Genomic DNA, 113389 nt, shown 5'->3' with positions numbered 1-113389 from the left:
GGGAACGCGCCGGGTGGACAGCCATGGCAGAAGTCCGGCACCCGGTGGAACTCCTGCGCGGCGGACCCCTACGCCCTGGCCGGTTCACAATGCCACACTGGCTGCATGCGGATAGAGATCGTTGAGGGTGACATCACCGGGCGGCCCGTGGACGCGGTGGTAAATGCCGCCAACTCTTCGCTGCTGGGCGGCGGCGGCGTGGACGGGGCGATCCACCGGGCGGCCGGGCCGGAACTGCTGGCGGCCTGCCGGGAACTGAGGGCAACGACGCTCCAGGACGGGCTGCCGGTGGGCGCTGCCGTGGCCACCCCCGGATTCGGGCTGGCGGCGCGCTGGGTCATCCACACCGTCGGGCCCAACCGCCATGCCGGGCAGACCAATCCGGCACTGCTGGCGTCCTGTTTTACCGAGTGCCTGCGGGTTGCCGAGGGCCTGGGTGTCCGGTCCCTGGCCTTTCCTGCGGTAGGCGCGGGGGTCTATGGCTGGGCCGCCCGCCAGGTGGCGCAGGTGGCGTTCGACGCCGTCCGATCGTATGCCGCGCGGTCCGCCGAAGGGGGCGTGGAGTTGGTGGAGTTCGTGCTCTTTGGCCCGGAAACCGCGGCAGTCTTCCGGGATGTCCTCGAAGGTGCTGCCTAGCGGACCCTCCCGGCTAGCGCACTTTGACCTGGCTAGCGGACTTCGCTGAGCTGGAGGCGGCTGCGGTACTCGACGGGTTCCTTCGTGATGGGGTCCACGAACCGGATGCCGCGTGCCAGCAGCTGGAGCGGCTTGGTGTAGTCGTCCGGTGCCTTGTCCAGCAGTTCGGGGTAGAACGAATCGTGCAGGATGCCCAATCCTAGAGAAGCCATGTGCACCCGGAGCTGGTGGGTTTTGCCGGAGTGCGGTTCGAGCCGGTAGAGGCCACGGCGTCCTGCTCCGGCAGATGCGGGGCCGCCGGCGGCGCCGTCGAACGTCCGCAGCAGGTCGATGCGGGTCTCCGCGTTCGGCTCGCCGTCGATGACCTCCGCCAGAAGGTAGCTGCGGGACTTCGTCATCCGGTTGCGGACCACCACCGGGAAGCCGACGGCGGGGTACCCGGCAGCCGGTTCGGCAGCGGATACGCACTCATATTCCTTCTGGACCTGGCGCTTCTCGAAGAGCACCTGGTACTTACCCCGTGTCTCGGGGTTGGTGGAGAGCAGGAGGATGCCCGCGGTCATGCGGTCCAGGCGGTGCATCGGGATCAGGTCCGGGAGGTCCAGCTGGTTCCGGAGCCGGACCAGCGCCGATTCCTGGATGTACGTGCCCCCGGGCGTGGTGGGCAGGAAGTGCGGCTTGTCCACCACCAGGATGTGCTCGTCCTGGTACAGGATGTTCAGCTCTACAGGCAGCCGGGTTTCCGGCGGGAGCGTGCGGTAGTACCAGATGAAGGTGTGGTCCTCGAGCCTGGTGCCGCGGTGCAGGGGGATGCCGCCCTCGCCCACGATCTCGCCGGCATCGAACCGGTCCTCGATGCCCTGCGGGTCGATGTGCCCCCAGCGGTGCATCATGTAGTCCATTGCGGTGTCCCAGGGCCCCCCGTCCGGGAGGCGCAGGCGGGTCGCGTTCACGCCGTCGCGCACGGGAAGGGGGGATTGCATCACCGGTCCATTCTACTTTGCGCACTCCGCCCCGCCGCGCGCGCGCTCCTGCCGGCCCTAGCCTGCCTGAGGACGCGCAGTCTGCCGGACATCAGGCGATGGCGGCGGCGGGGGAGTCCCGGAGGGTGCGCCGGAGCTGCGGGGCTGCGTCCAGCCTGTCCTGGGCGGCGCGCAGCGCGAGGACTGCCATCTCCAGCTGCTCCGGCGGCAGCGTGAACGGAATGCGAAGGAAGTTCTCGAACACCCCGCCCACGCCGAAGCGCGGGCCGGCAGCGAGGCGGATGCCGAGTTCCGGGGCGATGACGGTCAGGGCCGTGCTGCTGGGCGACGGCAGCCGGCACCAGACAGCCAGACCGCCATCGGGCCTCTCCGCCTCCCACCGCGGCAGGTGGACCTTGAGCAGGTCCAGCAGGGCGGAGCGGTTCTCCCGGAGCGCGGACAGGCGGGCCGGCAGGGGATCGGCCAGAGTGCGCACCAGGTGGGCTGCCGCCAGCTGCTCCACCACCGGGCCGCCCAGGTCCATCGTGGTCCGGACGGCCGCGAACCGCTGAATCAGGCTCTCTGACGCGCGGATCCAGCCGACGCGCATGCCCGCCCAATGCGATTTGCTCAGCGACCCTAGGGACACCACGGATGAACTGAAGGAAGCCAGCGGAGCCGTTGTACCGCCGTCGAGATTGAGCTCACGGAGAGTCTCGTCCACAACGAGGACAGTGCCTGACGCCGTGGCCGCACGGACCAGCCGGCGGCGCTGTGCGTCGGGCATCAGCCGGCCGGTGGGGTTGTGGAAATCCGGGACCGTGTAGGCCACGCGGGGCCGTTGCTGCATCAGGGCAGACTCGACCGAGTCCATGTCCCAGCTTCGCTCGGGCGTCGGCGGAAGGGGCACCGGCACGATGCGGCAGCCCGTGGCACGGATGGCGTCGAGCGCGTTCGGGTAGGTCGGCTGCTCCACGAGGACCTTGTCCTGTTTGCCGACCAGCGCCCGCAGCACGATGTTCAGTGCATGCTGCGCCCCGGACGTCACCAGGATCTGCCCGGCCGTGGTGGGCACCCCGGCGTCGGCATAATGGCCGGCAATCGCCTCCCGAAGCGCCGGCACGCCCAGGGCGTCGTAGCCGAAGCCGGGCAGCAGGGCAGGCAGTTCGGTGAGGGCAGCGGCGAAGGCCTGGTGGACCGCTTCGCCGCTGGCCGGGAGCGATGCGTACGCGAGGTCGATGACGCCGTCGGGAACAGCCAGGCCCGGCGCCCCCGACAGGCTCGCGCGGGAGTCCCGCCCCTGTCCTGGCGTGTAGGCGGTCCGCGGCAGGCACGTGCGGCCTCGCGTGCCCTGGCCGCTGCTCAGGAACCCCTGTTCGCGCAGGCTCGCGTACGCCGCCGTCACCGTGGTGCGGCTGACGGCGAGGGTGGCGGAGAGTGTCCGTTCGCTGGGCAGCGCGGTGCCCAGCGGGATGCGGCCGTCCAGGACCAAAAGACGCACGACGTCGGCCAGTTCCCGGTACGCGGGTGCGTTGCCGCGGTGCCACTGGCCCAGGAGACGGGCGAGGGCGGTGGGCGTGAGTGATCCGGACATGAGGCCAGTATTTCAAACTGGCCATGGAAAACAAGGCCAGTTGTGCCTCAGGATGTTTCAATGATGACCCGCAGACTTGTACAGCTTTTTACCGGCCTCGCCATGTACGGCATTTCTCTGGCCCTGTTTATCCGGGCCGGGCTCGGGCTGGACCCCTGGGACGTGTTCCATCAAGGCGTCGCCGGCAAGACGGGCCTGAGCATCGGCGCGGTGGTCATCATCGTCAGTTTCCTGGTGCTCCTGCTGTGGATCCCGCTGCGGCAGCGGCCCGGCTTTGGCACGCTCTGCAACGCCGTCCTCGTGGGGGTCTTCGCCGACGTTGGGCTCGCGCTGATCCCCGCGTTCTCCCACCTCGGCGGCCAGATCGCGCTGCTGGGCGGTGCGGTGGTGCTCAACGGCATCGCCTCCGCGTGCTACATCGGCGCCCGCTTCGGCCCCGGCGCCCGGGACGGGCTCATGACGGGCCTGGCCAAACGCACCGGCTGGTCCGTGCGCTGGTCCCGGACGCTGATCGAGGTGGTGGTGCTCGCCGCGGGCTGGCTCCTCGGCGGCTCTGTCGGAGTGGGCACTGTGGTTTACGCGCTGGCGATCGGCCCGCTGGTCCAGCTCCTGCTGCCGTACTTCCTGGTTCCGGCCCGGGAACCGGCAGGGATAACTGCCGGAGACCGGGCGGCCGCTGGAGGCGCCGGCGAGACTGCCGAGTCCGGCGACCGCGAGGACCGGTCCGGCGACCGCGAGGACCAGTCGGAGGCGCCGCTGGCCACGTCCTGACGCGCATGTTCTACCGGGACGCGCAATAGGTCTCATGACGCCCGCCTTTGCGCGTCCTCGTGCCGTACGTGTGTCCCGCAACGGGCCGCTATGCCGCGGGGCCGCCCAGAAGTGGCTGGCACGTCGGGCAGAAGTAGATGTCGCGTTCCTCCGTGACGGCAGTGGTCGCGCTGCCGGCGCTGCCCGCCACCCCCGTTCCTGCGCCACTTCTGCCGGGCACATTCTTGCCCAGCACGCCGTGGCGGATGGGCGTCCGGCAGCGCAGGCACGGCTGGTGCTCGCGCCGGTAAACCCAGTAGCCCGGACGGCCGGCGGCACGGCCCACCGGAGTTCCGCGGGCGTTGAGCACGGTGGTCCGCCGGCCCGGTCCGAGGTTCGCCTCGAGCAGCTGCTTGGCGTCGGCAAACATGGCGGGCCAGTCCTTTACCGCGGCCGCCGGTGATGCAGGGTGGATGCCGGCCAGGAAGCACACCTCGCAGCGGTAGATGTTCCCGATGCCGGCGAGGTTGCTCTGGTCCAGCAGTGCCACCCCCACCGGCACGTCGGGCCGGGCCGCCACGCGGCGTTCGGCCTCGGCCGGGTCCCAGTCCGGGCCGAGCAGGTCCGGGCCGAGGAAACCCACGGCTTTGTCTTCTTCGCCGGTCTTGATCACTTCAAGCATGCCCAGGGAAAATCCGACGGCGTCGGCAACGGCCGTGCGCAGCACGCACCGGGCCGTGAATCCCGGCTTCCGCCACCTGCCCCCGGGCGGGTAGATCTGCCAGCTGCCCTCCATCTTCAGGTGCGAGTGGATGGTCAGCCGCTCCTGGGCCGGGCCCACCAGCCGCATGAGCAGGTGCTTGCCGCGGGGGACCACCTCCTCCATGGTCCAGCCGGCCAGGTCCAGGGTGGCGAAGCGGGGCACACGGAAGTCGGACGCGAGAAGTTTCTGGCCGGCGAGGGCCGTGTGCAGCTGGCTGGCGGCACGCCAGACGGAGTCGCCTTCAGGCACGGATCCTCAGCCCCTTCGGTGTGGAGTAGGCCCCGGCAGCCGTCAGTGCCGCTGCCGCAGGGGTGTCGAGGATGCCGTGGCCGTTGACCTTTTCCATGACGAGCTTGTCCACGGCACCGCGTTTCACCACGTCCACGAGTGCGCCGGCCGCGGCGGCGAGGACGGATTCGTCTTCCGTGAACACCAGCAGGGTCTTGCCTCCGCGTTCGACGTACAGCACCAGCGCGCCGTCGACCAGCACCACGAGTGCACCCGCCTTCCGTCCCGGGCGGTGCCCGCTGCCGGCTTCGACGTTGCCGGCAGGCCACGAGAGGGCCGCGCCGTAGGGGTTGGCCGGATCTGTTGCCGCCAGGGCCAGCGCCACGGGTTCCGGCTTGGCCAGCTGGGCGTCTTCGGTATACGAGCGCAGCCGGTCGACGGTAGCGGGCACGGCGAACTGGGCGGCACCCAGATGTTCGATGAAGTACCCCCGCCTGCACCGTCCGGCCTCCTCCAGCCGGGCCAGCACCTTGTACATGAGCCCGAATCCGCCCAGGATGTTCTCGGCCATGACGGATCCACGGGTGACCACACCGTACCTGTCCAGCAGCAGCTCCGCCGTGGCGCGGGCATGGATCGTGGGGTCGAGTTCGGGTGTGGGAAGCGCGGACCAGCGCCCGGCCGCGAGCGGCGGGGTGGGGGCCGCACCGCCGGCCGAGCCGTAGCGTCCGCCGGACAGTCCCGGGGAGCCGAGCAGCCCGGTCCCGTGCGACCGTCCGAGCCTGCTGAGGCGCGGCGCCCTGGCCCGCGGTGCGCGCGCCACCTGCCGGTGGGCCGTGTGCCCGCCCGCGATCAGGGACCGGACCGGGGCGAACGTATCCCCGGTGACCCGGCCCGCCCAGGCGAGATCCCAGATCGCGGACACGACGTCCTGGTCGCCCAGTACAGCATCCATGCCGCCGGCAATGTCCGTCAGCTGCCGGAAAAAGTAGCCGCCTCCGTTGGCCTGCAGGTGCTCCAGCAGCCGCCGCTGGGCGTCGCCCGGTTCAAACTCGGGGGCAGGGTTCAGCGTCAGTTCCACCGAATCCGCCAGGTGCAGGCTGATCCAGCCGTCGTTGCCCGGAAGCGAACCGGCACCGGACCAGAGAACCTCCCCGGCGGCCATGAGCTCGTCCAGCATGGCGGGCTGGTAGTTGGACACCCGGCTGGCGAGCACCAGAGATTCCCAGGCGGAGGCGGGTATGGGCACGCCGGAGAGCTGGTCCACCGCGGTGATGATGCCGTCGAGCCCGCGCAGCGCCGGCTGCCCCCGTCCCGCGCCCGGCGTGCGGACATGTTGCCAGGCAGGCAGGAACCTGCCGTAGGCGGTGACGTCCACGGGCTCCACCTCGGCCCGGAGCGCCGCGAGTGAACGGCGGCGAAGCTTGCGGAGTACCTCGGCGTCACACCATTCGCTGCCGGCCAGGGCCACCGCCGCTGAGGCAACGGCCGACGCCGCCGCTGCTTCCGCGACGGGGTCAAGGCCGGAACCGGAATCGGAATCAGACACGGCGGCTGCCGGGCGTTCGCCGGCAGCCGTTTCCGCGTGCGGCCGGAACTCGCCTTCCACCACGCGGCCGTCGGCCGCCAGCCGCTTCAGGGCAGTTCCGACGACGGCGGCACCAAGTCCCAGCCTGGCCGCGGCTTCGGTGGCGGTGAAGGGACCATGGGTGCGGGCATAGCGCGAGACGAGATCGCCCAGCGGGTCCGCCACCGGTTCGATGAAGGCAAGCGGAACGCCCATGGGAAGCGGTACACCGATGGCGTCGCGAAGTCTCGCCGCGTCTTCCACCGCGGCGAAGCGTTCGACGCCGGCGATGGTCACCTTTATGGCCCGGTTGGCACGCTGGAGGGCCGCGAGGTGGGCGGCGGCTTCGGCAACTGTGGCTTCGGCGGGCTTGGTTTCGACGGGCTCAACCAGCGGGGCCTCGGTTTCGACAGGCTCGACCAGCGCGGTTTCGGCAGGCGCATCCGGCGGGGTGAGCCTGGCCGCGACTTCCCCGGGGTCCAGGGGGCCCAGCAAGCGAAGAAGATCGGCCACGCCCTCGACGCCGCGGACTTTCCGCTCGGCAGCAAGGCGCTGCAGCTCGCGTTCGGTTTCGTCGATGACCCTGGCGTCCAGGAGCTCACGCAGTTCCACCCGGCCCAGGAGTTCGTTGAGCAGCGTGGAGTCCAGGGCCAGCGCGGCCGCCCGGCGTTCGGCGAGCGGGGAATCGCCTTCGTAGAGGAACTGCGCCACATAGCCGAAGAGCAGGGACTTGGCGAACGGGGACGGCTGCTGGGTGGTGGTCTGGACGATCCGGAGTTCGCGCCGCTCCACCGAGGCGGCGATATCCTTCAGCGCCGGCAGGTCGTACACATCCTGCAGGCATTCGCGGACGGTTTCCAGCACGATCGGGAATGACGGGTATTTCCGGGCGACGTCCAGCAGCTGGGCGGACCGCTGGCGCTGCTGCCACAGCGGCTGCCGCTTGCCGGGGGTCTGCCGGGGCAGCAGCAGGGCACGCGCCGCACACTCGCGGAAACGCGATGCGAACAGGGCACTGCCGCCCACCTCGGCGGTGACAATCTGCTCCAGCTCCTCGGGGTCGAACAGGAACAGCTCGGCGCCGGGAGGTTCGTCCTCCATCGTGGGCACGCGGAGCACGATGCCGTCATCGGCGGCCATCGCCGATCCGTCCAGGCCGTACCGCTGGTGCAGCCGCTGTCCCACGGCCAGGGCCCACGGCGCATGGACGGGCATGCCGAATGGGCTGTGCAGAATGACCCGCCAGTCGCCGAGTTCGTCGTGGAAGCGTTCCACCACGAGCGTCGTGTCGCTCGGGACCACCTCCGTGGCCAGCTTCTGTTCGGACAGGTACTGCAGGAGGTTGTTCGCGGCGAAGTCGTCAAGGCCGCTGGCCTTGCAGCGTTCGGTGGCAGGGCCGACGTCGGATGCTGACAGTTCGCGGATGAACGCGCCGAGGGCGCGGCCCAGGTCCACGGGGCGTCCCAGGGAGTCGCCCTTCCAGAAGGGAAGTTTGCCGGGCTGGCCGAAGGCGGGCGAGACGAGCACGCGGTCGTGCGTGATGTCCTCGATCTTCCAGCTGGTGGCCCCCAGCGCGAAGATGTCGCCCACGCGGGACTCGTAGACCATCTCCTCGTCGAGCTCGCCGACCCGCCGGCCGCCCTTGGCCGGGGCCGTGCCGGACCCCTTTCCGTCACCCGATCCGGCCGGGGAGGCCGATCCCTCAGTCTCCGTTCCGATGATGTAGACGCCGAACAGCCCGCGGTCCGGGATGGTGCCGCCGGACGTGACGGCCAGCCGCTGGGCGCCGGGCCTGCCCTCGATGGTCCCGGCGTTGCGGTCCCAGATGATCCGGGGGCGGAGTTCGGCGAATTCATCCGAGGGGTAGCGCCCGGCCAGCAGGTCCAGCGTGGCCTCGAAGGCGGACCGGGGGAGGGTGGCGAACGGGGCTGAGCGGCGGACGGTGGAGAACCACTCCTCCACATCGATGCTGCCCAGGGCGGTGGCCGCGACGGTCTGCTGGGCCAGGATGTCGAGGGGATTGGCCGGCACGCTCAGCCGCTCGATCTTGCCGTCCAGCATGCGCTCAACGGTGATGGCGGTGTGCACGAGGTCGGCGCGGTGCTTGGGGAACAGGTAACCCTGGGAGATTTCGCCAACCTGGTGCCCGGCGCGGCCCACCCGCTGCAGCCCGCTGGCCACCGAAGGCGGCGATTCGACCTGCACCACGAGGTCCACGGCGCCCATGTCGATGCCGAGCTCCAGTGAGGACGTGGCCACCACGCAGCGCAGCCGGCCGGATTTGAGGTCGTCTTCGATCAGGGCCCGCTGGTCCTTGGACACTGAGCCGTGGTGGGCCCGGGCCAGCAGCGGCTCTGCCCCTGCGGTGCTTCCTGCCTGCGCCATCATGTGGGCGGGCGTGGCGGTCGACGCCGGGACGCCTCCGGACGGGGATGGGGCAGGATCGTCCCAGCCGCCGCCCACGGTCAGGAGCTGGCGTTCCGCATGGATTTCGTTGAGCCGCGCGGTCAGGCGTTCCGCCAGCCGGCGCGAGTTGGCAAAGACGATGGTGGACTGGTTGGCCAGCACCAGGTCCACGATCTTTTCCTCCACATGCGGCCAGATGGAGGCCTGCGGCTGCAGCCCGGAAGCCGGCCCGGAATCGAAGGCTCCCGCGGCGCCCTGCAGATCGGACATGTCCTCCACGGGGACGGACACCGTGAGGTCCCAGTTCTTCCGTGAAGGCGGAGCCACGATCTCCACCGGGGCGGAACCGGCCAGGAACTGCGCCACCAGTTCCCGCGGCTCGACCGTGGCGGAGAGCCCGATCCGCTGTGCCGGTGCGGGCAGCAGGGCGTCCAGCCGCTCCAGTGACACGGCAAGATGCGCCCCCCGCTTGGTGCCGGCCACGGCGTGGACCTCGTCCACGATAACGGTATCCACCTCGCTGAGTGTTTCCCGGGCCCGGGACGTGAGCATCAGGAAGAGGGACTCGGGGGTGGTGATCAGGATGTCCGGCGGGTTGCTGAGCAGGGCGCGGCGTTCGGAGGCGGGGGTGTCGCCGGACCGGACCCCTACGGTGATCAGGGGAGCCGGCAGGTCCAGCCGCTTGGCCGTCTGCGTGATGCCGATCAGCGGGGCGCGGAGGTTGCGTTCGACGTCGACGCCAAGCGCCTTGAGCGGGGAGATATACAGTACGCTGGTTTTCCGCTTGGGCTTCCGTGCCCGGAACTGCTTGGTCTTGGCGCCGGCTGGCGGTTCTTCGAGGCCCGGCAGGGCGGAAGCATCAGCCGCGGCAGCGTCGGGCAAAGCAGCGGCGGGTGCAGCCGACCCGGACACCAGGAGCCTGTCCAGGGCCCAGAGGAATGCGGCCAGGGTTTTACCTGAGCCGGTGGGCGCAACAACAAGGGCGTGTGAACCGGATGAAATCGCGTTCCAAGCCCCCTGCTGGGCGGGGGTGGGCTCGGAAAACGCGCCGAGGAACCACTCCCTGGTGGGCCGGCTGAACTGGCCCATCGAGTCCCCGGCGGACGTGCCGGTGGACGTGCCGGCGGGCTCCTGCGACTGCATGCCTCCATCATGCCTCACGGCACCGACACCAACAGAAGCATCAGGGATGCCTTACCCGGCCGGAGGAAGGTCGCGGGTGGCTGGCCCCTCCAGGACCTGGCCGTCGCTGCTGAACCGGGAGCCGTGCAGCGGGCAGTCCCAGGACTTTTCGTTGTCGTTCCAGTGCAGGATTCCGCCCAGGTGCGTGCAGACCGCGGACAGGCTGCACGTCGTTCCATTGACGGTGGAGGTGGCCACGGGCTTCCGTTCGCGCATCGCCACGGTCCCAGTGCCCTCTTCGGGCACGGTGCCGTCCGAGGGAGGAAGCTTTTGCAGCCTGCCCCAGTCCTTGGCCAGTGTGGCGGCCACCCCCGCATTGAGGGTCACGGCCGAGGCCGCACCCGGAGGTGATGTCACCCTGCGGTGGATGGTGTTGGCCCATGGCAGTTGGCCTCCGAGGATGTCCGCGGCGATGCCCAGGGACGCGGCCACCGCGTTGGTCATGCCCCATTTGTTGTAGCCGGTTGCGAAGAAGATGCGCCCGCGGCCGCGGGGGAGTTTGCCGAAGAACGGCATGAGGTTGGTGGCCTGGTAATCCTGCGCGGACCACGTGTGGGTGACAGTGGCGCCGGGGAAGTGCTGCTGTGCCCATGACAGGACGTTCTCCAGATGTTCCTTTTCTGAGCGGGCCTTTCCGACGGGGTGCCCGTTGCCGCCCACCAGCAGCAGATTCTTGCCGTCCGCCGGGTAGTCCCTGATGGAGCGCACGGGCTGTTCCACGGAAATGTACATGCCCTCCGGCGGCGTCGCGTTTCCTGCGAGCTCCAGGGCTGCGGCATAGGAGCGGTTCGGCTTGAGCTTGGCGAAGTAGAGGCCGCGGTTCAGGATGGGGCTGCCTGTGGCCAGCACCACCGAGTCGGCCTGCACAGATCCGCTGTCCGTGTGGACGGCTGACGGCCCGGCGCCGGTGACGTTCCGCACCCGAACCCCTGTGACGATCCTGCCGCCGTGGCCCCGGACGTCTTCTGCCAGCGCGGTGAGCACATCCATGGGGTTGATCTGGGCCTGCCCGCGAAGGAGCACGGCTCCCCGGATAGGGAACGGCAAGCCCGCATCCCGGACGTAGTCCACCTCCAGATCGGCGGCGAGGGCCGCCGTGAGCTCCGCCCGCACTGCCTCCCTGCCCTGCTGGGTAGCGGCGTACGTGTAGGCGTCGCGCACCTGGAACGGCACGCCGCGCTGCTCCAGGTACCGCAGCAGCCATGCCTGCCCCTCGCGGTTGCCGGACACGTAGGCGTCCACCACCTTCTGGGGGTACTGCTGCCGGAGGGATGACAGCACGGTGCCCTGCAGCAGCGTGACCTTGGCCGTGGTGTTGCCGGTGGCCACGGCGCCCAGGCCGCGCGCTTCCAGGACAAGCACGTTCTGTCCCGAGCGGGCCAGCAACAGGGCCGTGGTCAGGCCGGTCAGGCCGGCGCCGACCACCACGGTGTCATAGGACTCGCCGGGGGTGAATGGGTCGCCGGTGAAAGTGTCGGTGCGGTCCAACCAGAGTGACGTCACGTGTCTCAACCTGCCTTTGGCCTGCGTCTTTGTCGCGGGGCGTTCCCGCAGCAGGCCCGGCGCTAGCAGCGGCGACCCTGACGTAATCGTAAGTGTACTTACGGAGTTGGGGCCGGAACAGCCTTGGAACAGGACAGGTTGCTTGGGGCAAACTTTGCTCTAGCGGGCCTGGAATGCCCCGATGCTCAGGAGCTCAATGGAGGCGTTGCTGCAGGCATCCGAGGGCCGGGCCACGAACAGCGATGCCGTGTCCTCCGGCGGGTAGATCCGGAATCCGGCGGCAGCGGTCTTGGTGCAGTCCGGGTAATTCCCCGCCTGCGTGTAGCGGAGCACCGCGGTTCCTGACTTCCCGGGGGCCAGCAGGACGTCCTGGACGGCGGCGGAGGTGTCGCGCCGGGCCGGGGCCCCGATGGGCTGCCCGCTCGGTCCGGTGGTCAGGGACACGCCGGCGAACCCTTTCAGGTGGCAGGAGGCCTCACCGCTGTTGGTGATGATCAGCTCCATGTAGATGCTGCCGGCGGCACCGCCGCCCGTGGCATCCGTGGTGGCTTTCAGTCCTGAGGCCTTGCACAACTGGGCGCCCGCGGCGGTGGACTGCGGTGCCGCTGGAGCCGAAGAAGTCGTAGTTGGCGAAGCCGGCCGGGATTGGGCAGGCGAAGCAGAGGACGACGGCGGTGCGGAAGTTTCGGGGGCTGCCTGCGGGATCGGGGTGGTTGAGCCGGTGGCCGGTTCGGTTGCCCCCTGGGTGGATGGCTGGCTGGGTCCGCAAGCGGTGAGCAGCAGCGCCAGGGTGGCAGCCACCGTAGTGCAAATCAGTCCGTTGGTAATTCGCTGAGGCCTCATGGCTCTAACATTGCGGGCGTTCCTGCCGGAGTCAACGAAGGCGCGGCGGGGACTCCGATTTGATGTCCGGATTGTGACATCTGCGGAGCAGGCTTCCTACATTCGGTCCGCGAGGGCTCCCGCGGACGGTGATGCAACGATAAACCAGCTCGGTAGCGCAAAATTACCTAATCCTGAGGCCGAAGTTGCGTTGATCTGCAGTTTTCGGTGTGCCACACTGAACATGGTCTCGCCTGTCCATACCTTGTAGGAATCGAAAGCCGGCAAGGACAAAAAGCTCGTAGTTTGGCCGCGGTCAGTCATCACTCCCGTGGCCACAAGTGTCCCCCGGCAACGGGGGCTGCGCAGGGTTGCGGGGAGACAGCTCGGCACTCGTCCGCGGCAACGCCGCTGCGGACGTTCCTGAAGAGGCGCATCAGTCATTGGTTTCCGGCAACGCCGCCGAATCCAATAACGATGGGGGCTGAGGTTATGACCGGTTGGCTTGTCCGCTGGAGTCTTAAGTTTCGATTGATAGTTTTAGCCGCTGCTGCCGGCATTCTGGGGTTCGGATTAACAACCCTGCCGTCAATGCCAGTGGATAATCTTCCAGAATTCTCTCCGCCGCATGTGGAGATCCAAACCGAGGCACTGGGCCTGTCCGCCGTGGAGGTCGAACAGCTCATTACCTCGCCTATGGAGGCCGACCTGCTGAACGGGGTTGCCTGGCTCGACGAAATCCGTTCGAAGTCAGTCCCGGGCCTCTCTTCGATTGAGATGATTTTTGAGCCTGGCACCGATATCCTCCGTGCCCGGCAGCTCGTTGCTGAGCGGCTGACGCAGGCCTTCGCGCTGCCCAATGTGTCAACTCCGCCGGTACTGATGCAGCCGCTCTCCTCGACGAGCCGCGTCATGATGGTCCAGATGTCCTCACAGGACGTGTCGCCAATCGACATGTCCGTCCTGGCCCGCTGGGATGTCAAGCCGGCGCTCATGGGTGTCCCGGGCGTGGCAAACGTCTCCATTTACGGCCAGCGCGAACAGCAGCTGCAGGTGCAGGTGGACCCGAAACAGCTCCGCGCGAAGAACGTCACCCTTAACCAGGTGGTTGAGACCGCCGGCAATGCGGTGTGGGTGTCCCCGTTGAGCTTCCTGGAAGCATCAACCCCGGGCACAGGCGGCTTCCTTGAGTCCGCCAACCAGCGCATCGGCATCCAGCACGTGCTTCCGATCCGGACACCGGCAGACCTCGGCAAGGTCAGCGTTGAAGGCGCAGCCGACAAGTCGCTGACGCTGGCCGACGTCACCACCCTGAGTGAGGACCACCAGCCGCTGATCGGCGATGCTGTCACCGGCAAGTCGCCCGGCCTGCTGCTGGTCATCGAGAAGTTCCCGGACACGAGCGTCGCCGACGTGACGCAACGCGTCGAGGCGGTGCTGGACGGTCTGCGTCCGGGCCTTTCCGGCATCACCGTGGACTCCACAGTGTTCCGCCCGGCCTCCTTCGTTGAGTCCGCCGTTGGCAGCCTCGGTCTTGCCCTGCTGGTCAGTCTCCTGATAGTTACGGCGCTGATCGGCTTCGCATTCCGGTCCTGGCGGTACGCCCTGCTGGCCTTCATCGCCATTTCCGTGGCGGCCATGGCTGCGGCGCTGGTGCTGCAGTTCCAGGGAGCGGTCCTGAACGTCATGGCGTTCGCGGGCCTGGTCCTTGCCCTCCTCGTGGTCATCGGCGATGTCATCACCGACCTGCACAGCTTTCGGCGGGAATCGGCCGATGACCGGGTGTCGCGCGAAGCCCTGCTTGCCCACGGGCTGCAGCGGTCCCGCGTGCCCGTCCTGTTCGCCGGACTCGCCGCTCTGCTTGCCCTCACGCCGGCGCTGTTTGTCCCGGGTGTGGAGGGTGCGTTCCTGAAGCCCCTGGTGCTGTCCTACCTGTTGGCCACCGCTGTGGCCATGCTCGTGGCGCTGACGGTGACGCCCGCATTGGCGGTCCTGCTGCGGTGGGGTCACAGGCGGCCACGGCGCAGCCTTTCGGTGGTCCGCAAGGCCCGGCTCGGTTACGAGCGCTCGGCGCGGGCCTTCACCGGAAAGGTGGCCACGGTATTCGCCCTTGCGGCGGCAGCCATGGCCATCGCCGCACTTGCCATCATTCCGTCCGCTACGAAGGAGCTTCCTGTTGTGGCCGCTGTTCCCGACCGCACCCTCCTCGTGGAATGGGAGGCGGCGGCAAGCACAGGTACCGACGTGATGAACAGGGTAATGACCAATGCCAGCGAAGAGCTGAGCGGAATCCGCGGAGTCTCTTCCGTGGGCGGCCACGTGGGACGTGCCATCACCTCCGATAGCTCCTCTGACGTCAATGCCGGCGAGCTCTGGGTGACCATGGAGGACGGCGCCAACATCAGCAGCGTGCGCTCCGACGTGCAGGAGATTGTTGAGGGGTACCCGGGCCTGACGGCGAAGGTGACCACCTACCCGGAGCAGCAGGTTGCTGCTGCCAGTGAAATCGACAACCGCCAGTTCAGGGTGCGCGTTTACGGCGTTGACCTGGACATCCTCCGGCAGAAGGCAGACGAAATCCGCGGAATCCTGTCGCGTACGGACGGCGTGGTTGAGCCGCAGGTGGATGTCACCGTAGACCAGCCTGTTGCGGAAATCGAGGTTGACCTCGCCAAGGCGCAGAAGCAGGGCATCAAGCCCGGCGATGTCCGGCGTGCGGCTGCCGCCGTCCTACAGGGCATCGAGGTGGGGTACCTGTTCGAGCAGCAAAAGGTGTTCCAGGTGATCGTCAAGGGTACGGAATCCACCCGGAACAGCCTGACAAGCGTTACCGACATGATGGTTGACAAGCCTGAAGGAGGGCAGGTCCGGCTGGGTGACGTGGCCAAGGTCACGCTCCGCCCCAACCAGACCGTGATCCATCATGACGATACCTCCAGGCGCGTCGACGTCGTGGCCAATATCCAGGGCCGCAGCCTCGGTGACGTCACCAGCGATGTCCAGGCCGCCATCAAGGGCATGCAGTTCCCCGTGGAGTACCACGCTGAGATCCCGCCGCAGTACGCCGAAAAGCAAGCTGCCGGTGCGCTCATCTGGTGGCTCGCCCTCGCGGCGGCAGCCGGCATCCTGGTCCTGCTGCTGACGGTCCTCGGCAACTGGCGGCTCGCAGGGCTCGTCTTCCTGCTGCTTCCGGTTGCACTCTCCGGCGGAATCCTCGCCGCCGACCTGGCCGGCGGTTTCGGCTCCGTGTACGTGCTGGTGGCGCTGGCGGCGGTGCTCGCCCTGGCGATCAGGGACGTGGTCATGCTGATGGGAACCTATCAATCACTGCAGTCCCGTGCCCCGTCGGATTCGCCGGCACATCTCATGCGGCAGGCGGCCGGAGAGCGGCTTCTGCCAACTGTTTTGACCACCGTGATCACCGGACTGGCGCTGGTGCCGCTGGTGCTGCTCGGTGGGCCGGTCGGCGGAGGCATGCTCCTTCCGCTGGCGCTGGTTGTGTGGGGCGGGCTTATTACCACCGCCCTGCTGACCCTATTTATTCTGCCGATCCTCTTCCTCCGCATTGGTCCACGCACCAACACGGACTGGGGGAGCTCATTGGTGATTAACAACGGACCAGTTCTGCCAGAGAGGTCGGAATTGTCATGAAAAGCAATAGTGATTTTGGCGGCTGGCGTTCTGTTCTGGTGCTGGTCTGCGCAGCGTCCATTGGCCTCTCCGGATGTGCCACAGTGAAAACTGCCGCGGCGCCCGCCGGGCAGGCAGCGTCCACCATGGAGAAGGCCGGCCCGGACCTGAACAAACTGACGCTGACAGACAAGGCAGTGGAAAGGCTGGGCGTGACCACGGTCAAGGTGACCAAGGGTGAAGGCAGTCCGCTGCAGGTGCCCTACGGCTCACTGGTCTATGACGCCAACGGAAAGACCTGGGTCTACACCAATCCCGAGCCCCGGACCTACATCCGGGCCGCCGTGACGGTAGAAAAGATCGCCAACAACCAGGTGCAGCTCCAGTCCGGTCCCCCTGCTGGAACTGATGTTGTCACCATTGGTGCCGCGGAACTGTTCGGCGCCGAATTCGGCACAAAGGGTCACTGACATGCGCCGGATTGTCGGGTTCAGCCTGAAATTCCGCGCCCTGGTGGTGGCCATCGCCGTGGCAATGATGGCGTTCGGCGGCGTCCAGCTCAGCACGGCCTCGGTGGACGTCTTTCCCGAATTTGCGCCGCCGAAGGTGGAGATTCAGACTATCTGCATCGGCCTTACCGCTGCCGAGGTGGAGCAGTTGGTTTCCGTTCCCCTCGAAGAGGCCCTCAACGGCGTCGAGAGTCTGGATGAGATCCGCTCCAAGTCGGTGGAGCAGCTGTCCTCGATCGTGCTGATTTTCGCACCGGGGGCGGACCTGCTCAAGGCCCGCCAGCTGGTCTCAGAGCGGATCGCCACCGTCATTCCGTCGCTGCCCACCTGGGCGGCGCCGCCGGTGATCCTGCAGCCGCTGTCGTCCACCAGCCGCGTCATGAAGATCGGGCTGACTTCGGACCAGCGCTCGCTCATGGAAATGTCCATGATCACCTACTGGAAGATCCGCGCCCACCTGCTGCGGGTCCCCGGGGTGGCCAACGTGGCCATCTGGGGCGAGCGTCTGCAGATGCTGCAGGTGCAAGCGATTCCGGACAAGCTGAAGGCCAATGACGTCAGCCTGAACCAGGTCATGGAGGTCACCGCCAACGCCCTCGACGCCGGCCTGCTGCAGTATTCGCCGGGTTCCGTCATCGGCACCGGCGGCCACATTGAGACGCCCAACCAGCGGCTCGGCATCCAGCACGTGCTGCCGATCACCACTCCGAAGGACCTTGCCGAGATCACCATCGAGGAGAAGAACGGGAAACCGCTACGCCTTGGTGACGTGGCCAACGTCGTGGAAGACCACCAGGCGCTCATTGGCGACGCCGTGATCAACCAGGGTCCCGGGCTGATGCTCATCGTCGAAAAACTTCCCTGGGGCAACACCCTGGAAGTTACCAAGGGCGTTGAGGCTGCTCTGCAGCAGATGGAGCCGGGACTCAGCGGCATCACCGTTGATACAGAAATCTTCCGGCCGGCGACCTTCATTGAGGAGTCCCTTGATAATTTGAGCCGTGCGCTGATGCTGGGGTGCATCCTCGTGGTGCTGGTGCTGGGCGCGTTCCTCTTCCAGTGGCGCACCGCGCTGATCAGCCTGATCGCCATTCCGCTGTCACTGGTGACGGCGGCGTCCGTCCTCTACCTCACAGGAGCGTCGGTGAACACCATGGTCCTTGCGGGGCTGGTGATTGCCGTCGGGGTGGTGGTGGATGATGCGATCATCGACATCGAGAACATCATCCGAAGACTCCGGCAGCACCGGGCGGAGGGCGGGACCCGGTCCACGGCCTCAGTGGTTCTGGAGGCCTCGCTTGAGGTCCGTGGGCCCATCATTTACGCCACGCTGATCATCATCGCCGCGGCGGTGCCGATCTTCTTCCTCCAGGGACTGACCGGGGCCTTCTTCAGGCCGCTGGCCATCTCCTACACCCTGGCGGTGCTGGCATCGATGCTCGTGGCACTGACCGTCACCCCCGCACTGGCACTGATCTTCATGCGGAAAGTCCCGCTGAAGGAGCAGGAACCGCCTCTGGTGAGGGTGCTCAAACGCGGCTATCGGGCGGTCCTGAGCCGGATAGTGAGGCGGCCCGTTGCCGGGTACGCCACCTTCGGCACCATGGCGGCCATCGGGGCAATCACCGCACCGCTGTTGGGGCAATCGCTGCTGCCTGACTTCAAGGAACGCGACTTCCTGATGCACTGGCTGACACAGCCGGGCACGTCGGTTACGGAGGAGTACCGCGTCAGCCAGAAGGCCTGCGAGGAACTGCTCACGATTCCGGGTGTCCGGAACTGCGGCTCGCACATCGGGCAGGCCTTCAACGCCGACGAAGTCGTGGGAGTGTACTTCGGTGAGAACTGGATCAGCATCGACCCTGCAGTGGACTATGACCAGACACTGAAGTCAATCCACGAGGTGGTGGACGGTTATCCCGGGATCGTGCGGGACGTCCAGACCTACCTGAAGGAGAGAATCCGTGAGGTTCTCACGGGTGCCAGCGATGCCGTCGTCGTCCGGCTTTACGGGGACGACCTGGCCCTCCTGCGTTCAAAGGCCGCGGAAATCCAGGCGATCTTTGAGCAGACCGAAGGAACGGTTGCCCCCCATACGGCACTGCAAAAGGACATCCCGCAGCTCAACATCGAGGTTGATCTGGCCAAGGCCCAGAGCTATGGGCTGAAGCCGGGCGACGTCCGGCGGGCGGCGGCAACACTGGTCGCCGGCGAGGAAGTCGGCGACGTCTACCGGGGCGGCAAAGCATACGACGTCCAGGTCTGGAGCCCGCCGGCGGTCCGTTCCGATATCAGCTCCATCCGGAACCTCCCCATCGACACCCCCAGCGGGCAGAAAATCCTGCTGTCCGACGTGGCGAGCGTCCAGGTGAAGCCGACCCCGAACGTCATCCAGCGTGACGCGCACTCCAGGCGGATCGATATCGAGGCCAACGTGAAGGAAGGCGCTCTGGGCTCGGTGGTTGCGGCCATGGAGGAAGGGCTCAAAAAGGTGGAGTTGCCGCAGGGCTTCCGCACCCAGATCCTGGGTGAGTTCCAGGAGCGGCAGGCGGCGACCAAGACCCTGCTGACGCTCGCCATCGGGGCACTGGCTGTGATCTACCTGCTCCTGCAGGTGGCCTTCGGAAGCTGGCGTCTGGCGACGCTGGTGATCCTCACGCTGCCGATTGCCCTGGTGGGTGGGGTGTTCGCCGCGTTCATGGGCGGAGGTGTCCTGTCACTGGGGTCCATAGTGGGCTTCCTGACGGTCATGGGCATCGCGGCCAGGAACGGCATCCTGCTCATCAACCACTGCCAGCACCTGGAGAAGTATGAGGGTGAAAAGTTTGGTCCGGAACTGGTGCTGCGGGGCGCCGGGGAACGCCTCTCGCCGATCCTTATGACCACCCTGGCCACCGGGCTTGCCCTGGTGCCGCTGGTGGTCCTGGGGAACATCCCTGGCCACGAGATTGAACATCCCATGGCCCTGGTGATCCTCGGCGGGCTGGTGACGTCCACGCTGCTCAACCTGTTCGTGGTCCCGTCGCTGTACCTGAGGTTCGCCAAGCCGAAGGCCGAGCGGCACCAGGCACCGCCGGAGCCCGTCTTGGCTGACGCCTAGCCACGAACCCGCTGGTCCTTCCGCCGCCCACGCCCCGCCACCCGCGGGAACGTGGGCGGCGGTGGCGCGGGGACGGCGTGCGTGCCGGTTCCCGCCCGCCGGCGCCGCAGCTCCAGCGCCAGGCTGTCCTGCCCGCGGGCCATCGCCCAGCGGTGGTTGGCGGAGAAGCCGGGTTTCAGCAGCCAGCTGAGCCGCCTCAGCAGCGGCTTCGTGGCGCTGACCCGCCAGTCATAGGTAATCACGACTTCCGGGCCGTCCTGCTCGAATGTCCAGCGACCGGTCCCGTCCAGGTCGCCCGTTGCCCGGATCGCGAAGCCCTTGCTGGTAATCGGTTCCGTGACGGTCAGGGTCCAGCGGAGGGTGTAGGGGAGCCAGCCCTTGGTGTGGAGCCTGGCCATCCGTCCCACGCCGTTCTCCTTGCCCGGATGGATGGGGTCCACCTGGAGGTACACGGACGGCCACCAGCGGGCGAGTCCGACGGGGTCGCCCAGGATCTCGGCGACGTCGTCCGCGGTCCCGGCCACGCGCCAGACCGTAACGAAGGCGTAGTCCGTGCTCCTGGTGCCCTTGGCGTTCATGTGTGCCTCCTGCAGAGCTCCTGCCGCGAAAAGATCTGGACTCCATTCAAGCGCGTGCGGCCCGTCCGCCATAGACTGCTGGCGTAAGTCACCACGCCCAAATTGAGGAGTAGCGATGAACTACAGCGGAAGCCAGTATGAGAAGGCCGTGACGGCGGGGGAGCTTGACCGCAGCCACGTAGGCCAGACGGTGAGCTTTCAGCCGAACGATTTCACCGTGGTGTTCGGCAGGATCGCCGGAATCGCCCGGACGGACGCCCAGGTGTACCTGACCCTGGACGGGGTCGGCGGCGGTACCCACCTGAAGGATGAGTACGACCTGCCCGTGGCGCACGAGGTGTACGTGCAGCTGGATCCGCTGAGCAGCGCCGGGAAGACCATCTCGGACGCGGAGCGGGTCATCAAGGAGAAGCTGGACGAGATCAGGAAGAACCTCCTCGACCGGGAACAGAAGTCCGGCTCCGAGTAACAGGCCCGGCTGTTGGCCCATACAGCGAAGAACCCCGCCGCACCAGAGTGCGGCGGGGTTCTTCTAGGCAACCGCTCCGTGTATGGGGGAACACGGAACGTTCCCGACAAAACTAATGGACAGCTTGCTTAGGTTTCAAATCGGCTCCACTTTTTTCCAAGCCCGCGGCGGTAATATCCGGCTACCGTCGCCGTAACGGGTCTCCTGGATCTACGGCTTCGGTAGGCGGCCCGCTCTGCGAACCGGGGAATGAGCGGGCCGCCGCCTCCTCGTCAGGGCAAAGCAAAAGACCCCGGTTCCCATTCTTAGAACGGGAACCGGGGTCTTGCTACGTGGCGGTGACGGTGGGATTTGAACCCACGTTGGCTTTTACACCAAACAACATTTCGAGTGTTGCACCTTCGGCCGCTCGGACACGTCACCAACCTGAATAGGGTACCGGAGCAAGGGCCGCATCCCCAAAACGGCATGCTTCGCACGGCCGCGCAACGGGTCTGTAGCGGCCACGCCGGGCCGCATCTTCCCGGAAATTGGGGCCGGGCACTAGATTCATAAGCAAGATGACTACTTCCCAGCAGCAGACCGAAGCGACCGCATATTGGACCGTGGGCCCCGGCCAGGGTGAACTCCGCACCGAGGAGCTGCCCGTCCCCGGCCCGGAGGAGGCACTGGTGCGCTCGCTGTACTCGGGCATCAGCAAGGGCACCGAACTCGTGGTCCACCAGGCCGCCGTTCCGCCCTGCATCGCCGAGGAGATGCGCGCCCCGCACCAGGAGGGCTCCTTCCCGTCGCCCGTGAAGTTCGGCTACCTGTCAGTGGGGGTGGTGGAGCAGGGCCCCACGGACTGGGTGGGTCAAACCGTGTTCTGCCTCCACCCGCACCAGGACCGCTACGTGGTCCCGGTGTCTTCGCTCACTCGCGTTCCCGACGCCGTTCCTCCCCGCCGCGCGGTCCTCACCGGTACCGTGGAAACGGCGGTCAACGCCCTTTGGGAGGCGGGGCCACGGCTGGGCGACCGCGTCGCCGTGATCGGCGCCGGGCTGGTGGGCGGCATGGTGGCCACGCTGCTGCGCACGGTTCCCCTCGCACGGCTCCAGCTCGTGGACCTCGACCCCTCCCGCAAGGCCCTCGCCGACGCCGTCGGCGTCGACTTCGCACTTCCGGATGATGCCCTGCCGGACTGCGACATCGTGTTCCACTGCTCCGCGTCCGAAGGCGGCCTGGAACGCAGCCTGAAGCTCGTGGGGGACGAGGGCGACATCATCGAGATGTCCTGGTACGCCGACCGGAAAATCACGCTCCCGCTCGGCGAGGACTTCCACGCCCGGAGGCTGTCCATCCGGGCCAGCCAGGTGGGTGTCGTGGCACGGGCCCGCCGGCACCGCCGGACCAGCGCCGACAGGCTGCAGCTCGCTGTGTCCCTGCTGGAGGACCCGGTGTTCGATGCCTTCCTTACCGGCGCCTCGGACTTTACCGGGCTGCCCGGCGTGGTGCAGGACCTGGCCGAGGGCCGGCTCGAAGCGCTGTGCCACGTCATTGAATACCCGCCTGCTGAAGACCCCGGCGCCGAATACCCCGTCCATAAAACCGAACCCACCGAAACCGCGAGGTAACCAGTGTTCAGCCTGACCGTACGCCGCCACTTCATGATCGCCCACAGCCTTCCCCGCGAGGCCTTCGGGCCTGCCCAGGGCCTGCACGGGGCGACCTTCGTCGCGGAGGTGACGTTCCGCCGTCGTTCCCTCAACGACGACGCCATCGTCCTGGACATCGGCGCCGCCGGCGACATCATCGAGGAGGTGTTGGCCGGGCTCAATTACCGGAACCTGGACGAGCACCCGGACTTCACCGGCAAACTGAGCACCACTGAGGCCTTGGCGCAGTACATTGCCAACGCCGTCGCGGCGCGCTTGCGGGAGGACAAGGACGGACGGGAACTCGCCGGCCTGGACGTCACCCTCCGGGAAAACCCCGACGCCTGGGCAAGCTATGCCCTTGACTTCCAGGCCCGCGAGCCCGACCACCGCTGACGCCGCCATGCTGCCCCCGTCACCGGCCCCGCCGCCAGCCATCCGGCTCCTGGTTCCCGCGAACATCCGGCACAACTCCGGCGGGAATGTCTACAACGCCGCGCTGGCGCAGGGCCTCGAGCAACTGGGAACCGAGGTCACCATCCAGCCGGTCGGCGGCGATTGGCCGGTGGCCAGCAAGGAAGAACGACGGCGGCTGGCCGGTTTGCTCATGGCAGGAACCAGTGCGCGAATCCAGGCAGCCGCCCTGGCGGGGGTGCCCGCCAACACCGTTACGATCGTTGACGGCCTGGTGGCCTCCGGCGCCCCCGGAGCGATAGAGGCTGCCGCCGCCGGCGGTCAAGCGCCGTGGGTCCTGCTGCACATGCCACTGGACGAGCACCCGGACCTGGAATCCCGGGCGCTGCGGGCGGCCGCGGGCGTGATCTGCACCAGCGGCTCCGCCGCGGCCGAGATCAGCCGGCGGCACGGCCTGGCCGGCGTCCGCGCGGCGCTGCCCGGAACCGAGCGTGCCCGGGTGGCGGGCGGATCTGAGCCGCCGCGCCTGCTGGCCGTAGCGGCACTGCTGCCGAACAAGGACCAGCTGGTTCTGCTCGGGGCTCTGGCCCGGCTGCGGGACCTGGAATGGACGGCTGCCCTCGTCGGCTCTGCCACGGCGGACCCCGACTACGCCCGCCAGGTCGCGGCTGCAGTAGACCGCTACGGCCTGGGCAGCCGGGTGCAGCTGCCCGGCGAACTGACCGGAGAGGCGCTGGAGCAGCAGTGGGACGCCGCCGACCTGAGCCTGCTGGTCTCCAAGGTGGAGGCTTTCGGCATGGCGGTCACCGAGTCGGTGGCCCGCGGGGTGCCGGTCATCGTCCGGGCCGGCACAGGGGCGGTGGAGGCGCTGGGACTCGGTGCAGAAACCGCCCAAGGGCGTCCGGAAGGTGCAGCGCCCGCCCTGCCCGGTGCCGTCGTCGAACTCGGTGACAGGGGTGACACTGGAGACGGCCAATCCGGGGAGGCGGACCCGGAGCCTCTGGCGGCCCTGCTGCGCAGCTGGCTCACAGACCCAGGGCTGCGCGCCGAATGGCGTCGGCGGGCCCTCGCCGGCCGGGAACTCCTGCCTGGCTGGGACGCCACTGCACGGCAGGTGCTCGGCTACGTGGCGCCGAAAGCATGGCCGGGCGGCCATTCCTCGCAACCGCCTGCTGATGGAGAATGAGGCATGACCAGCCACGTCCCGTCTGCCGCCACCCTGCCAGCCGTTGAAGCCCTCACCCCGGAGCTGCTCCGCGCCTGGGCCTGGCACCGGCAGGGGCTGGACGGCACGCTCCAAGGCCGCACGCCGCAGGAGGTGCTCGCCGCGGCGGGCTGGGCGAGGTCCGTGGGCGGTGCCAATCCGTACCTGACCCTCTTCGCCCGCGCCGGGATCCGGCGTGAGCAGGTGGACACGGACGTCCGCGAGCTCAGGATCCACGAACTGCCAACCGCCCGCGGCTGCACCTACGTGCTGGGCCGGGAGGACTTCGACTGGGCGCTGAGCCTTGGCAAGAATGCTGAAGAGGCCTTCCGGGTGCTGGCGCGGCTCGGCGTCGACCGCGGCGAGATCACGTTGCTGGAGGAACAGATCCTGCACGTTCTCGGCGAGGCTGACAGTCCGCTGGATCCCAGGCAGCTCAAGGAGGAGCTGGGGGAATCGGTGCGGAGCCTGGGCGAGGAAGGCAAGAAAAAGGGGGCCGCCACCACGCTGCCCACGGCGCTGGGGCTGTTGCAGGCAGACGGCCGGATCCGCCGTGTTCCGGTCAACGGGCGGCTGGACCAGCAGCGCTACGCCTATAGACCGTGGGGCCTGCCGCCCAGCCGGCTTGGCCCCGAGGGGGCCCGCGAGGAGCTGATCCGCCGCTACCTCGGCTGGACGGGCGGGGCCACCATCAAGCAATCCCAGTGGTTCACCGGCTTCACCCTCACCGACAGCAAGGCGGCGCTCGCCGCCGTCGGGGCCGTGGAGGTGCCCACCGCCGCCGGCGGCGTGCTCTGGATGCTGCCGGCCGACGTCGAACGCCTCGCGGACTTCAGTCCGCCGGAAGGGGAACAGATCCAGCTGCTGGCCGGCACCGATTCGCTGGTGCTGCACCGCCGGAATGCGGTGGACCTGTTTGCGGACGAGGACCGGGACCGGAAGCTGCTGAACGCCACCTTGGCGCTGCAGGCGGACCTCCCGGACCATCCCATCTTTGACCGCGGCAGGATCATCGGGCTCTGGCAGTACGATCCCGGCAGGGAAAGGATCGCGGCCTGGCTCTTTGCTGGCCGGACGCCCGCCGTCGCGCAGCGCATCGCCGAGGTTGAGGCGTGGATCCGGGAGGACCTGGGCGACTTCCGCTCCTTCAGCCTGGATTCGCCGGCGTCCCGCCAGGAGCGGATCGACGCGCTGGACGCCGCGGGCTAGCTGGCCTGTTCACTGCCGGTGCGGTGCGCCGCGAAGAACTCGCGCAGCAGCATGCCGCATTCCTCTTCCTGCACGCCGGCGTAAACCTCCACCCAGTGGTTCAGGCGGCGCTCGCGCAGAATGTCGAACACGGAGCCCGCCGCCCCGGCCTTCTCATCCCAGGCCCCGAACACCACTCGGTGGATCCGGGCCAGAACGATCGCGCCGGCGCACATGGCGCACGGTTCGAGGGTCACCACCAGCGTGCAGTCCTCCAGCCGCCAGCCGTCGCCGCTGCCGCCGTCGAGCGCCGCACGTTCACGCAGCCGCGCTGCGGCCTCGCGGATGGCCACCACCTCGGCGTGCGCGGTGGGGTCCCCGAGGGCCTCGCGCTCGTTGCGTCCGGCACCCAGGACCGTCCCGTCGGGACCGATCACGACGGCGCCGATGGGCACATCCTCGGTAGCCAGGGCCCGCCGGGCTTCTTCGAGGGCAAGGCCCATCCATTCCAGGTGTTGCGGATCTGCCGGGGCCATGGGTCAATGATAGTTTCGAAGGATACTTAGCATCGGACAACGCAAGCGCCGGGAGTAACGATGAAGTCCCTGACAGAGAGGTACGGCCGGTGGCTCGGGCCCTACGCGGCCCTGTGGATAACCCTCATCATCGGCGGCTTCCTGGTGGTCGTCCTGACGCTTCTCAGCGCCGAGGTGTACAACAGCGTCGTGGACCAGGACGGCGTCTCGGGGCTGGACAAACCCGCCCTCCAGCTGGCCAAGGAGTACCGGAGCCCCGAACTCGACTCGGCCGTTACGGCCTTCACGAACATCGGCGGCGGCATCGGCATGCCCATCCTGGCAAGCATCCTCGTGGCCTGGCTGATCTATGTCAGCCGCAGCTGGCGGCCGCTCATCCTGGTGGGCGGCGCGGCGGCAGTCTCCGTCACCGCCACCAGCGTGGGCAAGACCCTTCTTGGCCGTACCCGTCCTGACCATCTCGACGCCGTTCCGCCGTTCGAGTTTTCGCCGTCGTTTCCCAGCGGGCACACGCTGAACACCACCGTCGTGATCAGCATCGTGGTGTATCTGGTGTGCCTGCAGTTCCGGAAGACCTCGGCACGGACGTGGGTGATCATCGCGGGGGCAGCGTTCATCATCGCCATGGGGCTGAGCCGGGTGTTCCTCGGCCACCACTGGCTGACGGACGTGATGGCCGCCTGGTTGATCGGGGCGGCCTGGGTTGCCGTGGTGATCCTGGCCCACCGGCTGTTCCATGTCATCCGCCGGCGGGAGCATGCGGGCCCGGCGCCCACGTTTGAGCACCCGGCCCACCTCAAGGAAAGCAAAGCCGAGCGGGCGGAGCGCCTTGAGGGGACTCCCGACGCCGGGGGAGGAGCCGGAAACCGGGGTGGGGAGCCAAGCCCCGGGTGATAGTTTTGACCCATGCGCACACTCGTCGTGGACCATCCGCTGGTCGCCCACAAGCTCACCGTCCTGCGGGATAAGAACACCCCCTCGCCGGTCTTCCGCGAGCTTACAGAGGAGCTGGTCACGCTCCTCGCCTACGAGGCCACCCGCGACGTCCGCACCCAGCCGGTCACCATCGAAACCCCGGTAGCCACCACCGTGGGGACGGCATTCACCAAACCCACCCCCTTGGTGGTTCCCATCCTTCGCGCCGGGCTGGGCATGCTCGAGGGCATGACCAAGCTGGTCCCCACTGCCGAAGTGGGTTTCCTGGGCATGGCCCGCGACGAGGAAACCCTGGACATCATCACCTATGCGGAGCGGCTGCCGGAGGATCTGACGGACCGGCAGATCTTCGTCCTCGATCCCATGCTGGCCACCGGCGGCACCCTGCGCGAGGCCATCAAGTTCCTCTTCAAACGCGGTGCCTCCGATGTCACCTGCATTTGCCTGCTGGCCGCACCGGAAGGACTGGCCAAGCTTGAGGAGGAGCTCTCGGACGCCAACGTCACCATCGTCCTCGCCTCCATCGACGAGAAGCTCAACGAGAAGTCCTACATTGTGCCCGGCCTGGGCGACGCCGGAGACCGGCTCTACGGCATCGCCGGGTAGTCCCGAGCCACCAAAGTCCCGCCCGAGGAAAGTCCACCGCCGGAGGTCTTCCGGAGCGCAGGGCGCCCCGGCTAGCCTGTGCACCATGGACTGGAAACTTGAACTCGTCTTCGTACCCGTGTCCGATGTGGACCGCGCCAAGGATTTCTACGTCAACAAGGTCGGTTTCAACGCCGACTACGACGAGCGGCCCATGGACGGGCTCCGCTTCGTCCAGCTGACCCCGCCCGGTTCGGGCTGCTCCATCGCCATCGGGGAGGGCCTCAACGATGCTCCTCCAGGCACGGCGCCCAGCCTTCAGCTGGTGGTGAGCGACATCAACGCCGCCCATGACCAGCTCAAGACGAACGGCGTGGACGTCAGTGACGTGGACATCCAGGACTGGGGCCACTTCGTCTACTTCGCCGACCCCGACGGCAACAAGTGGGCTGTGCAGTACCTGCCCAACCGGCCGAACGGCTGAGTTCCGAAAGACACGTTGGCGCACCGGATGAGGCAGGATGGAAGCCATGAGCCTTCCTGCCGAATCCGCCACCATCACGCTGACAGCCCGCGCCGTCCTGTTCGACATGGACGGCACCCTGGTAGATTCCACAGCCATCGTGGAGCGCGTGTGGACCAAGTTCGCCCGACGCTACGGCCTCGATATCGCGGAAATCATCCGTACATCCCACGGCGTGCGGGCACTGGACACCATCTGCCGCTTCGCTCCGGAGGGCGCCGACACCCACGCCCTGGCAGCCGAACTGGGACAGATGGAACTGACCGAGACCGACGGCATCATCGCGGTGCCGGGTGCCCTGCGGCTGCTCGAGTCGCTGCCGGCCGACGCCGTGGCCCTGGTGACGTCGGCGTCGCGCGACCTCGCCACCGTCCGGATGGCGGCGGCGGGGGTGGAGATGCCGGCCGCGATTGTCACCTCAGAGGACGTGTCCCGCGGCAAGCCACATCCAGAAGGCTACCTGCTCGGCGCGTCCCTGCTCGGGGCGGACCCCACGGAGGCAGTGGTGTTCGAGGACGCTCCTGCCGGCATCGCGGCAGGAGTCGCCGCCGGCATCCGGACCGTCGCGGTAGGCCCGAACACCGGCGTCCTTCCCGACGGCGTGCTGCACATCCCGGACTACACGGCCGTTTCCGCATCGGTGGAAACCGGCGAGGACGGGCGCCCGGCGATCTCCCTGCGGCTGTAGCCAGCGTCCGTCAGGACAGGTCGTACAGCGTGGCGCCGCCGATGGTCGCGGCCTGGAAGTTGGCCGCCACCCACTCCGAGATGCGCGCCGCGGCGTCGGACCCGGTTTCGCCCTGCATCATGCTTCCGCCAATGAAGTAGTGGATCTTGCCGTCTGCGACGAGCTGCCGGAACTCCTCCAGCGTGGGTGCGGGATCCGTCCCGTTGAAGCCCCCGACGGCCATGACTGGCAGTTCGGCGGCGAGCTGGTAGCCGGCCGCGTTGTTGGAACCCACGACGGCGGCGGCCCAGGTGTAGTTTGCCGCGTTCGTCTGCAGCGCTGCCACCAGGGCGTCCGACGGCGTGCTGGTGCCCAGGAGACCGCCCATTCCACCGCCGCCGCCCCGGCCGGCGAATCCGCCCTGTCCCCGGGTGCCTGGATTTGCCGTGCCCGGATTTGCGAGCGTGCCCGGTGCTGCGAAGTTGCCCTGCCCGCCAAAGGTGCCCAGCCCCGCCAGGTTGCCACGGCCTCCGGTTGCGGCCGGTCCGGCGCTGACAATCGCGCCGGAATGGGCGGTCGCCGCGGTGGCCAGGGAGTAGGCCAGCGGCGCGGCGAGGGCAGCCGTGACCGCGGCAGCCGCCGTCGTGCGTTGCAGGGACTTGCCAACCCCGCCGCCCGGTGCGAGCAGGACCACGGCCAGTACCGCCAGGATCAGCACCAGCCAGCGGAGCCACGGGACGTAGGAGGGCGAGCGGCCCAGCAGCTGGAAGGCAATGGCGGTGGCGGCTGCCAGCGCCGCGGCCAGCGGTACCGCCGCGGCTGGCAGGGTACGGCGCTGCCAGAGCAGGACGCCGCCCAGTCCGGCCAGCCCTGCGATTCCCGGTGCGAGGGCCACCATGTAATACGGGTGGATGATGCCCGCCATAAAGCTGAACGTCAGCCCGGTGACCGCCACCCACAGGCCCCAGATCACCACGGAGGCCCGGACGGCGTCGCTCCGCGGTGCCCGCCTGCCGACCCACAGCAGGGCACCGGCGAGGATCAGGACGGACGGCAGCAGCCAGGCGATCTGCCCGCCGAACTCGGTGTTGAAGAGCCGCAGCAGTTCCGGTGTTCCCCAGCCGTTCCCGCCGCCGACGCTGCCGGTTTCGTCGCCGTTGAGCCGGCCCAGGCCGTTGTACCCGAGGATGGAGTTCGACTGCGAGCCGCCAATGTAGGGGCGGTTTTCCGCGGGGATGAGCTCGACGGCGGCCAGCCACCACCCGGCCGATACCACCAGGGCGGCCCCGGCACCCGCGAGGTGCAGCAGGCGCTTCCCGACGCGGACCGGGGCCGCGACCAGGTATCCGGCCGCCAGCCCCGGCACCACAAGCAGGACCTGCAGCTGCTTGGTCAGGAAACCGAAGCCCAGAAACACTCCGGCCAGCAGGAGCCAGCGGAAGCGCGCGTCCTGGATGGCGCGCAGCACCGCATAAGCGGCCACCGTCATGAGCAGCACCAGCAGCGCGTCGGGGTTGTTGAAGCGGAACATCAGGGTGGCCACCGGCGTCAGGGCCATCACCGCCCCGGCCAGCAGGCCGCCGAGATGGGCCAGCCGGTCATCGCCGGTGGCGGGCCTGGCGGCGCGGCGCACGGCCAGGTAGAGCAGCCACGCCGTGGCCACGCCCATCAGTGCCTGCGGTACCAGAATGCTCCACGAATTCAGTCCGAAGAGACGGACCGACAGCCCGGTGATCCACAGGGCGGCCGGCGGTTTGTCCACCGTGATGGCGTTGGCGGAGTCGGACGAGCCGAAGAACCACGCCGTCCAGTCCTGGGACCCGGCCTGGGCCGCCGCCGAGTAGAAGGCGTTGGCCCAGCCGGAGGCGCCCAGGTTCCACAGGTAGAGGACCGACGTTCCGAGCAGAAGGACGGCAAGTTCCAGCCGGGACCGCAGCTCCTCCCGGAACTGCCGCTTCAGTCGAGGTTGCAGCGGGGTCCGCGGCTGCCGCGGGTTCCTTGGCTGCCCGGTGAATGTTTGCTGCGCAGGACCGTGGTTCTGGGCCTCAGCGGGGGATGAGGACCGTGGGATGGTGTTGGTCATGATTGCCTAGTCGGTCAGCTTGTAAACGTTGGAGTTGCCCACGGTCTGGGCCTCGAAGTTGGCGGCAACCCAGGTGGCCACCTCGGAGTTTCCGCCGCGTCCGCCGCCCCCGCCCATCCCGCCGCCAGGGATGAAGTAGCCGATCTCACCGTTGGCCGCCATCTCCTGGAACTGCGCGAGCGTGGGGTAGGGGTCGCCGCCGTTCCAGCCGCCCAGGGCAATCACGCTGGTGCCCGTGGCGAGTTCCAGACTGGCCGCCTGGCTGGCGCCCGAAACAATTCCGGACCACTTGGCGGTGCTGGCCTGGAGCAGCGCGGTGAGTTCGGAGTTTGCAAATCCGGCGCGTCCGCCCTGCCCGCCCGGTCCACCCATCGCGGACGCGGTAGGGCCCGACGTCGGAATCGATCCGGAGTGCGCCTGGGCTGCGGTGGCGAAGGTCCACGCAGTGCTGCCCAGCCCGCCGGCCAGCAGCGAAACCGCCACGACAGTCGCCGTCGCCGTCCTGCGGAGCCGGGCGGGAACAGCCTGGAGCGAATCGATCCGGAGCAGCAGCGCGACGGCGGCCAGCACGCCGAGGATCACCACGGCCACCCTGATCCAGGGCAGCCACGTGGCATCGCGTCCCAGTAGCACCGCGGACCAGACCGACCCGGCCAGGACTGTCGCGGCCAGCGTAATCCTGGGCGGCAAGTGGGCACGGCCACGCCACAGTTCCACCGCCCCGATGCCCACCAGCGCGGCGATCGCCGGTGCCAGCGCAACTGCGTAGTACGGGTGGACAGTGCCGCTCATGAAGCTCAGGATTCCGGCGGTGACCAGCAGCCAGCCGCCCCAGAGGACCAGGGCCGCGCGGGTACGGGAGGTGCGGCCCTCGCGGCGGGTGAACCACAGGCCGGCACCCAGCAGGATCAGGGCCGAGGGAAGCAGCCAGGACACCTCGCCGCCGAAGCTGGTCCCGAACATGCGGGTGATCCCGGCGGCACCGCCGAAGCCGACATTCCCGCCCATGCCACCGCCGCCGCCGGGCATGCCGCCGCCCATACCGCCTTCGGAGCCGGTGATGCGGCCCAGGCCGTTGTAGCCGAAGGTCAGTTCCAGGAAGCTGTTGGTTTCGGAACCGGCCATATAGGGCCTGGCCGAAGCGGGAGTGAGCTGGAACAGGGCGATGTAGCTGCCGGCCACCAGCACGATGCCGCCTGCAGCGGCGAGCAGGTGCAGGAATCGCTTGCCGAGGCTCGTCGGGGCGGCCCAGAGGTAGGCCAGTGCGAGGCCGGGAACGATCAGGAAGCCCTGGAGCATCTTGGTCAGGAAGGCCAGGCCAATCACTGCACCCGCCGCGGCCAGCCACTTCCAGCCTGCCTTTTCAATGGCGCGGGTGGTCTGGTGGGCGGCCAGCACCAGGCACAGGGTGAGCATCGCGTCGGGGTTGTTGAACCGGAACATCAGCGCGGCCACCGGCGTCAGCGCCAGCACGCCGCCGGCGAGCAGTCCCGCCGCGGGACCGGAAATGCGCTTGACCGTCAGGTAGAGGAGTCCGACGGCGGCCACCCCCATGAGTGCCTGCGGCACCAGCATGCTCAGCGGCGAAAAACCAAAGACCCTGCCTACGAGGGCAGGAATCCACAGGGCCGCCGGGGGCTTGTCCACGGTGATCGCATTTCCGGCGTCCAGGGAGCCGAACAGCAGCGCCGTCCAGTCCTTGGTACCAGCCTGGATGGCTGCGGCATAGAAGGAGTTGGCGTATCCCGTGGCTTCGAGGTTCCACAGGTACAGCACAGCGGTGAACGCCAGCAGGGCCGCCGCCGAGGGCCGGATCCAGCGCGGCTGGTTTCCCACCAGGAGCCGGGATGCCCGGCCGGCCTGGCGGGTTCGCTCCGGAGCGCCCGTTTTGGGAACACGGGCCCCAGCCGGCGCCGCGTGCGCGGCGGCCGCCGGCGCCTGCTCTGTCGTCTGATTCGGGGGAGTGACAGTGGTGCTCATGACTGTGCCATTTCTGTGGTCGGGTCGGATGCCTGCGGGAGGGATGCCTCGGAGGCGGCAGGATCTTCGGGAGCGTTGGCGGGGACCGGCCGCCGTCGGAAGACCCACAGCCGGAACAGCAGGAACTTCACCGCGGTGGCCGCGAGGTTCGCGGCGGTGACGGTCGCCAGCTCAAGCCAGCGGTCCGGCGTCGTGCCTCCCGGCAGTGCGCCGCTGTGGACCAGTGCGAGCGCACCGGAGGTGAGGGCGAGCCCGATGCCAAATACCAGCAGCCCTTCAAAGTGGTGGCGGGCAACATCACTGTTGCCGGCGATGCCGAATGTGAAGCGCCTGTTCGCGGCGGTGTTGGCAACGGCTGTGGTAAGCAGGGCCAGCAGGTTGGCCAGCTGCGGGTCCATAAGGTTGCGGCAGAGGTAGAAGAGGACCAAGTAGGCCAGGGTGGATGCCACGCCGATGGTGCCGAACCGCACCAGTTGGCCGAACAGGCTGCCGCCGGGGCTTTGCTCCTGGCTGCGTGAAGCCGCGGGGAGGGGGCCGCGGGCCAGGGCCGCGCGGAGTTCGGCGACGGGGATGCGGCCGGTGACCATGTCCTTGCTGAGCCGCGCCATGCCACGGACGTCGGCCAGGGCCGTCTGGACGATGTCCACGCTGGAGTTGGGGTCGTCGGTCCAGTCCACCGGCACCTCGTGGACGCGGAGACCGCACCGTTCGGCGAGGACCAGGAGTTCAGTGTCGAAAAACCAGGCGGTGTCCACGGTGTGCGGCAGGATCTGCTGGCCGATGTCGGCCCGGAGGGCCTTGAAGCCGCACTGCGCATCGCTGAAGCGGGCACCCATCAGGGACTGCAGCATGAAGTTGTAGCTGCGGGAGATGAATTCGCGCTTCGGCCCGCGGACCACCCGGGAGTTGCGGGTCAGCCGCGTGCCGATGGCCAGGTCCGAGTGGCCGGAGATCAGCGGTGCCAGCAGCGGACCCAAGGCGGCAAGGTCGGTGGAGAGGTCCACGTCCATGTAAGCCAGGACAGGCGACGGCGAAGCCAGCCAGACTTTCCGCAGGGCGTTGCCGCGGCCCTTCTCTTCGAGGTGCACCACGGTCACCTCACGGAGTTCCCGGGCCACCCGTTCGGCCGCCTTCAGTGTGCCGTCGGTACTCGCGTTGTCCGCAACGGTGATGCGGAACGAATGCGGGAACGTGTATTGCAGGTGGGCGTGGAGCCGGCGCAGGCACTCCTCCAGGTCGCGTTCCTCGTTGTAGACCGGGATGGTCACGTCCAGGACCGGTACTGCGGCGGCGGTGTCGATGGGCGACCGCCGGCTGTGCCCGGCGGGGGTGTGCGCCGGGGCGTGTCCTGCGATTCGGACATCAGGGTGCGGGGTGCGCAGCGGAGGGTGCGGCTGGGTTCCGGAGGCCTGTTCAGCAATGGTCATGGCTCAACAGTGGCCGCCGCTGTTATGAGGGTTTTAGGGCCAAGCTGTGCGGGGCCTGTGGAAGTAGATTCGGCGCTCGCGGCAGGAAGAGCAGGGACGCAGAAGGGCCCCGGATCCTAGCGGATCCGGGGCCCTCGGCCTTTAGACGGTCACCCTAAAGCGGTGCAAAATGCTCGTCATCGGCCGGCTTGGCCGCGGGAACTCTCAGTACCAGTTGTGGGCGAGGTGCCAGTTCAGCGCGCCGCACGGGGAGTCATAGCGCTCCTTGATGTAGTCCAGGCCCCAGTTGATTTGGGTGCGGTAGTTGGTGCGGTAGTCCGCCCCAGCGGTCGCCATCTTCTCGGCGGGCAGTGACTGGACAATGCCGTAGGCGCCGCTGCTCGCGTTGGTGGCCGTGGTGCGCCATTCCGATTCCTTCGTCCAGAGCCGCTTCAGGCACTGCATCTGGTCTGCGGACCAGCCGAAGGACCCCAGCTTGCTGGCCGCGTAGGCCTGTGCGCCGGCGGGATCGTTCAGGGCCACAGGTGCAGCGGCCTTGGCCCTGGCAGCAGCCTTCGCGGCGGCGACCTTAGCAGCGGCTGCCTTGGCGGCGGCTGCCTGAGCGTCGGCGTTGGCCTTGGCAACCGCGGCGGCGTTGGCAGCGGCGGCGGCCTTCGCGGTGGCTGCCTTGGCGGCGGCAGTCCGTGCGGCGGCAGCCTTTGCGGCGGCGGCCTTCGTGGTGGCTGCCTTGTCGGCGGCAGCCTGGGACGAGGACTGCGGCGCGATGGACGCCGCGGACGGGGCGGGCAGGGCGGAGATCAGCGTCTTGTCGAAGCTCAGGGTCTGCCCGGCGTCAGCGGTGGTTGCGGTCGGCTGAGTGGCGGAAGGCGCAGCCTGGTCAGCCGCCTGGCCTGCGGCCCCGACGCCAACGAGCACGGCGGCAGCGGTGGTCAGGACTGCTGCCCGGCGCCCGAAGGACGGAAGGCTCGCGGTCAAACGGCCCCAGGCCGTCGCAGGCCGGACCGGCTCTGCACGGTGACGGGAAATCTTGCGGTCGGACTGCTCGGAGGCGCGTTCAGGGCGCGCCTGAGTCTCAAATTCAGACATGGTGGATTGCCTCTCAACACCTGCGGAGTTAGCTGTCGGGTTCGGATGAGGTCATCCGGCCGCACGGAAAATTCACGTGTCGGCTTCACCCCAAGGGCTAATGCGGAAAGCCCGGGACTCTGGTTCCCCCGCCTCTGCCTGAACTAGCGGAATCCGGGAAGCGGCAGAGCTGGGCGTCAATCCGGACATGCGGCTCTAGTGGCGGCCGCACTCTATCGACGGTACAGGAGGCTTCTGGTTAAGTCACATTTAGGTAACGGACATCACGACGACGGCGCGGCGCCTTGCGTGGGCAGCCGGACGGCAAATTCTGTCCGGCCAGGCCGGGATGTGACCTCCACTGTGCCGCCATGCGCCGCCACGATGGACTGCACAATGGACAGGCCCAGGCCGCTGGTTCCCTCGGCCGACGCCACCCCCGGATCTCCCTGCGAAACCGCGGTACGGAGGGCCGTTTGCGCGCCCACGCCACCGGCAGGGGAACCCTTCGCCGTTGCCGAAGCAGGCGCAAGGGAAGCCTGCGCGGGCGTCGCACGTGACGCGTCTGCGCGGGCGAAACGCGCGAAGACCTTGTCCACGAATTCGGGCGGGATGCCGGCGCCGTCGTCCGTGACCGTAATCACAGCGCTGCCGTCCGCCGAGCGCATGACCCCGGTGGTGACTGTGGTCCCGGGGGCCGTGTGCTTGCGGGCATTCGAGAGCAGGTTGACCAGCACCTGGTGCAGCTGCGAGGCATCGCCCCTGACCGACACCGGTTCCTCGGGAAGGTCGAGGTGCCACGCCCGGTCCGGTGCCATGACTTTTTCGTCGCTGACGGTCTCAATCACGAGCTGCGTAAGGTCCACGTCGCTGAGCTTAAGCGGCTGCCCGTCGTCGAGCCGGGCCAGCAGCAAGAGGTCCTCCACCAGGGCGGTCATGCGTTCCGACTGGCTCTGCACGCGTGCCAGGGACCGCTGGCCGTCCGGAGTGAATTTTTCGGTCATGCGCATCAGCTCCGTGTAGCCGCGGATGGCCGTGAGCGGCGTGCGGAGCTCATGGGAGGCGTCCGCCACGAACTGCCGCACCTTCATTTCGCTTTCCTGCCGCGCCTCCAAAGCGTTGGACACGTTGTCCAGCATCTGGTTCAGGGCGTGACCCACGCTGCCCACTTCAGTTCCGGGATGGGCGTTCGACGGCGGGACGCGGACGGCGAGTGCCACCTCACCGGCGTCCAGCGGCAGGCGTGACACCTGGGTGGCCACCTCGGAGAGCTGCTCCAGCGGTTTCATGGTGCGGCGGATGAGCACCGTCCCGGCAAGGCCGATCAGCACGAGGCCGCCCAGCGAGACGATGGTAATCGTCCACACCAGCGATGTCAGGGTGTTCTGCTTTTCCGCGAGCGGGAGTCCGGTGACGATGACGTCGCCGTAAGGCGCCTGGGCGGCGACCAGGCGGTAGGTGCCGGAGGACAGTGTGCGCTCTACGGGCACGCCGTCGCGGCGGAGCTCCAGGAGGACCTGGTCGTCCGCGGCGGACAGCGAGGCAAGGGTGGCGTCCGTGGCAATGAAACCTGCGCTGATGACCGTGCCGTCCTCGATCCGGGCCGTCACGGTGCCGATCCGCTGGCCACGGGCTCCCAGCGGATCGGGCTTGGTGCCAGGATTGCCCTGGGGCGGCCGGCCGAACTCGCTGGAGCGATGGGCCGCCTCCGAGAGCTGCTTGTCCAGCTGCTGGGTCAAATAGGAGTCCATCGAGGCGTAGCTGAACAGGCCGATCGCGCCGCAAATGGCCACCAAAAGCGCCATGGCAACGAGGACCAGGCGCGTACGGAGGTGCCAGGTGTCCGGCTTCAGCCAGCTTCGGCGCTGGGTACGGGTTGCACCGGAAAGGTTTGCCACGGCCTACTCTGCCGGCTTGATGACGTAGCCCGCGCCGCGGACCGTGTGGATCATCGGCGGGTGCACGGCATCCACCTTTTTGCGCAGGTAGGAGATGTACAGTTCGACGATGTTGGCCTGGCCGCCGAAGTCGTAGTTCCACACCCGGTCCAGGATCTGGGCCTTGCTGACCACGCGCTTGGGGTTCTCCATGAGGTAGCGCAGCAGCTCGAACTGGGTGGCTGTCAACTGCAGCTCGTCGCCGGCGCGGGTGACTTCGCGCGTGTCGAGGTTCAGGACGAGGTCGCCCACCACAAGCTCGGCGGAATCCATGGCGGCGACGCCGGAACGCTGGACCAGCCGGTGCAGGCGCAGCAGGACTTCCTCCATGCTGAACGGCTTGGTGACGTAGTCGTCGCCGCCCGCGGCGAGGCCCACGATGCGGTCCTGTACCGCGTCCTTTGCGGTGAGGAACAGGGCCGGGACTTCCGGCGCGAAGGCGCGGATCCTGCCCAGGAGCTCGACGCCGTCGAACCCGGGAAGCATCACGTCAAGCACCAGCACGTCCGGGCGGAACTCCTTGGCGAGCTTCACCGCCTCCGGACCATCGGCAGCGATGGCGACGGACCAGCCAGCCATGCGCAGGCCCATGCTCATAAGTTCTGAGAGGCTCGGCTCGTCGTCGACCACCAGGGCGCGGATGGGGGATCCGTCCGGGTGGGTCAGCTGGGGAAGGTTGTTGGTCATGGAGTGCGAAGTGGCCATGTGACAACTCTCCGTTCTGGTGATTAGCCGGCGCTTTGGCAACCCTGTGCGCCGGCTGTGAATCCCAGCCTAGCGAGCTGAAAGGCGCCGTGTACGCATTTTTCAGGTCACAGGCATGGCCCTTGCGCCGCACAGGCCAATCACAGGAAGGCTTTCCAGTCTGGTACGGACACGTCCGCACCCCTAAGGAGACCGCAATGAGCGGACAGCAGCACACACCTGTTCCAGAAACCACACCCCTGCCTCCGGCGCCGCAGCCGGATAAGTACTCATACCAGCCAGGGCCGGGGGCCGGCCGGGATGCCGGTTCCGGGGCCGGGCCTGCCCGAGCTGCCGAACCCGACACTGAACCGGTGACCTCCCTGGGCACGTTCTCCTCGGGCAGCGCCGCCTCGAATGCCGCACCGCCCGCCGCCGTGCCGGACTCTGCCGCCCCGGCGGCCGATCTCAACTCCCAAACCACGAACTACCAGGCCCCGCACGCGGGCTGGGGTGGGCCGACGTTGGCCGGAAAAGCGGGAGGTCCGGGCGGCGGCGGCAAGCCCTGGACCATGAAGCGTGGGCTGGTCGTGGCCGGTGCGGCTACGGTTCTTGCCGCTGGCGCCGGAGCCACCGTTTACGGTTTGGGCAGCAACGCTGCCGCTGCCGGCGGAACGGCCGCAGGTGCCCAGGGCGGGTTGGCGCAGGGTGGAACGCAGGGCGGTTTGAGCCAGGGCGGCCTGCCGCAGGACGGCGGGTCGATGGGCGGTCCGGGCCTGCAGTCGCCGGGAAGCGGAACGGCGCCAGGACAGGGAGGCGACTTCGCGCCCAACGGCCTCGGCGGCATGGGCAGCGGCGTTTCCGCGGCCGTCCATTCGGAGTACGTCGTCGAGGAGAACGGGAAGTACGTCACCAAGGTGGCGCAGCTCGGCACTGTTTCCGCCGTTTCCTCCGGTTCGGTCACAGTGAAGAGCGCCGACGGGTTCACCCGCACTTACACGCTCAGCGACGACACGGTGGTGAGCAACATGCTGCAGCGGCGCCAACAGTCGGCAACCGGCGACCGGACAGTGGCCGACATCGTTACTGGAGCCGCTGTGAGGATTGTGGCCGGCAAGGACGGCTCGGCGTTTCCTGCGGAGAGTGTGCAGGTGAGCGGCACCAGCGCGCAGTCGGGCGGAGGCACCGGATCAGGCGGGAGCACGCAGTCAGGAGGAACCAGCGGCACCGGCCAGTCGAGCTGATTGCCCAGCCGAGCTGATGGATGCGGAAAGGCGGCGCCCAGGCGAAGGGGCGCTGCCGCCGTCGTTCTACGAACTTGACCACAGCCCCAACCCGCGCTCGGCGGAAAATTCTTCGTCCGGAGCGCGTCATAGCTGGACAACCAACGAATCCGGGCTGCGGGTTTTCGGCAACTCTAATGCCATTGAATATTCAGTGAGTTTTGCTGGAAAAATCGAAGAAGATTCCGCAAGAGCAGCTTTCCGACCGTCCGTTCAGGAAAATAAATTGAAAAATCGACCAGCCGCAAAACTGTGATTTATCACACAAAGGCGCGGTTTGTCTCAGCATACGGACAGTTCCGTCCATTGTTACTTGCAAGTTTTCATTGTTACGTTGCACACTTTCAAATGTGAACAAGAACTCAACAGCACCTGCAGCCGCAGAACATTGGCCCAGCACACCAGCTGCTGCCGACATGCGCTGTTGTCGAATGCACGCCTAACTTTCACCACCCCACGAAGTTTTTAGGCATTCGCCCCCCGGCCCAGCGTAGGGCGCCCCTCCCCAAAATCATTGCGGGGACTCAAGCATTCGAGCCGCGATGACGGCCATTCACATTGAGGTAAGCATTCATGTCAGTTGCATCCGGATACGTCCACATCTCAGTCCGTAACGCCAACAAAGCAGGCCAGGCATCGGGTCTGCGGCAGGGATTCGGCGCCCGCCCGGCCTTCGCCCCGGGTGGCCAGGCCAACAGCGTTCCCGCCGCCCCGGGTTACGCACCCCAGGGCTACAACCCGAACTCGTACGGCCAGCTGCGCGCCGTCCAGACTGACGAAGCCGCGCCGCTCACCGCGCCCACGCCTGTTGTGGCCCCGGCCGCCGCCGCGCCGGTCCGCGCCGTACCCAATGAAAACGTTGCCCGCGGGTTCGTCCTGTACATGGGCATTGATGAGGAAACCGCGGCTGCTGCCGGCACCTCGATCGCCAAGCTCGCCCAGGAAATCCGGGCTTATGCCCAGTCGCTGGTTACTGGAGCCGAGAGCTACGCGGCCGTCGCTGTGGCGCCGTCCAGCGCCCCCGGTTCGGCGCTCGACGTCGTCCGTTCCACCTTCGGCGACCCCACCGTCAATGCCCGGCAGCGCACCGAGACCGCCCGCGTGCAGCCGGCCCAGGATCCCCGCCCGTCGGGTGTCCTGATCGATCTCGCCCGCCGCGAGGTGCACCTCGACGGCGAGTCCCTGAACCTGACGTTCAAGGAATTCGAACTGCTCAACTACCTCGTTGAGAACGGCACCCGCACCGTGGGCCGCGACGAACTGCTCGAGGGCCTGTGGCGGAACGCCGAAGAGGTACCTAACGAGCGCACCATCGACGTCCACATCCGCCGCCTGCGCTCCAAACTCGGCCGCCTCGCCAACACCGTGCGTACCGTCCGTGGCCAGGGCTACCGCTTCTATGAGCACCCGGAGGTCGTTGTCTGGGCCGCTCCGGAGTACTCGATCTAGTCCTTAAGCGACGCGCCAAAGCGGCTTTCTGCCGTGCCTTAGCGTTCGCTGGCTTCCTTGACCTCGCAAGCTCGGACAAGGAATCCGGCCAGCTCTCTTCCTCCTTCGTTCCTCGGGGCCATCGAGCACTGGCCTCCGCGGCTAGTAGGGTGAGTCCATGAGTGCGCACCATAAGAAGCGGCTGGTCCTTATGCGCCACGCCAAAGCGGACTGGCCGGGCGGGGTGGCGGACCATGAGCGTCCCCTGGAGGAGCGCGGCCACCGCGAGGCCCCGCTGGCGGGCAAATGGCTGCTCAAGCACAAAATCGTCCCGGATTTCATCCTGTGCTCCAGTTCTCTGCGAACCCGGCAGACGTGCACGTGGGTGTGCAGCGAACTCGGCGAGAAGGCTCCGACGCCGAAACTTGAGGACGGGCTCTACGGCGCCTCCGCACTGCGCATGCTTGCGGTCATTAACCACGTGCCGGACACCGTGACCACGCTGATGGTGATCTCCCACATGCCCGGCGTGCAGGACCTGGCCATGCACCTGGCCTCGCGGGATTCCAATCACGACGCCTACATGGATGCCGCAACGCGGTTTCCCACCAGCGGGCTGACCGTGCTGGAGACCGAGAAGCCCTGGGCGGAGCTGGATGGCCAGGATGCCAAGCTCACGCACTTCAAGGTTCCCCGCGCACACTAGCCGCGCCGCGCCGCCGTCGGACTGCGCCTTGCCGGGTTCAGCGACGAGGCTTGCTTCCGTCCGATGTCCCGGTGCTGTTCATACGCGGGCCGGAAGAGCGTGGTGCGGTAGGCCTTTGTGCGCCTGTCCGCTGGGCTGGCTTTTGCTGGCCTGTTCGCTGGGCGGGTTGCCGGGCGCCTGCGGGAAGCCTCGCTGCAGGACGGGGCGGTGCTTGGGGCGCCCGGGTGGTGGACGCGGGAGCCGGCCTTTTGGCGGTGCGGGCCGGGCTTGTGCTCCGGGACTTGGCCATGCCAGCAGCCCTGGCCGTGCCGGTGGCTCGCGTGAGTTCTTCGTGCTGCAGCCGCCTCCGGGACGGCCAGACCGCCGCGCAGAACAGCACCAGCAGCGTCAGGCATCCCGAGGCCGCCGCAAGGTAGAAGTAGATGTCCGAGTCCCGGGTGCTCACGGCCTGGCCCAGAGCGCCAGCATCCTGGTTGAAGGCGAGTCCCCATGTGCGCAGGAAGGCGATGCCGCACCCGATGAACAGGCTGGTTCCCACCCCGCCCGCCAGCAGGGCAAGATAACGGTGGCGGGCAAAGGCTTCCGCCACGGACGCAACGTATCCCACGGCCACGGCGCCGAGGAATGCAACCAGCGCCGCTTCCTCGAGCGTGATGGACGTCAGCACCAGCAGACCTGCCGCCGCGGTAAACGCACCGATCGCTGTCTTTCCGCTGTTACCCATGTGACGCATGGGACTAATCATCCCTGAGGATCGTGCCCCTTCAGCACGTAGCCGCGCATGATTGTCATGATGGCTGCAACGCTTTGGTCACGGCTCCGTTCGGGGTTGTATGTCTGGCGGTCCAGCCCCACCACAAAGCAGGCGCCAAACACGGCCGCTTCCAGGCTTCCCCGGGAAATGGTGGCATCCACCGGGTACTGCGCAGCAACGCTTTCGATTGCCGTGCCGATCACCTGCAGCAGCCGGGTCCGGAGTTCGGCGAACGTGTCCTGCCATTCGCTCGGCGTGCGCCACTGCTCGCCCACCCACAGCCTGGCGAAGGACGGGTACTCGGCCATGAAATCCATGGCCTGGCCGACCATCGCCTCCATGCCGGCCAGAGGGTCCGCCGTCCCGCCCGTCACGCTGAGCAGCCGGGCCTCGAGGATGTCGACGCCGTGCCGCAGGAGCTGGGCGATCAGGTCGGACTTGCTGCCGAAGTTGTAGTAGACGGTCCCCTTGGACACGCCGGCCGCAGCGGCGATCTCGTCCACCGTCACACCTGACGCACCGCGTTCCCCGATCAGGTCCATGGATGCCTCGAACAGCTTCTGCTTTGTGGCATTGGTCCGGCCGGGGCGCAGCTTCCTCGGTGCAACGGGTTCCTGGTCCGCCTCCAGCGTGCTCATACGGCGATCTCCGGTTTCAGGGTCTTAAGGGTCCAGAACTTGTTCTTGCGGACGGCCAGCGTCGAAAGGCCCATCCCCAGCAAAGTGTAGCCAAACAGCCCCGCCACGGTGGCCGGGATCAGGGACAGGTCCGCGCCGTAGACCAGGTGCCGCATGCCATCCACCACGTAACCCATGGGCAGGACCCGGTGGACGGCGTGCAGCGGCTCGGGCGTGGTCTGCCACGGGAAGGTGCCGCCCGAGGAGACCAGCTGCAGCACGAGCAGGATGAGCACCGCCAGCTTTCCCGGCGAACCGAGGAGCGCCACTACGCCCTGGATGATGGCGCTGAACGCCATGGCGGCTGCAAGGAGGAACAGCCACATCAGCCACGGATGGGCAGGATGCAGTCCAAGGCCGACGTTCACGACGACGGTGAGCAGGCTCGCCTGCACGGCAGACACCGCCAGGAACGGAAGCCAGCCTCCGACGGCGATCTTCCAGGCCGGCACGTTGGAGGCTAGGGCGCGCTGGGTGATGGGCCGCATGGCCTGCACCAGCATGAAGATGCCGATCCACAGGGCCAGGGTCATGAAGAAGGGTGCCAGCCCTGCACCGTAGGAGCCCGCCTTTGCCTGCGAGACGTTGCTGACCGCGACGGGGTCGGCCATAACGGCCGAAAGGTCGCTCTTCTGCGAGTCATCGGGGTGGGGGACGTTGCCGGCTCCCTGGGACAGCCCGTCAGCAAGTTTCCCGGCTCCGGCCGCGGCGGTGCCCGCTCCGCTCTCGAGTTGCCCCGCACCGTCGTCGAGCTTTTGGGCACCTGCCGAGAGGGCGGCGGAGCCGTCCACCGCCGTCTGCTCACCGGAAGCCAACGTCGCGGCTCCGGCCGCCAGCCGGTCTGCCCCGGCGGACGCGGTCGAGATGCCGCCCGTCAGCGCGGGGGCGGCGGCAGCCAGCTGCGCCGCGCCGGCACTGACCGCAGCCGATCCGTCGGAAAGCTGCTGGATCTGCGCGGCGTCTGCCTGGATCTTCGCCTTGGCATCACTGACCGGACCGGAGGCAGCCGCTGAATCGACTTCCGCGAGCACCTTGTCCGCCTGTTCCTGCGTCAGCACGCCGGCGGCCACCAGCTTGCTGTTGGAGGCCTGCACCCGGCCGCGGAGGCCATCTTCTGCAGCCCCGAGCTGCCCGACGGCGTCCTGCACCTTGGTGTTCAGCGCCGCGTTTCCTGCCGCAACCTGCGCGGCACCGTCAGCGAGGCGCTGTGAGTCCGCCGGAAGCCCTGCCGTCCTGTCCCGCAGCTCCGTCAGCCCTCCGCTCAGCCGTCCGGCGCCGGCCGAGAGCTCGTTCGCCCCGTCACGCAGCCTGACCTGGCCGTTGTAAAGGTCGGCGGCCCCGGTGTCCAGCTTCCCGGTTCCCTCATGCAGGGTGACCGCACCGTCGTGCAGGCGCGTGACGCCGTCGGCCAGTTGGGCAGCGCCATCGGCCGCCTTCACCATCTGGCTGTGGATGGTGCCGAACCCGGTGAGGAGCTGGTTGGCCGTCTCCGCGCCGACCTCCTTGGCCACCGACGCATGGACGGCAGTGGTCAGCTTGTCCACGATGGTGCTCAGCAGGTAGTTGTTGGCGTCGTTCGTGGTGACGTTGAGCATGGCCTGGGTCGCCGAATCAAAGCTGCCCGGCGAGGCGAGATTGGCGGAGAAGTCCTTGGGGATCCTGAGGGCGAAGGCGTACTTTCCGTCGCTGACGCCCTGGTCCGCCTCCGCAGCGGACGGGACCGTCTGCCAGTTGAACACATGCCCGTCGAGGAGGCTGTCCGCCACCTTCTGCCCGGCCTCCAGCCGGGTACCATTGGCGGTGGCCGCCCCGGTGTCCTCCACCACCAGTGCGGCGTCGATCCGGTCGAGATTGCCGTACGGATTCCAGTTGGCATAGAGGTATACCGCGCCGTAGAGCAGCGGCACCAGGGTCAGGGCCAGGATGGTCAGCTTGGGCAGCAGCCCGCCGGTCATGCGCTTGAGTTCGGAGCGCGCCAGCCGCAGGACAGTCACTTGGCCACCTCACCCGTCGCGCTCGAGTTTTTGTCCACATAATCGGACTTCGGGGGCGTTTTAAGGCCATCATCTGTACAAAAACTCCCCGGGGAGGGACGGCGGGCAGCGTTGCCGATTGCCGCAGTCGGTCCGGTCCAGTCGTCCGGGAGAGACGTAACGGTTGCAACAACGGCGAGGGGCCGGCCGCCGTCGTACGCCAACTCCGTGAGCCGCGGCAGCCAGTGGGCAGAATCGGCGCCGTGCCGGTCCGGGGAGTCCACCACGAGGAGGTCGGTGCCGGGGTCGGCGAGGGCCAGTGCGGTGAGGAGCTCGGTGCGGCGCGCCGGCAGGAGCTGCTCCGTCCACATGCCGGCGACGTCCTCGAAGCGGTTGACCTTCAGCCACGGCTTGCTGAGCAGGGCGCCGCGGTAGCGCCGGGGGATCAGTGCCAGATCCTCGGTCACGAGGTCCGCGACGCTCAGGTGCTGTTCGGGTTCGTTGACGCCGGGGGAGTCGACCAGGGCGCTGGCGCGGCGCAGCGGCCGAACCCCGGCCGAGCCGTCCCAACTGGCGGTGCCGCCGTCGGGCTTCATCCGGCCGCTGAGAACAAGGGCGAGGGCCGTGCGCTGGTCCTGGCGGTCACCGGTTACCAGCAGCAGTTCACCGCGGGCCACCTGAAGGGAAGTCGCCGGCAGGAGGTCGAGCCGCCGGCCTTTGACGCTGAGCTGTCGTGCGCAGAGCAAAGCGAGCCTTTCGCAGAAGTTGTCTGCTTCAAGGCTAACTGAACTGACTGGTCAGTTCAAATAAACCTTAGAAGCCGTACTTTTCCAGCAGTCGCAGCCAGACCTCGCTGATGGTGGGGTAGGAGGGCACTGCATGCCAGAGCCGGTCCAGCGGAACGTCCCCGACGACGGCGATGGTCGCCGCGTGCAGGAGTTCGGCGACGTCGGGCCCGGCGAAGGTGGCGCCGAGGAGCACCTTGCGGTCCTCGTCCACCACCAGTTGCGCCCACCCCTTGTAATTCCGGGCGTGCAGTGAGGATCCCGCGACTTCGATGGGCAGCTCCACCGATGATGCGTTGTAGCCGTCCTGGCGGGCCTGCTCCAGCGACCGGCCGACGTTCGCCAGTTCGGGGTCGGTGAACACCACGTTGGGAATGGCGTGTTCGTCGGCTGTCTGCGCGTACCGGCTCCACGGCTCAGCATCCCCGCGCAGCTCACCCTTGGCCCGGGCTGCAATGGCTGCGCCGGTGGCGCGGGCCTCGTACTTGCCCTGGTGGGTCAGCAGTGCTTTGCCCGCCGCGTCGCCCACCGCATACAGCCAGGGACCGTCGTCGTTGCCCGATGCTTCCGCCACCAGCCCGGTGGAGTCGGTGCTGATGGTCACGGGCTTGCCGTCGCCGGCGGACAACCCCACGCTCTCCAGCCCGAGCCCTTCCAGGGCGGGCCGCCGGCCGGTCGACACCAGCAGCCGGTCCACGGTGACGGTGTCGCCGCCGTCGAGCGTGAGCGTCAGGGAACCGTCGGAATTCCTCTGGACGCTGCGGGTTTTGGTGTCGAGCCGGAGCTCTACGCCGTCGGCCCGCAGGCCGGCGGCCACCAGTTCCGCGGCCTCGGTGGGAAAATTGCGCAGCAGCCCGCTGCGCGCCACCAGCGTGACCGTGGACCCGAGACGGGCAAAAGCCTGGGCAAGCTCCGTGCCGGCCACGCCGCCGCCCAGCACGCCCAGCCGTCCGGGGACCTCCTTTGCCGAGGTCGCCTCCCGCGTTCCCCAGTACTCAATTTCGGAAAGCCCGTCGACGGGCGGCCGGTTGGGTGTGGAGCCGTTAGCAAGCACGACGGCGTGACGCGCCGTGAGTGCGTAATCGTCGCCGTCCAGCCCGGCTACTCGCACCGTCCGCTCGCCGGTGATGCGTGCCCGGCCGCGGATCAGCTCGATGCCTGCGCCCTCCGCCCATTCCACCTGGCTGGCATCCTGCCAGTGGGACGTGAAGGAGTCGCGCCGCTTGAGGACCGCGGCCGCGTCGAGCGTTCCGGTCACGGCCTCGCTGGCGCCTGGAACTGACTGGGCCCCGTGCAGTGCGGTGCCCGGTCGCAGCAGCGCCTTCGACGGCATGCACGCCCAGTAAGAGCACTCGCCACCCACCAGTTCGGCTTCCACCAGGACCGCCGTCAGGCCGCCCTGCACCACCCGGTCCGCGGCATTTTCCCCTGCCGCGCCGGCGCCGATCACAATGACATCGAATTCCCGTTCAACAAGACGTGGCATGGCAAAAGCCTACGCCCACGCCTGCGGCGGACTTCGGCAGCCGCTGCCGTAACAATGGACGCCGTCGTTCGGGGGACATGGGACATCCGCTACGGTGAGGAAAAGTACGGACAGTGCAAAGGAGCCTTCCATGCAGCCCTCCAACGTGGTTCCGCCGGCCCGCTTCGGCGCACAGGCCCGCCTGCGCGCCCTGCAGTCGGACATCATGGAGCTGATCCTGGACCGTGAGCTGGAGCCCGGCGATGCCCTTCCCACAGAAAACGAGCTGTGCCTCGCCCTCGGCGTGGGCCGGAACACCCTGCGGGAGTCGCTGAAGGTTCTGCAGGCGCTGGGGGTCATTGAGATCCGCCACGGCTTCGGCATGTTCGTCGCGCCCAGCAATTTCGAAGCGCTCGCCGACGGCCTGATTTTCCGCGGGCGGCTCTCGCTCCGGCACCACGGCCTGGAAGCACGGCAGCTCGTGGACGTCCGCCACGCGCTGGAGGCGGGGCTCATCGGCAGCGCAATGGATGAGATGACGGCCGAGCAACTGGCCGCCGTCGAGGAGTCCGTGATCCGCATGGAGGAGAGTGCGGAGGCGGGGGAGGCCTTTGTGGAAGCCGATGCGGAGTTCCACCGCAGGCTCTTTGAACCCCTTAGCAATGAGCTCCTGCTAAACCTGCTGGGCGTCTTCTGGAAGGTTTACCGCAAGATCTATACCGAGGTTGGACCCGGTGTGGAGGATCTGCCGGCACTCGCTGCAGTGCACCGGAACATCTATTCGGCCGTGGCTGCCGGGGACAAGGCCCGGGCAGCCCGCGAGCTGACGCACCACTTCGAGGGGTTCCGCCAGCGAATACGCGAGGCGGTTGGCGAATAGGAGATACAGTTCTGGGCCAGTCCCATGTTTAACGCAGAAGGTCCGCACCGGTTCCCCGGTGCGGACCTTCTCTTTGTGCGCCCAAAGGGATTCGAACCCCTGACCTTCTGTTCCGTAGACAGACGCTCTATCCAGCTGAGCTATGGGCGCATCTTCCGGTTCCTTTCGAGCTTTTCGCTCGCCCCGAACCTCGAATAACTTTACGCGAGGAGGGCCGCAGTTCCAAATCGAGGACCGTGTAATTTACACAACTAGACCGGTCTACGTGACCTTCGTCACTAATTTCGACTTTTCTAAATCAAAATTCCTTGAATTTCCGCGGAAGTTGGGTCCCTGCGGGCAGGACATCCGATGTCTGACCGCGAATTGGTCCAGATCATCAGAAATAGCATTTAGCACACACCACTGAACCCGAGGAAGGGAACTGCAATGGCCCACTTGGCGCGACTGCCGCTGCTTGAGAAAGCACCCACCACCCATGCCGGTCTGCTGGCATGGGTTGAAGAGGTCGCTGGGCTCACCCAGCCGGACCGCATTCACTGGGTCGACGGCTCCGAGGAAGAAAACACCCGCCTCACCGACGAACTCGTCGCGGCCGGCACCCTGAAGCGGTTGAACCAGAACCTGTTCCCCAACTCCTTCGCAGCCTTCTCGGACCCCGCTGACGTGGCCCGCGTTGAAGAGCAGACGTTCATCTGCTCTGAGAAGGAGCATGACGCAGGCTTCACCAACAACTGGATGGCCCCGGCGGAGATGAAGGAGAAGCTCCGCGGGCTGTTCTCCGGCTCCATGCGCGGCCGCACCATGTACGTCATCCCGTTCGTCATGGGCCACCTCGACGCCGAGGACCCCAAGTTCGGCGTCGAGATCACCGACTCCGCCTACGTTGTCGCCTCCATGCGCATCATGGCCCGCATCGGCACGGACGTCCTGAACCGGATCACCGAAACCAACGCCTTCTTCGTTCCGGCCCTGCACTCCCTGGGCGCTCCGCTGGAGGCCGGCCAGGCAGACGTCCCGTGGCCCTGCAACCCGGACAAGTGGATCGTGCACTTCCCCGAAGAGCGCTCCATCTGGTCCTTCGGCTCCGGCTACGGCGGAAACGCGCTGCTGGGCAAGAAGTGCTACGCCCTGCGCATCGCCTCGGTCATGGCCCATGACGAGGGCTGGCTTGCCGAGCACATGCTCATCCTCAAGCTCACCTCGCCGGAACAGAAGACCTACTACGTCTCGGCTGCCTTCCCGTCCGCCTGCGGCAAGACCAACCTTGCCCTCCTGGACCCCACCATCAAGGGCTGGAAGGTCGAGACCCTCGGCGACGACATCACCTGGATGCGGTTTGGCAAGGAAGGCGAGCTCCGCGCCGTCAACCCCGAGGCCGGCCTGTTCGGCGTGGCCCCCGGCACCGGCTGGGGCACCAACCCGAACGCCATGCGCGCCATCGCCAAGGGCAACAGCATCTTCACCAACGTTGCGCTGACCGACGACGGCGGTGTCTGGTGGGAGGGCATGACGGAGGAAACCCCCGCCCACCTGACTGACTGGCAGGGCAACTCCTGGACGCCTGAGTCCAGCAAGCCGGCAGCCCACCCGAACTCGCGCTTCTGCACCCCGATCGACCAGATCGACATGCTGGCCGAGGAGTACCACAGCCCTAACGGTGTGGAACTGTCCGCCATCCTGTTCGGCGGCCGCCGCAAGACCACCATCCCGCTGGTCACCGAGGCGCGCGACTGGACCAACGGCATCTTCATGGGCTCCACCCTCTCGTCCGAAACCACCGCTGCCGCGGCCGGTGCCGTCGGCGTGGTTCGCCGCGACCCCATGGCCATGCTCCCGTTCATCGGCTACGACGCCGGTGACTACCTGAACCACTGGGTCAACCTGTCCGCCAAGGCCAACCCCGAGCGCCTGCCCAAGATCTTCCTGGTCAACTGGTTCCGCCGCACGGCAGAGGGCGGCTTCGCCTGGCCGGGCTTCGGGGACAACGCGCGTGTCCTGAAGTGGGCCATCGAGCGGCTCGAAGGAAAGGCCGACGCCGTGGAGACCCCCATCGGCTTCGTCCCGACCGGCGACGCCATCGACCTCGACGGACTCGACATGACCCCCGCCCAGGTGGAGGACGCCGTCCGCGTCGACCCCGACGAATGGAAGACCGAGCTCGCCTCGATCGAGGAGTGGTTCGCCAACTTCGGTGATTCGCTGCCCGCAGCGCTCCAGAAGGAGCTCGACGGCCTGAAGGCCCGCCTGGCCTAGTCCCCGCTGCCTCCCCAATCTCGCAAGCTCGATTGGGGCCCCTCGGCAGCGTGGGCCCACACCTGGCCTAGACCACGGCGGCCCCGCACCTCTTCAATGAAAGGGTGCGGGGCCGCCGTCGTACTTTCTGGAGTTTTTGTACAGATAATGGGCGCTAAACGCCCCTAAAGTCGTGACAAGTGGACAAAAACTCCCCGGCCGGTGGGCTAGGCGGCCAGCCAGATGTCCGGGCCGAAGACCTCGTAGTGGATCCGTGTTGCGGGGATGCCTGCTTCGATGGCCTCGTTGCGGATGTTTTTCATGAACGGCAGCGGGCCGCACAGGTACAGGGAGGCGTTGGCGGGCAGGTCCACCTCGCGCAGGGACATGAAGCCGGTCTTCGTGCCCGCCTGCGGTTCCTCCAGCCAGAGCTGGAGGTCGGCGCCGTCGAGGCGCTCGACGTCGTCCGTCATCTGGGAGCGCAACGCCCAGCTGTCCAGGGTGCTCTCGGCGTGCAGGACCAGCACCTGGCGGTCTGAGCCGGTTTCGGCGAGGGAACGCAGGATCGAGGCGGTGGGCGTGCAGCCGATGCCCGCGGAGGCGAGAACCACGGGGCCGTCGCCGTCCTTCAGGGTGATTTCGCCGTAGGGGTTGGAGATTTCGATGATGTCTCCGATCTCCACACTGTTGTGGAGCACGGGGGAGACCTCCCCGCCGTCGTCGATCTTGGTGGTGAAGCTGCGGCTGGTGCCGGCATCGCCGGAGAGCGAGTACTGGCGGACCTGGCGGATGCCGTCGGGGAGGGTGACCTTGACGCTGATGTACTGGCCCGGAAGCGCGGCGGTGACCGGGGTGTCATCCGCAGGTGCCAGGGTGAATGTCATCGATCCGGTGCCGGCGGGGGTCTTTTCGACGACGGTCCACGGCATCCACATCGCGGTGTTCGCCTGGGCCGCGTAGAGGCCCTTCTCCAGCTTGATCAGGGCGTCGGCCATGAGCCAGTAGACCTCGGTCCAGGCTTCGGCAATCTCCGGCGTGATGACCTCGGCCAGGTCCTCGGCGATGGCGGCGAACAGGTGCTCGTAGACCACCTGGTACTGGGGCTCGGTGATGCCGAGGGAAGCGTGCCTGTGCGCGATGCGGGACAGCACGGTTTCAGGGACAGTGTCCGGGTTGTTGACCAGATGGGTGGCGAACGCGGCGATGCTTCCGGCCAGGGCCTGCTGCTGGTTGCCGTTGCGCTGGTTGGAGCGGCTGAACAGCCCGTCAAGGAGTTCCGGGTGCGCGGCGAAGAGCCGGTTGTAGAACTTGGGGGTAATCTCGCCGATTCGTGAACCGACCAGGGGAAGGGTGGCCTCAATAACGGGACGGGACTTGTCCGAGAGCATCGGTACTCCTGAGCTAGTGGTCCGGGGTCTTTGGCCGGACCGGAAACCGCAGATATTCGCATTTGAAATACGAGTTTCTACACGTCTATTTCTACACCCCGTAGAAGTAGTTTTCCAAATGGAGAACAGAATCTCGGGGAAGCAGGGGGCAGGGGTGAACCGGTCGGGCGGGTGGGGCGGCTCAGGCGCCCGGGCGCAGCCCGATGGCCTCGAAGACGGGTGTCATCTGGCGTGAGGTGGGCAGGTCGGCCACCACGACGCCGTCGAGCTCGCGGTAAAAGGCCTCGCGGGCCCGCGCCAGGGCGCCTCGGAGCCGGCATTCGTTGATGAGGGGGCAGCTGCCGGCCGGGCCGATGCACTCGGCGGCGTCCTCGCGGGTGTCCAGTTCCCGCAGGACCTGGCCCACGGTCACACGGCGGCCGGCGGCGCTGAGCCGGGAGCCCCCATTGCGGCCGCGCTCCACGTCAATCAGCCCGAGCATTCGCAGCTTCGCCACCGCCTTGCTGACATGGTTGTACGGGGTGTTGACGGCGTCCGCGACGTTCTGGGTGGTGAGCAGGCCGCCCTCGGGCGCGGCAGCGAGCACCATGAGGGCGCGCAGGCTGACGTCCGCGAAGGCGTTGATTTTCATGCTTCTAGCCTAATGACCTGTGCAAATCGACGTTCTACCCGGCGCGCATAGCGTGGCTGTGCGCACGCGGTGACCGGCGCAATTCGCCGTTCCGCCCGGTCTAGTCCGCCCAAATGACAGGCTCGTTGGAGTCGGCGGCAAGGTCGCCGAACTCCCACTCAGTGCCCTCAGTGGTGGGGGAGTACGGCAGGACGGCTGCGAACACAGCGCCGTCCCGGTGCTCGGTGGCCACATGGATGGCGTCTGAGTCCTCCTCCACCAGAGTGATGTCGCAGACGATGGCGGCGGCGCGGAACTCATCCCGGTGCTGGCGCAAAAGTTCCGAGATGTCGCGGATCATGGCGTCGGCGTCGAACTCGCTGTCCCCGTCGGCATCCGGATCTGCCGGCGAAACAGCGACGAGGCGGACGTCGCCGTCGTTCTCCACTACGAGGGCGAAGGGCAGGAACCCGCCGCTGCGCTCAAGCTGCTCCTGGGCGGCCGCCATTCCGGTGCCCAAGAGGTTTTCCAGATCCGTGGCCGTGGACTCGGGCACGGATGCGCGCCACGATGACTGGGCCGGGGTCGAGTCGGGTGATGCCATGAGGCCGTCCTAGCTGCGGACCAAGGCCAGCACGCGGTCGCGCACCCGCTCCATCGTGGCCCGGTCCGTGGCTTCAGCGTTCAACCGCAGGTACGGTTCGGTGTTGGAGGGGCGCAGGTTGAACCAGAAGCTGCCGTCGGCGGCGGTGAAGGTGCTGCCGTCCAGGTGGTCCACCGCCACGTCCTCGGTCTCGAAATCGGCCCGGACGCGCTCCACGGCGCCGGCCTTGTCCTCGATTTCCGAGTTGATTTCGCCGGAGGAAACGTACGGTTCGTACTCCCGGCCGAGCTCAGAAAGCGGGCCGTCCTGTTCACCGAGGGCAGCCAGCACGTGCATGGCGGCAAGCATGCCGGTGTCAGCGTTCCAGAAGTCACGGAAGTAGAAGTGGGCGGAGTGCTCCCCGCCGAAGATGGCGCCTTCCTCTGCCATGACGGCCTTGATGAAGGAGTGGCCCACCCGGGTGCGTACCGCCCGGCCGCCGTCTTCGGCGACGAGTTCCGGCACCGCGCGGGAGGTCAGGAGGTTGTGGATGATGGTGGGATTTGCCTCGCCCTGCGCCTTCGCGCGGGCGATTTCGCGCCGGGCCACCATGCCGGTGATGGCCGACGGCGAGACCGCCTCGCCCTTTTCGTCGATGACGAAGCAGCGGTCGGCGTCGCCGTCGAACGCCAGGCCGATGTCCGCGCCATGTTCGACGACGGCGGCCTGCAGGTCGCGCAGGTTTTCCGGCTCCAGGGGGTTAGCCGGGTGGTTCGGGAAGGAGCCGTCCAGTTCGAAGTAGAGCGGAACGATGTCGAAGGGCAGCTTCGGCAGCAGCGTGTCGCCCAGGACGGCCGGCGTGGTGAGTCCGGCCATGCCGTTGCCGGCGTCCACCACGACTTTGAGGGGGCGCGAACCGGAGAGGTCAACCAGCGTGCGCAGGTACTCGGCGTAGTCCTTCAGTACGTCCTGGACGCCGATCTGGCCCTGCGTTTCGGCAGCGGGGATGGAGCCGGTGTTCAGGTACTGCTCGGCCAGTGCCTGGATCTCCTTGAGGCCCGTCTCGGAGGAAATGGGGACGGCGCCGGCCTTGGCCATCTTGATGCCGTTGTAGGCGGCGGGGTTGTGGCTCGCGGTGAATGTGGCGCCTGCGGCGTTCAAGGCTCCGCAGGCGTAGTACAGCTCGTCCGTGGAGATAAGGTCCAGCAACTGGACGTTGGCTCCCCGTGTGGCGGCACCGCTGGCGAACGCCTTGCTGAACTCGGGAGAGGACGGGCGCATGTCACCGCCGACCAGGACCGTCTGTCCCTCGAGGCCAAGCACGTCAACGAACGCTGCGCCTACGGCTTCGACGATTTCAGCGGTGATGGATTCGCCCACGATGCCGCGGACGTCATACGCCTTGAACGAGGCCGAAAGGTCAAAAGTACGGGTCTGGTCGCTAGTCACGGCACTTATCTTACGGGCACGCGCGCGGGGGCCTGTGAAGGGGAAGTCACAGAAGCGCGCGCCGGCTGTTGTCCACATGGCGGGTGCCCAGGGTTTGGTGTGTCAGAGGCGGCTGGGATACTGAATCAATGGCAAATAACCAGCACGCTCCTGTCCTTGCTTCTGCCACCGGCCCGTCCGGTACCGGCGCCGGAAGGGAACAGGAGGCGGTTACTGGGACCCGGGGCCAGGCCCTGTCGGTGCTGCGCGAGCTGGTGGGCCGGCCGGATGCCGACTTCCACGACGGCCAGTTTGAGGCCATCGAGGCGCTGGTCGACGGCGGCCGCCGGACGCTCGTGGTGCAGCGGACGGGCTGGGGAAAATCCGCCGTTTACTTCGTGGCGTCCCTGCTGCTCCGGCGGCGCGGGGCGGGACCCACTCTGATCGTTTCGCCGCTGCTGGCCCTGATGCGGGACCAGGTGGCCGCCGCCGCCCGGGCAGGTGTCCGGGCCGTGGCCATCAACTCTGCCAACCAGCTGGAATGGGATTCAGTGCGGGAGCAGCTTGCCGCCGACCAGGTGGATGTCCTGCTGGTGTCCCCCGAACGGCTCACCAACCCTTCGTTCCGCGAAAACCAGCTGCCAGAACTCATCCGGCGCACGGGGCTGCTGGTGATCGACGAGGCCCACTGCATCTCAGACTGGGGCCACGACTTCCGGCCCGACTACCGTCGCATTGCCGACCTCATCTCTGAGCTGCCGGACACCGTGCCTGTACTGGCCACCACGGCCACGGCCAACTCCCGGGTGGTCCACGACATCGAGGAACAGCTCGGCGACGGCGTGCTGACCATCCGCGGCGCGCTGGGCAGGGAGTCGCTGCGGCTCGGGGTCCTGGCGCTGCCCGATTCGCGCGAGCGTCTCGGCTGGCTTCTCACGCACCTGGCCGATCTGCAGGGCAGCGGGATCATCTACACCCTGACCGTCTCCGCCGCCGAGGACACCGCCAGGCTGCTCGCCGAGGCGGGCCACGAGGTACTGGCATATACCGGCCGCACCGACCCGGCTGACCGCGAGAGGGCGGAGCAGCTCCTCAAGGACAACCAAGTCAAGGCGCTTGTGGCCACCTCCGCGCTGGGAATGGGCTTCGACAAGCCGGACCTCGGTTTCGTGGTGCACCTCGGCGCCCCGTCGTCCCCGGTTGCCTACTACCAGCAGGTCGGCAGGGCGGGCCGTGGCGCCGCCAATGCAGACGTCCTGCTCCTGCCCGGGTCCGAGGACCGCGAAATCTGGCAGTACTTCGCCACGGCCTCCATGCCCTCCGAGGAGAAGGCCTCCGCTGTGCTGACCGCGCTGGCGGAGGCAGGTTCGGCCGTGTCCACTGTGGCTTTGGAAGCCCGGGTGGACCTGCGCCGGACGCCGCTGGAACTCCTGCTGAAGGTCCTCGCCGTGGACGGCGCAGTGGAACGGGTGGGCGGGGGCTGGCGCTCCACCGGGATGCCCTGGACGTACGACGCCGAACGGTACCGCCGGATCGCGGAGGCCCGGGTGGACGAGCAGGACTCCATGGTCATCTACCAGGACACTGCCGGGTGCCGGATGGAGTACATCACCTCCGTCCTGGATGACGAGACCGCCGCCGCCTGCGGCCGCTGCGACAACTGCGCCGGCCGATGGTTTCCCTCGGAGGTTGCCTCCACAGCCACGGAGGCTGCCGGGCAGACCCTCAGCCGTGCGGGCATCGTGCTGGAGTCCCGGCTCCAGTGGCCCAGCGGAATGGACCGTCTCGGGGTACCGGTGAAGGGCAAGATCAAGCCTGACGAAAACGTCGCGGACGGCCGGGTCCTCGCCAGGCTGACGGACCTGGGCTGGGGCGGGGCGCTGCGCGAGCTCTTCGCGGCCGGGGCTCCGGACCGCGCTGTCGATCCCGGCATGCTGCAGGCGTGTGTCCAGGTGCTCCGCGAATGGGGCACCGGCGATTCCCGAATTTCCGGCTGGAGCGGCGCAGGAAGGCCGGCGGCAATCGTCAGCATTCCCTCGCGCAGCAGGCCTGAACTCGTGGACTCCCTGGCCCGTGGCATCTCCCAGATCGGCCGCATCCCGTACATCGGCCAGCTGCAGCTCGAGCACGGCGGGCCCACCGGCGGCCGCGGCGGCAACAGCGCCTACCGGCTGGCCGGTGTGTGGGACCGTCTCGTGGTGGGGGAGTCGCTGGCGGCAGAGCTCGCTGGCCTGGGCGGCGGCAGTGTGATGCTCATCGACGACCTCGTGGACAGCCGGTGGACCGTCACCGTCGCGGGACGCGCGCTCAGGCGGGCCGGTGCGGGCGCGGTGCTTCCGCTGGCACTGGCCCAGGCCGGCTGACCTCGGCCCCCGCGTGCCGGTGCAGCATCAGGCTGTCGGCGGTGCTGAGGAGCATCAGCACCGCAATCGACAGGAACGCGCCACGGTAGGCGGCCACGCCGCTGCCGTCCGGTCCGGCTGACAGAATGGCGCCAAACCCGGACGAGAGCAGGGAATCCGACTCGAAGAGACGCAGCAGCAGGGCGCCCACCGCGATGCCGGCCCCCGTGGCCAGCTGCACGAGCGTCGCCGAGACGGCATTGGCAGACGTCAGCTGCCCCGGCACGATGTCTGCGTACTGGACAGATGCGTACGCGGAGAAGCCGATGGAACGGAACGCCCCGCTGCACACGAGCAGCGCGAACACCAGCGGTTCCGGTGTTGCAGGGGTCAGCATCGCGCAGAGGCCGAAAGTCGCAGCCGACGCCAAGGAAGCGAACACCAGCACCGGCTTGAACCCGAAACGCCTGATGAGCGGCGTCGTGGCCGGTTTGATGCCGATGTTCCCGATAAACACGGCGGCCACCATGATGCCCGCGTGCAGGGGGCTCCAGCCGAAGCCGTTCTGGAACATCAGCGGCAACAGGAACGGCACGGCACTGATGGTCAGCCGGTAGATGAAGCCGCCCGAGTTGGTGGCCCGGAAGGTGCGGGTGCCGAACACCGTCAGGTCAAACAAAGGGTGGGCCGCGCGTCGCATCCAGAAGACCGCCGCTGCCAGCGCGAGAACCCCGGCCAGAATGCTGGGCCAGGTCCAAAAGCCGCCTGGGTGGCCGCTGGCCAGTTCAAGGCCCGCTACCAGCGCGCCCACACCGGCCGTCGTCAGGGCAAGTCCAAGCCAGTCCAGCCGGCGGGCCCGGTCGCCGGGAACCGCGGGAACCAGGCGCAGGGCGGCGACGAAGGCTGCGGCGCCGAGCGGCAGGTTGATCAGGAAGATCCAGTGCCAGGACAGGTAGGTGGTCAGGGCGCCGCCCACGAGCGGTGCGAGGACCGGGGCCAGCAGCCCTGGCCAGACGAGATAGGCAGTGGCGCGCAGCAGATCTGACTTTGGCGTCCCGCGGAGCACCAGCAGTGTACCGACCGGAACCATCATCGCCCCGCCCAGGCCCTGCAGGACGCGGCTGACGGTCAGGACCGTGAGGTCCTGGCTGGCGGCGCACAGCAGCGACGCCAAAGTAAAGACAGCGATGGCCAGGCAAAAAATCCGTCTGGCACCGAGGCGCTCCGCCAGCCAGCCGCTCAGCGGGATACCCATGGCCACCGTCATCAGGTAGGCGGTCATGGTGATGTTCACGCTGGCCGACGGCACCCCAAAGTCCCCGGCGATGCTCGGGATGGCGGTGGTCAGGACCGTCCCGTCGAGGAACTCCATGAAGAACGTGGCCGCCACCAGCAGGGCCAGCCTGGGGCTCCAGGCCTCGCTGGCAGAAAGCTTGTTCATGCAATCATCCTGACACCGGAAAGCGGTTTGCTGCCTTGGCCGTCCGGCACTCGGACGGCCGCAACGGCCGGACTGGCGGCCACGCCGCAGGGAAGTGGCCCGGGAACGCAAACGGCCCCGGTCCGAGGACCGGGGCCAAACGCGGAGACGGGGGGATTTGAACCCCCGGTGGAGTTGTGCCCCACACTTCATTAGCAGTGAAGCCCATTCGGCCGCTCTGGCACGTCTCCAATTGCTATTCCTAGCCCACCAAGGATACGCAGAACCGGCCACCCAGTGCAAAACGGCCGGGGTGGACCGCCAAAAACGTGCCAGACCCGGCAAACCACCGGAGTTTTTGTCCAGATAATGCGGGCTGAAGGGCCCTTAACTCGCGATATCTGGACAAAAACTCCAGGAGGGTGGGGTCAGGCCGTGCCTTCTGCCAGCGCCTTCCACAGAAAGTGCTGGCTGCGGCCCTGGAGCGCGGCGGCCTGCCGGTTGTCCGAGGCGCCGGCATGCCCACCCTCCAGCGCTTCGTGGAACCAGACGTTGGGGATGCCCATGGCCAGCATGCGCGCGGCCATCTTCCTGGCCTGCACGGGACCCACCCGGTCGTCGGAGGTCGCGGTCCAGATGAAGGTCTCCGGGTACTCCACGCCGTCCCTCAACTGGTGGTACGGCGAGAAGGTCCTGATGAATTCCCAGTGCTCGGGCAGGTCGGGGTCGCCGTACTCGGCAATCCACGAGTGACCCGCCGACAGCTTGGTGTACCGGCGCATGTCCAGCAGCGGAACTCCGCAGGAGACCGCGCCGAACAGTTCGGGATACCGCGTCAGCATGTTGCCCACGAGCAGGCCGCCGTTGGAGCCGCCGACGCAGCCGAGCCGCTCGCGGCTGGTGACGCCCCGGGAGATCAGGTCCCGGGCCACCGCCGCAAAGTCCTCGTAGGCGCGGTGCCGGTTTTCCTGCAGTGCGGCCCGGTGCCAGGACGGGCCGTATTCCCCGCCGCCACGGATGTTGGCCACAACGTACACGCCGCCCCGGCTGTGCCCCTCCGCAAGGCCGTCGCCGGGAACTGCGGCCGTGCGCCGCTCCAGCCACGCCCGGCCGATGGTGCCGCTGTACGCCGGCGTGCGCGAGACCTCGAAGCCGCCGTAGCCGGAGAGCTGGGTGGGGTTCTGCCCGTCGAGCACCAGGCCGCGTGTGGCCGCCTGGAAGTACGGGACCTTCGTGCCGTCCGCGGAGACGGCGAAGTGCTGCTGCACCTCGTAGTCCTCTTCATTGAAGAACGACGGCGACGCCTTCACCTCCGCATGGCTGCTCACCACTCCTGCCACTGACGTTTCGCTGGAAATCCTGCCGGAAGCCCCGCCGTCGGCGGTTGCCCGGGTGAGTGTCCCGCGGGTCAGGGTGTTCGGCGTCGTGAAGCCGGTGGCCACGAGCCAGAAGTCGTCCCCGCACCCGCCTTCCGCCTCGTCCTCGTCATCCACGGCGAAGGCGTTGACGTCGTGCAGCGGCGGGCAGGCGTCCAGCAGCGAGGACCGCCACGACTCGGCCGGATCCAGCACGCGGATTTCCGAGGACACGTCCTTCAGCAGGTTCAGCAGCAGGAAGTTCCGGGTCCAGCTCCAGGACTGCAGGGAGGTGTGCGCGTCCGGGGCGAAGAGAACCGTCAGTTCGCGCTCGCCGGCCAGGTACGCCTGGAAATCAGCGGCGAGCAGGGAGCCGGCCGCGTAGGTGGTGCCGTTCACCGTCCAGTCGCGCTGCGGCCTGAACAGCAGCCATTCCCGGTGCACGCCCGTGTTCACATCGGTGGGCACGTCCACCGGCACCCAGCCACCGTCCTGGAGCACGGAGGTTCGGCGGTTGAAGAAGTCAATCCAGTCCACCGCGAATGTCCGCTCGAAGCCGGGCGTGGAGTCGTGGGCCACGATCGCCATCATGTGGTCCTCGGGGATCTCGAAGATGCGCGGCGCATCGGCCAGGACCTGGCCGCGGCGGAGCCGCACGGCCGTGCGGGCGTACGACGACGCAGTGCGGGGGAGATCCCCGGCCGTGGTGGCGACCAGCAGCGTGTCCGCATCGAGCCACGAGACGTTCCCCTTCGCCGTCGGGAGGTCAAAGCCGCCGGCGGCGGGATCAACAAAGGCGCGGGTCTCGACGTCGAACTCGCGGTAGCGGTTGGCGTCGCCGCCGTCGGGGGAGAGCGCCACCAGGGCGCGCCGGTACGGCTGCCCGGGTTCAGGCCGGAGCAGGTTTGCGCCGTGAAAGACCCATTCCACGCCGTCGGCGGCCGCCAGGGCATCGACGTCGAGCAGCACGTCCCACGTGGGGGCGTCACTGCAGTAGCTGTCCCAGCTGGTCCGGCGCCACAGACCCTTGGGGTTCTGCCGGTCCTTCCAGAAGTTGTAGTACCACTCGCCGTGCTTGCTCACCATCGGGATCTTGTCCGTGGAGTCCAGCACCTCGAGGATGTCGCCCTCGAGCTTGGCATAGTCGGCGTCCTCCAGCAGGTCCTCCGTGCGGGCATTCTGCTCGCGCACCCACGCCAGCTGTTCCTCGCCGTAGATGTCCTCCAGCCAGATGTTCTCGTCGGTGGGCGCGGGCGCGGTCCTGGTGGGGACGGCGCCGGACGCGGGGGCGGAATCAGCTGCAGTGGTGGTCATGCGCCCATCCAAACAACATCCCCGCTCAGCTAGCAAGTCACATGCCGATACTCTGGAAGGCGTGGTTATTTCGCAGAGCATCCGGACGGCGCTGATCGGCGCCGGTCCGAGGGGTACCAGCGTGCTGGAGCGGCTGCTCGCCAACTGGTCCGCCGCGCGCCCTGCCGGAGCCCGCCTGCACATCGATGTCATTGATCCTTTTCCGGCCGGCCCGGGGCACGTCTGGCAGCCCGGCCAGTCCCGCCTCTACCTGATGAACACGCAGTCGTTCTACCCCACGCTGGTTCCCGAGGATCCGGGGCTGGCCGCGCCGGTCGCCGGCACCACGTTCGACCGCTGGCGGACAGCCCAGCAGCGCAGCCCCCTGCCGGAGCTCACCGACGACGAGCGGGCGGAGCTCGCCGTGCTGGGATCCGGTGACTTCCCCAGCCGCGCCATCTACGGCCGCTACCTGCGGTCCACCGTCGAGGAGCTGCTCGCCGCGCTGCCCGACGGCGTGACCATCAAGATGCACCAGGCGGCGGCTACTGCTGCGCGCCGGCAGCCGGACGGAAGGTTCGAGGTCGAACTGGACAGGGGCGAACCGGACGGCCGCGAACTGGAGGGCGGCGCACTCGACGGCGCCGGGACCCTTACGGTCGATTCTGTGGTGCTCGCGCTGGGCCACCTCGCGTCCCGGCTCAGCCCGGAACAGCGCGAACTGCAGGCTGCCGCCGCCCAATTCGGCCTGCGCTACCTCCCGCCGGCCGTTCCTGCCGACGTCGACTGGGGCGTGATTCCGGCCCAGGAGCCGGTGCTGGTCCGCGGGATGGGCCTGAACTTCTTCGACGTGATGGGCCAGCTCACGGAGGGGCGGGGAGGGAAGTTCGTGGGGGCAGGGGATGGCCTCGAGTACCTGCCCTCGGGCCAGGAGCCGATCATCCTCGCGGCGTCCCGGCGCGGAACGCCGTACCGGTCCAAGGCCACCCTCGCGGGCTACTACCCGGCGTCGGTCACGCTCCGCTACTTGACCGGGAAGGCGCTGCAGAGGTTCACGGCGGCCGGGATAGTTCCGGCATTCGACCACGATCTCTGGCCGCTCCTGCACCGGGACGCACTCTGGGCCTACTACACGACCCTGGTGCGCTCGCAGCCGGGGGCCGTGCAGGACCACGCCGTGTTCCTCAAGGAGCTGGATGAGGCCCTGCACCCGCATGCCCACAGCACCGGCCGGTGGGAAGAGGACTTCAACGCCGTCGTCGGCCGCCATGTCCATCCGGGCAGCAGGCTGGACCTGCGCGGCCTGGCCGCCCCGCTGTCCCGGCGGCGCTTTGCTTCGCGTGCCGAGCTGGATGCCGCCGTCGTCGGGTACCTCGACGACGATGCCCGGCGCTCAGCGCTCGGCGAGGACGATCCCGTCAAGATGGCCATCGGCGCGCTGCACCACGGCCGCGCCGTGCTGAAATCGGTGGTGGCCGACGGCGGGATCACCGATGAGTCATGGGTCGCCGGCCTGCGGGGCTGGTTTGAGTCGCTGGTGGAGGGCCTGGCCAGCGGTCCTCCGGCGCTGCGCGCCGAGCAGCTGGCGGCTCTGGCACGCGCCGGAATTGTCAGCTTTGTGGGTCCGGACCCCAAGTTCGGCGTGGCCCGCGGGAAGCGCGCCTTCACCGCATCCTCGCCGTGGGTACGCGGCGGTGCCGCGGAAGCACACACGCTGGTGGAGGCCCTGGCACCGGCCAACCGGGTGGCACTCAACGAGTCCCCCCTGCTGGAGCAGCTCCTCGCCGAGGGGCTGGTGCGGCCGCGGACCATGATGACCGTGGAAGGGACGCCGGTGCAGTCCTCCGGGCTCGACGTCCGGCCGCACCCCTACCGCCCGGTGGCGGCCAACGGCGACGTGCACGACCGGATGTACGTGCTGGGGCTCCAGCTCTCGGCCGCCCAGTGGGGAACGGCCATCGCCGCCGAAGCGGTCCAGCAGGCCGGCCCGGTGTACCCCAGCGGGCAGCGCACGCTCCGCGACGCCGACGAGATCGCCCGTGCCATCCTCGGCCTGACCCCAAACGCTTCCTCAGCTCCTGCCGCCTGAACGCAAGCGCTTCCTCAGCTCCCGGCGGAGCACCACCGTCAGGCGAGCACAAAGAAAAGCGGCTGGCAGCTTCCCGCGAAGCTGCCAGCCGACATCCATTCAACGAATTTGGCTACAGGGCGCCCTGTCCGCCGGTTTCGGCGTCCCCCGCGTTGCCCTGGCCCGTGTCGGCCACGAGCTTGAATCTCGCCCCGGTGGGGTCCGTCAGCGTGGCCAGCCGTCCGTGGGGTGTGTCATCCGGTCCATCAAGGACCGTCGCACCCAAACTGACGGCCTTGTCGATGGAAGCGTCAGCGTCCTCCACAGCGAAATAGACGACCCAGTTGGAGGGGACTTCGGCGGGAAGGTCGGCCGAGGCGTCATAAATTCCGGCCTTTGCCTCCCGGCCGGCGCCCAGGGTTGTGTACCGGAACTCCGGGGTGTCGCTCATGACGTCGGTGTCCCAGCCAAATACGTCCTGATAGAACTTCACCGCGGCGGAGTAGTCCTTGGTGTGAAGCTCGTGCCAGGCCGGGGCACCCGGCTCGCCAACAAGCTCGTAGCCGCGCATCTCCCGCGGCTGCCACACACCAATCGTGGCGCCGGAGGCGTCCCCGAAGAACGCCATGTGGCCCTGTTCCGGGACGTCCATGGGTTCCATGTACACCTGGCCACCGTTTGCGGCAACCGCCGCGGCTGTGGCGGCGGCGTCGTCGGACCAAAGGTAGGTGGACCACATGTCCGGCATACCCTCCTGGCCCTCTTGCTTCTGCATGATGCCGGCGACGGTCTTGCCGTTCTTTTGGGCGGTGATGTAGCCACCGTACTTTTCCTGGTCTCCGGTCTGGAAGTCCCAGCCGAACAGTTCGCCATAGAACTGTTTCGCCTGGTTGGCGTCGGTGGTCATGAGGTCGACCCAGCAGGGGGCGCCGGGCGTGGGTTCGGGCGTAGGCATGGTCTGCTCCTGGTGTGGTTTGCTGGACGTTCCCGCAGGTCATGGAGGTGCTACGGACAGAACCGAGACTATGCCGGGGGTGTGACAGTTTCAATGGGGGTGGGGCGGGGGTGCGCTCAGCGCTGGTCCGAGTATGACGTGCCCGGCTCCTGGTCGTCGTCGGCCTCGATCCACTCGGTGAAGTCCTTCAGTGACATACACCAGTAGTAATCCGAGTAGCGCAGGCTCTGTTTTTCGGCCTTGCCCATGACCTCGACCCCCCACATGCAACGGTGGATGCGGAATCTCCCTTCCGCGGTCGCGGGATGGAGCGGTGCTGATACAAGTGAACGCCTTCCGGCAACGGCGCGCATGAGTGGCGCGTACTCGAATTCTGCCGGGCAGGTACTCGGATTACCTGTTTTCCGGGCCCCCGTCCGCACCTCTACTTGCTGGTGGAAAGAGCCACTACTTGCCTACGCAAAAGGCCGGCCAAACCAACCTTTCGATTGGTCCGGCCGGCCTTCACAATGGCCGTCATTCCGGTGCTTTGCACACGGCGTCGGGCCCTGCGCGGAAGGTAAGAGATTCGAACTCTTGGTACGGGGTTACCGCACACTGGTTTTCAAGACCAGCTCCTTCGGCCGCTCGGACAACCTTCCCTAACGAGTAGTGTTTCATAGGCAGTTGGCTGCAACAAAAACCGCCGCGTGGCAGTTGTCGCCGCCGCACAGTATTTTTGGGGCAGGAATCAGCTAGAAATCGGGAGTTCGCCATGAAAGCCGTCTTTATCTCGGAGCCCGGCGGGCCGGAAGTGCTGGAAATCCGCGACGTGCCGGCTCCCCAGCCGGGCCACGGTGAAGTCCTTATCGATGTTGTGGCGGCCGGCCTGAACCGTGCCGACGTCCAGCAACGGAGGGGCTACTACCCGCCCCCGCCGGGTGCTTCGGAGATTCCCGGGCTGGAGGTATCCGGCAGGATCGCGGGTTTCGGCCCCGGCGTCACCAAGCCGTTTTCCGTCGGGGACAAGGTGGTGGCGCTGCTGTCCGGCGGCGGCTATGCGCAGCAGGTCGCGGTGCCCTCGGAACAGGTACTGAGGATTCCCGACGGCGTGGACCTGGTTACCGCTGCCGCCCTGCCTGAGGTGGCGGCAACCGTGTACTCAAACCTGGTCATGACCGCGCAGCTGCAGCCGGGGGAGACCGTCCTGATCCACGGCGCCACGGGAGGCATCGGCACCATGGCCATCCAGCTGGCCAAGGCATTGGGGGCCACGGTGGCAGCCACCGCGGGCACCGACGAGAAAGTCAGCACCGCCAAGGCCTTCCTTGGTGCCGACATCGCCATCAACTACGCGGAGGAAGACTTCGCCGAGAGCCTGCGAGCCCAAAACGGGGGCAAGGGCGCCGACGTCATCCTGGACGTCGTGGGAGCCAAGTACCTGCAGAAAAACGTTGACGCCCTGGCCGACTACGGCCGGCTCGTCGTCATCGGGCTGCAGGGAGGCGCCCGGGGCGAACTGGACCTCGGGCAGCTGCTGCGCAAGCGTGCGGCCGTCGTGGCCACGGCGCTCCGCCCCCGCCCGACAGCCGAGAAGGGCGTCATCATGACGGCGGTCAGGGACTCCGTGTGGCCCCTCGTCGCTGACGGGCGGATCCATCCGCTGGTGGCAAAGACTTTCCCGCTGGACCAGGTCGGGGCGGCCCACAAGTACTTCGACTCCGGCGAGCACGTGGGCAAGGTCCTGCTGGTCATGTAGCGCCATACCCGGCGCAGTAGATACTCAGTATTGCCAGCTAGAAGAACAGGGGTTAGGCTCGGGGAATACGCAGTATGCACGCGTCTTGGGGGCGCGTGCATACTGCCGACTTCCAGCCAAGGAGCCAGATGTCCATCCGCCACAGCCTCCTCGCCCTCTTACAGGACCAGCCTCGTTACGGCTACCAGCTCAGGGTCGAATTCGAAGACCGCACGGGCTCCACCTGGCCGCTGAACATCGGACAGGTCTACACCACCCTCGACCGGCTGGAACGTGACGGCCTGGTCAGCAATGACGGCGGCGACGGCGAAGGCCACGTCGTGTACAGCATCACCGAAGCCGGCCGGGCGGAGGTCCAGGGCTGGTTTGCGACACCGGTGGAACGCAGCAACCCGCCGCGGAACGAGCTCGCCATCAAGCTGGCGCTGGCCGTCACCCTGCCCGGGGTGGACGTCGCAGCCATCATCCAGGGCCAGCGCACCGCTTCCATGCGTGCCCTGCAGGACTATACGAAGTCGCGGCGGGACACCGCGGCCAACCAGCGGGCGGCGGACACCGCCTGGCTGCTGGTGCTGGATTCGCTGATCTTCCAGACCGAGGCCGAGATCCGCTGGCTGGATCTGTGCGAGGCCCGGATGCTGCAGCTCGCGCAGGCCTCCGGGTCGCGCGGCCACGCACGTAAACCGTCCAACGCAGTCGGTGTGGACGAGGCCGCCCCGCTCACAGCGGAGAACCGCCGGTGAGCGTGCAGGGGCCGCAACAGGTCCTTGAACTCGCGAAAGTCAGCAGGACGTTCGGGCAGGGGGCCACGGCGGTTGCCGCCTTGCGGGATGTTGACCTCACCGTCAATGCCGGGGAATTCGTCGCGGTGATGGGGCCGTCAGGCTCCGGAAAATCCTCCCTGCTGGCGCTGGCCGGCGGACTTGACCGGCCGACGTCGGGCGGTGTCTTTGTGGAGTCAACGCCCCTGGCGGGGCTGGGACTGAACGCTTTGGCCCGGCTGCGCCGCCGTGCGGTGGGTTACGTCTTCCAGGACTTCAACCTGGTCCCGACGCTGTCGGCCGCGGAAAATGTTGCCCTGCCGCTTGAGCTGGACGGCGTGCCGGCCAGGAAAGCGCACCGGCAGGCAGTGGATTCCCTGCGGCAGGTGGGGATCCCGGAGCTGGCCCACCGGTTCATGGATGAAATGTCCGGCGGGCAGCAGCAGCGTGTGGCCATCGCACGCGCCATCGTGGGAAACCGTCGGCTGATCCTCGCCGATGAACCCACCGGCGCCCTTGACTCCACCACCGGCCACGGCGTGATGGAGGTGCTCCGCTCCCGGGCTGACTCCGGCGCCGCCGTCATGCTGGTTACGCACGAGGCGCGTCATGCCGCGTGGGCGGACCGCGTGGTGTTTATCCGTGACGGCCGGATTGTGGATGAGGCAACGGCCATGCACGATCCCGCAGTTCTCCTGGCACCGGCCGGCTGAGATGGCCCTGGACTTAGCGCCTCTGCCCCACGGCCGGTGGCACAGTTTCCGTCTGGCCCTCCGGATGGCACGGCGGGACATCAGCAGGCACCGCGGCCGCTCGCTGCTGATCATCCTGCTGATCCTGCTGCCCGTGGCCGGCATGACCGGCGCCGCGGCCCTGGCTCAAAGCATGCAGGAGACACCTGCGGAACGGGTGCAGTACCAGCTGGGCAGCACGCAGGCGAGGTTCCGCAGCATGCCCGCCTCCAACGCCGAGACCGTGCAGGATCCTGTGTTTGAGACGGCTACCATGACGCGGAATTTCACCGTCGATCCGGACTTCAAACCGCGGAATCCGCGGGACGCCATACTGGCCGGCTACGAAGTCCTGACCGAAACGCAGCTGACGCTCACGGTCCGGGCGGCTGCGTCCGGTGGTGGCGCGTCCGATGTCCCGGTGATGGCCATAGCCGTCGACGCCCTGAATCCCGCCTTCGCCGGAAAATACACACTTCTGGAGGGCCGGGCCGCCGCCGGTGACGAAATTTTAGTCTCGCCCGGAGCGCTGGAACGCTTCGGGATCCGCCTCGGGGACAGGCTGACGACGGCGGACGGCACCTTCGCCGTTGTCGGCACCGTCCGGGACGCCACCTACTCGGACGGCAACCCCATCCTGTTCCTCAGGCCTGGCCAGGCAGCGATGGGCAGCCAGCCCGCCGAGGGGAGTCCGCTCGGCGAAACGATGTACTACCTCGCCGGTTCAAAACCCGTGACGTGGGACCAGATCCGTGACCTGAACAGGTCCGGCATCGCTGTGCTTTCCCGCGCCGTGGCACTTGACCCGCCGGTCCCGTCGGGCGCTGCCGGGGGCCCCGGGACCATGCCCGCCGCCGGCTACGTTGCCGCCGTGCTGATCGCGGCACTTGCCCTGCTCGAAGTGGGGCTCCTGGCCGGGGCAGCGTTTGCGGTGGGCGCCAAGCGCCAAGTCCGCGAACTCACGCTGCTTGCCGCCAGCGGTGCGGAAGCACCCACAGTGCGGGCGGTGGTGACCGCCGCGGGGCTGTGGCTTGGGACTATCGCGGTAGTTGCCGGTGCCGTGCTGGGGGCCGGCGGGGCCGCCGCGGTGGTGGGCATAGCCAGGCATCTGGGCTCCGTCCGGTTTCCGGGCTTCCACCTGGACGTCCTGCCCGCTGTGGCGGCCATGGCCATGGGCCTGCTGGCATGTTTCCTGGCCGCGGTGGTTCCGGCCCGGCAGGTTGCACAGCAGGCGGTGCTCGGCGCATTGCAGTCCGGCCGCGCACCGGCTGTTTCGGGGCCCTGGCCGGCTCGGGTGGGCGGCGGACTGCTGGTTCTGGCCATCACCTGCCTGGTGGCGGGGCACACGCTGGGGCTGACCGGGGACCTGGATGCCCGCGCCGCACGGATCCCGCTGGTTGCGGGCCTGCTCACCGGCGGCGCAGTCCTGGGCGTCGCAGCCCTCGTTGTGCTCACCGGGACGCTCGTGAAAGTCCTGACTGCACGTACCGCGTGGATGCCGCTCCCGCTGCGGATGGCCGCCCGTGACTCGGCCAGGAACCGGAGCCGCACTGTGCCGGCCGTGGCCGCGGTCCTCGCTGCCGCGACGCTGGCCAGCGCCGCGATGGTCCTCTCGGCAAGCCAGACGGAGGAAGCGAAGCGCACCCACATGTGGGCTGCGCAGGAAGACCAGGTCTCGCTGCCGTTGGAAACGGCACCGGTCAACGCCGCAGGAACGGGTCCCGACCAGGCCATCGACCCGGCTGCGGTGGCCGCGGCGCTGCGGCGGGAGCTCAGCACCGTGCAGTGGACGCAGGTCCTGCAAGGACCGGTGACGAGCAAGTGCGACATGCGCGTGTCGGCCGACGGACCCCCTCCCGCCAAGAAGGACGGTGTGGACTGCCGGCAATACAAGCTCGCCGTGCCGGCGGGCCAGGAATGCCCTGCCACGCCGCAAGGCCGAGTCCTGGACGGGCAGGACTGGCGCTGCAACGGATCGATGTTCCCTGCCGGCGTCTCAGGCCAGCTTCCGCAGCTGGTGGTTGGCGGCGTCGGCGAGCTACGGTCCCTGCTGGGCCGGGAACCGAGCCCGGCCGCGGTGGCCGCATTGAACAGCGGCGGAATGGTGGTCAGCAACCCGGTCTTCGAAAAGGACGGGGTGACCACTCTCCAGTCCTACGACGTGCGCCACTCCATCCCCGGTCCCGGTTCAGCCGTTGATTACAAGCCCCTGAGCAACACAGCCCTGCCCGCCGTCGTGGACGCCCCGGACGTGCCGGTCCCGTTCTACGGCGTCATCCCTCCGGGCACCGCGTCCAAGCTGGGCATCCACTTCGACAACTCCGTGCTGCTCGCCCAGCTGTCCGCCTACCCGGAAGCCGCCGAGCAGGACAGGGCGTCGGCGGCGCTGGCCCAGATTTACCGGATCCAGGCCATGGGTTTCTACGTTGAGCCGGGCGCCGACCGTGCCGGGTCCGAACTGTTGTGGCTGATCGTCGGCACCAGTGCCCTCATCACGCTCAGCGCCGCCGGCATCACCACGGGCCTGGCGCTCGCCGATGCCCGGGCAGACCACATAACGCTCGCAGGAGTCGGGGCGCCGCCGCGGCTGCGGAAAGCTCTGGCAGGTGCGCAGTCGCTCATGACAGCGTCCCTCGGCACCTCGCTGGGAGTGGCCGCCGGGGTGGTGCCCGCAGTCCTGCTCATTGGGGCCACCCGGATGTTCGCACAGTCCGTCGTCCCGTGGCTGCCCTTGCTGGCCCTGCTCGTTGCCGTGCCGCTGACCGGCAGCGCACTGGCGTGGGTCTTCGCGCGTGCCCGCCTGCCCGTGTCCCGGCGAAGCGTCGGCACCTGACACCCGCTCCTGACAGCCGCACTGGACCCTTGGAGCGGACGACGGCTGGAGCGGACGACGGCGGTACGGGCCGGCGCCGTCCGCTCGCCGCGGCGTCGCGACCGCTCGGCGATTCCTCCGGCAGCGCTCCGCAAATGGCCGCGGTTGCAGCCCTACCCGTTGGTAGGGTGCCGGTGGCACACTCCGTGCCAACTGGGAATCTCAAGGAGGAGACATGGGCACCATGCCTGAGGACGGGATCCGAACGGCGGACGGGGAACTCAATCCCGCGCCCAACGGGTCGCTGCCGCCGACGTCGCTGGATGACGCGGTCCGCGACGCCGAGGAGCGCAGATGGACCCCTGCGAAGATCGCCACGTGGGTAGCCATCGCACTCCTGGGCGGCGTGGCCTGGTTCATGCTGGCCATCGTCAGGGGCGAAACCGTCAACGCCATCTGGTTCGTGTTCGCCTCGGTGTGCACCTACCTGATCGGCTACCGCTTCTATTCGAAGGTCATCGAGCGCTATCTGCTCAAACCGGACGACCGCCGTGCCACGCCGGCCGAGTACAAGGCTGACGGCAAAGACTACGTCCGCACGGACCGCAATGTCCTCTTCGGGCACCACTTCGCCGCCATCGCCGGAGCGGGTCCGCTCGTGGGGCCCGTCATCGCCGCCCAGATGGGGTACCTCCCCGGCACCATCTGGATCATTCTCGGCGTCGTCCTCGCAGGCGCCGTCCAGGACTACCTGGTCATGTTCTTCTCCATGCGCCGCGGCGGCCGTTCCCTCGGCCAGATGGCGCGTGAGGAGCTCGGCGTCATCGGCGGCACCGCCGCCCTCGTGGCCACGCTGCTGATCATGGTGATCATCGTCGCGATCCTGGCGCTCGTCGTCGTCAATGCCCTGGGGGAGAGCCCCTGGGGCGTCTTCTCGGTGGGCATGACCATCCCGATCGCGCTCTTCATGGGCGTGTACCTGAGGTACCTGCGTCCGGGCAAGGTCATGGAGGTTTCCATCATCGGCTTCGTGCTGCTCATGGCCGCCATCATCGGCGGCGGCGCGGTGGCCGGCACGGAATGGGGCGCGGCGTTCTTCCACCTGGACAAAGTCACCATCGCGTGGGGCCTCATCGTCTACGGCTTCATTGCGGCCATTCTTCCGGTGTGGCTCCTGCTTGCACCCCGGGACTACCTCTCGACCTTCATGAAGATCGGCGTGATCGCGATGCTGGCCCTGGCCATCATCGTGGTGCGCCCCGAAATCACCGTTCCCGCCTTCAGCGAGTTCGCGGGCCGCGAGAACGGGCCGGTCTTCTCCGGCTCGCTGTTCCCGTTCCTGTTCGTCACCATCGCCTGCGGCGCGCTGTCCGGCTTCCACGCCCTGATTTCCTCCGGCACCACGCCGAAGCTCATCGAGAAGGAGCGGCAGACCCGCTTCATCGGCTACGGCGGCATGCTGATGGAATCCTTCGTTGCCATCATGGCGCTGGTCGCGGCCATTTCGATTGACCGCGGGATCTACTTCGCCATGAACGCCCCCGCGGCCCTGACCGGAGGAACCGTCGAGACGGCGGCGCAGTGGGTCAACGGACTCGGCCTGGCCGGCGTCAACATCACCCCTGACGTCCTGGCCCAGACCGCGTCGAACGTGGGCGAGGAAAGCATCGTCTCGCGCTCCGGCGGTGCGCCAACGCTGGCCGTGGGCCTGGCCCACATCATGCAGCAGTTCATCGGCGGCACCGGCATGATGGCTTTCTGGTACCACTTCGCCATCATGTTCGAGGCCCTGTTCATCCTCACCGCGGTCGACGCCGGAACGCGCGTTGCGCGGTTCATGCTGCAGGATTCGATCGGGAACTTTGCCCCGAGGTTCAAGGAGGCGTCCTGGCGTCCCGGCGCGTGGCTCTGCACGGCCATCATGGTGGGCGCCTGGGGCGCAGTGCTGCTGATGGGCGTCACCGACCCGCTCGGCGGCATCAACACCCTGTTCCCGCTGTTCGGCATCGCCAACCAGCTGCTGGCCGCCATCGCGCTGGCGGTGTGCATGGCCATCGCGGCCAAGCGCGGCTCCTTCAAGTACTTGTGGATCGTCGCCGTGCCGCTGGCCTTCACCGCCGTCGTCACCGTCACGGCCAGCATCCACAAGATCTTCTCCTCCGTCCCGGCGGTGGGGTACTTCGCCAACAACGGCGCCTTCAGCAAGGCCCTGGCCGACGGGAAGACCTCCTTCGGCACGGCCAAGACCGCCGCGGCCATGGAGGCGGTGGTCCGCAACACCATGATCCAGGGCTGGCTGTCCATCATCTTCGTGGTCCTGAGCATCATCGTCATCATCACCGCTGTGGCGGCCACCCTGAAGGCCTTCAGGAACACGACGGCAGGGACCCCTAACGTCAATAACGAGGACCGCCCACATCCCTCCCGTGTGTACGCCCCCGCCGGGCTGATCCCCACTCCCGCCGAACGCGAGCTCATGGCGGAATGGAACAAGCTGCCCGCGGAGATGCGTATAGAGCGGGCAGGGCACCACTGATGAGTGCTGCACCCGGAGCGGCCCGCCTGCTTCATCCGGTGGCGGGGGCCTTCCGCGGCTTCGCGCGGTACCTGCAGGGCGTCATGGGCGCCGACGCATACCGGAAGTACCTGCAGCACCATGCGGCGGCCGGCCACGGCACGCCGCCCCTGGACGAACGCGCGTTCTGGCGGGACCGGACTGACCGCCAGGACACCAACCCCCAGGGCAGGTGCTGCTGAGCATGCCAGTTCCGCCGGCTGGATTCGCCGTCCGCAGAATCGGGCCGGCGGATGCCGGCGCGCTCATCGCGCTTGCCGCCACGGACAACCTCTTTGACGAGGATCCGGGCACCGCGCCGTCGGGGGAATTAAACCCCGACGGCGCCAGGGCCTTCCTCGCTGACCCCTCGGTTCTCTTCTGGCTGGCGGAGGCCGGGGGACAGGCGGTGGGATTTCTGCACTGCTGCATCCAGCGGCGCCGGACGCCCGGCCCCTGGGCGGAGCTGCTGCTGATGGAGATGGGAACCCATGCAGAGTGGCGCCGCCGGGGCATCGGGCGGGCGCTTGTCGCGGAGATGGAGGCCTGGATGAGGCGCAATGGCGTGGCGGAAGTGTGGGTTCCGGCCAACACGTACGCCGTCGGTTTTTACCGCAAGTGCGGTTTCGCTACGGACGAAGGCGAAATCCTGGTCAAGGAGCTTCATTGACTGGACTCCGCATTCCGGGCCCGTGAGAGTATGAACGCATGAGCGATCCCGAAGACACTCAACCCACCCAGGCCGCCGGTCCGCAGGCCGCCGTCCAGCCCGGCGAGCCTGGCGTTCAGCCCGCAGATCAGCAGGCAGCGGAGCCTTCCGTGCCGTCTTTTGTGCCGCAGGAGGACGAGGAGCCGGTGGAGGGCACCACCCTGGATGCGGGGGCTCCCGAGCGTCCCGCCGACGCCGGTAAGCCCAAGCATGCCAGCCTGCAGGACCTCGTGGATGAGCCTGCCAAGGTGATGCGGATCGGCACCATGATCCGGCAACTGCTGGAAGAGGTGAAGTCGGCGCCCCTGGACGACGCCGCACGGGGCCGCCTCGCGGAGATCCACGAACGCTCCATCAAGGAGCTTGAGGACGGCCTGGCGCCGGAACTGGTGCAGGAGCTGGAACGGATCAGCCTGCCCTTCCCGGAGAACGGCACGCCGTCGGACGCCGAACTGCGGATCGCCCAAGCCCAGCTGGTGGGCTGGCTGGAAGGCCTGTTCCATGGCATCCAGACGGCCATCGCCGCCCAGCACGCAGCCCGGGAACACACGATGGCCCAGATGCAGCTCCGGCAGCTTCCGCCAGGAACCGTCATTGCCCCCGGCATCGTCATTGGTGAAAACGGCGAGCCGCAGCGTGCAACCGCGCCCCAGCCCGGCGCGGACCCTCTGCATCCGGGCCGGAAGGAAGACCCCGACCACGGCCCCGGCCAGTATTTGTAGGCCTCTTTGGGATTTTTCACCGCCGCCCGGCAAGGGCGGAAAGACGACGCCGAACTTGGCAAGGGCCTGTGGCGCCGTGCCCATGACCGGTTCCACCGCGGCCTTGACCGGTACCACCAAGTGCTCGAGGGCGTGGAGGACGACCAGCTCTATGGCGAGCTGGTCGAGATCGCCAACCAGCTGGCGGGCCTCTCCGGCCGCGTCCGGGAGATCTGCGTTGAGGCGCAGCGGCGGTCACCCAGCGACGGTCTGGATATCCCGCACGCCCTGTCCGGTGTCCACCGCTCGCTGTCCAAGGCGGGCAATTCGCTGGCCGCCACCGCCGAGGCAGCCGCCATGCTCCGGCTCGCCGTGGGACCCGTGCCCGTTGGCGCGGCCTCCGTCTGGCGCCGGGCGGAAACTGTGGTTGAGCAGGTGGCCGACGCCGAGCGGCTCCTGACGGAGTCCTGACGGACGGTATTCGCCTGCCGCCGAAATATTCCCCGCGACGGCCTGTTACGCGGCTAGCTTAGCTTTGTCATATTCCGTGCCCTCCCGGTTTGATTGTTGGCAGGATGGACAAATGACTTCTTCACCAACACTGACATTCAATGACGGCAACACCATTCCCCAGTTGGGCTACGGGGTGTGGCAGGTTGAAGACGACGTAGCCGAGAAGGTTGTCTTCCAGGCGTTCCAGGCCGGGTTCCGCCACATCGACACCGCCAAGATCTACGGCAACGAATCCGGTGTCGGCCGGGCAATCGCCAGCTCCGGGCTGTCGCCGGAGGAAATCTTCATCACCACCAAGCTGTGGAACGCCGACCAGGGGTACGAATCAACGCTTGCCGCGTTCGAGGAGTCCCTGGAGCGGCTGGGCCTTGAAACACTGGACCTGTACCTGATCCACTGGCTCCAGCCCAAGCAGGACAAGTACGTGGACACCTGGAAGGCGCTGATCGAACTTCAGAAGCGCGGCAAGGTCAAGTCCATCGGCGTCTCCAACTTCACTGTTGAAGGTCTGCAGCGGATCATCGACGAGACCGGCGTGGTTCCGGCCATCAACCAGGTGGAACTACACCCGTACTTCAGCCAGTCGGAACTGCGGGAATTCAATGCGTCCCAAGGCATCCTGACCCAAGCCTGGTCGCCGCTGGGCCAGGGCGGTGAACTGCTGGAGGACACGGTCATTGCGGACATTGCACAGAAGCACAATGCCACCCCCGCGCAGGTGGTCATCGCATGGCACCTCGCTATCGGGAACGTCGTCATCCCCAAGTCCGTCACCGAATCCAGGATCCGTGAGAACTTTGACGCCCTGAACGTCACGCTGTACACCGAGGACGTTGCAGCCATCAACGGGCTGGACCGCACCGCGGAAGGAAGCGGCAGGATCGGCCCCGACCCGGCCGTCTCTGACTTCGCCTAATTCCCAGGCTGCCCACGGAGAGGCGCCGCCACCTTCGCCTAAGCGGACGGGCGGCGCCTCTCCGTGTTGAGCGGACTCGGTTGTTCAGGCTTGGCTGGCGAGGCTTAGCCGGCGTCAGGCGGCGAGCTGTTCCTGCTGGACCGGGACGGCATCGACGACGGCCCAGCTGTCCTCGCCGGTGATGCTGCGGCTGGCGAAAAGCTCTGCCGCCGCCATGGTGTCGAAGACCTCGGTGCGGATCCGGCCGCAGTCGGCGTCGAAGTAAGTTACGTGGAATTCCTGATTAATTTCCATGGTTCCATGGTGCAACCGGGGTCTGACATTTTTGGCAGTTCAGTCCGGTGTGTTGCGGAGACGAAGCACACGTTCCCTGGCCAGGACGGCCGACCGCTCGCTTTTCTCCGCCGCCCGGGCGTACTGCTTTGCCTCAGCGGCAGCGGCCTCGCGTTGTTTGCGCGCGGCATCGAGCGAGAGTTCCAGGGCCCGGAGCCGCTGCCGTGCCTCGTTGACGTCCGCGGTGAGCTGGACGAAGGCTGCCGCGGCGTCCTCCTGGGCCTGGGCGCGGCGTGCGGCCTCGCTGGCGGCATCGGCGGCCGCATCCTCCGCTTCCGCCAGTGCTGCCTGCGCCTTCTCCAGCAGGGACGGCGGAACAGGTCGGGGAGTGCTGCGGACGGCCCGGAGCCGCGGCTGTTCGTGCTCTTCGGCGCCGGCCTTTAGCGGCTGTGTTCGTGTCCGCCGGCCGGCCGGAGCCGTCGTGGCGGAGGATTCCTCCCGACGGCTTTTCGGTCCCGCGCCGATCGGGCGCTGTGCTCCACCGGCTGAAGACTGTGTTCCGCCTTCCGGGCGCTGTGCTCCGCTGGGCCTCTGCGACGGGAGCGGCCGCGGCGGCAGCTTGCCGAGGGCGGACGGAACCGCCACGGCGTCAGTGACATTAACCTGGTCTACGCCGTCGGCGGACAGCCCGCGGAGCAGCAGCCCGCTTTCGACGGCGGCGGCAGCCGCCAGATCCGCCGTGGCGGCCCGCAGTGTTTCTTCCACTTCGGTGGCCACGGGACCGCTGATCTTCCGGCCCTGCTTCTCAGCGGCGAGCCGTGCTTCACCCACAGCGGTGCCGAGGAGCTTCCGCCGTTCCTTGGCGAGTTCCCTCAGTGCTGCGGCATCGAGTGAAGCCTGGGCTTCCTGCATGGTCTGTCCGAGAGTCCTGAGCTGCTGAATGGCGTCGGGGCGATGGTGCGCCAGCACGTTGACGGTCCAAGCGGCCACGGATGGTTTCGGCAAGGTTCGGATCGCCTGGGCAAGGGGCTTGCTGGATGCGGCGGCATCCTTGGCGGCCGCAGTGCGGGCGGCGATGAAGTCGTCGAAGGGAAGCGCATACAGGGCCTGGGCGGCGCGCTGCAGTTCCTCCTCCATGAAAGCCATCATATGTTTCGGCACGCAGGTTTCAGCATGCCCTCACGTGGCCGCAGTTCGCGGGACGCACTTCGGCCGGGCGCGGTTCCGCTCTAGTGGGCGGCCAGCCTGCCGCCATGGCCGCTCTGCCACCTGCCCAGCAGGTAGTGATACATCCTGAGCGCAGCTTTGTAGAGGCCAACGGCCAGTGCATTGATGAGTAGAAGGAGCACTTGCGCGGCGCCGACCCCCAGAAGAAGGAGGCTGAAAACAGCGAGCGCCGGCAAGACCATAAGAAAAACGGCTATAGCGACGCCGATATAGCCGAGGGCATAGCTGACGATTGTCGCCTGGTCCACAGGAATCCCACCACAACCAGCTCAGTAATTCCGGATGCTGCATTTCACTCTGCAGCTAGGGTGATGTGGTCCCCGGCTGCTCCTGCAGCCGGGGACCACTTTGCGGGAAGAGGATCCGCACGCTGATGATGCTGCACCTGCACACTATGCGCTGTGGCGTTCTCTCATAGCTCGCCGCCCAATAAGCAGCTTTTGCGTGTACCGGTATCCCGTCCCGGTCCATGAGGTGTTGACGTGCTGCCGGGTACCCCCTCCTTGACCTCAGTTTCCGATGCTGGCTGATACCGATTTTTATAGCACCGGCGCCGCAGGCCTGGCAAGAGAATTTTCGGGGTGAGGGCAACGGATGCTTGCCAGCTACTAAGCATGCTGATTAACTCATCTCTATAGCTGGTGCCACACCCGCGGTACCTGTCTGGTGGAAAGGAAAGTGCATCATGGGAATTCTTGGATTTCTCCTGCTCGGTCTGATTGCGGGGGCCATTGCAAAAGCCATTCTTCCCGGGAGGCAGGGCGGCGGCTGGATAGTCACCCTCGTCTTGGGCGTTGTCGGGGCCATCCTTGGCGGCTGGATCGGTTCGCTGATCTTTGGTGGTGGCCTGGGTGACTTCTTCGACCTCCGGACCTGGCTGTTGTCCATCCTCGGGGCCGTCATTGTGTTGCTGATCTACGGCGCCGTGACACGCAGAAGCCGGGTCTGATCTGATTCCGTAGCACCACGATCTGCAAGTGGGGTCGGCCCAAGCGAGGGCCGGCCCCACTGGTTCCAGCTTCCCCGCGGCCAAGCGGGGACGCTGGAAGCGACGATATCGCTTGAGAGAGCAGTATCGGTCGAAAGAACAGTCGGGGGAAAGGGCTCGCGGCCGGATGGGAGGTGGGCATGACGTACGCTTCGGAGGATTGGACGATACGCCGTCAGGTCATGGACGTCATTATTGATGTGCTTTCGGGTGTCGCCACAGGCGCCGACGTGCGCGGCAGCCTGTTGCGCCACCTCGAAGAGAACCCTGGTAATCCGGAAAAAGCTCTGCTGGCCCACCTGTCGGACCGGAACATCGCCGACGACGTCGCGTAGCGGCTTCCCGGTCGAAAGCTTGGGGAGGCTACCGCCGCGCCCGGAGTGCGCCGCGCAGCGCAAAACCGACCGCACAGACCAGCGGCACCAGGCAGGCGGTCAGTGACAGGGGATTTGGGCGGAAAGCCAGCCGGCCGCCGTCGTCGTGGGTATAAACGCCCAGGGGGAAGACGAAGCCGCCTCCTCCGCCGCCGGAGCCCGCTGTCTCCGGGTCGCCGCTTTCGGTGCCGCCGCCAAAGCCGAAGGAGACCAGTGCAACGGGAACGAGTTCCTTCCCGTCGAGCCGGACCGGCTCCCCGTAGGCCCTGGACACACCCACATTCTTGAAGGATTCAGTGAGGGACTTCATCGCATCTGTCATGGCCCCACTTTAGGTGACCGTCCACAAAAAGACCCGGGTACGCTGGCGGCCACCGGACAGTGCTGCCAAATCCTCAGGACCAGAATTCGGCGGCCTTGGCGGTGTCCTCCGGGAATTCATATACCTCGCTGACTTTCCCGTCCTTGAGCGCGAAGACGATGACGGTGCGTTGGTCGATGGCCGCCCCGTTGCGTTGCGCGTGCACCCGCTGGAAGCCCACCGTATGGTTTTCCCCGCCAATCAGATCGTCCAAAGCCGCAGGAGCCCGTCGACGACGGATCACCCGGCCGTCCCGGCGGAGCATTGACTCCGGCCTCGCCAAGCCCTAGGTTATCGATTGTCGTTATTAACGGGTTTCGATAACTGGGGGATTGATGAAAGTTACCAAGCGCGCCGTTTCGGCTTCAACCCGGAAAACGATCGTGTCCAGAACAGATGCGCTTTTTCTGATGATTGCGTCGGCAGCGGCAGCAGTCACGACGACGGCGCTCACGGTGTCGGGCATCGTCGCTTCCGCTGCCGGTCCGGTGACGCTCACGCTTCCAGTGGCCACGACGCACCAAGCCGCGTCCGGATTGTCGGTGGGCGCCACCGGGCACTACACCGCCCTTGATGCGACCATCCCGGTGATTCCTTCCGGCCCGGCCGCACTGCTGGCTTGGGCCGGGGCCCTGAACCAACTCGGCATTCTTGCGGTTCTGGCGCTGATCTGCCTGCTGGCCTACCGGCTCCGGAGTGAAATTCTTTTCACGCGTGGTTCTGGGTGGCTCCTTGGTGCCGGGGGATTTGTCCTCGCACTGGCCGGGACGGTGGGGCAGATTCTCGATTCCATTGCGCGGAGCCGGCTGGCAGACCTGATCGGAGTGAACGGGCGCCCGCCGGGGGAGTACTACCTCTTCTCTTTCGACTTCAATGTCGGTCCCCTGGTCCTGGGCATCGCCTTGCTTCTTGTCGCCGGGGTCTTCGAGTTTGGCCGCAAACTGCAGAAGGACACCGAGGGCTTGGTCTGATGCCGGCGGACGAAACCTCAGGAATCCATTGCCGGCTCGACGAGCTGCTGGCAGACCGCGGGATGACCCTGACCGAACTGAGCAAGCGGGTCGGCGTCAGCCTGGTAAACCTGTCGGTGCTGAAAAACGACAGGGCAAGGGCGATCAGGTTCTCCACCCTGGTGGCCATCTGTGACGTCCTGGAGTGCCAGGTCGGGGACCTCCTGGTCACCGCCGGCAGCGCAGCCGGCAGTCCCTGATCCCAATCACCTGCGGGGTCTGGACACAGGAAGCCGCCGGACCTACCGTTCAGGTGGCGGTTGCTGTGGAGGATGATGGCGGCTGCCGCGGGCCCGAAATCGGGCCGCCCGTTATGACAGGAGGAAGCAGATGGAAACTGTTGAAGAGACCGTTGATGTCGCAGTTCCGGTCCATACGGCCTACAACCAGTGGACGCAGTTCGAATCATTTCCGCAGTTCATGTCCGGCGTGGAATCCGTAACCCAGCTGAGCAACACCACCAATCACTGGGTCACGAAGGTCGGCGGTGTGAAGCGGGAATTTGATACGGAGATAGTTGACCAGGAGCCTGATGATCGGATCGCCTGGCGCAGCACCGACGGCAAGTCCCATGCCGGCATCATCAGGTTCACGCCCTTGGATGCCAATCACACGAAGGTGAAGGTCCACTTCGAATGGGCGCCGGAAACCGTCACGGAGAAAGCAGGTGCGGCTCTAAAGATTGACGACATGCAGGTCAAGGCCGACATGCGGAAATTCAAGGACTTCATCGAGTTACGCGGCGCGGAAACCGGTGGCTGGCGCGGCGAAGTCCAGGACAGCGGTCCCACCGGGCAGTTCTAGAAAACCTCGCGCCGTGGACCCGTTGCGTGAACAACAGGTCCACGGCCCGTGCCCTTCCGCGCAGGGCTTCGCTGCGCAGAAGTCGCCTGCGCGCGGACGCCGCTGGCTGACTGTTCTGGCGGCGGTTGCCATGTCGACGGCGGTCCCTCCGCTCGCGGGCTGCACCGCGCCCGAGCCACTGGAGTCTGCTGGACCGCTGCCGATAACGGTGGAGGTGAACCAGTCACGAGACCAGTACGGGAAGCAGGCCATCCAGCTCCTGCTCACCAACGTATCCGGCGGCCCCCTGACGGTGGCCGCGGCGCAATTGGCGTCGCCACTGTTCCACGGGGACATCCTGTGGGAGCCAACAGGCGGAAGCCTCGAGCTGCCTCCCGGCCAGCCCAAGAGCCTTCCAGCCAGGCTGCCGGCTCCGGTCTGCGGCCGGGGCCAATCGACCGCGCAGCAGTCATCGTCGCATAAATCAACCATTCAGCAGCCGGTCGCCACCGTGCGATATTCGGAACCCGGGCAGGGCGGAGTGCAGGAGGTGGCCCCCGTCGCCGTCGACCCCTTCGGGGTCCTGGAGCGGAACAACATGGAGCTGTGCCTGGCGGCGGAGGCGGCCGCCGTGGCGGACATCGTCCTGGACCGCAGACTTGAGGTTGCGCCGGACTCCCGCACCGCCGTCGTCCGGCTGGTCATCACTCCGAAGGAAGCGGACGGTGCGGGCACGGCCAAAGGGCCGATGACCATCGCGAGCATCGACGGGACCACCCTGATTGCCGCGCCGGCGGACGAGCCGTGGCCGCGGAACGTCCGCATCGTGCAGGGCGCCCCGCGCTCTGAACTGCACCTGCGGATCCGGCCTGCCCGCTGCGATCCGCATGCCATCGCCGAAGACAAGGTGGGCACGCTGCTGCCCCTTCACGTGAGTGTGGGAGAACGCGAGGGGCAATTGAAGATCGCAGCCGGCACGGCGCTGCGTGGGCAGATCTACGACTTTGTGACGGCGGCGTGCGCGCCCACCTAGTCGTCAAGGCGCCGGCAGTCCGCGACGGCTTCCCGCAGCTCCGGGAGGTGAAGTCGATGTCCCCGTGCGGCACCAGCCGCGGCTGGCTTTTGACGGGGACCGCCTTGCCGGGTACCTTGCACGCCGGCGTTGCTGCTGCTGTCATGGCGTGCTGCCTTACGGAGGGGCCCCCTCCGCCGCGGTTCTGGGGCCAGACGACGGAGGGGACGTGTGTGGGTTATTTGTTGGCGCGGGAGGGGCCGCCTGCGGACTTCGTATGACCGGTCTTCCGTGCCGGTAACGAACACTCTGCCTTCGCTGACTCAAGGCCTCCCCGAAAACCCATCAATATTGGCTCAAGAAACCTGGCCCGGGCTGGCTTTGCCTGGGTGGATCATGGTCGGCGTAGGGTTGGGAGCTGCCCCCCCCGGAGCCGCTTGGGAGGGCCGGAACTACTCCTGGAGCTACAAACCCGGCACATGGTTCCGGCACATGGTTCATCACCCGAATGGTTCCTGAAAAACCCCTCGGCCGAGGGTCCCATGACGCGAGCACTCCCCGAATTCAGTGAGGCTTCGGAAAAGCGGCCGGACGGATCAGCTGAAGCCGCCGGGCAGGAGCTGCTGCCGCCGTTTTCCCGCCGCCCGGTACTCGGGGAGAGCCTTGAGAACGCGTCGATGCGCACCCGGCGCCCAGCTGACGCGGGCGCACCGCTTTTGCTCAATCCAGGTCAAAGTGTGCCCGGGACCTATCGGCACCTCCGGGCGAAACCAGCAAAAAACCCCGTACCGCCGCCGAACGAGCGACAATACGGGGTTCTTCCCGAGCTTCCTATCAGAATCGAACTGATGACCTTTTCATTACGAGTGAAACGCTCTACCGACTGAGCTAAGGAAGCACCGCACCAATCAGCCGGGAAACCGGCCGGTTCATGCAAGAGACAACTGTAATAGAGTCCCCGTGTCCGGGTCAAAATGAGCGACCCGCGGGCTGCGATTGACGTTGGCAGGACGTTCATTCCGCCGTTGGATCCGGTTCAAGCCACCCACAGCAACGTCGGGGATGCTGGATCCGACAGTGTGGCGCAACATGCCTGCGCACCAGCGGCAAAGGAGCTCGACCATGGCACCAGACAGCGCAATCTCAACGGGCAGCGCAGTACGCACAGCCCTTTCGGCGGACGCGGACGCGGCGGACCATGGCCAGCCCGTCCGCCTGGCGGTGCTGGCCATGGTGGGAACAACCGTGTACGACGGCGGGCTCATGGACCGCGCGATGTCCCGCACACTGGTGGAGCAGGGAGTCCCGGCCGGCTCTGCCCGTTTTGAAGACATGCTGCACTACGCGCGGCAGCGTTCCGGCATCTCCCGCATGACGGTTTTCGCCGAACTGTTCGACGACCCCCAAGCGGCCGCAAGCGCCAACAGGGGCTTCGAGCTGAACTGCGACGAACTCATCGCCGACACCGGAGTCCGGGCCGTCCCGGGGGCCGAGGACACCATCGGCTGGCTCCGGGACGCCGGCATCAAGGTCTGCCTGGCTACCGGCTTCGGGCGCCACACGCAAAACATGGTGCTCGAATCGCTGGGCTGGATGGGCGTGGCGGACCTCAGCCTGTGCCCCGCGGACGCCGGCAGAGGCAGGCCGTTCCCGGACATGGTGCTGACAGCGGTCCTGGCCCTCGACATTGACGACGTCCGGAAGGTCGCCGTGGTGGGGCACTCCGCCGCGGACATCCATTGCGGCCTGCGCGCCGGGGCTTCCGTGGCTGCCGGCGTGCTGACCGGGTCGCACTCCGAGGCGGCGCTTCGCGGCGCCGGTGCCACCGACGTCGTGCCCTCGATCAAGGATTTCCCCGCACTCCTGGAGCGGCGCGCTTCCCGGCTCTGAGGCTCGGGTCAGCAGACGGTGTTGTCCGCCGGCTCCTTGCCGTCCACGAGGTACTTGTCCACGGCGCTGGTGATGCAGGTGTTGGACCGGCCATAGGCGGTGTGGCCCTCACCCTTGAAGGTGAGAAGAGACGCGTTGCCCAGCTGCTTCCGCAGTTCGCTCGCCCACTCCACCGGCGTTGCCGGGTCGCCAGTGGTACCTACGACGACGATCGGTGCGGAGCCGCTGTACTTGACGGCGGAGGGGGTCCGGACGTTCTTGTACGGCCAGTCCGCGCAGTTCGCCCCGCCGTAGGCAAAGAAGTAGCCCAGCGTGGGGGAGGCCTTACGAAGACGCTGCTCCTCGGCACGCATGGCCGCGGGATCGCTGCTCGTGGGGTAGTCCAGGCAGTTGATGGCGCCGAAGGCAAGAGCCGTGTTGGACGTGTATTTGCCATTGGGGGACCGGTTCGAGCCCAGGTCGGCCAGGCGAAGCATGGGGCTGACGTCACCCTTCATGGCCGCGTCCAGTGCCTGCGTCAGAGCTGGCCAGCTTTCGTTGGCGTACAGCGGAACGACGATGCCGCTGACGAAGGCATTGCCGGCCACCAGCCGGCCGTCCTTGGCCGTACGCGGAGTCTGGATCACGGAGTTGATGAGGTCGCGGATCTGCTGGAGGCCGTCGTCGGCCGTTCCGCTCAGGGGGCACCCCTCCTCCCCGAGGCAATGTTCCACGTAGGCGCGCAGCGCCTTCTCGAAGGCCCGGGCCTGGCCCAGAGTCAGCTCCTCAGCGCTGAGGGACGGATCGATGGCGCCGTCGAGGACCATGCGCCCGACATTGTCCGGGAAGAGCGACGCGTAGGTGGAGCCCAGGAAAGTGCCGTACGAAAAACCCATGTAGTTGAGTTTGGAGTCGTTGAGTACGGCGCGGAGGACGTCCATGTCCTTGGCCGCGCTGACAGTGTCAATGTGGCCAAGCACCGCGCCCGTTTGCTCAGCGCACTTGGCGGCGATGGCCTTGTTATCGGCGCGGAGCACTGCCAGTCCGGCGTCGGTTTCCGGCGTGTAGACCTTTGCCCGTGCCTCATCCCGTTCCTTGTCGGTGAGGCAGGTGACGGGTGCCGAGCGCTTTACGCCGCGGGGATCGAAACCGATGAGGTCGTAGTTGGCGCGCACCGCCTCGGAGAAATTACTGTTGCCGGCGTCCCTGACGAAGTCGTAGCCGGATGCGCCCGGTCCGCCGGGGTTGACCAGCAGGCTGCCCTGCTTCTTGTTCCCGGTGCTGGCGATCTTCACGGCAGCGAGTTCAATGGTGTCGCTGTCCGGGTTCGCGTAGTCCACCGGCACCTTGACCTTGGCGCACTGCAGCTTGTCCTCGCAGGGCTTCCAGACAATCGTCTGGGAGTAGAAGTCCTTCAGCCCTTCGGGCGCGGCCGCCGCTATCGAGGGGTCGGCCTGCCCGGTGGAGCCGCCCTGGGAGGACTCGTCCTTGGACAGGCCAAGGGCACTGCACGAGGCCAGCAGCAGGGCCAGCGCCATGGCGCCGGCCGCCCGCATCCCGGCCGCGAGGGTCCGGGGTCGCGAGGACAGGGGCGGTGCAGACATCATGCGGTGTTCTCCTTGTAGGCGGCGTCAGCTTGGTCAGTCAGAGGGCGGGCGGTGCGTGGCTTAGATCAGGCTCGCGGCCATTGACTCCACGGCCAACAGGGGTGCGACGTTGGTGGTGGTGATGCGCTTGCGGGCGTTGTTGATGGCGTCCATCCGGGCGAGTGTCACTTCGGGCCCGGACCGTTGCGCAAACTCCTCCAGCTCGCTCCTGAGTTCAACGTTCACGAGTTCGACGGCGTTCCCCAGTTGGATGATCAGAACGTCCCGGTAGAACGAGAGAAGGTCAGTCAGCGTCCGGTCGAGTGAATCGGTGATGGAACGCTTTGCCCGCCTCTTTTGATCGTCTTCGAGCTGCTTCACCTGGCTGCGCATGGCAGGCGGCAGGGTCCCGGTCTCGGGGGCACCCAGCGTTGCCAGCAGGGCGGCCTTCTCGGCGGCGTCGCGCTCCTCATTGGAGCTGGTGGCCTCCTCGGTGGCGATCTTCACAAGTTTATCAGCCATCATCACGGCGGCCGTAATGCCGCGCAGGCCCAGCGGGAACCGGACGGTCTCCAGGCGCCGTTCCCGGGCCTCGCTGTCCCGGGCCAAACGGCGGGCAATGCCCACGTGGCTCTGGGCCGCCCGCGCCGCCCGCTCAGCAAGGGCCAGGTCCACGCCGTCGCGCTTCACCAGCAGGGCCGCCACGTCTGCGGCGGGCGGAAGCCGCAGCGCCACTGCCCGGCACCTCGAGCGGATGGTCACCAGGACGTCCGCGGGCGAGGGGGCGCACAGCATCCAGATGGTGCGGGGGGTGGGCTCCTCGATGGCCTTGAGCAGCACGTTGGTGGTGCGTTCTGTCATACGGTCCGCGTCCTCCACCACGATGATCCGCCAGCGGGCCGAGGACGGACGGTTGCCGGCGGTCGAAACGAGTTCCCGGGCTTCCTTAATGGTGATGGTCACGTTTTCGGTGCGGACAAAAACGACGTCGGCGTGCGTCTCTCCGAGGATCGTCCTGCACGCCGGGCAGGTGCCGCAGCCGCGCATGGTGACGTCGTCCTGGTCGCAGTTCAGTGCCGCGGCGAAGGCCTTGGCCGCATTGGAACGGCCGGAGCCCGGAGGCCCGGTGAACAGCCAGGCGTGCGTGAGGCCCTCACCCATGGCGGCCTGCCGCAGCTGGGCGACGACGGCAGGCTGGCCCTGCAGGTCGTCCCAGACGGTCATGGCCGTCCCTGCCGGTCGGCGCCGGTTCGTGCGAGGAGCTGCTCGACGCGCGCCAGGATCAGTCCAGCGATGTCCTCGACGGGCTGTCCTGCCTCCAGCACCAGGTAGCTATCCGGCCTGACCGCGGCGAGGTCCAGGAACGCCCGGCGGATCCGGGCGTGGAATTCGTCGGCCTCCGATTCCAGCCGGTCCTCGGCAGCATCCCCGGCGGTGCGGCGGCTGCGGCCCTCGGCCGGGTGGACATCCAGGAGTACCGTCAGGTCCGGCTGCAGACCGGCTGTGGCCCACTCATTGACGCTCCGCACGGCGTCCGTGCCAAGGCCGCGGCCGGCGCCCTGGTATGCCACCGAGGAGTCGATGTAGCGGTCCGTGAGCACCACCTCGCCGCGGGCCAGGGCCGGCCTGATGATCTGGCTGGCATGCGCTGCCCGGGAGGCGGCGAAGATCAGGGCTTCGGTGTGGGCGTCGATGTGGCCGTGGCCGTGGTCCAGCACCAGCGAACGGAGCTTCTCGCCGATGGGCGTCCCGCCGGGTTCCCGGGTGCGCAGCACGGTGAGGCCGCGCGATTCCAGCGAGCCGGCCAGCCGGGCAGCCTGGGTTGACTTGCCGGCACCGTCACCGCCCTCGAAGGCGATGAAAAGTCCGGAGCTCTGCGTATTCACTTATCCAGCCTACCGATTTCCACCGACGAAAATGCCCGGCGCCCGCTTGTGCATCCGGCCGGAAGCAGCCGCTTTCCCAGCGGGCGGGCACCCAACGTACCCTGTGACCATGAGTCTTTCCGATCAGCATGCCGCATCCCTGTCTGCCGAAACGGTGGTTGTGGCCGCCGGCCGTCCGCCCCGTGAACACGATGCGCCCGTCAACCCGCCCATCGTGCTCTCCTCCACCTATTTCGGCACCGGCGCGCTCGACGACGGCGACCGGGGCTACGGCCGCTACTCGAACCCCACGTGGGACCCGTTCGAAGAGGCCCTCGGCCAGCTCGAGGGCGCCTCGCTGCCAGGCCTGCTGTACTCCTCGGGCCTTGCCGCGGTCAGCTCCGCGCTCTCCCTGATCCCCAACGGGGGCGTCCTGGTGATGCCGTCCCACAGCTATTCCGGTTCGCTGGTCATGGCCGCCGAGCTGGCGGAAAAAGGCCTCCTCGAGCTCCGCACTGTGGACATCGCGGACACCGAAGCGGTCCGGGCCCAGTTAGCGCCGCAGGAAGGCAGGGCGGCGGACATGCTGTGGCTGGAAAGCCCCACCAACCCGATGCTCGGCATCGCGGACATCCGGGCGCTCACCCAGGCCGCCCACGACGCCGGCGCCGTCGTCGTCACGGACAACACCTTCTCCACCCCTCTGGTGCAGCAGCCGCTCAGCCTGGGATCCGACGTCGTTCTTCACTCGGTGACCAAGTACCTGGCCGGCCACTCCGACGTGGTGCTGGGCGCCCTGGTGACCTCTGACGCGGAACTGCGCGAAACACTTCTTCACCACCGCATCATCCACGGCGGAATCGCCGGTCCCTTCGAAGCGTGGCTCGCGTTGCGCGGCCTGCGCACGCTCGCCCTGCGGATTGAACGTTCCCAGGCGTCGGCAGCGGTGCTGGCCGAGCGTCTCAGCGCACACCCGGCCCTGGAGAATGTGCGCTTCCCGGGCCTGGTGTCGGATCCTGGCCACGATCTGGCCAAGTCCCAGATGACAGGCTTCGGTTCCATCCTCTGCGTCCAGGTTGCCGCCGCCGGCGGGCTCAGCGCTTCCGAAACCGCGGACAAGCTGGTGCGTGCCCTGAACCTGTGGCTGCCGGCCACCTCCCTTGGCGGCGTTGAGTCGCTCATCGAGCGACGGCGCCGGCACGCTGCGGAACCGGTCAGCGTCCCCGAGAACCTGGTGCGCCTGAGTGTCGGCATCGAAAACGTCGAGGACCTCTGGGCCGATTTGAAGCAGGCGTTGGACGCCCTGGACCGATAGGCTGGGCTGGTGGACGGACGACTTCTGATTTTCTACGTTGAGAGCACGGTCTATTACATTCTGGGGCTGATAGCACTGGCCCTCGAGGTGTGGGCCTTCTTTGACTGCGTCCGCCACCGGCCAAACGCCTTTGAAGCTGTTGGCAAGCGCACCAAAACGTTCTGGTTGGCATTGACCGGTGGCAGCCTGGCCGTCGGCGCGCTGTCTGTGCTCGGCGGCGGATCGGGCGGTCTCCTCGGCCCGCTTGGCCTGTTTGGCCTCGGAGCCGTGGTTGCGGCCTCCGTCTACCTGGCCGACGTCCGCCCGGCCGTGAAGGACGCCGGCCGCGGCGGCAGCCGAAACATGGGCCCTTACGGCCCCTGGTGACCGCACTTTTGGGCGGCGCTAGTCGGCCGCCACAGCTGCCCAGCCGACGGTAAGTTCCCCGAGGCGCCAGCGCGAGGGGCCATCCTGCACCGGCCACCCGCCGTCGAGCAGCGCCCGGCACATGGCCGTCCACCGTTGCCTGTTCCCAAAGGGTGCGAGCGGCGCCGCCTCGAGCCATGCCCGGTCCATCGCCTGCAGCAGCGTGTGGATGCGTTCGCCGGGAACATTGCGGTGGATGAGGGCCTTGGGCAGGCGTTCCGCGATCTCGGACGGCAGCCCGAAACTCCCGAACCGCATAGACATGGTGAGGCTCAGCGGGCCCTTGGCGTCCAGGGCAATCCAGGCGGAGCGCCGGCCAATCTCGTCGCACGTCCCGTCGATGAACAGGCCGTCCGGAGCCAGTCGGCCCTGTACCAGTTCCCAGACGCCGCGGACGTCCGCTTCCTCGTACTGCCGCAGCACGTTGAACGCGCGCACAAACACCGGATTCCCGGGCACCGGAAGTTCGAATCCGCCGTTGTGGAAACTCAGGCCCGGGCGCTCCAGGGCCTTCGCTGCACGCACGCGTTCCGGTTCGATCTCGATCCCGCAGACGCGCACATCCGGGCGTACGGCCCGGAGCCGTTCAAAGAGTTCGACGGCGGTGGCCGGCGAAGCGCCGTAGCCCAGGTCCACCACGAACGGGTCAGCCGCCCTCCGGAGCCGCCAGGCCTGTGGCCCGGCCAGCCACCGGTCCAGCCGGCGCATGCGGTTCGGGTTGGTGGTGCCGCGGGTCACGTTTCCCACCGGCCTGCCCCGGCTGTTCCGGTTGGTCACCACCCGCTCTGCTTTCTGCACCACGGCACCAGCTTAACGGGGAGCCTGCCTCCGGGATGCGGGCGGTCCTGCCGCGTGATGTAACTCTCGGCACCCGTGGGCTGCGCTCGGCTAGGATGAAAATCATGACTTACAAGCTGATTCTGCTGCGCCACGGCCACAGCGAATGGAACGCCAAGAACCTGTTCACCGGCTGGGTGGATGTAGACCTGAACGACCAGGGCCGCGAGGAAGCAGCACGCGGTGGGGAACTGCTGGTAGAGAACAACATTCTCCCGGACATCCTGTACACGTCGCTTCTGAAGCGGGCCATCAACACGGCCAACATCTCCCTGGACAAGGCCGACCGTGGCTGGATCCCCGTCAAGCGCGACTGGCGCCTCAACGAGCGCCACTACGGTGCCCTGCAGGGCAAGGACAAGGCCCAGACCCTGGCCGAATTCGGCGAGGACCAGTTCATGCTGTGGCGCCGCTCCTACGACACCCCGCCGCCGCCCCTGGACGACAGCAGCGAGTTCTCCCAGTCCCGCGATCCGCGCTACGCGGACCTCGGTGACGAAATGCCCCGCACCGAGTGCCTCAAGGATGTCCTCGTCCGCCTGCTCCCGTATTGGGAATCGGACATCAAGGAAGACCTGAAAGCCGGCAAGACCGTTCTGGTCACCGCGCACGGCAACTCCCTGCGTGCCCTGGTCAAGCACCTGGACGGCATCAGCGACGACGCCATCGCCAGCCTGAACATCCCCACCGGCATCCCGCTGGTCTACGACCTGGACGAGAACTTCCAGCCGATCACCCCCGGCGGCACCTACCTCGATCCCGAGGCGGCAGAGCAGGCCATCCTGGCCGTCGCCAACCAGGGCAAGAAGTAAAGTTTTCCCAAGCAAACGGACGACGCCGGCCGGTCACCTCAGGTGACCAGCCGGCGTCGTCCGTCTTTAGTGGAGTTTTTGTCCACTTATTCGCCCCAAATCCCCCCGGAGGAGCCAATAAGTGGACAAAAACTCGCGCCAGGTGCCCGGCCGTGCTCGATGGGCTAGCCGTGCTCGATGCTGTTCGGGTGCCAGGCGCCCGTCACGAGGTAGGTGACCTTCTGCGCCACGGACACGCCGTGATCCGCGAACCGCTCGAAGTAGCGGCTGGCCAGTGCAACGTCCACGGTGGTGGCCGGGGATTCCTGCCACTCGGGGCGGGCGATCGCCTTGAAGACACTGAGGTGGAGGTCGTTCACGGCGGAGTTGGCCTTGAGGATGTCGCGGGCAACCTCGAGGTCGCGGGTCTCCAGCAGCTGGGTGAGCTTGTTCGCGATCTCGATGTCCTGCTCGGCAAAGCTCTTGAACGTCCCGGTCAGCGACTCCGGAATCACCATGGAGGGGAACCGCAGCCGGGCCAGCTGGGCGATGTGGCGGGCAAGGTCACCCATGCGCTCCAGGGATGCGCTCATCCGCAGCGACCCGACGATCATGCGCAGGTCGCTGGCCACGGGGCCCTGCAGGGCGAGGATGTCGATGGCGCGCTCGTCGAGGCTGTTCTGCAGAAAGTCGATCCTGGCGTCCGCGGCGATGACGTCCTGCGCCAGATCGACGTCGGCACTCTCGAACGACGTCGTTGCCTTGCCGATCGCTTCACTGACCAGCTTTGAAATCTCGATGAGGTCCTCGCCCACGTGGGCCAGCTCCTCCTGAAAAACCTTGCGCACGTAGGCGTCCTTTCCTTGGAAATTCCGCCCCGCCGCGGCGGGGCGGAATTTCGTGTCACCGTTCCGGCAGTCCAACCGCACACTCTTCCAGTGTTCGGTGAACTGATACACACCTCAAGATGAACGTTAGCTGAATCCGCACCGCGTGGGCCGTTTATCGGATATCGGGGCTTCCCGGAAGCATAAGCTGGAGGCGTGGATCCAATGCTCTTAGGTGTCATCGCCGGCCTGCTGGGCCTGTCATTCGGCGTCTTTGGCGTGCTCGCCTTCCGAGCCAGCGAGAAGCAGCGCGAACTCGTGGACATTGAGTACGACGAACCGGCGTTGCCCCAGGGGTCCGCGGAAGTCCTCGCCGTCGTCGGGCAGGCGTTCGTGGTGGTGGACGCGATCGACGGCGTGGTCCGGGCAAGCCCCGCGGCCTACGCCTACGGCCTGGTGCGCGGCCACACGGTGGTGCACCGCGAGCTGCTGGACATGACGGCGAACGTCCGGCGCGACGGCGTCATCCTGGAGAGGCAGCTTGAACTGCCCCGCGGACCGCTCGGCCGGGGAACCATCATTGTGCAGGTCCGGGCAGCCATGCTGGGTGAGGAATACATTGTCCTGCTGGCCGATGACCGCACCGAGATCACCCGAACCGAGGAGATCCGCAACGACTTCGTGGCCAACGTGTCCCACGAACTGAAGACGCCGGTGGGCGCCATCTCGCTGCTGGCTGAGGCGCTGGAATCGTCGGCGGACGACGAGGAAGCCGTCCGGCGCTTCGCCAAACGCATGCACAAGGAGTCGGCCCGCCTCGCCGCGCTGGTGCAGGACATCATTGAGCTCTCACGGCTGCAGGGCGCGAACGTGGCGCAGCAGGGGCACCCTGTGGACATCAACGACGTCATCTCCGAAGCCGTGGACCGGTCACAGCTGCCCGCCGAGAGCAAGAACATCCAGATTGTCATCGGCGACCGTGCGAAAGCGAAGGTCTACGGTGACCAGGATCTGCTGGTCACGGCGCTGCGCAACCTGATCGACAACGCTATCCGGTACTCGCCGGAGAACACCCGCGTGGGCATCGGCGTGCGGTCCAGGGAAGGACTGGTTTCCGTCTCCGTCACGGACCAGGGCGAAGGCCTGTCACCCGAGGACCAGGAGCGGGTCTTCGAACGCTTCTACCGGGTGGACGCGGCCCGGTCCCGCCACACCGGCGGAACCGGCCTGGGCCTGAGCATCGTGAAACACGTTGTTTCCAACCACGGCGGGGAAGTCACGCTCTGGTCCCAGCCCGGCCACGGCTCCACGTTCACGCTCCGGCTGCCGGAGATGGAGGGTCAGGAAGGCGACCCCGCGCCGGAACTGCGCACCCGCGCCGGGGAAGCCCGCGCCGCCCAACAAACTAAAACGCTGGCCCCCGCTGCACCGCAGGGCGGGTCCGACCGGCCGCAGCAGGCCAAGGAACCACACGACGCCGCCGGCGTCCACGAACGAGGAGCTAACGCTTGAGCAGGATTCTTATTGTCGAGGATGAGGAGTCGTTCAGCGACCCCCTGTCCTATCTACTGGGCAAGGAAGGGTTCGAAGTGGAGGTCGTGGACAACGGCCTCGACGCCATCACGGAATTCGACCGCAACGGGGCAGACCTCGTGCTGCTCGACCTGCAGCTGCCGGGACAGTCCGGCACGGAGGTCTGCCGGCAGCTGCGTCAGCGCTCCACCGTCCCGGTCATCATGCTGACCGCCAAGGACACCGAGATCGACAAGGTCGTCGGGCTGGAGCTGGGCGCGGACGACTACGTCACCAAGCCCTACTCCTCGCGGGAGCTGGTGGCCCGGGTCCGCGCCGTGCTGCGCCGCCAGGGCGAACCGGAGGAACTCATCTCGTCCACCGTCCACGCAGGCCCGGTGCGGATGGATATTGAACGGCACGTGGTGAGTGTCGACGGCGAGCAGGTGTCGCTGCCGCTGAAGGAGTTCGAGCTGTTGGAGATGCTGCTGCGGAACTCCGGCCGCGTGCTGACGCGGGGCCAGCTGATTGACCGTGTCTGGGGCTCCGACTACGTGGGCGACACGAAAACGCTCGACGTCCACGTGAAGCGGCTGCGCAGCAAGATCGAGCCTGACCCGTCACTGCCGCGGTATCTCGTCACCGTGCGCGGCCTGGGCTACAAGTTCGAGCCGTAGAAGCTTGTTGCCCGGGCGAGGCGCCCGGGCGAAGCAATGCAACTCGAAGCAACGATAAAAACGAAGAAGGAGGGGTTCCCGGCCGGGAACCCCTCCTTCTTGTATTGCTGCTCTGGTAAGAGCGGCCGTCAGCGGCCTGGGCTGCTAGTGGCTTTCGGTGGGCGTGGCCGAAGCAGTGTCGCTCGGCGTTGCAGTTTCGCCCGGCGTTGCGGTCTGACTCGGAGTGGCAGACCCGCTCGGCGTGCCGCCTGGCAGGTAGGCGGCGTATTCCTTCAGCGTGCCGTCCACCACAGGGATCTTCACGGTCTTGTTGACGTTGGTGCCGTCCTCGGTCACCTGGACGTCCACGAGGGATCCGGGTTTGCCGCCGGAGGTGCTCAGGATGGCTTCGTCCGCGGACTCGTTCAGCAGGGTGTAGGCGTTCTGCTTGACGGAAACCTCAGTCTGCGCGCCTTCGGCTCCCTTGAGGGTGACCTTGACGTCCTTCGAAGAGGAGTTGTAGACGGCGCCGATGACGCGGCCCGGCTGGTTCTCGCCAGCGGAAACGATCAGCATGTTGCGCAGCTGGACCGGCCCGACCTCGGCGCGGGTTCCGTCGGAGGCGGCGTACTGGTGAGAGGTCTGCTGGGCGTTGACGTAGCCGCAGCCCGTCAGGGCCAGCAGGCCGACGCTCAGGGCGGCTGCCGCCATTGCCATCTTGCCGCTCTGGCCCCGGTTCATCGCAGTGAAACGCACGTCACGCACTCCTCGAAAAGTCTTTGAAACAGTTTTCAGGCATAGCCTATCGGCAAAGAGGGCCAAATACGGATTCGGCCCCTCCACATGACCGGCCCCCCACCGCCACTTAAGGAGGTCCTCAGAGCCGACGACGGGGACCCGCAACTACCCGCGCGTAACGCTTGTGGGCCTGCATGCGATGCACTATTGTTCGCATTCGTCAAGGGGTCTAAGCGGCCGATTTCGGCTATTTTCCGCGGATTTACGGGGTTCCTGGACCGTATCCATGCCAGTCATATGCCTTAATCGTGATAAACTGGTCTGCGGGAAAGGGGAAAGTCCACATGGTTTTTGAGGTCGGCGAGACAGTAGTTTACCCTCACCACGGTGCAGCAAAAATTGAAGAGATCAAGATGCGCACTGTCAAGGGCGAAGAGAAGATGTATCTCAAGCTCAAGGTGGCTCAGGGTGATCTGACCATTGAAGTTCCAGCAGAGAACGTTGACCTTGTTGGGGTTCGCGACGTAGTGGGCAAAGACGGTTTGGAGCACGTGTTTGATGTGCTCCGCGCCGAGTTCACTGAGGAGCCCACCAACTGGTCGCGTCGTTACAAGGCAAATCTGGAGAAGCTTGCTTCCGGTGACGTCATCAAGGTTGCAGAGGTCGTCCGCGACCTGTGGCGCCGCGATCACGACCGGGGCCTTTCCGCAGGCGAGAAGCGAATGCTGGCCAAGGCCCGGCAGATTCTGATCTCAGAATTGGCCCTGGCTGAAAAGACCGACGAAGAGAAGGCTGCAAGCGTTCTCGACGAGGTCTTGGCTTCCTAAAAGAATTGAACCCCGGTGGCAGAGTGCCGCCGGGGTTTCTTCTTGCCCAAAACCCCAGGCCAGAATCCCCATCATTGGTAGTAATTGGGTGATGGAGGGGGAGTGCGGCAGGGACGTAGGCTAGAGCGCATGAACACTGCACCCAAGCGCCCCGTGACCGCCGTGATCCTCGTCGCTGCCGGGTCCGGGCAGAGGCTGGGGTATGGCATGCCGAAGGCCGCCGTGCCGCTGGGCGGTGAACCGATCCTGATGCACGCGCTCCGCGGGATCGTCGCGGCAGGGATTGCCAGCCAGGTCTGCATCGCGCTGCCGGCCGGTGATGAAGAACTGCGCCGGCTCTGCGAAGACTTCCGGGTTGAGCTGGTCGACGGCGGCCCGCTCCTCACGATGGTCGACGGCGGGGCGTCCCGGGCGGATTCCGTCCGTTCCGCTCTGGCCGCCGTCGAGGACGGCACCGAAGCGGTGCTGGTCCATGACGCCGCCCGCGCCCTGGCGCCGGAGCAGGTTTTCCACCGGGTGGCCCAGGCTCTGGCTGCCGGCGCCGATGCGGTGATTCCGGTGATTCCGGTGGTGGACACAGTCAAGACGGTCTCCGCCACCGAGGGCCCGGCCGCGGACATCGCACCGGAACTCGTCACCGGAACCGCCCCCCGCGAGGAGCTACGGGCAGTCCAGACCCCGCAGGGCTTCAAGGTCTCCGTGCTGCGGCGCGCACACGAAGCGGCCGCGGGCTTCGATGAGCGCCAGTCCGCCGCGGTGACCGACGACGCCATGCTGGTGGAGCTTCTCGGCGTGCCGGTGCACGCGGTCCGGGGAGCCAGCCAGTCCCTGAAAATCACCACACCGCTGGACCTCATCATCGCCGAGGGCCTGCTCGAGGGACCCCTCGGCGCCCGCTGGGTGGAGGGCTGACAAACCACATGACGGAAGGTGCCATGACCCACAACGCTTCGCGGACCCCGGTACTCCTGCCCCGGACAGGCATCGGCATCGACGTGCACGCCTTTGCCCCGGACAGCAAGCCGCAGCCGCTCTGGCTGGGCGGGCTTTTCTGGGAGGGGGAGCAGGGCCTCGCCGGCCATTCCGACGGCGATCCCGTGGCGCACGCCGCCGCCGACGCACTGTTCTCGGCCTGCGGGATCGGCGATCTGGGCACTCACTTCGGCACAGACCGGCCCGAATTCGCCGGTGCCTCCGGAGTCACGCTGCTGGCGGAAGCAGCCCGGATCGTCAGGGCGGCTGGCTTTGAAATAGGCAACGTCGCCGTGCAGTTCGTGGGCAACCGGCCCAAGTTCGGCCCGCGCCGGGAAGAGTCCCAGCGCGTCCTGACCGAGGCTGCAGGCGCCCCGGTCAGCGTTACGGCCACCACCAGCGACGGCCTCGGCTTTACCGGCCGCGGCGAAGGCATTTCCGCAGTGGCTACGGCCCTGGTCTACCCGGCGGCGTAGCGGTCCCGACGTAACCGGCCCGCACGGCGGCTGTCCGCACCTGCAGCCAAATCACCTACGCTGGAATAAGCACCAGTACCGCAATCCCAGGAGACCCGCCGTGAAAAAGCTGCTTCCCGCCGTCGTGATCGCAGGGATGCTTCTGGCCGGCTGTGCCGGCAGCCCCCGCATGAGCGTGGAGGAGAGCTGCAAGTTCCTGCAGGGCGACACGTTCAAGCCCACGGGCAACCAGCAGCAGCAGGCAGACCAGATCGCAAAGCACTACCAGGAGGTCGCCGACAAGGTGGCCCAGGACGTCGCCGACCCCATCCAGAAGATGGCCGACATCATGAAGCAGGTGGCCGGCACCTCGCTGGGAAACAAGAGTTCGGAGCAGACGGCTGAACTCGCCAGGCAGAACAACCGGATCGGCGAAGTCTGCAAGTAAGCCGGGACATTGGCATCGGCTAATCTGGAGCGGTGACCCTGCGCTTTTACGACACTGCATCCGCCGAAGTCCGCGACTTCGTTCCCCTGGTACCGGGCAAGGTAAGCCTGTATTACTGCGGCGCCACGGTGCAGGGCATGCCGCACGTGGGGCACATCCGCTCCGCCATCGCCTTCGACCAGCTCACCCGATGGCTTGAGTACCGCGGCTTCCGGGTCACGGTGGTCCGGAACGTCACCGACATCGACGACAAGATCCTCGCCAAGTCCGAGGCATCCTTCCATCCCGATTTCGAGCAGGAGCCCGGCGCCGTGCCGGAGGAGGAATGGTGGGCGCTGGCCTACCGGTACGAGCAGGAGTTCCTCAAGGCCTACGACACCCTCGGCGTGTCCCGGCCCACCTACGAGCCGCGGGCAACCGGCCACATCCCGGAGATGCATGCGCTCATCCAGCAGCTGATCGACCGCGGGCACGCGTACCCCGCCCTCGACGGCTCCGGGGACGTCTACTTCGACGTGCGCTCCTGGAACAAGTACGGCGCGCTGACGCGGCAGAAGATCGATGACATGCAGGGCGCCGCGGACGCTGACCCGCGCGGCAAGAAGGACCCCCGCGACTTCGCCCTCTGGAAGGGCTACAAGGAAGGGGAGCCGACGACGGCGAGCTGGGTGTCGCCGTGGGGCACCGGGCGCCCGGGCTGGCACCTCGAATGCTCGGCTATGGTCACGAAATACCTGGGCACCGAATTCGACATCCACGGCGGTGGCCTGGACCTGCGTTTCCCGCACCACGAAAACGAGATGGCCCAGTCCCAGGCGGCGGGCCACGGCTTCGCGAACTTCTGGATGCACAACGGCATGGTCACCTACCAGGGCGAGAAAATGTCCAAGTCCGTCGGCAACACCGTCAGCCCGGCCGAGATGCTGGAAATCGCCCCGCCGCGCGTGGTCCGTTACTACCTGGGCCAGGCACAGTACCGCTCGGTGCTGGACTACCAGCCGACGTCGCTGCAGGAGGCCGCGGCCGCCGTCGAACGCATCGACGGGTTCGTCAGCCGCGCCCTTCGGAGCACGATGACGCAAGACGGTGCTGCCGGCCTCTTCAGCTACGGCACCGTTCCGGAGGCGTTCGCCGCTGCCATGGATGACGACCTCAACGTTCCGCAGGCCCTTGCGGTGCTGCACGACACGGTCCGCGCCGGAAACTCAGCGCTCACCGATGGCGACCCGGCCGCGACGCGGCAGGCCCTGGCCAGCGTGACTGACATGCTCAGAGTCCTGGGCATCAGCGCCACCGCGCAGCCCGCCGTCGACGACCAGGCCACCGGTGCGCTCGGAACGCTCATTGAAGCGCAGCTTTCCGCCCGCGCCGAAGCCCGTGCCAGGAAGGACTGGGCCGCCTCCGATGCCATCCGGGACACCCTCGCCGCGGCCGGCGTGCTGGTCGAAGACAACGCCGACGGCGCGACCTGGAGCCTGCAGCGCGGCTAGCCTCCGGGGCTCAGCGCCCGCCCGGTCAACGATTTGAGGCCAGTCAGTAGACTGGAGTCCAGACTTACTCAATACAACCAAGGGTGGAATTCATGGCCAACAAAGGTCGCCCGGGCGCAGTCCGCAAGCTCAAGAAGGGCCCCACCACCGGAACCGGTGGCCACGGCCGCAAGGCTCTCGAAGGCAAGGGGCCAACCCCCAAGGCCGAGGACCGCCCCTACCACAAGGCGCACAAGAGCAAGCAGCTCGCTGAGCGCTCCGCAGCAAAGCGACCTGCAGGTGCCGGGGGCGCCCGCAGTGCCGGTGCCCGGTCGGGTCCGAAGGGGCGTGCTACCGAAGAGGTCGTCACCGGCCGCAACTCCGTCGTAGAGGCCCTGCGCGCCGGCATTCCCGCCAAGGCACTGCACGTGGCCATCCGCATTGAGATGGACGACCGCGTCAAGGAGTCGCTGAAGATCGCCGCGGAACGGGGCATCCCGCTGCTGGAAACCGGCAAGCCCGAGCTGGACCGGATGACCGACGACGCCGTGCACCAGGGGCTCGTCCTGCAGATCCCGCCGTACGAGTACAAGGACGCCTACGACCTGGCCGAAGAGACAGTGGAAGGCTGGAAGAAGGGACACATCGCGAACGCACCCCTCTTCGTTGCCCTGGACGGCATCACCGACCCCCGCAACCTCGGTGCAATCATCCGCTCGGTCTCGGCTTTCAGCGGCCACGGCGTCATCGTCCCTGAGCGCCGCTCCGTGGGCGTCACGGCCGCCGCGTGGAAGACCAGCGCCGGCGCGGCGGTCCGCGTTCCGGTGGCCCGCGCCTCCAACCTGAACAACGCCATCAAGCAGTTCAAGGACATGGGCGTCTTCGTGCTGGGGCTCGACGGCGACGGTGACGTCTCGCTGCCGGACCTCACCGTTGCCACCGAGCCTGTGTGCATCGTGGTCGGTTCCGAGGGCAAGGGCCTCAGCCGCCTCGTCCGGGAGAACTGCGACCAGATCGTTTCCATCCCGATCGACTCCGCCATGGAATCCCTGAACGCCTCCATGGCCGTCGGCATCTCCCTCTACGAAGTCTCCCGCCAGCGCTCCGCCAAGTAACCCCGGCAAACGCTTCCTCAGCTTTCGCAGGGAAACGGCAAACGCTCCCTCAGCTTTCGCAGGGAAACACGAAACGCTTCCGCACCTGGGTGCTGAAGCGTTTCGTTTAAAGCGGCAGGAGCTGCAGGCGCGTTCGCCGTTAGGCGACAGGATCTGAGGAAGGGTTCTTACGCCCTAGAAGTCGCGGCGGTTGACCAGGACCGGGAGCTTGGCGCGGGCTTCCTTGACCAGATCGGGGTCCAGGTCGGCGAAGATCAGGCCGGGGGCGCCGTCGAGCTCTTCGAGGACCTGCCCGAACGGCGAGACGACCGCGCTGTGCCCCACGCCCGTGGGCGCCGCGCCCCGGGGTTCGACGCCCTGGGTGGCGGGATCGCCTTGGCCGCAGGCGAGGACGTAGGTGGTGGTGTCCACGGCACGGGCACGGGCGAGGAGCTGCCACTGGTCGACCTTGCCGGGGCCCGAACCCCAGGACGCGCAGACAATGTTGGCCACGGCTCCGCGGTCAGCGTTGGCTGTGAAGAGGGCCGGGAAGCGGATGTCGTAGCAGGTCGCCAAGCCAAAGGTGAGGCCGCCGACGTCGAACGTTACGGGGCCGGTCCCGGCGTCCACGGTGTCCGACTCCAGGAACCCGAAGGCGTCGAAGAGGTGCACCTTGTCGTAGCTGGCGTCCACGCCAGGCCCCGCCACCAGCAGCGTATTGCGGACTTTCGTCTGCCCTTCGGACGGCGATGATGAACCTGGGGTGAACATTCCGGCAACGATTACTATCCCCAACTGGTCAGCGATCGAGCGGACGCGGCTGGCCCAGGGGCCGTCCACAGGCTCGGCGATGTCCAGCAGGGAATTGCCGAATGCCCGCATCGTGGCCTCGGGGAAAACGACGATCTCGGCGCCCCCGTCCTTGGCCCGGCGGGCATATTCCTCGACCACGGTGAGGTTCCCGGCCACATCCCTGCCGGTGATGATTTGAGCCAATGCAATCTTCACGAAAACCTCCACGTCGGTGCGTCATTACAGCGTTCAGCGGTGCCGTCACGGTCCCGCATGCGTAACATGCCGGAATAGATCAGCTACTTAGATGTGACAGCTAAGCTTTAATTGATGGTAATGCCCCTTTTAGACACATCCTTGACGGTGGACGACCCCCAGGCCTTTCCCCTCGGGGTCAGCGAAGCGCGCCAAGTTCCCGGCGGAGGCGGGGCATCAGGCGGCCGTGCAAGGGTCGCGGTTTATGCGCCCGGCATTACCAAGCTGGAGGTGGCTTACCAGGCGCCCGGCCAAAGCTGGCGCCTTCAGACCCTGTCCGGCCTTCCGAACGGTGTCCACCACGGCGTGGTGGACGGCTTCCCCGTGGGCTCACGGTACGGCTTCCGCGCAGCCCCCAAGGGCGAAGAGGTCCTGCCGCTTGCGGTTCCCACGGTTGATTTTGACGACGACGGCGGCAGCCGGCAACCGCTGTTGCTGGACCCTTACGGCCGGGCCGTCGACGAACGCGACGGGTCCCTGACCAGCGTCAGGATGTCTTCGGACTTCGACTGGGCCGCTGACGAGAAGCCGAACACACCGTGGCGCAACACCATCGTCTACGAGGCACACGTCCGCGGACAGAGCATGCTCCATCCGGACATCCCGGAGGCCTTGCGCGGCACGTACGCCGGCATGGCCCACCCCGCCATGATCGAGCACCTCACCGGTCTCGGCATCACAGCCCTGCAGTTGCTGCCGGTGCATTTCCACCTGGACGAGCCACACCTCCAGAACCTTGGCCTCACCAACTACTGGGGTTACAACACGGCAGCGTTCTTTGCGCCGTCCCCCGGGTACGCCACCAAATCGGCCCAGGAAGCCGGGCCGCAGGCCGTCCAGGACGAGTTCAAGGGAATGGTCAAGCTGCTGCATGCGGCAGGCATCGAGGTCATCCTTGACGTCGTCTACAACCACACCGCCGAAGGCGGGCCCGACGGTCCCACCCTGAGCTTCCGGGGCCTCGGCGAGCAGAAGTACTACCGCACCGACGGCAACGGAAGATACGTTGACACCACAGGCTGCGGCAACACCCTTAACTTCGGCGAACCGCGCGTTATCCAGATGGTGCTGGACTCCCTGCGGTACTGGGTGGACGAGTTCCATATCGACGGCTTCCGCTTCGACCTGGCCGTCACGCTCTGCAGGAACGCAGCCAACGAGTTCGATCCGCGCCACCCCTTCCTCGTGGCGGTCGCCGCGGACCCGGTGCTCTCCCGCGTCAAACTGATCGCGGAACCGTGGGACGTGGGCTACGGTGGCTGGCAGACCGGCCGGTTCCCCAGCGGCTGGGTGGACTGGAACGACCACTATCGAGACGCCGTGCGCTCCTTCTGGGTGGCGGACCGTGCCGCCCTCGACAATGGAGGCCGGGGCACGTCCGTGGCCAGGCTGGCCGATGCCCTGTCCGGCTCGGCGAGCCTGTTCGAACCGTCGGGCCGCTCGCGGCTGGCCTCGCTGAACTACATCACGTCCCACGACGGCTTCACCATGACCGATCTTGTGTCCTACGACCGCAAGCACAACGAGGCGAACGGTGAGCAGAACCGGGACGGGCATGGCGACAACCGAAGCTACAACCACGGCTTCGAAGGGCGCACCGAGGACGAGGGCATCCTGGCGCGCCGCGACCAGAGCAAGCGCAACCTCATGGCCTCGCTCATGATTTCCCTCGGCGTTCCCATGATCACGGCTGGGGACGAGCTCGGCCGCACCCAGCAGGGCAACAACAACGCGTACTGCCAGGACAATCCCCTCACCTGGGTCGACTGGACCAGCACGCCGGAGTCCCACGCCATGTTGCGGAGCACCAAGCGCGTCATCCGGCTCCGCCGGGAGTTCCTGACCGCCCAGCCGCCCGACTACCCCGTCCGCGACGCCCGCTCGTACCTCTACTGGTACGACCAGGGCGGGCAGCCCATGACCATGGAACGGTGGAACGATTCCGGGAACCGGGTGGTTCAGCTGCTGGTCGGCTCCGATGACGGGCACGTGGCCGGGCTCATCGTGGTCAACGGCGGTCCCGAGGACATCGACGTCACCCTCCCGCAGGTGACCAACGACGACGGCACCGGCAAACGGGTCTTCGATCTGCGCCTCACCACGTCCGAGCTCCACGACCGGCGCCAGGGCGCACTGGTCCCTTCGGGCGAGCCTGACGAGGTGCCGGCCTACACCATCAACATCTACCGCACATAACTTAGAGGGAACGGGCATGCGCAGGCGTTGGACTATCGGAACGCTGCTGCTGGGGCTTGCCGTGGCTGCCCTCGCGGTCTTCAACCTTTTCATCGCACCGGGCGGCACGCCGCCCGGTGGGGTTCAGCCCAGTGGAGTGCAGAGTGCAGGCCCGCAGGGAACGACGACGTCGGCACCCGCCGCAGCGCCGCCGTCGGCCGGCGAGGGCACTGGCGGGCCGAACGTGTCCGGCCTCCCGGCCATCCGGGAGTCCCAGTTGCCGGCCGAAGGACGGCGGACCCTCGCCCTGATCCGGCAGGGCGGCCCCTACCCGTACAGCCGCGACGGGGTGGCGTTCGGCAACTTCGAGCGCATCCTGCCCCGCAAGGCCGGCGGATACTACAAGGAGTACACGGTGCCGACGCCCGGCGAGTCGGACCGGGGAGCCCGCAGGATCGTGGCAGGACAGGCCGGCGACAAGTACTACACGCCGGACCACTACGAATCGTTCAAGTTCATAGCAGAAGGCAAATAGCACCATGAAGATCTATTCCGGCGACACCTGGACCCTGGAAGAACTCCGGGAGCAGGTGGCCGACGCCGGCCGCCTGAGCCTGCTGGTCCCTGCTGCCGACTCCAAGAAGTCCGTGCTCGCTGCCTTCGGCGAGGCCCTGGATTTTCCGGAGCACTTCGGCGTGAACCTCGATGCGCTCAACGACTCACTGCATGACTTCGCCGACGCCATTTCCGACGACGGCGCGAAGCCCCTGACGGTGATCTGGGAGGTCCCCGCAGCCTTCCGCGGCGACCGCTCGTTCGGCGTCATCTGCGAAATCCTCCAGGACGCCGAGACCTACGCCGGCAAAGACCTCGCAGTCATAGCAGTGCTGCTGTAGCCCACCTGGGCCCACGCCGTCAGGGTTCCTTGGCCGAGCTTGCGAGGCTAGGGAGACGGTGGGGACTACGCGTTGACGATCAGCCCCAGCTCGGCCTTGGACGCGAGGGCGTCGTGCTTGGGGAGAACCCGCACGGTGTAGCCGAAGGACCCGGAGCGGTCGATCACGATGGACCCGGCGAAGAGATAGCGTCCGTTGCCGAGCTCCTCCTTGGCCTCCAGTTCCACCATGGTCACGTTGGCCAGTTCGTCGCTTTCGGCTGCCTGCCCGTACGCCACCTCCACCGCCACGTCCTGCGGGGACAGGTTGTGCAGTCCAACGTAGGCGTGGACCTGGAGGGTGTCGCCGATCTGGGGGTCCTCCGAGACGCCCAGCGAGTCCACGTGCTCCACGTGCAGCTGTGGCCATGCGGCGCGGACCTTGGCGACCCATGCCGCCAAGGCCTTGGCCTGAGCGTAGGAGCCTGCGACCGCCTCGCGTCCCGACACGGCGGCGGGCCGGTACAGGACGTTGACGTAGTCCTGCAGCATCCGCTCGGCCGAGACCGCCGGGCCGAGATGCGCCAGCGTGTGCTTGATCATGGAGACCCAGTGCGTGGGGATCTTCTCGTGGCCGGACTCGGACGGCCCTGCGGCCCCGGCGGCCTCGGAGACGGTGTTGCCGTAGAACCGCGGCGCCACCTGCGTCTCGAGCAGCTCGTACAGTGCCGCGGCCTCGATGTCGTCGCGCTCGTCGGCGGACGCGCCGTTGTTGGCGGTGGGGATCGCCCAGCCGTTTTCGCCGTCGTACATTTCATCCCACCAGCCGTCCAGGACGGACAGGTTCAGCGACCCGTTGATCGCGGCCTTCATGCCTGAGGTGCCGCAGGCTTCGAGCGGCCGCAGCGGGTTGTTCAGCCAGACGTCGCAGCCCGGGAACAGCGTGCGGGCCATGGCGATGTCGTAGTTGGGCAGGAAGACGATGCGGTGCCGGACAGCGGGATCGTCCGTGAAGCGGACCAGGTCCTGGATCATCTTCTTGCCGGCGTCGTCCGCCGGGTGGGACTTGCCGGCGATGACCAGCTGGATGGGATGTTCCTTGTGCAGCAGCAGGGCCTTCAGGCGCTCCGGGTCCCGCAGCATGAGGGTCAGCCGCTTGTAGGTGGGCACACGCCGGGCGAAACCGATGGTCAGGACGTCCGGGTCCAGCACCGAGTCCGTCCACGCCAGCTCGGCATCGGCCGCACCGCGCTTCTTCCACGCAGCCCGCAGCCGGCGCCGCACATCCTCCACGAGTGAAACGCGCATCTCACGCCGGAGCGCCCACACCTCGGCGTCGGAAACGTTGTACGCGAGGTCCCAGCGGCCCAACACCTCAGCTTCAGGTCCGAACCGCTCACGGGCGAGTTTCGCGACTCGGGGATCAACCCAGGTGGGCACGTGCACGCCGTTGGTTACGGAGGTGATGGGCACCTCCGAGTGGTCGAATCCCGGCCAGAGCGCCGAGAACATGCCGCGCGAGACTTCGCCGTGCAGCTTGGCAACACCGTTGGCCCGCTGTGCCAGGCGCAGGCCCATCACGGCCATGTTGAAGACGAAGGGGTTGCCCTCGCTGAAATTCTCCCGGCCCAGGTCGAGGATCCGCGACGTGGGAACGTCCGGCGCCAGGCCTGCTTCGAAGAAGTGCTGGATCTGTGCGGCTTCAAAGCGGTCGATGCCGGCCGGCACGGGCGTGTGCGTCGTAAACACCGTGGACGAGCGTCCGGCGGCGAGGGCCTCGTCGAAGGTGAGCGCCTGCTCGCCGGCCATCAGTTCCTGGATCCGTTCGACGCCGAGGAAACCCGCGTGGCCCTCATTCGTGTGGAACACCTCGGGTGCCGGCGTGCCGGTGAGCTTCTGGTAGGCGCGCAGCGCCTTGACCCCGCCCATGCCGAGCAGCAGTTCCTGCTGCAGCCGGTGGTCGCCGCCGCCGCCATACAGGCGGTCGGTGATGCTGCGGGCGGCGTCGTCGTTTCCGGGAACGTTGGAGTCCAGCAGCAGGAGGGGGACACGTCCGACGTCGGCACGCCAGATGTGTGCCCCAAGGTGCCGCCCGTTGGGCAGCGGCAGTGAGATCTCCAGCGGCTTGCCGTTCCCGTCTGCGGCGGGCTCCCGCAGCAGCGTCAGGGGCAGACCGTCGGGATCGATGACCGGGTAGGTTTCCTGCTGCCACGCGTCCCGGGAGAGTGACTGCTTGAAGTAGCCGGCCTGGTAGAGCAGGCCGACGCCGATTAGCGGCACGCCGAGGTCGGAGGCGGCCTTGAGGTGGTCGCCGGCGAGGATGCCGAGGCCGCCGGAATATTGCGGCAGGACTTCGGTGATGCCGAATTCGGGGGAGAAGTAGGCGATTGAGGCGGGGGCGTCGCTGCCCAGCCCCTGGTACCAGCGGGGTTCCGTCAGGTACCGGTCCAGGTCCGCTGCTGCCGCCTGGACGCGGGCCACCACGTCCTGGTCTATCGCGAGCCGGTGCATCTCCTCACGCCCCACCAGGCCCAGGAAGCTGACCGGGTCATTGCCGCATTGGGCCCAGACACGCGGGTTCAGGCTTTCGAACAGCTCCCGGGTGGGCCGGTGCCAGGACCAGCGGAGGTTGGTCGCCAACCGGGCCAGTGGCCGGATCGGCTCGGGAAGAACGGTACGGACGGTAAATCTGCGGATTGCCTTCACCTGCGTCACACTAACCGACTGGGTGAACGGCAGGAACCGCTTTTGATTACTTTCCGGTAAATGACGAATCGCTTCAGTATTTAAGTTCGCAGGCTTAGCATTTCGCCCCGTTTCTCGCTAACGTCGAGCCTGTGACGACTAACACGCGAACCAGTGCCCCAGCAAAGCAAACGCCGAAAGTTTCGGTCACGGAAGGCCTTCGGTTTGGCCGTTTCCCTATCACGGACGTTCAGCCTGTTGTTGAAGGGGGGAAGTTCCCGGCCAAGGCGCTGCCCGGTGAAGGAATCGTGGTCAGCGCCCGGTCCTTCCGCGAAGGTCATGACCAATTGGGCGTCAGTGCGGTTCTCCTGGACCCGAAGGGCAACGAGCGCCAGCGGGTCCGGCTCCAGCCGCCGGCCGGTGACCGCGGCAAGGGAACCGACCTCTGGGAAGGCCTGCTCACCCCGGAATCCACCGGGAACTGGTCGTTCGTCATCGAGGCCTGGCACGACCGCTACGGCACGTGGCACCACAATGCCGAGGTCAAGGTGGACGCGGGCATCGACGTCGAGCTGATGCTTGCGGAGGGGGCCGCGCTGCTGTCGCAGGCAGCAGAGGAACCCGCCCGCAACGACGCTGACCGCCAGACGCTGCGCTCCGCCGCCACCGTCCTCGCGGACACCTCCCTTTCACCTGAGGATCGCCTGGCCGCAGGTTTCAGCCGGGACGTCGCCGGCGTGGTTGAGCGCGAGCCGATCCGTGAGCTTGTCACCGTCTCCGAACCGTTTCCCCTGCTCGTAGAGCGGGACCGCGCAGGCCGCGGGTCCTGGTACGAGTTCTTCCCGCGCTCCGAGGGCGCCGTGCGCGACCCCGGCACGGGCGCCTGGACGTCCGGCAATTTCCGGACCGCCGCCAACCGGCTGGACGCCGTGGCCGGCATGGGCTTCGACGTCATCTACATGCCGCCGATCCACCCGATCGGGGTGCAGCACCGCAAGGGCCCCAACAACACGCTGATCGCCGGCCCGAACGATCCCGGGTCGCCGTGGGCCATTGGCGCCAAGGAAGGCGGGCACGACGCCATCCACCCCGACCTCGGAACCTTCGAGGACTTCGACGCCTTCGTGGCGCGGGCGAATGAGCTCAACCTGGAAGTGGCACTCGACCTGGCACTCCAGGCTGCCCCGGACCACCCCTGGGTCACCGAGCACCCGGAATGGTTCACCACCCGCGTGGACGGCAGCATCGCCTACGCGGAGAATCCGCCGAAGAAGTACCAGGACATCTTCCCGCTCAACTTCGACAACGACCCCGAGGGCCTGTCCAAGGAAATCCTGCGGATCGTCGAGCTGTGGGTCAGCCACGGCGTGAAGATCTTCCGCGTGGACAACCCGCACACCAAGCCGGTGTGGTTCTGGGAGTGGCTCATCGGCAAGGTGAACAAGAAGGACCCCGACGTCGTCTTCCTGGCCGAGGCCTTCACCCGCCCCGCCATGATGCACGCGCTGGGCAGGGCAGGCTTCCAGCAGTCCTACACCTACTTCACGTGGCGCAACACGAAGGTGGAACTCGAGGAGTACTTCCACCACGTGAGCCGCGAGTCGGCGGCCTTCTTCCGGCCCAACTTCTTCGTCAACACCCCGGACATCCTCACCGAGTACCTGCAGTACGGCGGACCGGCGGCGTTCAAGATCCGGGCTGCCCTGGCAGCTACCGCAAGCCCGCTGTGGGGCGTCTACGCCGGCTACGAACTGTACGAGCACGTGGCCCGGCCCGGTGCCGAGGAGTACATCGACAACGAGAAGTTCGAGTACAAGGCCCGCGACTGGGACGCTGCCTCCGCCTCCGGCCGGACCCTCGCGCCGTACCTGACCAGGCTCAACGAAATCCGCAGGGCCCACCCCGCGCTGGGTGACCTGCAGAACCTCACCGTGCACCAGTGCACGGACGACGCCACGGTGGTCTACTCCAAGCACAAGACCCTCCCGGACGGCACGAGGGACACCATCATCGTGGTGGCCAACGTGGACCCGCACAGTGCGAGGGAAGGCATGGTGCAGCTGGATCTGTCCGCGCTGGGGCTCGACCCCGCCGACCTCACCCCGAACGGCGGATTCTGGGTCGATGACCTCATCTCCGGCGAGTCGTGGGAATGGGGGGAGTACAACTACGTGAGGCTGGACGCACATGTTGAACCTGTACACATCCTGAGCATCCGGAGGTAGCCGCCAGTGAGTTTCAGTCCGCAGGGCTCCACCCAACACTTCACCCCCAAGAGCACGTTTGAGCTCAATGCACCGGGTTTGCAGCATGATCCGCTGTGGTACCGGAAAGCGGTGTTCTATGAAGTGCTGGTCCGGGGCTTTGCGGACGCCAACGGCGATGGTTCGGGCGACTTCCACGGGCTGATCGAGAAGCTGGACTACCTGCAGTGGCTGGGTGTGGACTGCCTGTGGCTGCCGCCGTTCTTCCAGTCACCCCTGCGGGACGGCGGGTATGACATCTCGGACTACAACTCCGTCCTGGACGAGTTCGGCACTATCAGCGACTTCAAGCGGCTGGTGGCCGAGGCGCATGCACGAGGCGTCCGGGTCATCATCGACCTCCCCCTGAACCACACCTCGGACCAGCACCCCTGGTTCCAGGAGTCCAGGAAGGACCCCGACGGTCCCTTCGGCGACTTCTATGTGTGGAGCGACACCGACGAGAAATACCAGGACGCGCGCATCATCTTCGTGGACACGGAGGAATCCAACTGGACCTTCGACCCCATCCGGCGGCAGTTCTTCTGGCACCGGTTCTTCAGCCACCAGCCCGACCTGAACTTCGAGAACCCGAAGGTCATCGACGCCGTGTTCGACGTCGTGCGGTTCTGGCTGGACCAGGGGATCGACGGGTTCCGGGCGGACGCCATCCCGTACCTGTTCGAGGAGGAGGGGACCAACTGCGAAAACCTGCCGGCGACGCACGAGTTCCTGCGCAAGCTGCGGAAGATGGTGGACGAGAGCTACCCCGGCCGGGTCATCATCGCCGAGGCCAACCAGCCGCCCAACGAGGTGGTGGAGTACTTCGGAACCGAGGAGGAACCGGAATGCCACATGGCCTTCCACTTCCCGATCATGCCGCGGCTTTACTACGCGCTGCGTGACCAGAAGGCCGCCCCCATCATCGAGACGATGTACGACACCCCGGCCATCCCGGAAGGTGCGCAGTGGGGAACATTCCTGCGCAACCACGACGAGCTGACGCTGGAAATGGTCACCGCCGATGAGCGGGCCGCCATGCTCGGCTGGTACGCGCCGGATCCGCGCATGCGGGCCAACATCGGCATCCGGCGCAGACTGGCGCCGCTGCTGGACAACTCCAGGGCGGAAATCGAGCTCATCAACGCCCTGCTGTTGTCCCTGCCGGGCAGCCCCTTCCTGTACTACGGCGATGAGATCGGCATGGGTGACAACATCTGGCTCGAGGACCGTGACGCCGTCCGCACCCCCATGCAGTGGAACCCCGACCGCAACGCCGGCTTCTCCAACGCCGATCCTGGCAAGCTGTACCTCCCCGTGATCCAGTCGCTGGTCTACAACTACGCCATGGCGAACGTGGAGGCCGAGGCCGCCCATTCCGGATCGCTGCTGCGCTGGACCCGGCAGATCCTCAGCGTGCGGAAGAACCACCCGGCGTTCGGGCTCGGGGCGTTCAAGCATGTGGAGGCCGACCACGAGGTGGTGCTGGCCTATCTCCGCGAACTGCCGGAGGGCAACGCTGCGGGAGAGCCGGCCGAATCCATCCTGTGCGTCTTCAACCTTTCCCAGCACCCGGTGTCCTCCACCCTGAGGCTTCCGGACTTTTCCGGCCGGGGCCTGCGGGACGTCTTCGGAGGCCAGCCGTTCCCCGGCATCAACGACGACGGCCAGCTGACGCTGACGCTGGGCAGCCATGACTTCTTCTGGCTGCGCGTGCGGGCGACTGCCTCCAACCCCGCTTCACCCTTTACGCAAGCGATGCCGATACTGTCGATTGAGGGATGAGATGATCCAAACAACACTGACACCCACACTCGAACACCTGCTCCGCGACTGGCTTCCGGCCCAGAGGTGGTTCCCGGTGAAGTCCCCGGACTTCACCCTGACGCCGGCAGGCGGCCTGGTCCTGGACGATGCGACCGGCCAGGCCGGCCTGGAGGTGTTCCTCGCCTCCGTTGAGTCCAAAACGGCCGACGGCGTCTCCCGCACCGACGTCGTCCAGATCCCGCTCAGCTACCGCAGCCAGCCGCTGCCGGGCGCCGAAAGGGCCCTGATCGGTGAAAGCGACAATCCCGAACTTGGGCACCGCTGGATCTACGACGCCGTCCACGACCCCGCCTTCATTGCCGCATGGCTGGATTTGATCCGGACGGAGGATGCCGCCGGCACCGCCAGCGGCCACCTTTCCGGGGGCGGCCAGCCGTTGCCGCAGGCTTCCGGGACGGTCCGTGTCCTGTCCGGCGAACAGTCCAACACGTCGGTGATAGTGGACGACGGCGACTCCGCGGCCATCGTGAAGTTCTTCCGAGTGCTTTCGGCCGGACGAAACCCGGAGGTGGAGGTCGGCGCCGCGCTGTCCGCGGCCCGCACCCCGGAGGTCCCCGCCACGCTGGGCTGGGTCACCGGCGAGTGGTACCCGCAGGGGCAACTTCGCCAGGATGAGACCGCATCGGGCGGCCCTGCCCAGGGCGAACTGGCAGTGGCCCACGAATTCCTGGCCGGCGGCCGGGACGCGTGGCGCCTCGCCGTTGACGCGGCGGCCGGGGGAGTGGACTTCACGGCCGAGGCGCATGCCCTTGGCCATGCAACGGCCACTGTCCACCGCAGGCTCGCCGAAACGCTGGGTGTTTCAGCCGAAGCGGTTCCGGGCGGGGATATTGCCCCCGGAGTAGCCCAGCGCGTGCGTCAGATGTGGGCGGAGGCGGGACCCGCCGTCGGGCCTTACGAAGAAGGACTGGAAAGCCTGCTCAGCCGGCTCGAAGGCACCCCCGCCGGAGCGCTTCAGCGCATCCACGGCGACCTCCACCTCGGCCAGATCCTCCAGGTTCCCGGCGCCCAAGACGGCCATGACCGGTGGGCCATCCTCGACTTCGAGGGGGAGCCGCTCCGGCCCATCTCCGAGCGCAACTTCCCCGACGTCCCGCTCCGGGACGTGACGGGCATGCTGCGCTCCTTTGACTACGCGGCGGGCGCCGCCGAAAGGGAACAGCCGGACGTCCATGTCCCGGACTCCTGGGTGGACGACTGCACCGAGGCTTTCCTGGCAGGCTACGCGGAAGTAACTCCCGGAACGGTGGACCGCAATTCGCCGCTCTTTGTGGCATTGTGGCTGGACAAGGCGCTCTACGAAGTCGTGTACGAGTTGCGCAACCGGCCGGGCTGGCTGGCCATTCCGGTGAATGCGGCCAGGCGGCTCCTCAGCACTAAAAGCTCCGGCGAACCAGCCGGAGCAGCAGCGGAAGGTAAGAACATGACAGGCTCTGCACACACCGACAGCCCCCACGCGCCGTTGCACGTGGACGCGCACACGCTCTCACGCGTCGCGGCCGGTGAACACCACGCGCCGCACTCGGTGCTTGGTGCCCATTTGGACGACTACGGTCACGTGACCATCCGCACGGTCAAGCACCTCGCGGAGGCGGTCAACGTGGTGACCCAGGCCGGAACTGTGCCCATGACCCACGAGGCCGACGGCGTCTGGGTGGCGGTGCTGGAGCCGCTGCAGCACGGCCACGTGCCGGACTACCGCCTTCAGGTGACGTACGAGGACGCCGCGCCGGTGACCCTGGACGATCCGTACCGCTACCTTCCCACCGTGGGCGAAGTGGATCTGCACCTGATCGGCGAAGGACGCCACGAAAAGCTGTGGACCGTGCTGGGCGCGCACGTGCAGCACTACAAGTCGTCGATGGGCGACATTGACGGCGTGTCCTTTGCCGTGTGGGCGCCCAATGCCGAAGCGGTCCGGGTCAAGGGCGATTTCAACGCCTGGGACGGGCGGGAAAACTCGCTGCGGTCCCTCGGCTCCTCGGGTGTCTGGGAACTGTTCATCCCGGGTGTCCCGGCCGGCGCCTGCTACAAGTACGAAATCAAAACCAAGGGCGGCTACTGGGTAGAGAAGGCCGACCCGATGGCCTTCGGCACCGAGGTGCCGCCGCTCACCGCGTCGAGGGTCGTCGAGTCCCACTACCGGTTCCAGGACGCGGACTGGATGAAGGAACGCGCCGCCCGGGATCCGCACAACTCGCCCATGAGCGTCTACGAGGTCCACCTTGGATCCTGGCGCCTGGGCCTGAACTACCGTGAACTGGCCAAGGAACTCGTCGAGTACGTCAAGTGGCTCGGGTTCAGCCATGTCGAGTTCATGCCCGTGGCCGAGCACCCCTTCGGCGGCTCCTGGGGCTACCAGGTCACCTCCTACTACGCGCCCACGTCCCGTTTCGGTCATCCCGATGAGTTCCGGTTCCTGGTCGACTCGCTCCACCAGGCAGGCATTGGGGTGATCCTGGACTGGGTGCCGGCCCACTTCCCCAAGGACAACTGGGCCCTGGCGCAGTTTGACGGGCAGCCGCTCTACGAACACGCTGACCCCAACCTTGGCGAGCACCCGGACTGGGGCACCCTCATCTTCGACTTCGGCCGCACCGAGGTCCGGAACTTCCTCGTGGCCAACGCGCTGTACTGGCTCGATGAGTTCCACATTGACGGCCTGCGCGTGGACGCCGTCGCATCCATGCTGTATCTGGACTACTCGCGGGAAGATGGGCAGTGGCAGCCCAACCGCTTCGGCGGCCGCGAAAACCTGGAGGCCATCTCGTTCCTTCAGGAGACCAATGCCACGGTGTACAAAACCCACCCCGGCGCCGTGATGATCGCGGAGGAATCTACCGCCTTCCCCGGAGTCACCGCGCCCACCAGCCAGGGGGGCCTAGGCTTCGGCCTTAAGTGGAACATGGGCTGGATGCACGACTCGCTCAAGTACAGCTCCGAGGACCCGGTCAACCGTAAGTGGCACCACGGAACGGTCACGTTCTCCCTGGTGTATGCCTTCACCGAGAACTTCCTGCTGCCCATCAGCCACGATGAGGTCGTCCACGGCAAGGGGTCCATGCTCCGCAAGATGCCGGGCGACCGCTGGCAGCAGCTGGCCAACCTCCGGGCCTTCCTCGGCTACCAGTGGGCACACCCGGGCAAGCAGCTGATCTTCATGGGCACGGAATTCGGCCAGGAAGCCGAGTGGTCTGAACAGCACGGCCTCGACTGGTGGCTGGCTGACATCCCGGCGCACCGGGGCGTTCAGCTGCTGCTCAAGGAACTGAACGAGCTGTACAAGTCCACGCCAGCCCTGTACTCCCGGGACAACGAGCCCGGCGGATTCCAGTGGATCAACGGTGCAGATGCCGACCGCAACGTGCTGACCTTTGTCCGTTGGGACACCGAGGGCAACCCGCTGGTCTGTGCCGTCAACTTCTCCGGCGGACCGCACAAGGAGTTCGCCCTCGGCGTGCCCTCGACCGGAGCTTGGACCGAGGTCCTGAACACAGACTCCCAGGACTATGGCGGATCGGGCGTCCTCAACAGCGGCACGCTGACGGCAGAGGACGAGGGCATCGACGGCCAGCCGGCAACTCTTACGGTTACGCTGCCTCCGCTGGGCGCCGCGTACTTCAAGCCGGCTGGGTCCAGCGTGATCACGTCGGCGGCAGCAGCCAAGGCCAAAGTTGCCGAGGCTGAATCCGTCTTTGCCGGGCCCACGGATGCTGAGACACGGGCCGCCGGGACACGGTCTGCTGGGACCGGAGTTGCTGACCCGAAGGGTGCTGCACCGAAGGATGGGACGGGGAAGGCGGCTCTGCCCGGCGGGCCCCTAGCCTGAGTCCCGACGGGCCGCTCACCGGAACGCTCATGTAGGTCTTGGCGGACCGCTCGTCTAAGACCCGGCGGAGGCCGGCCACCTGGGTGGTTGTTTCGCTAGGAGGAGGGCCCGGAGTCCCTTGGGATTCCGGGCCCTCCTCCGCGTTGCTCCGGCGCAGTTGGCATTCCGCCTAGGTAGTGGTAGAGTTTATTTTCGCGCCGCTCCCCGGAGCGAGTCGGCAAGGAGATCCGGAAGCCAACAGGCTGGGCCGGATAGAAACCGCCGATTTGACTCGGATGAAGCGAGCGGGTAAGTTTGAAAAGTTGCTCCGGAGCGATCCTGAACGTTGGTTTGGGTGGTGCCGGGTGTGTCTGTTGTTTGAGAACTCAATAGTGTGCCAAGTTTGTTGAT

96 protein-coding genes, 5 tRNA genes and 1 riboswitch are annotated in these 113389 nt (G+C 67.2%); of the genes, 55 read left to right on the top strand and 46 right to left on the bottom strand.

Translation table 11 applies throughout. From position 1 onward, the window contains the following. Window positions 1-105 precede the first annotated feature (105 nt). Window positions 106-636, top strand: a complete 531-nt coding sequence (locus CXZ05_RS11395; RefSeq protein ID WP_102972712.1) for an O-acetyl-ADP-ribose deacetylase — start codon at window positions 106-108, stop codon at window positions 634-636. A gap of 32 nt (window positions 637-668) precedes the next feature. On the opposite strand, the gene CXZ05_RS11390 is transcribed toward CXZ05_RS11395, so the two are convergent. After that, complete coding sequence (locus CXZ05_RS11390) at window positions 669-1619, bottom strand: RluA family pseudouridine synthase (RefSeq protein WP_102972711.1); 951 nt, start codon at window positions 1617-1619, stop codon at window positions 669-671. Between the two features lie 91 nt (window positions 1620-1710). Beyond that, window positions 1711-3192, bottom strand: coding sequence for a PLP-dependent aminotransferase family protein (locus tag CXZ05_RS11385; protein WP_102972710.1), 1482 nt, complete (start codon window positions 3190-3192; stop codon window positions 1711-1713). Between the two features lie 60 nt (window positions 3193-3252). On the opposite strand from CXZ05_RS11385, the gene CXZ05_RS11380 reads away from it, so the two are divergent. Beyond that, the gene (locus tag CXZ05_RS11380; protein ID WP_219726548.1) at window positions 3253-3963 is read left to right on the top strand and encodes a YitT family protein; all 711 of its coding nucleotides are present in this window, start codon (window positions 3253-3255) and stop codon (window positions 3961-3963) included. 88 nt (window positions 3964-4051) lie between these two features. Here the strand turns inward: CXZ05_RS11380 and CXZ05_RS11375 are convergent, their stop codons facing one another. The 4 genes from CXZ05_RS11375 to CXZ05_RS23110 all read right to left on the bottom strand — a co-directional run bounded on the left by CXZ05_RS11375 (window position 4052) and on the right by CXZ05_RS23110 (window position 12434). Then, on the bottom strand, window positions 4052-4954 hold the full coding sequence (locus CXZ05_RS11375; protein WP_102972709.1) for an Fpg/Nei family DNA glycosylase: 903 nt from the start codon (window positions 4952-4954) through the stop codon (window positions 4052-4054). Beyond that, window positions 4947-10049: a DEAD/DEAH box helicase gene (locus CXZ05_RS11370; protein WP_102972708.1), complete on the bottom strand. Its 5103-nt coding sequence runs from the start codon at window positions 10047-10049 to the stop codon at window positions 4947-4949. Before CXZ05_RS11370 ends, CXZ05_RS11375 begins: the two co-directional genes overlap by 8 nt. A 51-nt stretch (window positions 10050-10100) precedes the next feature. After that, window positions 10101-11591, bottom strand: a complete 1491-nt coding sequence (locus tag CXZ05_RS11365) for an FAD-dependent oxidoreductase (protein ID WP_102972707.1) — start codon at window positions 11589-11591, stop codon at window positions 10101-10103. A 159-nt stretch (window positions 11592-11750) separates the two neighbouring features. After that, window positions 11751-12434, bottom strand: coding sequence for a DUF4232 domain-containing protein (locus CXZ05_RS23110; RefSeq protein ID WP_180987367.1), 684 nt, complete (start codon window positions 12432-12434; stop codon window positions 11751-11753). Between the two features lie 456 nt (window positions 12435-12890). Between CXZ05_RS23110 and CXZ05_RS11350 the strand changes: the two genes are divergently transcribed. From CXZ05_RS11350 to CXZ05_RS11340, 3 genes are read left to right on the top strand one after another with little or no spacing between them, the layout of a single operon-like run. Beyond that, window positions 12891-16064 carry an efflux RND transporter permease subunit gene (locus CXZ05_RS11350; RefSeq protein ID WP_308411001.1) on the top strand — a complete coding sequence of 1058 codons (3174 nt, stop codon included), beginning with the start codon at window positions 12891-12893 and terminating at the stop codon, window positions 16062-16064. Then, window positions 16061-16513 carry a hypothetical protein gene (locus tag CXZ05_RS11345; protein WP_102972704.1) on the top strand — a complete coding sequence of 151 codons (453 nt, stop codon included), beginning with the start codon at window positions 16061-16063 and terminating at the stop codon, window positions 16511-16513. The genes CXZ05_RS11350 and CXZ05_RS11345 overlap by 4 nt, the downstream gene beginning before the upstream one ends. 1 nt (window position 16514) lies before the next feature. Next, window positions 16515-19652 (top strand): efflux RND transporter permease subunit, encoded by a 3138-nt coding sequence (locus tag CXZ05_RS11340; RefSeq protein ID WP_102972703.1) that lies wholly within the window; start codon window positions 16515-16517, stop codon window positions 19650-19652. Here CXZ05_RS11340 and CXZ05_RS11335 read toward each other — a convergent pair. Further along, entirely contained in the window at window positions 19649-20230 is a 582-nt protein-coding gene (locus CXZ05_RS11335) for an SRPBCC family protein (RefSeq protein WP_102972702.1), read from the bottom strand. The genes CXZ05_RS11340 and CXZ05_RS11335 overlap by 4 nt on opposite strands. A gap of 115 nt (window positions 20231-20345) precedes the next feature. Between CXZ05_RS11335 and CXZ05_RS11330 the strand changes: the two genes are divergently transcribed. Next, window positions 20346-20699 carry a hypothetical protein gene (locus tag CXZ05_RS11330; RefSeq protein ID WP_102972701.1) on the top strand — a complete coding sequence of 118 codons (354 nt, stop codon included), beginning with the start codon at window positions 20346-20348 and terminating at the stop codon, window positions 20697-20699. A 333-nt stretch (window positions 20700-21032) separates the two neighbouring features. Here CXZ05_RS11330 and CXZ05_RS11325 read toward each other — a convergent pair. Further along, window positions 21033-21122: transfer RNA gene (locus CXZ05_RS11325), tRNA-Ser, on the bottom strand. 137 nt (window positions 21123-21259) lie between these two features. On the opposite strand from CXZ05_RS11325, the gene CXZ05_RS11320 reads away from it, so the two are divergent. From CXZ05_RS11320 to CXZ05_RS11305, 4 genes are read left to right on the top strand one after another with little or no spacing between them, the layout of a single operon-like run. Beyond that, a complete protein-coding gene (locus tag CXZ05_RS11320) occupies window positions 21260-22312 on the top strand; it encodes a zinc-binding alcohol dehydrogenase (protein WP_102972700.1) in 1053 nt (350 codons plus the stop codon). A gap of 3 nt (window positions 22313-22315) precedes the next feature. Beyond that, window positions 22316-22729, top strand: coding sequence for a 6-carboxytetrahydropterin synthase (locus CXZ05_RS11315; RefSeq protein ID WP_102972699.1), 414 nt, complete (start codon window positions 22316-22318; stop codon window positions 22727-22729). Continuing rightward, window positions 22695-23933, top strand: a complete 1239-nt coding sequence (locus CXZ05_RS11310) for a glycosyltransferase family 4 protein (RefSeq protein ID WP_308411000.1) — start codon at window positions 22695-22697, stop codon at window positions 23931-23933. Before CXZ05_RS11315 ends, CXZ05_RS11310 begins: the two co-directional genes overlap by 35 nt. A gap of 3 nt (window positions 23934-23936) precedes the next feature. Further along, the gene (locus CXZ05_RS11305) at window positions 23937-25160 is read left to right on the top strand and encodes a DNA glycosylase AlkZ-like family protein (RefSeq protein WP_102972698.1); all 1224 of its coding nucleotides are present in this window, start codon (window positions 23937-23939) and stop codon (window positions 25158-25160) included. Here the strand turns inward: CXZ05_RS11305 and CXZ05_RS11300 are convergent. Then, the gene (locus tag CXZ05_RS11300; RefSeq protein WP_102972697.1) at window positions 25157-25675 is read right to left on the bottom strand and encodes a nucleoside deaminase; all 519 of its coding nucleotides are present in this window, start codon (window positions 25673-25675) and stop codon (window positions 25157-25159) included. The genes CXZ05_RS11305 and CXZ05_RS11300 overlap by 4 nt on opposite strands. 60 nt (window positions 25676-25735) lie before the next feature. Between CXZ05_RS11300 and CXZ05_RS11295 the strand changes: the two genes are divergently transcribed. From CXZ05_RS11295 to CXZ05_RS11280, 4 genes are all read left to right on the top strand, one after another. Next, window positions 25736-26569: a phosphatase PAP2 family protein gene (locus CXZ05_RS11295; protein ID WP_102972696.1), complete on the top strand. Its 834-nt coding sequence runs from the start codon at window positions 25736-25738 to the stop codon at window positions 26567-26569. Between the two features lie 12 nt (window positions 26570-26581). After that, entirely contained in the window at window positions 26582-27217 is a 636-nt protein-coding gene (gene upp / locus CXZ05_RS11290; RefSeq protein WP_102972695.1) for a uracil phosphoribosyltransferase, read from the top strand. Between the two features lie 85 nt (window positions 27218-27302). Further along, on the top strand, window positions 27303-27680 hold the full coding sequence (locus CXZ05_RS11285) for a VOC family protein (RefSeq protein WP_102972694.1): 378 nt from the start codon (window positions 27303-27305) through the stop codon (window positions 27678-27680). Between the two features lie 46 nt (window positions 27681-27726). Beyond that, entirely contained in the window at window positions 27727-28407 is a 681-nt protein-coding gene (locus CXZ05_RS11280) for an HAD-IA family hydrolase (protein WP_180987366.1), read from the top strand. A gap of 10 nt (window positions 28408-28417) precedes the next feature. Here the strand turns inward: CXZ05_RS11280 and CXZ05_RS11275 are convergent, their stop codons facing one another. The 6 genes from CXZ05_RS11275 to CXZ05_RS11250 all read right to left on the bottom strand — a co-directional run bounded on the left by CXZ05_RS11275 (window position 28418) and on the right by CXZ05_RS11250 (window position 37583). After that, complete coding sequence (locus CXZ05_RS11275) at window positions 28418-30469, bottom strand: glycosyltransferase family 39 protein (RefSeq protein ID WP_102972692.1); 2052 nt, start codon at window positions 30467-30469, stop codon at window positions 28418-28420. 6 nt (window positions 30470-30475) lie between these two features. Then, window positions 30476-32449 carry a glycosyltransferase family 39 protein gene (locus CXZ05_RS11270; RefSeq protein ID WP_180987365.1) on the bottom strand — a complete coding sequence of 658 codons (1974 nt, stop codon included), beginning with the start codon at window positions 32447-32449 and terminating at the stop codon, window positions 30476-30478. Next, window positions 32446-33876: a bifunctional glycosyltransferase family 2/GtrA family protein gene (locus CXZ05_RS11265; protein ID WP_102972691.1), complete on the bottom strand. Its 1431-nt coding sequence runs from the start codon at window positions 33874-33876 to the stop codon at window positions 32446-32448. Before CXZ05_RS11265 ends, CXZ05_RS11270 begins: the two co-directional genes overlap by 4 nt. Before the next feature lie 204 nt (window positions 33877-34080). Continuing rightward, window positions 34081-34962, bottom strand: a complete 882-nt coding sequence (locus CXZ05_RS11260; protein WP_102972690.1) for a hypothetical protein — start codon at window positions 34960-34962, stop codon at window positions 34081-34083. Between the two features lie 5 nt (window positions 34963-34967). After that, a riboswitch (cyclic di-AMP (ydaO/yuaA leader) is annotated at window positions 34968-35121 on the bottom strand. A gap of 104 nt (window positions 35122-35225) precedes the next feature. Then, on the bottom strand, window positions 35226-36839 hold the full coding sequence (locus CXZ05_RS11255; protein WP_180987364.1) for a HAMP domain-containing sensor histidine kinase: 1614 nt from the start codon (window positions 36837-36839) through the stop codon (window positions 35226-35228). Between the two features lie 3 nt (window positions 36840-36842). Next, window positions 36843-37583: a response regulator transcription factor gene (locus CXZ05_RS11250; RefSeq protein WP_102972689.1), complete on the bottom strand. Its 741-nt coding sequence runs from the start codon at window positions 37581-37583 to the stop codon at window positions 36843-36845. Window positions 37584-37780: 197 nt separating this feature from the next. Here CXZ05_RS11250 and CXZ05_RS11245 point away from each other — a divergent pair, with 197 nt between their 5' ends. Beyond that, on the top strand, window positions 37781-38806 hold the full coding sequence (locus CXZ05_RS11245; protein ID WP_102972688.1) for a hypothetical protein: 1026 nt from the start codon (window positions 37781-37783) through the stop codon (window positions 38804-38806). A gap of 190 nt (window positions 38807-38996) precedes the next feature. Here CXZ05_RS11245 and CXZ05_RS22850 read toward each other — a convergent pair whose 3' ends face one another. Beyond that, entirely contained in the window at window positions 38997-39263 is a 267-nt protein-coding gene (locus CXZ05_RS22850) for a hypothetical protein (RefSeq protein WP_146033089.1), read from the bottom strand. Between the two features lie 155 nt (window positions 39264-39418). Between CXZ05_RS22850 and CXZ05_RS11240 the strand changes: the two genes are divergently transcribed. Together CXZ05_RS11240 and CXZ05_RS11235 are read left to right on the top strand one after the other, a co-directional pair. Then, window positions 39419-40294, top strand: coding sequence for a winged helix-turn-helix domain-containing protein (locus CXZ05_RS11240; protein WP_102972687.1), 876 nt, complete (start codon window positions 39419-39421; stop codon window positions 40292-40294). Window positions 40295-40451: 157 nt separating this feature from the next. Then, the gene (locus CXZ05_RS11235; RefSeq protein ID WP_102972686.1) at window positions 40452-40979 is read left to right on the top strand and encodes a histidine phosphatase family protein; all 528 of its coding nucleotides are present in this window, start codon (window positions 40452-40454) and stop codon (window positions 40977-40979) included. 37 nt (window positions 40980-41016) lie between these two features. Here the strand turns inward: CXZ05_RS11235 and CXZ05_RS11230 are convergent, their stop codons facing one another. From CXZ05_RS11230 to CXZ05_RS11210, 5 genes are all read right to left on the bottom strand, one after another. Continuing rightward, entirely contained in the window at window positions 41017-41703 is a 687-nt protein-coding gene (locus tag CXZ05_RS11230; protein WP_180987363.1) for a hypothetical protein, read from the bottom strand. Window positions 41704-41720: 17 nt separating this feature from the next. Next, on the bottom strand, window positions 41721-42371 hold the full coding sequence (locus tag CXZ05_RS11225; protein WP_102972685.1) for a TetR/AcrR family transcriptional regulator: 651 nt from the start codon (window positions 42369-42371) through the stop codon (window positions 41721-41723). Next, window positions 42368-44404 (bottom strand): YhgE/Pip family protein, encoded by a 2037-nt coding sequence (locus tag CXZ05_RS11220; protein WP_102972684.1) that lies wholly within the window; start codon window positions 44402-44404, stop codon window positions 42368-42370. The genes CXZ05_RS11225 and CXZ05_RS11220 overlap by 4 nt, the downstream gene beginning before the upstream one ends. Then, window positions 44401-45129, bottom strand: coding sequence for an ABC transporter ATP-binding protein (locus tag CXZ05_RS11215; RefSeq protein ID WP_102972683.1), 729 nt, complete (start codon window positions 45127-45129; stop codon window positions 44401-44403). Before CXZ05_RS11215 ends, CXZ05_RS11220 begins: the two co-directional genes overlap by 4 nt. A 67-nt stretch (window positions 45130-45196) precedes the next feature. Then, window positions 45197-46654 (bottom strand): NAD(P)/FAD-dependent oxidoreductase, encoded by a 1458-nt coding sequence (locus CXZ05_RS11210; RefSeq protein WP_102972682.1) that lies wholly within the window; start codon window positions 46652-46654, stop codon window positions 45197-45199. 130 nt (window positions 46655-46784) lie between these two features. Between CXZ05_RS11210 and CXZ05_RS11205 the strand changes: the two genes are divergently transcribed. Continuing rightward, window positions 46785-47513, top strand: coding sequence for a FadR/GntR family transcriptional regulator (locus tag CXZ05_RS11205; protein WP_102972681.1), 729 nt, complete (start codon window positions 46785-46787; stop codon window positions 47511-47513). A 76-nt stretch (window positions 47514-47589) separates the two neighbouring features. Here CXZ05_RS11205 and CXZ05_RS11200 read toward each other — a convergent pair. Next, a tRNA-Arg gene (locus tag CXZ05_RS11200) sits at window positions 47590-47663 on the bottom strand. Window positions 47664-47942: 279 nt separating this feature from the next. Here CXZ05_RS11200 and CXZ05_RS11195 point away from each other — a divergent pair. Next, window positions 47943-49769 (top strand): phosphoenolpyruvate carboxykinase (GTP), encoded by a 1827-nt coding sequence (locus CXZ05_RS11195; RefSeq protein WP_102972680.1) that lies wholly within the window; start codon window positions 47943-47945, stop codon window positions 49767-49769. A gap of 206 nt (window positions 49770-49975) precedes the next feature. Here CXZ05_RS11195 and CXZ05_RS11190 read toward each other — a convergent pair whose 3' ends face one another. The 4 genes from CXZ05_RS11190 to CXZ05_RS11175 all read right to left on the bottom strand — a co-directional run bounded on the left by CXZ05_RS11190 (window position 49976) and on the right by CXZ05_RS11175 (window position 53778). Further along, window positions 49976-51136, bottom strand: a complete 1161-nt coding sequence (locus CXZ05_RS11190) for a globin domain-containing protein (protein WP_102972679.1) — start codon at window positions 51134-51136, stop codon at window positions 49976-49978. A 181-nt stretch (window positions 51137-51317) separates the two neighbouring features. After that, entirely contained in the window at window positions 51318-51767 is a 450-nt protein-coding gene (locus CXZ05_RS11185; RefSeq protein ID WP_102972678.1) for an Rrf2 family transcriptional regulator, read from the bottom strand. Window positions 51768-51867: 100 nt separating this feature from the next. Next, window positions 51868-52350, bottom strand: a complete 483-nt coding sequence (locus CXZ05_RS11180; RefSeq protein ID WP_102972677.1) for a hypothetical protein — start codon at window positions 52348-52350, stop codon at window positions 51868-51870. 9 nt (window positions 52351-52359) lie between these two features. Continuing rightward, window positions 52360-53778, bottom strand: coding sequence for a phosphomannomutase/phosphoglucomutase (locus tag CXZ05_RS11175; RefSeq protein WP_102972676.1), 1419 nt, complete (start codon window positions 53776-53778; stop codon window positions 52360-52362). Window positions 53779-53906: 128 nt separating this feature from the next. Here CXZ05_RS11175 and CXZ05_RS11170 point away from each other — a divergent pair, with 128 nt between their 5' ends. After that, window positions 53907-56120 carry an ATP-dependent DNA helicase RecQ gene (locus CXZ05_RS11170; protein WP_102972675.1) on the top strand — a complete coding sequence of 738 codons (2214 nt, stop codon included), beginning with the start codon at window positions 53907-53909 and terminating at the stop codon, window positions 56118-56120. Here CXZ05_RS11170 and CXZ05_RS11165 read toward each other — a convergent pair. The 3 genes from CXZ05_RS11165 to CXZ05_RS11155 all read right to left on the bottom strand — a co-directional run bounded on the left by CXZ05_RS11165 (window position 56065) and on the right by CXZ05_RS11155 (window position 60188). Then, a complete protein-coding gene (locus tag CXZ05_RS11165) occupies window positions 56065-57540 on the bottom strand; it encodes an MFS transporter (RefSeq protein ID WP_102972674.1) in 1476 nt (491 codons plus the stop codon). The two genes, CXZ05_RS11170 and CXZ05_RS11165, sit on opposite strands and share 56 nt — an antisense overlap. A gap of 142 nt (window positions 57541-57682) precedes the next feature. Then, window positions 57683-57770: transfer RNA gene (locus tag CXZ05_RS11160), tRNA-Ser, on the bottom strand. Between the two features lie 177 nt (window positions 57771-57947). Then, entirely contained in the window at window positions 57948-60188 is a 2241-nt protein-coding gene (locus tag CXZ05_RS11155) for a prolyl oligopeptidase family protein (RefSeq protein WP_102972673.1), read from the bottom strand. Window positions 60189-60249: 61 nt separating this feature from the next. On the opposite strand from CXZ05_RS11155, the gene CXZ05_RS11150 reads away from it, so the two are divergent. After that, the gene (locus CXZ05_RS11150) at window positions 60250-62256 is read left to right on the top strand and encodes an FAD/NAD(P)-binding domain-containing protein (protein WP_102972672.1); all 2007 of its coding nucleotides are present in this window, start codon (window positions 60250-60252) and stop codon (window positions 62254-62256) included. Window positions 62257-62368: 112 nt separating this feature from the next. On the opposite strand, the gene CXZ05_RS11145 is transcribed toward CXZ05_RS11150, so the two are convergent. The 3 genes from CXZ05_RS11145 to CXZ05_RS11140 all read right to left on the bottom strand — a co-directional run bounded on the left by CXZ05_RS11145 (window position 62369) and on the right by CXZ05_RS11140 (window position 63831). Next, window positions 62369-63190: a VOC family protein gene (locus tag CXZ05_RS11145; protein WP_102972671.1), complete on the bottom strand. Its 822-nt coding sequence runs from the start codon at window positions 63188-63190 to the stop codon at window positions 62369-62371. A gap of 116 nt (window positions 63191-63306) precedes the next feature. Then, the gene (locus CXZ05_RS23105) at window positions 63307-63456 is read right to left on the bottom strand and encodes a hypothetical protein (protein WP_180987374.1); all 150 of its coding nucleotides are present in this window, start codon (window positions 63454-63456) and stop codon (window positions 63307-63309) included. A gap of 287 nt (window positions 63457-63743) precedes the next feature. Continuing rightward, window positions 63744-63831: transfer RNA gene (locus tag CXZ05_RS11140), tRNA-Ser, on the bottom strand. 113 nt (window positions 63832-63944) lie between these two features. On the opposite strand from CXZ05_RS11140, the gene CXZ05_RS11135 reads away from it, so the two are divergent. The 10 genes from CXZ05_RS11135 to CXZ05_RS11090 all read left to right on the top strand — a co-directional run bounded on the left by CXZ05_RS11135 (window position 63945) and on the right by CXZ05_RS11090 (window position 74625). Continuing rightward, complete coding sequence (locus CXZ05_RS11135; protein ID WP_102972670.1) at window positions 63945-64928, top strand: NAD(P)H-quinone oxidoreductase; 984 nt, start codon at window positions 63945-63947, stop codon at window positions 64926-64928. A gap of 128 nt (window positions 64929-65056) precedes the next feature. Next, complete coding sequence (locus CXZ05_RS11130) at window positions 65057-65671, top strand: PadR family transcriptional regulator (RefSeq protein WP_102972669.1); 615 nt, start codon at window positions 65057-65059, stop codon at window positions 65669-65671. Then, window positions 65668-66402, top strand: coding sequence for an ABC transporter ATP-binding protein (locus CXZ05_RS11125; RefSeq protein ID WP_102972668.1), 735 nt, complete (start codon window positions 65668-65670; stop codon window positions 66400-66402). The genes CXZ05_RS11130 and CXZ05_RS11125 overlap by 4 nt, the downstream gene beginning before the upstream one ends. 64 nt (window positions 66403-66466) lie before the next feature. After that, entirely contained in the window at window positions 66467-69253 is a 2787-nt protein-coding gene (locus tag CXZ05_RS11120) for a hypothetical protein (protein ID WP_258006547.1), read from the top strand. A gap of 214 nt (window positions 69254-69467) precedes the next feature. Then, a complete protein-coding gene (locus CXZ05_RS11115; RefSeq protein WP_102972666.1) occupies window positions 69468-71768 on the top strand; it encodes a carbon starvation CstA family protein in 2301 nt (766 codons plus the stop codon). Further along, on the top strand, window positions 71768-71989 hold the full coding sequence (locus CXZ05_RS11110) for a YbdD/YjiX family protein (RefSeq protein WP_102972665.1): 222 nt from the start codon (window positions 71768-71770) through the stop codon (window positions 71987-71989). The genes CXZ05_RS11115 and CXZ05_RS11110 overlap by 1 nt, the downstream gene beginning before the upstream one ends. 2 nt (window positions 71990-71991) lie before the next feature. Next, window positions 71992-72456, top strand: coding sequence for a GNAT family N-acetyltransferase (locus tag CXZ05_RS11105; protein WP_146033088.1), 465 nt, complete (start codon window positions 71992-71994; stop codon window positions 72454-72456). A gap of 38 nt (window positions 72457-72494) precedes the next feature. Further along, window positions 72495-73217 (top strand): bacterial proteasome activator family protein, encoded by a 723-nt coding sequence (locus tag CXZ05_RS11100; protein WP_258006546.1) that lies wholly within the window; start codon window positions 72495-72497, stop codon window positions 73215-73217. 6 nt (window positions 73218-73223) lie between these two features. Further along, on the top strand, window positions 73224-73667 hold the full coding sequence (locus CXZ05_RS11095) for a hypothetical protein (protein ID WP_102972663.1): 444 nt from the start codon (window positions 73224-73226) through the stop codon (window positions 73665-73667). A 112-nt stretch (window positions 73668-73779) separates the two neighbouring features. Continuing rightward, entirely contained in the window at window positions 73780-74625 is an 846-nt protein-coding gene (locus CXZ05_RS11090) for an aldo/keto reductase (protein WP_102972662.1), read from the top strand. 114 nt (window positions 74626-74739) lie between these two features. Here the strand turns inward: CXZ05_RS11090 and CXZ05_RS11085 are convergent, their stop codons facing one another. The 3 genes from CXZ05_RS11085 to CXZ05_RS11075 form a co-directional block, all read right to left on the bottom strand. Then, a complete protein-coding gene (locus CXZ05_RS11085; RefSeq protein WP_102972661.1) occupies window positions 74740-74919 on the bottom strand; it encodes a hypothetical protein in 180 nt (59 codons plus the stop codon). A 39-nt stretch (window positions 74920-74958) separates the two neighbouring features. After that, window positions 74959-76035: a hypothetical protein gene (locus CXZ05_RS11080; RefSeq protein WP_102972802.1), complete on the bottom strand. Its 1077-nt coding sequence runs from the start codon at window positions 76033-76035 to the stop codon at window positions 74959-74961. 92 nt (window positions 76036-76127) lie between these two features. After that, window positions 76128-76373: a hypothetical protein gene (locus tag CXZ05_RS11075; RefSeq protein WP_102972660.1), complete on the bottom strand. Its 246-nt coding sequence runs from the start codon at window positions 76371-76373 to the stop codon at window positions 76128-76130. 437 nt (window positions 76374-76810) lie between these two features. On the opposite strand from CXZ05_RS11075, the gene CXZ05_RS11070 reads away from it, so the two are divergent. Both CXZ05_RS11070 and CXZ05_RS22845 read left to right on the top strand, forming a co-directional pair. Further along, a complete protein-coding gene (locus CXZ05_RS11070) occupies window positions 76811-77074 on the top strand; it encodes a GlsB/YeaQ/YmgE family stress response membrane protein (RefSeq protein ID WP_003801204.1) in 264 nt (87 codons plus the stop codon). Between the two features lie 179 nt (window positions 77075-77253). Further along, window positions 77254-77448 (top strand): hypothetical protein, encoded by a 195-nt coding sequence (locus CXZ05_RS22845; protein WP_146033087.1) that lies wholly within the window; start codon window positions 77254-77256, stop codon window positions 77446-77448. Window positions 77449-77476: 28 nt separating this feature from the next. On the opposite strand, the gene CXZ05_RS11065 is transcribed toward CXZ05_RS22845, so the two are convergent. Both CXZ05_RS11065 and CXZ05_RS11060 read right to left on the bottom strand, forming a co-directional pair. Beyond that, complete coding sequence (locus CXZ05_RS11065) at window positions 77477-77809, bottom strand: GerW family sporulation protein (RefSeq protein WP_102972659.1); 333 nt, start codon at window positions 77807-77809, stop codon at window positions 77477-77479. Between the two features lie 73 nt (window positions 77810-77882). Next, window positions 77883-78062, bottom strand: coding sequence for a hypothetical protein (locus tag CXZ05_RS11060; protein ID WP_180987362.1), 180 nt, complete (start codon window positions 78060-78062; stop codon window positions 77883-77885). 169 nt (window positions 78063-78231) lie between these two features. Between CXZ05_RS11060 and CXZ05_RS11055 the strand changes: the two genes are divergently transcribed. The 4 genes from CXZ05_RS11055 (at window position 78232) to CXZ05_RS11040 (ending at window position 80674) form a co-directional block, all read left to right on the top strand. Continuing rightward, window positions 78232-78819, top strand: a complete 588-nt coding sequence (locus tag CXZ05_RS11055; protein WP_258006545.1) for a hypothetical protein — start codon at window positions 78232-78234, stop codon at window positions 78817-78819. Then, window positions 78819-79058, top strand: a complete 240-nt coding sequence (locus CXZ05_RS11050; RefSeq protein WP_102972657.1) for a helix-turn-helix transcriptional regulator — start codon at window positions 78819-78821, stop codon at window positions 79056-79058. The genes CXZ05_RS11055 and CXZ05_RS11050 overlap by 1 nt, the downstream gene beginning before the upstream one ends. Before the next feature lie 130 nt (window positions 79059-79188). Then, on the top strand, window positions 79189-79662 hold the full coding sequence (locus CXZ05_RS11045; protein ID WP_102972656.1) for an SRPBCC family protein: 474 nt from the start codon (window positions 79189-79191) through the stop codon (window positions 79660-79662). A 13-nt stretch (window positions 79663-79675) separates the two neighbouring features. Next, window positions 79676-80674 (top strand): hypothetical protein, encoded by a 999-nt coding sequence (locus CXZ05_RS11040; protein ID WP_258006544.1) that lies wholly within the window; start codon window positions 79676-79678, stop codon window positions 80672-80674. Between the two features lie 804 nt (window positions 80675-81478). Here CXZ05_RS11040 and CXZ05_RS11030 read toward each other — a convergent pair. Then, window positions 81479-81551, bottom strand: a tRNA-Thr gene (locus CXZ05_RS11030). 224 nt (window positions 81552-81775) lie between these two features. Here CXZ05_RS11030 and CXZ05_RS11025 point away from each other — a divergent pair. Next, entirely contained in the window at window positions 81776-82543 is a 768-nt protein-coding gene (locus CXZ05_RS11025) for an HAD family hydrolase (RefSeq protein WP_102972653.1), read from the top strand. An 8-nt stretch (window positions 82544-82551) separates the two neighbouring features. On the opposite strand, the gene CXZ05_RS11020 is transcribed toward CXZ05_RS11025, so the two are convergent. From CXZ05_RS11020 to tmk, 3 genes are all read right to left on the bottom strand, one after another. Then, window positions 82552-84126 carry an alpha/beta hydrolase gene (locus CXZ05_RS11020; RefSeq protein ID WP_180987369.1) on the bottom strand — a complete coding sequence of 525 codons (1575 nt, stop codon included), beginning with the start codon at window positions 84124-84126 and terminating at the stop codon, window positions 82552-82554. Between the two features lie 63 nt (window positions 84127-84189). Next, window positions 84190-85332 carry a DNA polymerase III subunit delta' gene (locus CXZ05_RS11015; RefSeq protein WP_102972651.1) on the bottom strand — a complete coding sequence of 381 codons (1143 nt, stop codon included), beginning with the start codon at window positions 85330-85332 and terminating at the stop codon, window positions 84190-84192. After that, on the bottom strand, window positions 85329-85994 hold the full coding sequence (tmk, locus tag CXZ05_RS11010) for a dTMP kinase (RefSeq protein WP_102972650.1): 666 nt from the start codon (window positions 85992-85994) through the stop codon (window positions 85329-85331). Before tmk ends, CXZ05_RS11015 begins: the two co-directional genes overlap by 4 nt. A gap of 109 nt (window positions 85995-86103) precedes the next feature. Here tmk and CXZ05_RS11005 point away from each other — a divergent pair, with 109 nt between their 5' ends. Together CXZ05_RS11005 and CXZ05_RS11000 are read left to right on the top strand one after the other, a co-directional pair. Beyond that, a complete protein-coding gene (locus CXZ05_RS11005; RefSeq protein WP_102972801.1) occupies window positions 86104-87288 on the top strand; it encodes a PLP-dependent aspartate aminotransferase family protein in 1185 nt (394 codons plus the stop codon). 9 nt (window positions 87289-87297) lie between these two features. Beyond that, a complete protein-coding gene (locus tag CXZ05_RS11000) occupies window positions 87298-87654 on the top strand; it encodes a DUF2516 family protein (protein WP_102972649.1) in 357 nt (118 codons plus the stop codon). 18 nt (window positions 87655-87672) lie between these two features. Here the strand turns inward: CXZ05_RS11000 and CXZ05_RS10995 are convergent, their stop codons facing one another. After that, window positions 87673-88494 (bottom strand): class I SAM-dependent methyltransferase, encoded by an 822-nt coding sequence (locus CXZ05_RS10995; RefSeq protein ID WP_180987361.1) that lies wholly within the window; start codon window positions 88492-88494, stop codon window positions 87673-87675. 101 nt (window positions 88495-88595) lie between these two features. Between CXZ05_RS10995 and CXZ05_RS10990 the strand changes: the two genes are divergently transcribed. Further along, a complete protein-coding gene (locus tag CXZ05_RS10990) occupies window positions 88596-89342 on the top strand; it encodes a phosphoglyceromutase (protein WP_102972648.1) in 747 nt (248 codons plus the stop codon). Window positions 89343-89506: 164 nt separating this feature from the next. Here the strand turns inward: CXZ05_RS10990 and phoU are convergent, their stop codons facing one another. Beyond that, the gene (phoU, locus tag CXZ05_RS10985; RefSeq protein ID WP_102972799.1) at window positions 89507-90169 is read right to left on the bottom strand and encodes a phosphate signaling complex protein PhoU; all 663 of its coding nucleotides are present in this window, start codon (window positions 90167-90169) and stop codon (window positions 89507-89509) included. A 204-nt stretch (window positions 90170-90373) separates the two neighbouring features. Here phoU and CXZ05_RS10980 point away from each other — a divergent pair, with 204 nt between their 5' ends. Both CXZ05_RS10980 and CXZ05_RS10975 read left to right on the top strand, forming a co-directional pair. Next, window positions 90374-91660, top strand: a complete 1287-nt coding sequence (locus tag CXZ05_RS10980; RefSeq protein ID WP_102972647.1) for a cell wall metabolism sensor histidine kinase WalK — start codon at window positions 90374-90376, stop codon at window positions 91658-91660. Further along, window positions 91657-92337, top strand: a complete 681-nt coding sequence (locus CXZ05_RS10975; RefSeq protein ID WP_003801167.1) for a response regulator transcription factor — start codon at window positions 91657-91659, stop codon at window positions 92335-92337. The genes CXZ05_RS10980 and CXZ05_RS10975 overlap by 4 nt, the downstream gene beginning before the upstream one ends. 144 nt (window positions 92338-92481) lie before the next feature. On the opposite strand, the gene CXZ05_RS10970 is transcribed toward CXZ05_RS10975, so the two are convergent. Then, the gene (locus CXZ05_RS10970; protein ID WP_258006543.1) at window positions 92482-93072 is read right to left on the bottom strand and encodes a hypothetical protein; all 591 of its coding nucleotides are present in this window, start codon (window positions 93070-93072) and stop codon (window positions 92482-92484) included. Window positions 93073-93398: 326 nt separating this feature from the next. Here CXZ05_RS10970 and CXZ05_RS10965 point away from each other — a divergent pair, with 326 nt between their 5' ends. The 6 genes from CXZ05_RS10965 to rlmB all read left to right on the top strand — a co-directional run bounded on the left by CXZ05_RS10965 (window position 93399) and on the right by rlmB (window position 98340). After that, entirely contained in the window at window positions 93399-93881 is a 483-nt protein-coding gene (locus tag CXZ05_RS10965) for a CarD family transcriptional regulator (RefSeq protein WP_003801164.1), read from the top strand. A gap of 129 nt (window positions 93882-94010) precedes the next feature. Further along, window positions 94011-94793, top strand: coding sequence for a 2-C-methyl-D-erythritol 4-phosphate cytidylyltransferase (gene ispD / locus CXZ05_RS10960; protein ID WP_102972645.1), 783 nt, complete (start codon window positions 94011-94013; stop codon window positions 94791-94793). A 23-nt stretch (window positions 94794-94816) separates the two neighbouring features. Beyond that, entirely contained in the window at window positions 94817-95329 is a 513-nt protein-coding gene (gene ispF / locus CXZ05_RS10955) for a 2-C-methyl-D-erythritol 2,4-cyclodiphosphate synthase (RefSeq protein WP_102972798.1), read from the top strand. 100 nt (window positions 95330-95429) lie between these two features. Continuing rightward, window positions 95430-95756: a hypothetical protein gene (locus tag CXZ05_RS10950; protein WP_102972644.1), complete on the top strand. Its 327-nt coding sequence runs from the start codon at window positions 95430-95432 to the stop codon at window positions 95754-95756. Between the two features lie 32 nt (window positions 95757-95788). After that, window positions 95789-97246, top strand: coding sequence for a cysteine--tRNA ligase (gene cysS / locus CXZ05_RS10945; RefSeq protein WP_102972643.1), 1458 nt, complete (start codon window positions 95789-95791; stop codon window positions 97244-97246). A gap of 92 nt (window positions 97247-97338) precedes the next feature. After that, window positions 97339-98340, top strand: coding sequence for a 23S rRNA (guanosine(2251)-2'-O)-methyltransferase RlmB (gene rlmB / locus CXZ05_RS10940; RefSeq protein ID WP_102972797.1), 1002 nt, complete (start codon window positions 97339-97341; stop codon window positions 98338-98340). A 174-nt stretch (window positions 98341-98514) separates the two neighbouring features. Here rlmB and CXZ05_RS10935 read toward each other — a convergent pair whose 3' ends face one another. Continuing rightward, window positions 98515-99327 carry a carbon-nitrogen hydrolase family protein gene (locus CXZ05_RS10935; RefSeq protein WP_102972796.1) on the bottom strand — a complete coding sequence of 271 codons (813 nt, stop codon included), beginning with the start codon at window positions 99325-99327 and terminating at the stop codon, window positions 98515-98517. A 114-nt stretch (window positions 99328-99441) separates the two neighbouring features. Between CXZ05_RS10935 and glgX the strand changes: the two genes are divergently transcribed. Genes glgX through CXZ05_RS10920 form a run of 3 tightly spaced genes read left to right on the top strand, consistent with a single transcriptional unit; the run spans window position 99442 to window position 102437 of the window. Further along, entirely contained in the window at window positions 99442-101562 is a 2121-nt protein-coding gene (gene glgX, locus CXZ05_RS10930; RefSeq protein ID WP_102972642.1) for a glycogen debranching protein GlgX, read from the top strand. A 16-nt stretch (window positions 101563-101578) separates the two neighbouring features. Next, window positions 101579-102076 (top strand): ribonuclease domain-containing protein, encoded by a 498-nt coding sequence (locus tag CXZ05_RS10925; RefSeq protein ID WP_102972641.1) that lies wholly within the window; start codon window positions 101579-101581, stop codon window positions 102074-102076. Between the two features lie 4 nt (window positions 102077-102080). Continuing rightward, window positions 102081-102437, top strand: a complete 357-nt coding sequence (locus tag CXZ05_RS10920; RefSeq protein ID WP_102972640.1) for a barstar family protein — start codon at window positions 102081-102083, stop codon at window positions 102435-102437. A gap of 65 nt (window positions 102438-102502) precedes the next feature. Here the strand turns inward: CXZ05_RS10920 and glgP are convergent, their stop codons facing one another. Further along, window positions 102503-105121, bottom strand: a complete 2619-nt coding sequence (gene glgP, locus CXZ05_RS10915; protein ID WP_180987360.1) for an alpha-glucan family phosphorylase — start codon at window positions 105119-105121, stop codon at window positions 102503-102505. 131 nt (window positions 105122-105252) lie between these two features. On the opposite strand from glgP, the gene CXZ05_RS10910 reads away from it, so the two are divergent. Genes CXZ05_RS10910 through CXZ05_RS10900 form a run of 3 tightly spaced genes read left to right on the top strand, consistent with a single transcriptional unit; the run spans window position 105253 to window position 112999 of the window. Then, complete coding sequence (locus CXZ05_RS10910; protein ID WP_102972638.1) at window positions 105253-107325, top strand: alpha-1,4-glucan--maltose-1-phosphate maltosyltransferase; 2073 nt, start codon at window positions 105253-105255, stop codon at window positions 107323-107325. 6 nt (window positions 107326-107331) lie between these two features. Next, window positions 107332-109128, top strand: a complete 1797-nt coding sequence (gene treS / locus CXZ05_RS10905; RefSeq protein WP_102972637.1) for a maltose alpha-D-glucosyltransferase — start codon at window positions 107332-107334, stop codon at window positions 109126-109128. 1 nt (window position 109129) lies between these two features. Beyond that, window positions 109130-112999 (top strand): 1,4-alpha-glucan branching enzyme, encoded by a 3870-nt coding sequence (locus CXZ05_RS10900; protein WP_102972636.1) that lies wholly within the window; start codon window positions 109130-109132, stop codon window positions 112997-112999. Window positions 113000-113389: the final 390 nt, after the last annotated feature.

It is taken from the genome of Arthrobacter sp. AFG20 (genome assembly GCF_002892795.1).
Classification (GTDB): domain Bacteria; phylum Actinomycetota; class Actinomycetes; order Actinomycetales; family Micrococcaceae; genus Arthrobacter.
This window is presented reverse-complemented; position numbering and strand designations above follow the sequence as displayed.

Bases quoted from the DNA above. Each gene is read 5' to 3' on its own strand.
- CXZ05_RS11395 (WP_102972712.1), top strand. From the start codon at position 106: ATGCGGATAGAGATCGTTGAGGGTGACATCACCGGGCGGCCCGTGGAC.
- CXZ05_RS11390 (WP_102972711.1), bottom strand. From the start codon at position 1,619: ATGCAATCCCCCCTTCCCGTGCGCGACGGCGTGAACGCGACCCGCCTG.
- CXZ05_RS11385 (WP_102972710.1), bottom strand. From the start codon at position 3,192: ATGTCCGGATCACTCACGCCCACCGCCCTCGCCCGTCTCCTGGGCCAG.
- CXZ05_RS11380 (WP_219726548.1), top strand. From the start codon at position 3,253: ATGATGACCCGCAGACTTGTACAGCTTTTTACCGGCCTCGCCATGTAC.
- CXZ05_RS11370 (WP_102972708.1), bottom strand. From the start codon at position 10,049: ATGCAGTCGCAGGAGCCCGCCGGCACGTCCACCGGCACGTCCGCCGGG.
- CXZ05_RS23110 (WP_180987367.1), bottom strand. From the start codon at position 12,434: ATGAGGCCTCAGCGAATTACCAACGGACTGATTTGCACTACGGTGGCT.
- CXZ05_RS11350 (WP_308411001.1), top strand. From the start codon at position 12,891: ATGGGGGCTGAGGTTATGACCGGTTGGCTTGTCCGCTGGAGTCTTAAG.
- CXZ05_RS11345 (WP_102972704.1), top strand. From the start codon at position 16,061: ATGAAAAGCAATAGTGATTTTGGCGGCTGGCGTTCTGTTCTGGTGCTG.
- CXZ05_RS11340 (WP_102972703.1), top strand. From the start codon at position 16,515: ATGCGCCGGATTGTCGGGTTCAGCCTGAAATTCCGCGCCCTGGTGGTG.
- CXZ05_RS11335 (WP_102972702.1), bottom strand. From the start codon at position 20,230: ATGAACGCCAAGGGCACCAGGAGCACGGACTACGCCTTCGTTACGGTC.
- CXZ05_RS11330 (WP_102972701.1), top strand. From the start codon at position 20,346: ATGAACTACAGCGGAAGCCAGTATGAGAAGGCCGTGACGGCGGGGGAG.
- CXZ05_RS11320 (WP_102972700.1), top strand. From the start codon at position 21,260: ATGACTACTTCCCAGCAGCAGACCGAAGCGACCGCATATTGGACCGTG.
- CXZ05_RS11305 (WP_102972698.1), top strand. From the start codon at position 23,937: ATGACCAGCCACGTCCCGTCTGCCGCCACCCTGCCAGCCGTTGAAGCC.
- CXZ05_RS11300 (WP_102972697.1), bottom strand. From the start codon at position 25,675: ATGGCCCCGGCAGATCCGCAACACCTGGAATGGATGGGCCTTGCCCTC.
- CXZ05_RS11295 (WP_102972696.1), top strand. From the start codon at position 25,736: ATGAAGTCCCTGACAGAGAGGTACGGCCGGTGGCTCGGGCCCTACGCG.
- upp (WP_102972695.1), top strand. From the start codon at position 26,582: ATGCGCACACTCGTCGTGGACCATCCGCTGGTCGCCCACAAGCTCACC.
- CXZ05_RS11285 (WP_102972694.1), top strand. From the start codon at position 27,303: ATGGACTGGAAACTTGAACTCGTCTTCGTACCCGTGTCCGATGTGGAC.
- CXZ05_RS11280 (WP_180987366.1), top strand. From the start codon at position 27,727: ATGAGCCTTCCTGCCGAATCCGCCACCATCACGCTGACAGCCCGCGCC.
- CXZ05_RS11275 (WP_102972692.1), bottom strand. From the start codon at position 30,469: ATGACCAACACCATCCCACGGTCCTCATCCCCCGCTGAGGCCCAGAAC.
- CXZ05_RS11270 (WP_180987365.1), bottom strand. From the start codon at position 32,449: ATGAGCACCACTGTCACTCCCCCGAATCAGACGACAGAGCAGGCGCCG.
- CXZ05_RS11265 (WP_102972691.1), bottom strand. From the start codon at position 33,876: ATGACCATTGCTGAACAGGCCTCCGGAACCCAGCCGCACCCTCCGCTG.
- CXZ05_RS11260 (WP_102972690.1), bottom strand. From the start codon at position 34,962: ATGTCTGAATTTGAGACTCAGGCGCGCCCTGAACGCGCCTCCGAGCAG.
- CXZ05_RS11250 (WP_102972689.1), bottom strand. From the start codon at position 37,583: ATGGCCACTTCGCACTCCATGACCAACAACCTTCCCCAGCTGACCCAC.
- CXZ05_RS11245 (WP_102972688.1), top strand. From the start codon at position 37,781: ATGAGCGGACAGCAGCACACACCTGTTCCAGAAACCACACCCCTGCCT.
- CXZ05_RS22850 (WP_146033089.1), bottom strand. From the start codon at position 39,263: ATGTCGGCAGCAGCTGGTGTGCTGGGCCAATGTTCTGCGGCTGCAGGT.
- CXZ05_RS11240 (WP_102972687.1), top strand. From the start codon at position 39,419: ATGTCAGTTGCATCCGGATACGTCCACATCTCAGTCCGTAACGCCAAC.
- CXZ05_RS11235 (WP_102972686.1), top strand. From the start codon at position 40,452: ATGAGTGCGCACCATAAGAAGCGGCTGGTCCTTATGCGCCACGCCAAA.
- CXZ05_RS11230 (WP_180987363.1), bottom strand. From the start codon at position 41,703: ATGGGTAACAGCGGAAAGACAGCGATCGGTGCGTTTACCGCGGCGGCA.
- CXZ05_RS11225 (WP_102972685.1), bottom strand. From the start codon at position 42,371: ATGAGCACGCTGGAGGCGGACCAGGAACCCGTTGCACCGAGGAAGCTG.
- CXZ05_RS11210 (WP_102972682.1), bottom strand. From the start codon at position 46,654: ATGCCACGTCTTGTTGAACGGGAATTCGATGTCATTGTGATCGGCGCC.
- CXZ05_RS11205 (WP_102972681.1), top strand. From the start codon at position 46,785: ATGCAGCCCTCCAACGTGGTTCCGCCGGCCCGCTTCGGCGCACAGGCC.
- CXZ05_RS11195 (WP_102972680.1), top strand. From the start codon at position 47,943: ATGGCCCACTTGGCGCGACTGCCGCTGCTTGAGAAAGCACCCACCACC.
- CXZ05_RS11190 (WP_102972679.1), bottom strand. From the start codon at position 51,136: ATGCTCTCGGACAAGTCCCGTCCCGTTATTGAGGCCACCCTTCCCCTG.
- CXZ05_RS11185 (WP_102972678.1), bottom strand. From the start codon at position 51,767: ATGAAAATCAACGCCTTCGCGGACGTCAGCCTGCGCGCCCTCATGGTG.
- CXZ05_RS11180 (WP_102972677.1), bottom strand. From the start codon at position 52,350: ATGGCATCACCCGACTCGACCCCGGCCCAGTCATCGTGGCGCGCATCC.
- CXZ05_RS11170 (WP_102972675.1), top strand. From the start codon at position 53,907: ATGGCAAATAACCAGCACGCTCCTGTCCTTGCTTCTGCCACCGGCCCG.
- CXZ05_RS11165 (WP_102972674.1), bottom strand. From the start codon at position 57,540: ATGAACAAGCTTTCTGCCAGCGAGGCCTGGAGCCCCAGGCTGGCCCTG.
- CXZ05_RS11155 (WP_102972673.1), bottom strand. From the start codon at position 60,188: ATGACCACCACTGCAGCTGATTCCGCCCCCGCGTCCGGCGCCGTCCCC.
- CXZ05_RS11145 (WP_102972671.1), bottom strand. From the start codon at position 63,190: ATGCCTACGCCCGAACCCACGCCCGGCGCCCCCTGCTGGGTCGACCTC.
- CXZ05_RS23105 (WP_180987374.1), bottom strand. From the start codon at position 63,456: ATGTGGGGGGTCGAGGTCATGGGCAAGGCCGAAAAACAGAGCCTGCGC.
- CXZ05_RS11135 (WP_102972670.1), top strand. From the start codon at position 63,945: ATGAAAGCCGTCTTTATCTCGGAGCCCGGCGGGCCGGAAGTGCTGGAA.
- CXZ05_RS11130 (WP_102972669.1), top strand. From the start codon at position 65,057: ATGTCCATCCGCCACAGCCTCCTCGCCCTCTTACAGGACCAGCCTCGT.
- CXZ05_RS11120 (WP_258006547.1), top strand. From the start codon at position 66,467: ATGGCACGGCGGGACATCAGCAGGCACCGCGGCCGCTCGCTGCTGATC.
- CXZ05_RS11115 (WP_102972666.1), top strand. From the start codon at position 69,468: ATGGGCACCATGCCTGAGGACGGGATCCGAACGGCGGACGGGGAACTC.
- CXZ05_RS11110 (WP_102972665.1), top strand. From the start codon at position 71,768: ATGAGTGCTGCACCCGGAGCGGCCCGCCTGCTTCATCCGGTGGCGGGG.
- CXZ05_RS11105 (WP_146033088.1), top strand. From the start codon at position 71,992: ATGCCAGTTCCGCCGGCTGGATTCGCCGTCCGCAGAATCGGGCCGGCG.
- CXZ05_RS11100 (WP_258006546.1), top strand. From the start codon at position 72,495: ATGAGCGATCCCGAAGACACTCAACCCACCCAGGCCGCCGGTCCGCAG.
- CXZ05_RS11090 (WP_102972662.1), top strand. From the start codon at position 73,780: ATGACTTCTTCACCAACACTGACATTCAATGACGGCAACACCATTCCC.
- CXZ05_RS11085 (WP_102972661.1), bottom strand. From the start codon at position 74,919: ATGGAAATTAATCAGGAATTCCACGTAACTTACTTCGACGCCGACTGC.
- CXZ05_RS11080 (WP_102972802.1), bottom strand. From the start codon at position 76,035: ATGGAGGAGGAACTGCAGCGCGCCGCCCAGGCCCTGTATGCGCTTCCC.
- CXZ05_RS11070 (WP_003801204.1), top strand. From the start codon at position 76,811: ATGGGAATTCTTGGATTTCTCCTGCTCGGTCTGATTGCGGGGGCCATT.
- CXZ05_RS22845 (WP_146033087.1), top strand. From the start codon at position 77,254: ATGACGTACGCTTCGGAGGATTGGACGATACGCCGTCAGGTCATGGAC.
- CXZ05_RS11065 (WP_102972659.1), bottom strand. From the start codon at position 77,809: ATGACAGATGCGATGAAGTCCCTCACTGAATCCTTCAAGAATGTGGGT.
- CXZ05_RS11050 (WP_102972657.1), top strand. From the start codon at position 78,819: ATGCCGGCGGACGAAACCTCAGGAATCCATTGCCGGCTCGACGAGCTG.
- CXZ05_RS11045 (WP_102972656.1), top strand. From the start codon at position 79,189: ATGGAAACTGTTGAAGAGACCGTTGATGTCGCAGTTCCGGTCCATACG.
- CXZ05_RS11025 (WP_102972653.1), top strand. From the start codon at position 81,776: ATGGCACCAGACAGCGCAATCTCAACGGGCAGCGCAGTACGCACAGCC.
- CXZ05_RS11020 (WP_180987369.1), bottom strand. From the start codon at position 84,126: ATGTCTGCACCGCCCCTGTCCTCGCGACCCCGGACCCTCGCGGCCGGG.
- CXZ05_RS11015 (WP_102972651.1), bottom strand. From the start codon at position 85,332: ATGACCGTCTGGGACGACCTGCAGGGCCAGCCTGCCGTCGTCGCCCAG.
- CXZ05_RS11005 (WP_102972801.1), top strand. From the start codon at position 86,104: ATGAGTCTTTCCGATCAGCATGCCGCATCCCTGTCTGCCGAAACGGTG.
- CXZ05_RS10990 (WP_102972648.1), top strand. From the start codon at position 88,596: ATGACTTACAAGCTGATTCTGCTGCGCCACGGCCACAGCGAATGGAAC.
- CXZ05_RS10980 (WP_102972647.1), top strand. From the start codon at position 90,374: ATGCTCTTAGGTGTCATCGCCGGCCTGCTGGGCCTGTCATTCGGCGTC.
- CXZ05_RS10965 (WP_003801164.1), top strand. From the start codon at position 93,399: ATGGTTTTTGAGGTCGGCGAGACAGTAGTTTACCCTCACCACGGTGCA.
- ispD (WP_102972645.1), top strand. From the start codon at position 94,011: ATGAACACTGCACCCAAGCGCCCCGTGACCGCCGTGATCCTCGTCGCT.
- ispF (WP_102972798.1), top strand. From the start codon at position 94,817: ATGACCCACAACGCTTCGCGGACCCCGGTACTCCTGCCCCGGACAGGC.
- rlmB (WP_102972797.1), top strand. From the start codon at position 97,339: ATGGCCAACAAAGGTCGCCCGGGCGCAGTCCGCAAGCTCAAGAAGGGC.
- glgX (WP_102972642.1), top strand. From the start codon at position 99,442: ATGGTAATGCCCCTTTTAGACACATCCTTGACGGTGGACGACCCCCAG.
- CXZ05_RS10925 (WP_102972641.1), top strand. From the start codon at position 101,579: ATGCGCAGGCGTTGGACTATCGGAACGCTGCTGCTGGGGCTTGCCGTG.
- CXZ05_RS10920 (WP_102972640.1), top strand. From the start codon at position 102,081: ATGAAGATCTATTCCGGCGACACCTGGACCCTGGAAGAACTCCGGGAG.
- CXZ05_RS10900 (WP_102972636.1), top strand. From the start codon at position 109,130: ATGATCCAAACAACACTGACACCCACACTCGAACACCTGCTCCGCGAC.